The 114,729-nt window shown below is 72.1% G+C and carries 98 protein-coding genes, 3 pseudogenes and 1 riboswitch (2 of these 102 cut by a window edge); of the genes and pseudogenes, 45 read left to right on the top strand and 56 right to left on the bottom strand.

Annotated elements, in window-relative coordinates; genetic code table 11:
- The 6 genes from GSY65_RS32650 to npdG form a co-directional block, all read left to right on the top strand.
- Positions 1–632, top strand: the 3' portion of a protein-coding gene (locus tag GSY65_RS32650; protein ID WP_159775307.1) for an electron transfer flavoprotein subunit alpha/FixB family protein. The gene continues 331 nt to the left of window position 1, outside the view; 632 of the gene's 963 nt are visible here — the last part of the coding sequence; the start codon falls outside the window, past its left edge; the stop codon is at positions 630–632.
- Positions 633–671: 39 nt separating this feature from the next.
- Positions 672–1,547: an FAS1-like dehydratase domain-containing protein gene (locus tag GSY65_RS32645; protein ID WP_159775305.1), complete on the top strand. Its 876-nt coding sequence runs from the start codon at positions 672–674 to the stop codon at positions 1,545–1,547.
- Positions 1,548–1,770: 223 nt separating this feature from the next.
- Complete coding sequence (locus tag GSY65_RS32640) at positions 1,771–3,297, top strand: PucR family transcriptional regulator (RefSeq protein WP_159775303.1); 1,527 nt, start codon at positions 1,771–1,773, stop codon at positions 3,295–3,297.
- Between the two features lie 159 nt (positions 3,298–3,456).
- The gene (gabT, locus tag GSY65_RS32635; protein WP_159775301.1) at positions 3,457–4,809 is read left to right on the top strand and encodes a 4-aminobutyrate--2-oxoglutarate transaminase; all 1,353 of its coding nucleotides are present in this window, start codon (positions 3,457–3,459) and stop codon (positions 4,807–4,809) included.
- 235 nt (positions 4,810–5,044) lie between these two features.
- On the top strand, positions 5,045–6,487 hold the full coding sequence (locus GSY65_RS32630; protein ID WP_159775299.1) for an aldehyde dehydrogenase family protein: 1,443 nt from the start codon (positions 5,045–5,047) through the stop codon (positions 6,485–6,487).
- A 68-nt stretch (positions 6,488–6,555) separates the two neighbouring features.
- Entirely contained in the window at positions 6,556–7,233 is a 678-nt protein-coding gene (npdG, locus tag GSY65_RS32625) for an NADPH-dependent F420 reductase (RefSeq protein ID WP_159775297.1), read from the top strand.
- Positions 7,234–7,238: 5 nt separating this feature from the next.
- On the opposite strand, the gene GSY65_RS32620 is transcribed toward npdG, so the two are convergent.
- Positions 7,239–8,777 (bottom strand): PucR family transcriptional regulator, encoded by a 1,539-nt coding sequence (locus GSY65_RS32620; protein WP_159775295.1) that lies wholly within the window; start codon positions 8,775–8,777, stop codon positions 7,239–7,241.
- Positions 8,778–8,962: 185 nt separating this feature from the next.
- Between GSY65_RS32620 and GSY65_RS32615 the strand changes: the two genes are divergently transcribed.
- Complete coding sequence (locus GSY65_RS32615; protein ID WP_159775293.1) at positions 8,963–10,555, top strand: purine-cytosine permease family protein; 1,593 nt, start codon at positions 8,963–8,965, stop codon at positions 10,553–10,555.
- A gap of 62 nt (positions 10,556–10,617) precedes the next feature.
- Here the strand turns inward: GSY65_RS32615 and GSY65_RS32610 are convergent, their stop codons facing one another.
- On the bottom strand, positions 10,618–11,652 hold the full coding sequence (locus GSY65_RS32610) for an LLM class flavin-dependent oxidoreductase (RefSeq protein ID WP_159775291.1): 1,035 nt from the start codon (positions 11,650–11,652) through the stop codon (positions 10,618–10,620).
- Between the two features lie 173 nt (positions 11,653–11,825).
- Positions 11,826–13,940, bottom strand: a complete 2,115-nt coding sequence (locus tag GSY65_RS32605; protein WP_159775289.1) for a SpoIIE family protein phosphatase — start codon at positions 13,938–13,940, stop codon at positions 11,826–11,828.
- 219 nt (positions 13,941–14,159) lie between these two features.
- Between GSY65_RS32605 and GSY65_RS32600 the strand changes: the two genes are divergently transcribed.
- The 7 genes from GSY65_RS32600 (at position 14,160) to GSY65_RS32570 (ending at position 20,607) form a co-directional block, all read left to right on the top strand.
- The gene (locus GSY65_RS32600; RefSeq protein WP_159775287.1) at positions 14,160–14,933 is read left to right on the top strand and encodes a 5-oxoprolinase subunit PxpA; all 774 of its coding nucleotides are present in this window, start codon (positions 14,160–14,162) and stop codon (positions 14,931–14,933) included.
- Complete coding sequence (locus GSY65_RS32595; protein WP_159775285.1) at positions 14,930–15,844, top strand: 5-oxoprolinase subunit B family protein; 915 nt, start codon at positions 14,930–14,932, stop codon at positions 15,842–15,844. The genes GSY65_RS32600 and GSY65_RS32595 overlap by 4 nt, the downstream gene beginning before the upstream one ends.
- Positions 15,834–16,811 (top strand): biotin-dependent carboxyltransferase family protein, encoded by a 978-nt coding sequence (locus tag GSY65_RS32590; protein WP_159775283.1) that lies wholly within the window; start codon positions 15,834–15,836, stop codon positions 16,809–16,811. Before GSY65_RS32595 ends, GSY65_RS32590 begins: the two co-directional genes overlap by 11 nt.
- A gap of 29 nt (positions 16,812–16,840) precedes the next feature.
- Positions 16,841–17,083 carry an acetyl-CoA carboxylase gene (locus GSY65_RS32585; RefSeq protein WP_159775281.1) on the top strand — a complete coding sequence of 81 codons (243 nt, stop codon included), beginning with the start codon at positions 16,841–16,843 and terminating at the stop codon, positions 17,081–17,083.
- Between the two features lie 3 nt (positions 17,084–17,086).
- Entirely contained in the window at positions 17,087–18,460 is a 1,374-nt protein-coding gene (locus GSY65_RS32580) for an acetyl-CoA carboxylase biotin carboxylase subunit (protein ID WP_159775279.1), read from the top strand.
- 108 nt (positions 18,461–18,568) lie between these two features.
- Entirely contained in the window at positions 18,569–19,720 is a 1,152-nt protein-coding gene (locus tag GSY65_RS32575) for a cytochrome P450 (protein ID WP_201452744.1), read from the top strand.
- Positions 19,717–20,607 (top strand): HpcH/HpaI aldolase/citrate lyase family protein, encoded by an 891-nt coding sequence (locus GSY65_RS32570; RefSeq protein ID WP_159775277.1) that lies wholly within the window; start codon positions 19,717–19,719, stop codon positions 20,605–20,607. The genes GSY65_RS32575 and GSY65_RS32570 overlap by 4 nt, the downstream gene beginning before the upstream one ends.
- A gap of 158 nt (positions 20,608–20,765) precedes the next feature.
- Here GSY65_RS32570 and GSY65_RS32565 read toward each other — a convergent pair whose 3' ends face one another.
- Together GSY65_RS32565 and GSY65_RS32560 are read right to left on the bottom strand one after the other, a co-directional pair.
- Positions 20,766–21,557 (bottom strand): SDR family NAD(P)-dependent oxidoreductase, encoded by a 792-nt coding sequence (locus tag GSY65_RS32565; protein ID WP_268978241.1) that lies wholly within the window; start codon positions 21,555–21,557, stop codon positions 20,766–20,768.
- Positions 21,558–21,569: 12 nt separating this feature from the next.
- Complete coding sequence (locus tag GSY65_RS32560) at positions 21,570–22,103, bottom strand: VOC family protein (RefSeq protein ID WP_159775275.1); 534 nt, start codon at positions 22,101–22,103, stop codon at positions 21,570–21,572.
- 516 nt (positions 22,104–22,619) lie between these two features.
- Here GSY65_RS32560 and GSY65_RS32555 point away from each other — a divergent pair.
- Together GSY65_RS32555 and GSY65_RS32550 are read left to right on the top strand one after the other, a co-directional pair.
- The gene (locus tag GSY65_RS32555) at positions 22,620–23,408 is read left to right on the top strand and encodes an ABC transporter ATP-binding protein (RefSeq protein ID WP_159775273.1); all 789 of its coding nucleotides are present in this window, start codon (positions 22,620–22,622) and stop codon (positions 23,406–23,408) included.
- A complete protein-coding gene (locus tag GSY65_RS32550) occupies positions 23,405–25,936 on the top strand; it encodes an ABC transporter permease (RefSeq protein ID WP_159775271.1) in 2,532 nt (843 codons plus the stop codon). The genes GSY65_RS32555 and GSY65_RS32550 overlap by 4 nt, the downstream gene beginning before the upstream one ends.
- Before the next feature lie 84 nt (positions 25,937–26,020).
- On the opposite strand, the pseudogene GSY65_RS34800 reads toward GSY65_RS32550, so the two are convergent.
- Together GSY65_RS34800 and GSY65_RS32545 are read right to left on the bottom strand one after the other, a co-directional pair.
- Positions 26,021–26,194, bottom strand: a pseudogene (locus tag GSY65_RS34800) (glycosyl hydrolase family 95 catalytic domain-containing protein); the annotation flags it as partial.
- A 264-nt stretch (positions 26,195–26,458) separates the two neighbouring features.
- Positions 26,459–27,649, bottom strand: coding sequence for an MBL fold metallo-hydrolase (locus GSY65_RS32545; RefSeq protein ID WP_159775269.1), 1,191 nt, complete (start codon positions 27,647–27,649; stop codon positions 26,459–26,461).
- A gap of 246 nt (positions 27,650–27,895) precedes the next feature.
- On the opposite strand from GSY65_RS32545, the gene GSY65_RS32540 reads away from it, so the two are divergent.
- Both GSY65_RS32540 and GSY65_RS32535 read left to right on the top strand, forming a co-directional pair.
- On the top strand, positions 27,896–29,080 hold the full coding sequence (locus GSY65_RS32540) for a Glu/Leu/Phe/Val dehydrogenase dimerization domain-containing protein (protein ID WP_159775267.1): 1,185 nt from the start codon (positions 27,896–27,898) through the stop codon (positions 29,078–29,080).
- 20 nt (positions 29,081–29,100) lie between these two features.
- A complete protein-coding gene (locus GSY65_RS32535; protein ID WP_159775265.1) occupies positions 29,101–29,709 on the top strand; it encodes a TetR/AcrR family transcriptional regulator in 609 nt (202 codons plus the stop codon).
- A gap of 114 nt (positions 29,710–29,823) precedes the next feature.
- Here GSY65_RS32535 and GSY65_RS32530 read toward each other — a convergent pair whose 3' ends face one another.
- The 3 genes from GSY65_RS32530 to GSY65_RS32520 all read right to left on the bottom strand — a co-directional run bounded on the left by GSY65_RS32530 (position 29,824) and on the right by GSY65_RS32520 (position 34,347).
- Positions 29,824–30,609 (bottom strand): SGNH/GDSL hydrolase family protein, encoded by a 786-nt coding sequence (locus tag GSY65_RS32530; RefSeq protein WP_159776637.1) that lies wholly within the window; start codon positions 30,607–30,609, stop codon positions 29,824–29,826.
- A gap of 264 nt (positions 30,610–30,873) precedes the next feature.
- Positions 30,874–31,809, bottom strand: coding sequence for a M23 family metallopeptidase (locus GSY65_RS32525; RefSeq protein ID WP_159775263.1), 936 nt, complete (start codon positions 31,807–31,809; stop codon positions 30,874–30,876).
- A 4-nt stretch (positions 31,810–31,813) separates the two neighbouring features.
- A riboswitch (cyclic di-AMP (ydaO/yuaA leader) is annotated at positions 31,814–31,972 on the bottom strand.
- 302 nt (positions 31,973–32,274) lie between these two features.
- Positions 32,275–34,347 carry an alpha-galactosidase gene (locus GSY65_RS32520; RefSeq protein ID WP_159776635.1) on the bottom strand — a complete coding sequence of 691 codons (2,073 nt, stop codon included), beginning with the start codon at positions 34,345–34,347 and terminating at the stop codon, positions 32,275–32,277.
- A gap of 220 nt (positions 34,348–34,567) precedes the next feature.
- Between GSY65_RS32520 and GSY65_RS32515 the strand changes: the two genes are divergently transcribed.
- On the top strand, positions 34,568–35,365 hold the full coding sequence (locus GSY65_RS32515) for a tyrosine-protein phosphatase (RefSeq protein ID WP_159775261.1): 798 nt from the start codon (positions 34,568–34,570) through the stop codon (positions 35,363–35,365).
- A 41-nt stretch (positions 35,366–35,406) separates the two neighbouring features.
- Here the strand turns inward: GSY65_RS32515 and GSY65_RS32510 are convergent, their stop codons facing one another.
- From GSY65_RS32510 to GSY65_RS32420, 20 genes are all read right to left on the bottom strand, one after another.
- On the bottom strand, positions 35,407–35,529 hold the full coding sequence (locus GSY65_RS32510) for a DUF6126 family protein (RefSeq protein ID WP_055521055.1): 123 nt from the start codon (positions 35,527–35,529) through the stop codon (positions 35,407–35,409).
- A complete protein-coding gene (locus GSY65_RS32505; protein ID WP_159775259.1) occupies positions 35,522–36,157 on the bottom strand; it encodes a helix-turn-helix domain-containing protein in 636 nt (211 codons plus the stop codon). Before GSY65_RS32505 ends, GSY65_RS32510 begins: the two co-directional genes overlap by 8 nt.
- 114 nt (positions 36,158–36,271) lie before the next feature.
- Positions 36,272–37,681, bottom strand: a complete 1,410-nt coding sequence (locus GSY65_RS32500) for an aspartate aminotransferase family protein (RefSeq protein ID WP_159775257.1) — start codon at positions 37,679–37,681, stop codon at positions 36,272–36,274.
- On the bottom strand, positions 37,678–39,732 hold the full coding sequence (gene dxs / locus GSY65_RS32495; protein ID WP_236580153.1) for a 1-deoxy-D-xylulose-5-phosphate synthase: 2,055 nt from the start codon (positions 39,730–39,732) through the stop codon (positions 37,678–37,680). Before dxs ends, GSY65_RS32500 begins: the two co-directional genes overlap by 4 nt.
- A gap of 39 nt (positions 39,733–39,771) precedes the next feature.
- Positions 39,772–40,929 carry a flavodoxin-dependent (E)-4-hydroxy-3-methylbut-2-enyl-diphosphate synthase gene (gene ispG / locus GSY65_RS32490; protein WP_159775255.1) on the bottom strand — a complete coding sequence of 386 codons (1,158 nt, stop codon included), beginning with the start codon at positions 40,927–40,929 and terminating at the stop codon, positions 39,772–39,774.
- 4 nt (positions 40,930–40,933) lie between these two features.
- Positions 40,934–41,956 (bottom strand): adenosyl-hopene transferase HpnH, encoded by a 1,023-nt coding sequence (gene hpnH, locus GSY65_RS32485; RefSeq protein ID WP_159775253.1) that lies wholly within the window; start codon positions 41,954–41,956, stop codon positions 40,934–40,936.
- A gap of 5 nt (positions 41,957–41,961) precedes the next feature.
- Positions 41,962–42,606, bottom strand: coding sequence for a phosphorylase family protein (locus tag GSY65_RS32480; RefSeq protein ID WP_159775251.1), 645 nt, complete (start codon positions 42,604–42,606; stop codon positions 41,962–41,964).
- Complete coding sequence (gene shc / locus GSY65_RS32475) at positions 42,606–44,600, bottom strand: squalene--hopene cyclase (RefSeq protein WP_159775249.1); 1,995 nt, start codon at positions 44,598–44,600, stop codon at positions 42,606–42,608. Before shc ends, GSY65_RS32480 begins: the two co-directional genes overlap by 1 nt.
- 136 nt (positions 44,601–44,736) lie before the next feature.
- Positions 44,737–45,804 (bottom strand): polyprenyl synthetase family protein, encoded by a 1,068-nt coding sequence (locus GSY65_RS32470; RefSeq protein ID WP_236580152.1) that lies wholly within the window; start codon positions 45,802–45,804, stop codon positions 44,737–44,739.
- Positions 45,805–45,863: 59 nt separating this feature from the next.
- Positions 45,864–47,291 carry a hydroxysqualene dehydroxylase HpnE gene (gene hpnE, locus GSY65_RS32465; RefSeq protein WP_159775245.1) on the bottom strand — a complete coding sequence of 476 codons (1,428 nt, stop codon included), beginning with the start codon at positions 47,289–47,291 and terminating at the stop codon, positions 45,864–45,866.
- Positions 47,288–47,428, bottom strand: coding sequence for a DUF6380 family protein (locus GSY65_RS34795; RefSeq protein ID WP_380968907.1), 141 nt, complete (start codon positions 47,426–47,428; stop codon positions 47,288–47,290). The genes hpnE and GSY65_RS34795 overlap by 4 nt, the downstream gene beginning before the upstream one ends.
- Entirely contained in the window at positions 47,428–48,378 is a 951-nt protein-coding gene (gene hpnD, locus GSY65_RS32460) for a presqualene diphosphate synthase HpnD (protein ID WP_159775243.1), read from the bottom strand. The genes GSY65_RS34795 and hpnD overlap by 1 nt, the downstream gene beginning before the upstream one ends.
- Complete coding sequence (hpnC, locus tag GSY65_RS32455; protein WP_159775241.1) at positions 48,375–49,277, bottom strand: squalene synthase HpnC; 903 nt, start codon at positions 49,275–49,277, stop codon at positions 48,375–48,377. The genes hpnD and hpnC overlap by 4 nt, the downstream gene beginning before the upstream one ends.
- 405 nt (positions 49,278–49,682) lie before the next feature.
- Positions 49,683–50,450: an ABC transporter ATP-binding protein gene (locus GSY65_RS32450; RefSeq protein ID WP_159775239.1), complete on the bottom strand. Its 768-nt coding sequence runs from the start codon at positions 50,448–50,450 to the stop codon at positions 49,683–49,685.
- Positions 50,443–51,372, bottom strand: coding sequence for an ABC transporter permease (locus GSY65_RS32445; protein ID WP_159775237.1), 930 nt, complete (start codon positions 51,370–51,372; stop codon positions 50,443–50,445). The genes GSY65_RS32450 and GSY65_RS32445 overlap by 8 nt, the downstream gene beginning before the upstream one ends.
- Before the next feature lie 96 nt (positions 51,373–51,468).
- Positions 51,469–52,341 (bottom strand): glycosyltransferase family 2 protein, encoded by an 873-nt coding sequence (locus tag GSY65_RS32440; protein ID WP_443043281.1) that lies wholly within the window; start codon positions 52,339–52,341, stop codon positions 51,469–51,471.
- An 8-nt stretch (positions 52,342–52,349) separates the two neighbouring features.
- The gene (locus tag GSY65_RS32435; protein ID WP_159775233.1) at positions 52,350–53,078 is read right to left on the bottom strand and encodes a CDP-alcohol phosphatidyltransferase family protein; all 729 of its coding nucleotides are present in this window, start codon (positions 53,076–53,078) and stop codon (positions 52,350–52,352) included.
- Positions 53,079–53,106: 28 nt separating this feature from the next.
- Positions 53,107–54,171 (bottom strand): iron-containing alcohol dehydrogenase family protein, encoded by a 1,065-nt coding sequence (locus GSY65_RS32430; RefSeq protein WP_107461799.1) that lies wholly within the window; start codon positions 54,169–54,171, stop codon positions 53,107–53,109.
- Complete coding sequence (locus tag GSY65_RS32425) at positions 54,159–54,911, bottom strand: phosphocholine cytidylyltransferase family protein (protein ID WP_159775231.1); 753 nt, start codon at positions 54,909–54,911, stop codon at positions 54,159–54,161. Before GSY65_RS32425 ends, GSY65_RS32430 begins: the two co-directional genes overlap by 13 nt.
- On the bottom strand, positions 54,908–56,722 hold the full coding sequence (locus tag GSY65_RS32420) for a DUF5941 domain-containing protein (RefSeq protein ID WP_159776633.1): 1,815 nt from the start codon (positions 56,720–56,722) through the stop codon (positions 54,908–54,910). Before GSY65_RS32420 ends, GSY65_RS32425 begins: the two co-directional genes overlap by 4 nt.
- A 339-nt stretch (positions 56,723–57,061) precedes the next feature.
- Here GSY65_RS32420 and galE point away from each other — a divergent pair, with 339 nt between their 5' ends.
- From galE to idi, 3 genes are all read left to right on the top strand, one after another.
- Positions 57,062–58,051: a UDP-glucose 4-epimerase GalE gene (gene galE, locus GSY65_RS32415; RefSeq protein WP_159775229.1), complete on the top strand. Its 990-nt coding sequence runs from the start codon at positions 57,062–57,064 to the stop codon at positions 58,049–58,051.
- Between the two features lie 138 nt (positions 58,052–58,189).
- Positions 58,190–59,128, top strand: a complete 939-nt coding sequence (locus tag GSY65_RS32410) for a cation diffusion facilitator family transporter (protein WP_159775227.1) — start codon at positions 58,190–58,192, stop codon at positions 59,126–59,128.
- Between the two features lie 229 nt (positions 59,129–59,357).
- Entirely contained in the window at positions 59,358–59,951 is a 594-nt protein-coding gene (gene idi / locus GSY65_RS32405; protein WP_159775225.1) for an isopentenyl-diphosphate Delta-isomerase, read from the top strand.
- A gap of 9 nt (positions 59,952–59,960) precedes the next feature.
- On the opposite strand, the gene GSY65_RS32400 is transcribed toward idi, so the two are convergent.
- Positions 59,961–60,470 (bottom strand): ATP-binding protein, encoded by a 510-nt coding sequence (locus GSY65_RS32400; protein ID WP_159776631.1) that lies wholly within the window; start codon positions 60,468–60,470, stop codon positions 59,961–59,963.
- A 173-nt stretch (positions 60,471–60,643) separates the two neighbouring features.
- Positions 60,644–61,345, bottom strand: coding sequence for an HdeD family acid-resistance protein (locus GSY65_RS32395; RefSeq protein WP_159776630.1), 702 nt, complete (start codon positions 61,343–61,345; stop codon positions 60,644–60,646).
- Between the two features lie 69 nt (positions 61,346–61,414).
- Here GSY65_RS32395 and GSY65_RS32390 point away from each other — a divergent pair, with 69 nt between their 5' ends.
- Complete coding sequence (locus GSY65_RS32390) at positions 61,415–62,158, top strand: enoyl-CoA hydratase/isomerase family protein (protein WP_159776628.1); 744 nt, start codon at positions 61,415–61,417, stop codon at positions 62,156–62,158.
- A 3-nt stretch (positions 62,159–62,161) separates the two neighbouring features.
- Here the strand turns inward: GSY65_RS32390 and GSY65_RS32385 are convergent.
- Positions 62,162–62,733, bottom strand: a pseudogene (locus GSY65_RS32385) (AraC family transcriptional regulator); the annotation flags it as partial.
- 149 nt (positions 62,734–62,882) lie between these two features.
- Here GSY65_RS32385 and GSY65_RS32380 point away from each other — a divergent pair.
- From GSY65_RS32380 to GSY65_RS32375, 3 genes are all read left to right on the top strand, one after another.
- Positions 62,883–63,752 (top strand): SCO6745 family protein, encoded by an 870-nt coding sequence (locus tag GSY65_RS32380; protein ID WP_159775223.1) that lies wholly within the window; start codon positions 62,883–62,885, stop codon positions 63,750–63,752.
- A 130-nt stretch (positions 63,753–63,882) separates the two neighbouring features.
- Positions 63,883–64,008: an LPFR motif small protein gene (locus GSY65_RS34400; protein ID WP_268978265.1), complete on the top strand. Its 126-nt coding sequence runs from the start codon at positions 63,883–63,885 to the stop codon at positions 64,006–64,008.
- A gap of 220 nt (positions 64,009–64,228) precedes the next feature.
- Positions 64,229–66,604: a Tex family protein gene (locus GSY65_RS32375; RefSeq protein WP_159775221.1), complete on the top strand. Its 2,376-nt coding sequence runs from the start codon at positions 64,229–64,231 to the stop codon at positions 66,602–66,604.
- Positions 66,605–66,680: 76 nt separating this feature from the next.
- Here the strand turns inward: GSY65_RS32375 and GSY65_RS32370 are convergent, their stop codons facing one another.
- Together GSY65_RS32370 and GSY65_RS32365 are read right to left on the bottom strand one after the other, a co-directional pair.
- Positions 66,681–68,321: an ABC-F family ATP-binding cassette domain-containing protein gene (locus tag GSY65_RS32370; protein WP_159775219.1), complete on the bottom strand. Its 1,641-nt coding sequence runs from the start codon at positions 68,319–68,321 to the stop codon at positions 66,681–66,683.
- A gap of 163 nt (positions 68,322–68,484) precedes the next feature.
- Positions 68,485–69,035, bottom strand: a pseudogene (locus GSY65_RS32365) (oxidoreductase); the annotation flags it as partial.
- A 107-nt stretch (positions 69,036–69,142) separates the two neighbouring features.
- Between GSY65_RS32365 and GSY65_RS32360 the strand changes: the two are divergent.
- Positions 69,143–70,093 carry an FAD-dependent oxidoreductase gene (locus GSY65_RS32360; protein ID WP_236580151.1) on the top strand — a complete coding sequence of 317 codons (951 nt, stop codon included), beginning with the start codon at positions 69,143–69,145 and terminating at the stop codon, positions 70,091–70,093.
- 49 nt (positions 70,094–70,142) lie between these two features.
- Here the strand turns inward: GSY65_RS32360 and GSY65_RS32355 are convergent, their stop codons facing one another.
- The 5 genes from GSY65_RS32355 to GSY65_RS32335 form a co-directional block, all read right to left on the bottom strand.
- On the bottom strand, positions 70,143–71,867 hold the full coding sequence (locus GSY65_RS32355) for a BCCT family transporter (protein WP_159775217.1): 1,725 nt from the start codon (positions 71,865–71,867) through the stop codon (positions 70,143–70,145).
- A gap of 84 nt (positions 71,868–71,951) precedes the next feature.
- On the bottom strand, positions 71,952–73,220 hold the full coding sequence (locus GSY65_RS32350) for a M14 family metallopeptidase (RefSeq protein ID WP_159775215.1): 1,269 nt from the start codon (positions 73,218–73,220) through the stop codon (positions 71,952–71,954).
- Positions 73,217–75,181 carry a Xaa-Pro dipeptidyl-peptidase gene (locus tag GSY65_RS32345; RefSeq protein ID WP_159775213.1) on the bottom strand — a complete coding sequence of 655 codons (1,965 nt, stop codon included), beginning with the start codon at positions 75,179–75,181 and terminating at the stop codon, positions 73,217–73,219. The genes GSY65_RS32350 and GSY65_RS32345 overlap by 4 nt, the downstream gene beginning before the upstream one ends.
- Positions 75,182–75,535: 354 nt before the next feature.
- Positions 75,536–76,012, bottom strand: a complete 477-nt coding sequence (locus GSY65_RS32340; RefSeq protein WP_159775211.1) for a F0F1 ATP synthase subunit B family protein — start codon at positions 76,010–76,012, stop codon at positions 75,536–75,538.
- A 122-nt stretch (positions 76,013–76,134) separates the two neighbouring features.
- The gene (locus tag GSY65_RS32335) at positions 76,135–76,614 is read right to left on the bottom strand and encodes an Appr-1-p processing protein (protein ID WP_159775209.1); all 480 of its coding nucleotides are present in this window, start codon (positions 76,612–76,614) and stop codon (positions 76,135–76,137) included.
- A gap of 90 nt (positions 76,615–76,704) precedes the next feature.
- Between GSY65_RS32335 and GSY65_RS32330 the strand changes: the two genes are divergently transcribed.
- Entirely contained in the window at positions 76,705–77,430 is a 726-nt protein-coding gene (locus GSY65_RS32330) for a MerR family transcriptional regulator (RefSeq protein WP_159775207.1), read from the top strand.
- Between the two features lie 151 nt (positions 77,431–77,581).
- Here the strand turns inward: GSY65_RS32330 and GSY65_RS32325 are convergent, their stop codons facing one another.
- From GSY65_RS32325 to GSY65_RS32310, 4 genes are all read right to left on the bottom strand, one after another.
- A complete protein-coding gene (locus tag GSY65_RS32325; RefSeq protein WP_159775205.1) occupies positions 77,582–79,756 on the bottom strand; it encodes a 3-hydroxyacyl-CoA dehydrogenase NAD-binding domain-containing protein in 2,175 nt (724 codons plus the stop codon).
- A 40-nt stretch (positions 79,757–79,796) separates the two neighbouring features.
- Positions 79,797–81,011 carry an acetyl-CoA C-acetyltransferase gene (locus GSY65_RS32320; RefSeq protein WP_159775203.1) on the bottom strand — a complete coding sequence of 405 codons (1,215 nt, stop codon included), beginning with the start codon at positions 81,009–81,011 and terminating at the stop codon, positions 79,797–79,799.
- Between the two features lie 59 nt (positions 81,012–81,070).
- Positions 81,071–82,267 carry a CaiB/BaiF CoA transferase family protein gene (locus tag GSY65_RS32315; RefSeq protein ID WP_159775201.1) on the bottom strand — a complete coding sequence of 399 codons (1,197 nt, stop codon included), beginning with the start codon at positions 82,265–82,267 and terminating at the stop codon, positions 81,071–81,073.
- 144 nt (positions 82,268–82,411) lie between these two features.
- Positions 82,412–82,612, bottom strand: a complete 201-nt coding sequence (locus GSY65_RS32310) for a hypothetical protein (protein WP_201452742.1) — start codon at positions 82,610–82,612, stop codon at positions 82,412–82,414.
- Positions 82,613–82,662: 50 nt separating this feature from the next.
- On the opposite strand from GSY65_RS32310, the gene GSY65_RS32305 reads away from it, so the two are divergent.
- A complete protein-coding gene (locus GSY65_RS32305) occupies positions 82,663–83,841 on the top strand; it encodes a saccharopine dehydrogenase family protein (RefSeq protein ID WP_159775199.1) in 1,179 nt (392 codons plus the stop codon).
- 81 nt (positions 83,842–83,922) lie between these two features.
- On the opposite strand, the gene mmpA is transcribed toward GSY65_RS32305, so the two are convergent.
- The 4 genes from mmpA to GSY65_RS32290 all read right to left on the bottom strand — a co-directional run bounded on the left by mmpA (position 83,923) and on the right by GSY65_RS32290 (position 86,400).
- Positions 83,923–84,069, bottom strand: a complete 147-nt coding sequence (mmpA, locus tag GSY65_RS33445; RefSeq protein WP_201452876.1) for a morphogenic membrane protein MmpA — start codon at positions 84,067–84,069, stop codon at positions 83,923–83,925.
- Positions 84,070–84,163: 94 nt separating this feature from the next.
- The gene (locus tag GSY65_RS32300) at positions 84,164–84,865 is read right to left on the bottom strand and encodes an endonuclease V (protein WP_159775197.1); all 702 of its coding nucleotides are present in this window, start codon (positions 84,863–84,865) and stop codon (positions 84,164–84,166) included.
- 55 nt (positions 84,866–84,920) lie between these two features.
- On the bottom strand, positions 84,921–85,244 hold the full coding sequence (locus tag GSY65_RS32295; RefSeq protein WP_159775195.1) for a plasmid stabilization protein: 324 nt from the start codon (positions 85,242–85,244) through the stop codon (positions 84,921–84,923).
- A gap of 109 nt (positions 85,245–85,353) precedes the next feature.
- The gene (locus GSY65_RS32290) at positions 85,354–86,400 is read right to left on the bottom strand and encodes a WD40/YVTN/BNR-like repeat-containing protein (protein WP_159775193.1); all 1,047 of its coding nucleotides are present in this window, start codon (positions 86,398–86,400) and stop codon (positions 85,354–85,356) included.
- Between the two features lie 295 nt (positions 86,401–86,695).
- On the opposite strand from GSY65_RS32290, the gene GSY65_RS32285 reads away from it, so the two are divergent.
- The 4 genes from GSY65_RS32285 (at position 86,696) to GSY65_RS32270 (ending at position 91,270) form a co-directional block, all read left to right on the top strand.
- Positions 86,696–87,112 (top strand): SsgA family sporulation/cell division regulator, encoded by a 417-nt coding sequence (locus GSY65_RS32285; protein WP_159775192.1) that lies wholly within the window; start codon positions 86,696–86,698, stop codon positions 87,110–87,112.
- 354 nt (positions 87,113–87,466) lie between these two features.
- Positions 87,467–89,098, top strand: a complete 1,632-nt coding sequence (locus GSY65_RS32280) for an ABC-F family ATP-binding cassette domain-containing protein (protein WP_159775190.1) — start codon at positions 87,467–87,469, stop codon at positions 89,096–89,098.
- Between the two features lie 186 nt (positions 89,099–89,284).
- A complete protein-coding gene (gene ddaH, locus GSY65_RS32275) occupies positions 89,285–90,061 on the top strand; it encodes a dimethylargininase (protein WP_159775188.1) in 777 nt (258 codons plus the stop codon).
- Between the two features lie 231 nt (positions 90,062–90,292).
- On the top strand, positions 90,293–91,270 hold the full coding sequence (locus GSY65_RS32270; protein WP_159775186.1) for an acyl-ACP desaturase: 978 nt from the start codon (positions 90,293–90,295) through the stop codon (positions 91,268–91,270).
- Positions 91,271–91,329: 59 nt separating this feature from the next.
- Here the strand turns inward: GSY65_RS32270 and GSY65_RS32265 are convergent, their stop codons facing one another.
- Positions 91,330–91,578: a WhiB family transcriptional regulator gene (locus tag GSY65_RS32265; RefSeq protein WP_201452741.1), complete on the bottom strand. Its 249-nt coding sequence runs from the start codon at positions 91,576–91,578 to the stop codon at positions 91,330–91,332.
- A gap of 314 nt (positions 91,579–91,892) precedes the next feature.
- Here GSY65_RS32265 and GSY65_RS32260 point away from each other — a divergent pair, with 314 nt between their 5' ends.
- Together GSY65_RS32260 and GSY65_RS32255 are read left to right on the top strand one after the other, a co-directional pair.
- Positions 91,893–92,684 carry a VOC family protein gene (locus GSY65_RS32260; RefSeq protein WP_159775182.1) on the top strand — a complete coding sequence of 264 codons (792 nt, stop codon included), beginning with the start codon at positions 91,893–91,895 and terminating at the stop codon, positions 92,682–92,684.
- Between the two features lie 267 nt (positions 92,685–92,951).
- Positions 92,952–94,172: a glycoside hydrolase family 64 protein gene (locus GSY65_RS32255; RefSeq protein ID WP_159775180.1), complete on the top strand. Its 1,221-nt coding sequence runs from the start codon at positions 92,952–92,954 to the stop codon at positions 94,170–94,172.
- A gap of 48 nt (positions 94,173–94,220) precedes the next feature.
- Here GSY65_RS32255 and GSY65_RS32250 read toward each other — a convergent pair whose 3' ends face one another.
- Entirely contained in the window at positions 94,221–95,291 is a 1,071-nt protein-coding gene (locus tag GSY65_RS32250) for a LacI family DNA-binding transcriptional regulator (protein ID WP_159775178.1), read from the bottom strand.
- A gap of 153 nt (positions 95,292–95,444) precedes the next feature.
- On the opposite strand from GSY65_RS32250, the gene GSY65_RS32245 reads away from it, so the two are divergent.
- The gene (locus GSY65_RS32245) at positions 95,445–96,311 is read left to right on the top strand and encodes a hypothetical protein (RefSeq protein ID WP_159775176.1); all 867 of its coding nucleotides are present in this window, start codon (positions 95,445–95,447) and stop codon (positions 96,309–96,311) included.
- A 57-nt stretch (positions 96,312–96,368) separates the two neighbouring features.
- On the opposite strand, the gene GSY65_RS32240 is transcribed toward GSY65_RS32245, so the two are convergent.
- The gene (locus GSY65_RS32240) at positions 96,369–97,403 is read right to left on the bottom strand and encodes a multicopper oxidase domain-containing protein (protein ID WP_201452740.1); all 1,035 of its coding nucleotides are present in this window, start codon (positions 97,401–97,403) and stop codon (positions 96,369–96,371) included.
- Between the two features lie 196 nt (positions 97,404–97,599).
- On the opposite strand from GSY65_RS32240, the gene GSY65_RS32235 reads away from it, so the two are divergent.
- Positions 97,600–100,089, top strand: a complete 2,490-nt coding sequence (locus GSY65_RS32235; protein ID WP_201452739.1) for a ThuA domain-containing protein — start codon at positions 97,600–97,602, stop codon at positions 100,087–100,089.
- The gene (locus tag GSY65_RS32230; protein WP_201452738.1) at positions 100,089–102,290 is read left to right on the top strand and encodes an OmpL47-type beta-barrel domain-containing protein; all 2,202 of its coding nucleotides are present in this window, start codon (positions 100,089–100,091) and stop codon (positions 102,288–102,290) included. The genes GSY65_RS32235 and GSY65_RS32230 overlap by 1 nt, the downstream gene beginning before the upstream one ends.
- Before the next feature lie 505 nt (positions 102,291–102,795).
- On the opposite strand, the gene GSY65_RS32225 is transcribed toward GSY65_RS32230, so the two are convergent.
- The gene (locus GSY65_RS32225; protein ID WP_159775174.1) at positions 102,796–103,386 is read right to left on the bottom strand and encodes a dihydrofolate reductase family protein; all 591 of its coding nucleotides are present in this window, start codon (positions 103,384–103,386) and stop codon (positions 102,796–102,798) included.
- Positions 103,387–103,600: 214 nt separating this feature from the next.
- Here GSY65_RS32225 and GSY65_RS32220 point away from each other — a divergent pair, with 214 nt between their 5' ends.
- Positions 103,601–104,248: a TetR/AcrR family transcriptional regulator gene (locus GSY65_RS32220; protein ID WP_159775172.1), complete on the top strand. Its 648-nt coding sequence runs from the start codon at positions 103,601–103,603 to the stop codon at positions 104,246–104,248.
- A gap of 49 nt (positions 104,249–104,297) precedes the next feature.
- Here GSY65_RS32220 and ligD read toward each other — a convergent pair whose 3' ends face one another.
- Positions 104,298–105,308 (bottom strand): non-homologous end-joining DNA ligase, encoded by a 1,011-nt coding sequence (ligD, locus tag GSY65_RS32215; RefSeq protein ID WP_159775170.1) that lies wholly within the window; start codon positions 105,306–105,308, stop codon positions 104,298–104,300.
- Positions 105,309–105,401: 93 nt separating this feature from the next.
- On the opposite strand from ligD, the gene GSY65_RS32210 reads away from it, so the two are divergent.
- Entirely contained in the window at positions 105,402–106,466 is a 1,065-nt protein-coding gene (locus tag GSY65_RS32210) for an ATP-dependent DNA ligase (protein ID WP_159775168.1), read from the top strand.
- A 55-nt stretch (positions 106,467–106,521) separates the two neighbouring features.
- On the opposite strand, the gene GSY65_RS32205 is transcribed toward GSY65_RS32210, so the two are convergent.
- The gene (locus GSY65_RS32205; protein ID WP_159775166.1) at positions 106,522–107,712 is read right to left on the bottom strand and encodes a zinc-dependent alcohol dehydrogenase; all 1,191 of its coding nucleotides are present in this window, start codon (positions 107,710–107,712) and stop codon (positions 106,522–106,524) included.
- Positions 107,713–107,887: 175 nt separating this feature from the next.
- Here GSY65_RS32205 and GSY65_RS32200 point away from each other — a divergent pair, with 175 nt between their 5' ends.
- Entirely contained in the window at positions 107,888–108,865 is a 978-nt protein-coding gene (locus GSY65_RS32200) for a DUF3048 domain-containing protein (protein ID WP_443043280.1), read from the top strand.
- Here GSY65_RS32200 and GSY65_RS32195 read toward each other — a convergent pair.
- Positions 108,855–109,382 carry a MarR family winged helix-turn-helix transcriptional regulator gene (locus GSY65_RS32195; protein WP_236580150.1) on the bottom strand — a complete coding sequence of 176 codons (528 nt, stop codon included), beginning with the start codon at positions 109,380–109,382 and terminating at the stop codon, positions 108,855–108,857. The genes GSY65_RS32200 and GSY65_RS32195 overlap by 11 nt on opposite strands.
- Before the next feature lie 253 nt (positions 109,383–109,635).
- Here GSY65_RS32195 and pcaH point away from each other — a divergent pair, with 253 nt between their 5' ends.
- From pcaH to pcaDC, 4 genes are read left to right on the top strand one after another with little or no spacing between them, the layout of a single operon-like run.
- A complete protein-coding gene (gene pcaH / locus GSY65_RS32190) occupies positions 109,636–110,409 on the top strand; it encodes a protocatechuate 3,4-dioxygenase subunit beta (RefSeq protein ID WP_159775164.1) in 774 nt (257 codons plus the stop codon).
- Positions 110,410–110,415: 6 nt separating this feature from the next.
- Positions 110,416–111,021, top strand: a complete 606-nt coding sequence (gene pcaG / locus GSY65_RS32185) for a protocatechuate 3,4-dioxygenase subunit alpha (RefSeq protein WP_159775162.1) — start codon at positions 110,416–110,418, stop codon at positions 111,019–111,021.
- Positions 111,018–112,400 carry a 3-carboxy-cis,cis-muconate cycloisomerase gene (gene pcaB, locus GSY65_RS32180; protein ID WP_159775160.1) on the top strand — a complete coding sequence of 461 codons (1,383 nt, stop codon included), beginning with the start codon at positions 111,018–111,020 and terminating at the stop codon, positions 112,398–112,400. The genes pcaG and pcaB overlap by 4 nt, the downstream gene beginning before the upstream one ends.
- Positions 112,397–113,527 (top strand): bifunctional 3-oxoadipate enol-lactonase/4-carboxymuconolactone decarboxylase PcaDC, encoded by a 1,131-nt coding sequence (gene pcaDC, locus GSY65_RS32175; RefSeq protein ID WP_159775158.1) that lies wholly within the window; start codon positions 112,397–112,399, stop codon positions 113,525–113,527. The genes pcaB and pcaDC overlap by 4 nt, the downstream gene beginning before the upstream one ends.
- A gap of 287 nt (positions 113,528–113,814) precedes the next feature.
- Here pcaDC and GSY65_RS32170 read toward each other — a convergent pair whose 3' ends face one another.
- Positions 113,815–114,729, bottom strand: partial view of an ATP-binding protein gene (locus GSY65_RS32170; protein WP_159775156.1) — the 3' end only. The gene runs 1,758 nt beyond the window's last position; only the last 915 of its 2,673 coding nucleotides appear in the window; the start codon falls outside the window, past its right edge — the gene reads right to left on this strand; the stop codon is at positions 113,815–113,817.

Here is a 114,729-nt window from a genome sequence, read left to right as displayed (position 1 = left end):
TCATCACCGACGCCGTCGACCTGGAGGCCTCCGACGAGGGTCCGGTCGCGACACAGTCGGTGTTCGCCGCGTCCTTCACCACCCGCTCCCGTGTCTCCAAGGGCACCCCGGTCATCACGGTCAAGCCCAACAGCGCCGCCGTCGAGGCCGCCCCGGCCGCAGGCAGCGTGGAGGCGCTGGAGGTCACCTTCTCCGCGCAGGCCACCGGTACCAAGGTCACCGGCCGCACCCCGCGCGAGTCGACCGGGCGTCCGGAGCTGACCGAGGCCGCGATCGTGGTCTCCGGCGGCCGCGGTGTCAACGGCGCGGAGAACTTCGCGCTGATCGAGGCCCTCGCCGACTCCCTCGGCGCGGCCGTCGGCGCCTCCCGCGCCGCGGTCGACGCCGGCTGGTACCCGCACACCAACCAGGTCGGCCAGACCGGCAAGTCCGTCTCGCCGCAGCTGTACATCGCCTCCGGCATCTCCGGCGCGATCCAGCACCGCGCCGGTATGCAGACCTCGAAGACCATCGTCGCCGTCAACAAGGACGCCGAGGCCCCGATCTTCGACCTCGTCGACTACGGCGTCGTCGGCGACCTCCTCGACGTCGTCCCGCAACTCACCGACGAGATCACGACCCGCAAGGGCTGACCGCCGGCCCGATCACGGCGTACGAGGAAGGGAGACACCATGACAGGACTCGCCGACGCACTCGCGGGATGGTCACCCGCGGAGGTGCGCACGACCGACGTCATCGACCCGTGGCCCGTGGCGGCCTTCTCCGCCCTGCTGGACCTGCCGGGCACCGCGGCCGCGGAGGGCGAACCCCTGCCACCGGGATGGCACTGGTTCTCCTTCCTCGACCACCCCCGGCAGTCCGCACTGGGCGTGGACGGGCATCCGGCGCACGGCCACTTCCTGCCCCCGATCCCGGACCGGCGTCGCATGGTCGCGGGCGGACGGATCCGGATCCACCGCCCGATGCACGTCGGAGACCACATCACCCTCGCGCCCACGCTGCACGACGTCCAGGTCAAGCAGGGACGCAGCGGGGAGATGGCGTTCGTGACGGTGCGCCGCTCCTTCCTGCGCGGCGCCGACCTGCTCGTCACGGAGGACCAGGACATCGTCTACCGTTCGCAGCCGGCCGGCGCGCCGCGCGCCCCGGAACCCGCCGCGCCCCCAGCCCCCGCGGAGGAGCCGCAGCCCGACTGGAGTCTGGCACTCGCTCCGGACGCCGCCACCCTCTTCCGCTTCAGCGCCCTCACGTACAACGCGCACCGGATCCACTACGACGTCCCGTACGCCACCGGCGTCGAGGGGTATCCCGGGCTCGTGGTGCACGGGCCCCTGCTGGCCCTGCTGACCCTCGAACTGCCGCGACGTTTCGCCCCCTCACGGCCGGTGGAGACGTTCGCCTACCGGCTCCGCAGGCCGGCCTTCGCAGGGACCGGGATCACGGTGCGCGGATGGTGCGGCACCGACGGCGGGGAGGCGGCCCTCTGCGCCGGTGCCCTCGGGGCCGACACCTCGATCCGGGCGACCGTGTCCTTCGGCACGGCCTGAGCGCGCCGCCCCGGTCGTCGCCGCCCCGGTCGTCGCCGCGGGCGGACAGAGCATGTCCGCCCGCGGCGGGCGCGAGGGCGGCGGGTGGTGCGCACCCGTTCATGACCACGGCCGTCCCGTCCGGCAGGCGCTCGCCGCCGACGCCCGCCGCGATTAGGGTGGAGCCACCTCCGCACCTGGAGGGGAGAGACGGCCAAGGCCGTCGGGAGAGTGAAGTACCGCCATGAGACTCCACGCCCTGCTGGACCAGCCCGGCTTCGGGCTGCATCAGCTCACCGGTGACGCCTCCGGCCCGGATGCGGAGATCAGGGGAGCGCACGTGCTGGAGGTGGCGGAACCCCTGCGCTGGGTGCCGCCGGGGTGGATCATCCTGACCACCGGGTTGCGCCTGCTCCGGCGGCCGCAGGAGCAGCGGCGGCTCATCGCGGATCTCGCCCGTGGAGACATCGCCGCCCTGGGCTTCGGGGTGGGGGTGGTGTTCGAGGACGTGCCGAGCGCCCTATTGGAGGAAGCACGCGCGCGGCAGTTCCCCGTCTTCACGGTGCCCGAGAAGACCTCGTTCCGCGACCTGGTGCGCTTCGTCGACGGGGAACTGCTCAGCCAGGAGTCCCATGTCCTGCGCCGCACGATCGGCGTCCGGGACCGGATGATCGAGGCGATGGGCGATCCGGAGCCGGAGGCAGCCCTCGTGCGCCGCGCGGCGCAGTCCCTGCGCTGCGCGGTGACCCTGTTCGACCATGTGGGCCACGTCCTCACCACCAGCCACCCGGAACACACCGACGAGCAGTGGCGGTACATCGGGCAGCAGGCCCGCGGCCCCGCGCACGACCCGCTGTCGACCGGTCCGGTCCAGGCCGTGCGGGTGCTGGTCGAGGACACCCCGGTGCGGTGGCTCGCGGCCACCGCCGGGCCGACCTCGCTGCAGTACGCCTCCGTGGAGCGCGCGCTGCGCGACGGGGCCCTGCTGCTGACCGCGCTGCACCGGATGCGCCGCCACGAGGCGCGGGCCCTGCGATCCCGGCAGGCCGGGCTGCTGCGGGACCTGCTCCTGCGCGGCGAGGAGTGGGCCGGTGACCCCGCCGCGGAGCGCGCACTGACCGAACGCGCCATGGGCTTCGGCATCGACCTCACCGGCCCCGGCTGCACCGTGCTGGTGCTGGCCGACCCGGACGGCCGGCCGCTCGACGCCGACACCGTCACCGAGGTCGGCCGGGACCTGTCCCGCGAGGGCCGTGCCTGCCTGGTCGCCCCGGTGGAGGGCCAGGCCGTGATCGTCCTGGGGGACCCGGAGGCGGTGGACGCGGTGCTGGTCCTGCCGTCGATCCGCTCCCTCGCGGTCGGAGTGGGCGGCCCGTCCGGCACGACGGCCGGTCTGCCCCGCTCCTGGTACGAGGCGAGGCTGGCGTGCGCCCGTGCCCGCCGGCTGTCCGGTCGTAACGGCCGTGCGGTGGTCCGGCAGGAGCAGCTGGGCATGGTGGAGTGGATGACGCTCCGACTCGGCCTCGAAGAACTGGAGCCCAGGGCGCGCACGATGCTCGCACCGCTGCTGAAGGACCGTCAGCTGCTGGACACGCTCCGGCACTACCTCGCCACCCACCGGAACGCCTCGCAGACGGCGCGCGACCTGATGCTGCACAAGAACACCCTGGGATACCGGCTGCGCAGGATCGAGCAGCTGCTCCAGGTCGATCTGAACGACCCGCGCGACCTGACCGAGGTGCAGGTCGCCCTCACCGTCCTGGACGCGTGACAGCGCTTTCCGAGGCCGACGGCCGGTTCCCGCAGGACGTCGTGGACGCGGTGCCTGTCGTGCACAACACGGCGCCGGGGATCTGTGAACTCCGCCCAACGACCCGGTCCGTGACTGCTGCCTAGTCTCCTCGCGTCACCCGCTGCCCGAGGAGGAAACGTGTCCTCAGACCTCGTCAGCCGAGAACCAACGGCTGACCGTCTCCGCTGCCCCGTCCCCGGCCGCCGCTCGGCCGAACTCGACCGCAGACGCCGCGCGGCCGTCTCCTCCGGGGTCGGCGTGCTGCTCCCGGCCTACGCCGACCGGGGCGAGGACGGTGTGGTCGTCGACGTGGACGGCAACCGGTTCATCGACCTGGCCTCCGGTGTCGCCGTGACCACGGTGGGCAACCGCAACCCCCGGGTGGTGGCCCGGGTGCGCGACCAGCTCGACCGGTTCACCCACACCGGCTTCTTCCTCACGCCGTACGAGAGTTACGTCGAGGTGGCCGAGGAACTGAACCGTCTGACACCCGGTACGCACGAGAAGCGCACGGCCCTGTTCAACTCCGGCGCCGAGGCGGTGGAGAACGCGGTGAAGATCGCCCGCACCGCCACCGGGCGGCGGGGGGTGATCGCCTTCGACCACGCCTTCCACGGCCGGACGAACCTCGCGATGGCGCTGACGGCGAAGAACCAGCCCTACAAGGCCGGGTTCGGGCCCTTCGCCGGTGAGGTCCACCGCGCCCCGATGGCCTACCCCTACCGGTGGCCCTCCGGCCCCGAGCGCGCCGCGCAGGAGGCCTTCGAGGCGTTCCGCACGCTCGCGGAGAAGCAGGTCGGCGCCGAGAACACGGCGGCCGTGATCCTCGAACCCATCCAGGGCGAGGGCGGCTTCGTCGTTCCCGCTCCCGGTTTCTTCCGCGAGATCGCCCGGTGGTGCGCGGACAACGGGGCGGTCTTCATCGCTGACGAGGTGCAGACCGGCATGTGCCGCACCGGCGACTGGTTCGCCTCGTCGTACGAGCACACCGTGCCGGACCTGGTGACCACCGCCAAGGGCCTGGCCGGTGGGCTGCCCCTGTCGGGGGTGACGGGACGCGCCGAACTCATGGACGCGGCGGGCCCCGGCGGCCTCGGCGGCACCTACGGCGGCAACCCGCTGGCGTGCGAGGCGGCCCTGGGCGCGATCGAGGCGATGGAGGAGGGCGGACTGGGCGTGCGGGCCCGGGAGATCGAAGCCCTGTTCAGGACCGGCCTGGGCGCGATCGCCGACCGGCACCCCAGCGTGGGCGAGGTCCGTGGACGCGGCGCGATGATGGCGCTGGAACTGGTGGAGGACCCCGACACCAGGCGGCCGGCCGCCGCGCTGACCCGCCGCATCCAGCAGTACTGCCTCGACGCGGGCGTGCTGGTGCTCACCGCCGGCACGTTCGACAACGTGCTGCGCTTCCTGCCGCCGCTGGTCATCAGCGACGAGCAGCTGACACAGGGCCTGGCCGTCCTGGGTGAGGCGTTCGACGCGCTGGCCTGACGCCTCGGCGGCGGGACGGACGCAGAATCCCTCCCCGCCGGTCGCCCCTCCCCCTTCCCGCCGGAGCCTTCCCGCCCCTGGTCGCGGCGAGGTTCCGGCCGGCCCCCACAGCCCCCTTCCCGACACCGGCCTCAGCCGCGTTCCGGTCCCCCGCCCCCTCCCGTGCCGTGCCCCGTGCCCGGGAGCGGGCGGCGGACCCCACACCCCGACCGCCCCGCCGAGAAAGCGAGAGCAGATGAACACCACCGCGCAGCCCCAGGGCTTCTGGATCGGGCGCCACAGGGCGACCTCGCCCGAGTCCTTCGAGGTGCGTTCCCCCTACGACGACACGCTCGTCGCGCGGGTCGCCGTACCCACCGACGAGCAGGTGGAGCAGGCCGTGGCCCAGCTGGCCGCCGCGGCCCGGCCGGCCCGTGAGCTGAGCGCCCACCAGCGTGCCGCGGCCCTCGACCACGTATCCCGTCGGCTGACCGAACGCGCCGAGGAGATCGCGCGGACCATCACCGCCGAGAACGGCAAGCCCATCCTCTGGGCGCGCGGGGAGGTCGCCCGGGCCGCCTCCACCTTCCGCTGGGCGGCCGAGGAGGCCCGGCGGTTCTCCGGCGAACTGCAGCGGCTGGACACCGACGCGGCGTCCACGGGCCGGATGGCCGTGACCCGCCGCTTCCCCATCGGGCCCGTCCTCGCGATCGCCCCCTTCAACTTCCCCCTCAACCTGGTGGCCCACAAGGTCGCCCCGGCACTCGCGGTGGGCGCGCCGGTGCTGGTCAAGCCCGCTTCCAGCACACCCCTGTCCGCGCTGCTGCTGGGCGAGATCATCGCCGAGACGGACCTCCCGGACGGCATGGTCAGCGTCCTGCCGCTCTCCGGCCGCCGCACCGGCGCCCTGGTCACCGACCCACGGCTGCCGGTGATCTCGTTCACCGGGTCCGAACCGGTGGGCTGGGGCATCAAGCAGCAGGCGTGGAACAAGCACGTCACCCTGGAACTCGGCGGCAACGCGGCGGTCGTCGTGCACGAGGACTGGCCCGATCTGCGGGCGGCGGCCGAGCGCATCGCCCTGTACGGCACCTGCCAGGGCGGCCAGGTCTGCGTGAGCGTCCAGCGGGTGCTGGTACACGAGCGGATCGCCGAGGAGTTCACCGCGCTGCTCACCGACGCGATCGGGGCCATGCGCCAGGGCGACCCGACGGACGAGGACGTCCAGGTGGGACCCGTCATCGACGAGGAGAACGCGGCGCGGCTGGAGTCCTGGATCGAGGAGGCGGTCGGCGCCGGGGCCGGGCTCCTGCACGGCGGCACGCGCAAGGGCACCACCGTCGAGCCGACCCTGCTGCGTGACGTCCCGGACGGCACCCGGCTGGCCGAGGAAGAGGCGTTCGGACCGGTTCTGGAGATCAGCGCCTACCGCGATCTCGACGAGGCGCTCGCCCGCGTCAACTCCTCACGCTTCGGACTCCAGGTCGGCGTGTACACCACCGGCATCGACACCGCGTTCCGGGCGCACCGCGAGATCGAGGCGGGCGGCGTACTCATCGGAGAGGTGCCCACCTGGCGGGCCGACCAGATGCCCTACGGCGGCACCAAGGCCTCCGGCGTGGGCCGCGAGGGGGTCCGGTACGCGATGGAGGACATCACCGAGAGCCGCATGCTCCTGCTGACGGGGCTGGCCCTGTGACGGCCGTCCGAGCCGGGCTCACCGGCGAGAGGTCGACCACTGATGACGAGACACGGAGCGTCGCGGAGATGACGGAACAGTTCAAGATCGCGGTGGTGGGCGGGACGGGTCCGCAGGGACGGGGACTTGCCTACCGCTTCGCCGTCGCGGGGCACACGGTCACGATCGGGTCCCGCTCGGCGGAGCGGGCCGCCGAGACCGCGGAGCGGATCGCGGCGCGCCTGCCGTCGGGCCGGGTCGACGCCGCCGACAACCTCAGCGCCGTGCGGGGCGCCGGCATCGTCCTGCTCGCCGTCCCGTACGCCGGGCACGACGCGCTCGTCTCCGAGCTGGGCGGGGAACTCGACGGCAGGATCGTGATCAGCTGCGTCAATCCCCTCGGCTTCGACGAGCACGGACCCTACGGGCTCCCGCTGGAGCGCAGCGCGGCCGAGGAGGCCCAGCTGCTGGTGCCGCGGGCCCGGATCGTCGGGGCGTTCCACCACCTCGCCGCGGCGTCCCTGTGGGCCGGGGACGCGCCGCTGGCCCACGAGGACGTGATGGTCTGCGGTGACGACCGGGAGGCCGCCGCGGTGGTGGCCGGCCTCGCGCGGGCGGTGACCGGCCACCCGGGGATCGACGTGGGGCCACTGCGCCTGGCCCGGCAGCTGGAGCCGCTCACCGCCGTACTCATCAGCGTCAACCGGCGTCACAAGGTGCGTTCCGGTATCCGCCTGGAGGGCCTGCCCCGCGATCCCGCATCCTGATCGGGTCACCGGGGCGAGGAGGCGCCGACGGCGTCTATCCCCAGCGTCCTGATCGCCAGCCAGAGTCCGGCCCGCAGGTCCGCGTCGTCCAGATCGCCCTGCAGCAGAGTCCGGATCCTCTCCAGCCGCCAGCGCAGTGTGTTGCGGTGCACGGCGAGGTCACGTGCCGTGGCCTCGCCGTTTCCGTTGTTGGCGAGCCATGCGCGCAGCGTGTGCAGGGCGCTGGACTGCTGGCGGTCCGGCAGTGCCAGCAGCGGGCCGAGCAGCCCGGTCGCCCACGCCACGTGCGCGGAGTCGTGCGTGAGCGGGATGTAGGCGTGGTCGAAGTTCGCCTCCAGATCCACCAGCCGCCCCGGTTCCGCGCTCCTGGCCGCGGTCGACGTCCTGGCCAGCACTTCGGCCAGGGACGTGCTCTGGAAGGCGACCGCGCTGGCCGCGGTGAGCGAGTGGTCCGCCTTCAGCTGCTCCGCCGTCCAGGTGGGGGACCACGCGTTCTGCTCCGCGAGTACGACCAGGCAGCGATCGTCGCGCAGCGCGGTGAACTGGCGTGAGCCGGCCGGCACCCGGGCCTCGCACCGCTCCAGCAGGTCGACGAGGTCGCTGCCGCCGTGCACGACGGTCACCCGCAGCGGGAAGCGCGGCAGGTCCAGCCCCGTCTCGTAGCCGAGACGCACTGCCAGGTCGTAGTGGCCCGACAGGGCCGTCCCCAGCAGGGCGGAGCGGACGTCGAGCCGCGCCCAGAGCGTCTGCCGCTCGTGGTCGGCGTTCATCGCCAGCAGGAGCACCGCGGTCCTGATCACGTGCTGGTCGTGCGCCGTGAAGGCGGTCGAGCGCCGGATCACCAGCTCACCGCACGAGGTCCGTCCCACCACGACCGGCAGGACCAGGACCCGTTGGCGTCCGGTGTCGCGGACCGCCGCCTGCCATCCCTCGGCCGCTCCCCGCCCGACGTGGTGACCGGCCAACCAGGTCCCGAAGTCCTCCCCGTCGGGGGAGCTCCAGGCGAGGACCCGGCCGTCCACGTCCACCCAGCCGGCGTCCGCCCCCAGGGCCGCCGAGATCCGCTCCAGCAGCAGCCGGGGGCCCGCGCCGTCGGCGGCAGCGGCCAGCAGGGACTCGCTCGCGCGCAGCGAACCGCGCAGCGCCTGCTGCTCGTCGCGGACGGTCGACCTCCACACCGCCCGCTGCAGCAGGCTGAACGGGGTGGCCTCGGGGACGGTGAGCACGGGCAGACCGACCTCGTCCGCGGCCTCGACGAGGGGCCGGGGCACGTCCTCGTAGCGGATGCCGACCCCGAATCCCAGCCCGGCGGCGCGGGCCTCGTGGAGCCGGCGGACATAGGCGTCCGCCGCCTGCGGGTCGGCCGCCTCCAGCCACATGCCGGTGGTGAGAAGGAGCTGGTCGGGCTCCAGCCAGGGCGTCGGGTCCGGTTGCTCGGAGGTGTGCACGCTGTGGACGCTCCTGCCGAGTCCGGCCTTCCCGGCGACCACGGACAGTCCCAGTCCCGGTTGGCGGTACAGCCAGTTGACGGTCAGTTCTGACATGCCGGTCACCTCCGTGCGGCGTCGAGTGGTGTCGCGGTGCGCGCGGCGGCGGACGCGGAGCGCCGTGCGCTGTTCAACCTGCCCAGCACGGCCGGGCGATCGGTGCAGATGTTCCATGCCGTTCGCGCCAGCGCGGCCCGAACAATGCGCGTCACCAAGGCAAACCTCCGAACGAAGGAGTAGGGATGTCCACTTCCGATGTCGCCGTCCCGGCGGCCCAGGTGACGGAGGCAGACGACCCCCGCGTAGTGAAAGAGGCCGTGACGGAGGACTACTCCCGACACGTCGTGCCGGAGACGGCGAGGTCTGGCCGGTGGAGTCTGGCCATGGCCTGGTGGGCGTTGTTCAGTGCCATGTTCTGGCTCTACATCGCGGTGTCGGTCGCCCAGGCGGTCGGCAGCCGTGACGCCGTCATCGGCATGGTGCTCTCCGTCGGCGTCTACGGGCTGGTCAACAGCGTCCTGACCCGGCACGCCGTCCGCAACGGCCTCACGGTATCGCTGCTGTCCCGGCGCATCTTCGGCAACCTCGGCGCGGCCGTCGCCCCGCTGCTGTTCGGTGCGACGGCGGTGTACTACGCGGTGTTCGAGGGCTCCATCATCGCCGTCGCCCTGCAGAAGTACTTCGCTCCCGACAGTGACATACGGCTGTGGTACCTCGTGGTGGTCCTCTACGCCATGCCGCTGGTCATCGGTGGCGTGCAGGTGTGGCTCGACAAACTCAACGGCTTCCTGCTGCCCTTCTACGTGATCGGTCTGGTCTACATCGTCGTCGCCGCCGGCAACGCGCACGGCTTCTCCGACGGCTTCCTGCACATCCCGTCGCCCGGTCCCGCCTCGGTTCCCGGCTGGCTGTGGGCGTTCTGCATCTACATGGGCGTGTGGATCATGATGATGTACACCATCGACTACGCCCGGTTCGGCAAGAAGAAGGACGCCACCTTCCACGGCGTGGTGACGTTCGGGTACGTGTTCTACGCGGCGACCTTCCTGGCCAACGGTCTGGTCGGGCTGTTCATCATGAACACCGTCTACCCGGGGCTGGCCGCCAGCGAGGTGGGACTCGTCGACGCCACCCTGGAGGTGAGCGGTTTCGTGGGCCTGGTGGTCATCTTCGTCAGCCAGACCCGCATCAACACGGCCAACTACTACCTGGCCTCCACCAACCTGGAGGCGTTCGCGGCCCGCTACCTGAGACTGCGCTGGCCACGGCTGGCCTGGGTGGGCATCGCCGGCGCCCTCGTGTACCTGCTGATGCTGACCGACGTGCTGTCGTACCTGCTGCGCGCGCTGGCCTGGCAGGGCGTGGCCGTGGTGGCCTGGGTGGCGATCGCGCTCACCCACATCGCGGTGGCGCCGCGGGACCCGCACGGCCTGGTCGAGTTCCGTCCCGGCCGGGTGCCCGCCTTCCTGCCCGGTGCCTGGGCGATCCTCGTGGCCACGGCCGTGGGCATCTTCATCACCGAGGAGGGCACGCCGGGCTCCTGGTACGTGCTCACGGCGCCCCTCATCACCTTCGCCCTGGCGGCGGCGGTGTACGCGGTCGCGCTGAGAGCGGGCGGGAGCCGGCTGCTCAAGCGCAGGCACGACCCCCGGGACGAGATCGACGACGTGTGGCGGCAGAGAGTGCGCTGTCATGTCTGTGACCGCTCCTACACGGCAGTGGAGATGGATCGTGATCCCTCCGCGGGGCAGGACCTGATCTGCGCCGCGTGCGCGGAGGGCAGTGGCGCCTTCATGGCGGCCGTCCGCGCGGAGGCGAGGTCGCTGGAGAGCTGACCCCGGGGAGGTTCGGGGCACGAAGGGCGGTGCGGTCGGTGGACCGCACCGCCCTTCGCCGTTCAGTCCCGGAAGGCCGGGATGACCTCCTTGGCGAACAGCCGCGCCGACGACAGGACGTCGGCTCCGCCGATGCCCGGCAGCTGCGTCCAACAGGTCAGCTCGGTCATCCCGAGCCGGTCGCGCAGCTCGGTGATGCGCTGGATCGCGTCGTCGGGCGACCCGATGATGTAGCGGTTCTTGAACGTGTCGAAGCTGACGGTGGCGGAGTCCTCGATGACGGCCCCCGCGTCGTTGCGGAGCTGCCGCTCGCCCTCGGCCGACTTGCGTCCGTACAGCTCGCGGAAGAGGTGGGTCACCGCGGGGGCCGCGATCCTCTCCGCCTCCTGGCGGGTCTCGGCGACGTAGACGCCCCGCATGATGGGCAGCTCCTGCGGCTGGAACCCGGCGTCGTCGCACGCCTGCCGGTAGACCGCGAGGTGCTCGGCCAGTTCGTCGATGGTGTGCCGGGGGGAGCCCACCCAGACGGCCCGGCGCTGGGCCGCGCGGCGCAGCATGAGCTTGCCGGACACGCCGTACCAGATCGGGGGGTGGGGCCGGCGGACCGGGCGGGGCATCAGGCGGGTCTCGGGAATGCTGAAGAACTCGCCCTCGTAGCTGAAGGTCTCGTTCGTCCACGCGGCCTGGAGGATGTCCATGGTCTCCTCGAACCGGCGGGCGCGGGTCGCGTAGGGCACCATCAGGCCCGCGAACTCCTCGGTCACGTACCCGGGGGCCATGCCCAGCCGCAGCCGTCCCCGCGAGATGTTGTCGACGACCGCGGTGTCCTCCGCGAGCTTGACGGGGTTGTAGAGCGGTGCCAGGAGGATGTTGGTGGTGAGCTCCAGCCGCTCGGTGACGGCGGCGACCGCGGCCAGCACCGTCAGGGGGGACGAGTTGTGGCCGTCACGCTGGAAGTGGTGCTCGGTCACATGGACCGAGTCGTAGCCCAGCGCTTCGATCTCCGGCGCCAGCCGGATGAAGTCCGCCACGGCGTCAGCCCAGGTCATCTCACCGTCGGGGGGCACCACCATGCCGAAACACAGACCGAACTTCATACTGCTGTCTCCTTGTGTCCGCATATGAACAGCGACGTGGGACTCATGCTGATGCCGCTGTCACACGCCGGACCACTGGGCAATGCCTGAGAAAAGCGCCCCGTACTGGTGCGGTGCACCAGGCCGGACGAGGTGGGCGGGAACGGTGGCGAGATACCGGGGCGGGCCGTGGATCAGCGGACGTGGGCGGCCGTTTCCCGGGGCAGGCCCTGCTCGCACCAGATGGTCTTGCCGCGACGGGTGTGCCGGGTGCCCCACCGCTGGGTCAGCGCGGCGACCAGCATCAGCCCCCGGCCGCCCTCGTCCGACAGCCGGGCCCGGCGCAGGTGCGGAGCGGTGTTGCTGCCGTCGGTGACCTCGCAGATCAGGGTGGCGACGTTGAGCAGCCGCAGCCGGACCGGCGGCTCGCCGTACCGCAGGGCGTTCGTGACCAGCTCGCTGACCACCAGTTCCGTGACGAAGCCGAGCTCCTCCAGCCCCCAGCCGGCCAGTCGGTCCGCGGCCCAGGCGCGCGCCGTCGCCACGGCGGCCGGGTCGTCCGGGACGTCGAGGGTGGCCTCCTTGTCGGCACCGAAGGTGCGGGTGCGGGCGACGATCAGCGCCACGTCGTCCGCGCGGTCCTGCGGCAGGACCGTGTCGAGGACGTGGTCGCACACCGTCTCCAGCGGGGCCGCGGGGTGCGACAGCGCCGAGCACAGCCGCCGCAGACTCAGCTCGGCGTCCGAGGGGTCCAGCAGCCCGTCGGTGTACAGCGTCAGCAGGCTGCCCTCGGGCAGCCGGACCTCGGCCGCCTCGTACACCGCGTTGCCCAGGCCGAGAGGCGGGCCGGCCGGCAGCGGCAGCTCACCGGCCTCGCCGTCCGGCGTCACCACGACGGGCGCCGGATGGCCGGCCCGGGCGGCCACGCAGCTGCCGGAGACCGGGTCGAACACGGCGTACAGGCAGGTGGCGCCCAGGTCGGCGGCGTCCATGGAGGTGTCGTCGCCCGCGGCGGCACTCTGGTCGACCAGGTCGTCGAGATGGGTCAGCAGTTCGTCCGGCGGCAGGTCGACGTCGGCGAGCGTGCGCACCGCGGTACGCAGTCTGCCCATCGTGGCCGCCGCGCCCAGGCCCCGGCCGACGACATCACCGACCACGAGCGCCACCCGCGCCCCGGACAGCGGGATCACGTCGAACCAGTCGCCGCCGGCCCCTCCCACCCCGTGGGCGGGCAGATACCGGGAGGCGGCCTCGACCGCCATCAGGGACGGCAGCCGGCTGGGGAGCAGGCTCTGCTGGAGCGTGAGCACGGCCGTGCGTTCCCGGGTGAAACGCCGCGCGTTGTCCAGGCACACGGCGGCGCGGGCCACCAGTTCCTCGGCGAGGAGCCGGTCCTCGTCGGTGAACGGCTGCTCCCTGGAGCGGATCAGCACGGTGACGCCCAGCACCGTTCCCCTGGCCCGTACCGGGACGCACAGGATCGACCGGTAGCCGTACCCCCGGACGCTGGCGGCGCGCGCGGGCTGGTCCCTCAGCCAGGCCTGCGCGGCGGGCTCGCTGAACAGGTGGGTCACGGAGCGGCCGCCCGCCATGCTGCGCACGGCGGGCGAGTGGGGCGGGTAGAAGTCCACCTCGCCCGGCTGCAGCAGGGCTTCGGGGGCGCCGGGGCGCACCGAGTGGTTCGCCACCCGGCGCAGGGCGACCTGCCCGGTGAAGGGGCCGGGTTCCTCGCCCTTCAGCAGGGTGTCCAGCAGGTCGATGTTCACCCACTCGCCCAGCAGGGGCACGAGTTCCTCGGCGAGTTCCTCGGCGGTGCGCCGCACGTCGAGGGTGCTGCCGATACGGGTGCCGGCCTCGTTCAGCAGGAGCAGCCGGTCCGCCGAACCGTTCGGCTCGGTCACGTCCTCGGCGGTCAGGCACAGTCCGGTGACGGCTCCGTCCGGGCCGCGCAGCGGCTGGGCGGTGATCGAGAGGGCTCGCTCCGTTCCCGCGGCGGGCCCGACCGTGCGGATCCCCGTCGCCGGAGCGGGCTCGCCGGAGTCGAGCACCTGCCGCATGCGGGCCTCCCAGGCCGCGGTCTGCGGGCCGGGGAGGATCTCCGTCACGCGGCGCCCGAACCAGGCGTCGCGCTCGTCCGGGGCTCCGACGAGCCGGGCCATGGCCGGATTCTGCCGTGTGCAGCGCAGCGAGGTGTCGTACACCGACAGGGCGACCGGGGAGTCGGCGAAGAGCCAGTCGAGGACAGCGGCGTCGCTCGGCGCGGACCGCCGAGCTGCCTGTGGCCCGGCTCGGACTTCTTCGTACGTCATGGGCTGCCGCCTCACCGGTGGTGGCGCGCACGGGGCGTCGCCTGAGAGCCCCTGTCCCCAAGTATGCGTGCCGCCCGGGGACGCGCCAATGCGATGCGTCCTGGGCACCGCCCGAAAAATTCCGCCGCGATTCGTGCCGTGTGACAATTGTCGGCGGATCTCCCGGTGAACGACGCTGGGCGGCACCGAGCGCACCCTCGGATCAGGAGGAAATCGCGCATGACAAGAATCTCTGCGATCGACATCAATTGCGATATGGGCGAGAGCTTCGGCAATTGGGTCATGGGACGGGACGAGGAGATGTTCCCGCTGATCACCACGGCGAACATCGCGTGTGGTTTCCACGCGGGTGACCCGACGGTGATGCGGCGGACGGTCCGCATGGCCAAGCAGCACGGTGTGGCGGTCGGCGCGCACCCCGGCTACCACGACCTGGAGGGCTTCGGCCGACGCCGGATCCAGCTCGGTCCGGACGAGGTGGGCGCGCTGCTCACCTACCAGATCGGCGCGCTGCGCGCCTTCCTGGACACGGAGGGCATGCCCCTGCACCACGTGAAGCCGCACGGCGCGCTGTACAGCTTCCTGCGCGACGACGAGGCCGCCGGGCTGGCCGGCGCGCGGGCGATCCACGCGCTCCTTCCCGGCGTGATGATCTACTGGCCCGCGCCGGCCTTCGGCACCGTCTTCTGCGACGAACTGCGGCAGCTGGGGCACCCCGTCGTGGGGGATCTGTACCCGGATCTCAGCTATGACGAGAACGGCACCCTCGTCATCAAGAGGAAAATCACCGAGACCGATATGGATTTCGCCCTCGGTCAGGTGAGGCAATTCCTGAAGAGCGGGCAGGTGCATACCGAGGCCGGAACGCTCGTGGACATGACTGCAGGCAGCATCTGCGTCCACGGGGACGGGGACCACGCCGTGGAACTCGCGGCGGCGGTCCGGCAGACGGTCGTGGACGCAGGGGTCGCGGTTCAGGCGGTGTCGGCATGACGGCACGTCTGGGAGTGCTCACCGAGCCCCCGCGGGGAACGCACTACACCTTCGGCGGCGACGAGTGGATCGTCGTGCAGCTGAGCGAGGCCATGAGCCTCGACGTCAATCTCAAGGCACAGGTGCTGACCCGGGCACTGGCCGAAAAGGCGCTGCCCGGCATCGTGGAGATCTGTCTGTCGAACGCCTCCTACATGGTGCGCATCGACCCGGACGTGGTGCGTCCGACCGTCCTGGTCGAGCAGCTGCGCGAGCTGGAGGCCGCCCACTCCGACTTCCGGTCCATCACCTTGCGCACCCGGATCGTGGACGTTCCGGTGCTGTTCGAGGACGAGTGGACGGCCGCGACCGTGCAGCGGTTCCGCGACCGTCACCAACGCCCGGACCTGACCGACCTGGAGTTCGCCGCCGAGCTGAACGGCTACGGCAGCACGGACGAGTTCATCGACGCCATGGTGTCGGCGCCGGCGCTGGTCTCGATGATCGGGTTCGTGCCCACCGTGCCCTGGGGCTATCAGCTCGTGCCGGAGGAACGGCAGATCGAGGTGCCCAAGTACGTGCGTCCGCGCACCTTCACCCCGGAGCGCGCCTTCGCCTGGGGCGGCGCCTTCTCCGCCATCTACCCGGTGGACGGGGCCGGCGGTTACCAGCTGTTCGGGATGTGCCCCGCCCCCATCGTGCAGCCCGAGCAGAGCTTGCACGACTTCCGCGAGAGCTTCTCCTTCCCCCGCCCCGGGGACCTGTTCAACTACCGCCGGATCGAGCGCGAGGAGTTCGACGAGATCAGGGCACGGGTCACGGAGGGCTCGTTCCGCTACCGCCTCGCCGAGCTCGACTTCACGCCCGCCGAATGGTTCGCCCGTCCCGACGAGACCGTCGCCGCCATGCAGGAGCTGCTCTATGGCGCTTGAGATTCTGCGCCCCGGACTGATGACCACCGTCCAGGACGAGGGCCGCACCCAGGGGTACGCGCTGGGCATGCCGCCGTCGGGCGCCATGGACCGGTTCAGCTACCACGTGGCCAACGCCCTGGTCGGCAACCCGTCGGGGGCCGCCGTGCTGGAATGCACCTACCTCGGCCCGGAGATCGGGTTCTCGCAGGCCACGACCTTCGCCGTCACCGGTGCCGACCTGCCCGTCCACCTCAACGGCAAGGAGATCCAGCCCTGGGCCTCGCACCGGGCCGAGGCCGGTGACGTCCTCGGTTTCGGTTTCCTGCGCTCGGGCGCCCGCGCCTACATCGCGGTCGCCGGCGGGATCGACGTGGAGCCGGTGATGGGCTCGCGGTCCACGTACACCCTGTGCGGGATGGGCGGCTTCCAGGGCCGGGCACTGAGGGCGGGAGACCTGCTGCCGGTGGGCGCGGACGCGACCGGCACCCCCGGACGCAGCCTGCCGGCCGCTCTGGTGCCGGACTTCGCGGGACCGGCCGAACTGCGGGTGGTGGTCGGACTGGCCAGCTACCGGGTCACCCCCGACAGCCTGGCGGCGTTCTTCGAAACCGAGTGGCAGGTCACACCGGACGCCAACAGGGTGGGCTACCGCTATCGGGGCGGCTTGGTGGAGTGGGTGCCGCGCACCCAGCCGCGGGGTGCCGGCAGCGACCCCGCCAACGTGGTGGACATCGGCTACCCGATCGGATCCATTCAGATCCCCGGCGGGACCGAACCGATCGCCCTGCTCAACGACGCGGTCACCGGCGGCGGCTACGCCACGATCGGCACCATCATCAGTTCCGACATCCAGGTGGCGGGCCAGACCAAGACCGGTGACGTGACCCGGTTCTGCCCGGTGTCCATCGACGCGGCGCTCGGCGCCAGACAAGAGGCCAGGGCCCGGCTGGCCAAGGCCCGCGAAGCCATCGAGGCCCGGTCCTGAGGACCGAGCCGATCCTGAGAGGACCGCGCATGAGCGAGGAAAAGACCGTGGCGGCACCATTCCCCGGGGTGTTCTACCGCCGCCCCGACCCCGAGTCGCCGCCTTTCGTGAACGTCGGCGACGTGGTGGAGGCGGGCACGGTGGTCGGCCTGATCGAGGTCATGAAGATGTTCCAGGAGATCCAGGCCGGGGCGTCCGGACACGTCACCGCCGTCCTCGTCGAGAACGAGCAGGCGGTCGACGCGGGCCAGACCCTTCTCACCGTGGAGTGACTTGTGAGCACACAGACGACACCCCTCACCCGGGTCCTGGTCGCCAACCGCGGTGAGATAGCCGTGCGCGTCGTACGCGCCTGCCACGACCTGGGCATCGAGGCCGTGGCCGTGCACTCGGCACCGGACGCCGACGCCCTGCACGTCCGGGAGGCCGACGGGGCCGCCCTGCTCGGCGGCCCGCAGGCCAAGGAGAGCTATCTGCGCATCGACCGCGTGGTCGCCGCCGCCCTGGAGCACGGCTGCCAGGCCGTCCATCCGGGATACGGCTTCCTCGCCGAGAACCCGGAGCTGGCGAGGGCCTGCGCCGAGGCGGGACTGGTCTTCGTCGGGCCGGCCGCCGAGGTGATGGAGGCCGTGGGCAACAAGGTGCGGGCACGGGAGATCGCGGAGCAGGCCGCCGTGCCGGTAATCCCGGGCAGCGGAAACCTGTCCTCGGTCGACGAGGCCGTCGCGTTCGCCGAGAGGGTCGGGTACCCGGTCATGCTCAAGGCCGCGGCGGGCGGCGGTGGCCGCGGGATCCGCCGGGCCGACGACGAGCCCACCCTGCGGACCTCCTTCCCGCAGGCGGTGCGTGAGGCGGAGGCCGCCTTCGGTGACGGGTCGGTGTTCCTGGAGAAGTGCGTGATCGACCCGCGCCACGTGGAGGTGCAGATCGTCGCCGACCGGCTCGGCAACGTGGTCCACCTCGGCGAACGGGAGTGCTCGCTCCAGCGCCGGCGCCAGAAACTGGTCGAGGAGAGCCCCGCGCCGCGACTGGAACCGCGGGTCCGCGACGAGCTGTGCGCGGCGGCCGTCCGGCTCGCCAAGCAGGTGGGCTACACGAGTGCGGGCACGGTGGAGTTCCTCGTCGACCCGCGGTCCGGGGAGTTCTACTTCATCGAGGTCAACGCGCGGATCCAGGTGGAGCACGGGGTCAGCGAGCTCGTCACCGGCGTCGACATCATCGGGGAACAGCTCCGCGTCGCCTCGGGCCTCCCGCTGAGCGTGACGCAGGACGACGTCACCTTCCGGGGTGCGGCGATCGAGCTGCGCGTCAACGCGGAGAACCCCCGCCAGAACTTCTTCCCCTCGCCGGGACAGGTGACCCGGCTGCGGTGGCCGGGCGGTCCCGGCATCCGCGTGGACAGCGGGCTGGAGGAGGGGGACCGGATCCAGCCCTACTACGACTCGATGATCGCCAAGGTGCTGGTGACCGGCCGCACCAGGGACGAGGCGGTGGCGCGGGCCCGCAGGGCGCTGCGTGAACTGAGCGTCGAGGGCGTGCACACCACCGCCGAGCTGCAGCGTTCGATCCTCGACTGGGACACGTTCACGGACGGCAGCTTCCACACGGGGTCCCTGGACGGGTTCATCGCCTCCTGGACCGCGTCCTGATCACCGGCCGGCCTGCTTCCTCTCCCACCTTGCGGGCCGGCCGGACCGCCCGCCGGCCCTCGCCGCTCCGCGGGCACCACCACCTCCGCCCCGTTCGAAGGATGAGCCGTGACCTGTCCCGTGAGCTACGACGAGAGCGCCGGCCTGTGGCGGGTGCGGGATCCGGAGCTGGTACGCCGGGTCTTCGCCGACCCCGAGCGGTTCAGCCCGGCCAACGCCCTCACCGCCCACACCCGACTCGGGGTACGGGCCCTGCGGATCCTGTCCGCGGCCGGGTTCGCGCTGCCGGCGGTCCTGGCGAACCAGACCGGTCCGCGGCACCGCTCGGTGCGCCGGGTCGTGGCCCGTTTCTTCACCCCTGACCGGGTGGACGCCCTGGAACCGGTGGTCCGGCGGCTGAACGCCGCACGCTGGGCCGCCGTGCGGGCCCGCCTGGCACGAGGCGAGGAGGTGGACCTGGTCGCCTCGGTGGCCGACGACGTGCCCGCCCTGGTCCTGCTGGAGCTGCTCGCTCTGGACGACGTGGACGTTCCCGAGCTGAAGCGCTGGAGCCGTGACTCCCTCGACCTGTTCTGGGGCGTCCCCACCCCCGAGGAGCAGGAACGCCTCGCCCGCTCCGCGGCCCGGTACTACACCTGGCTGCGGCAGCGCGCCTCGGCCGCCCGCCGGTCACCCGGAGCGGACCTGTTCGGAGCGCTGGTGCGGCACGGCCTGGCCGACGACGAGGTCTGCTCGGTGGCCTACTTCCTGCTCGTCGCCGGACACGAGACCACCAGCATGCTGATCTCCTCGGCCCTGCGGCTGCTGTCCGCCGACCCGGGAACACGAGCCGCGGTCGCGGCGGACGCCACCCGGGCCGACCAAGTCGTCGACACACTCCTGGCACGCGAGTCCTCGGTCCCCACCTGGCGGCGCGTGACGCGCGAGGAGACGGTCCTGGGCGGCACCCGGCTGCCCGCCGGGGCGCCGCTGCTGCTGCGGCTCACGGACACCTCCGACACCGGTGAGCTCGCCTTCGGCTGGGGCGCGCACCGCTGTCTCGGGGCACGTCTGGCCCGTATGGAGACGCGCGTCGCCGTTCAGGACGCCGCCGCGGCCATGCCGGAGGTCGAAGCAGTCGAGCCGGACCCTCCCATGATCGACCTGCTTTCCTTCCGGGCGCCCCAGCGGGTGCGGGTCCGCCTCCGCCAGGACATCCGGCACGGCCGCGGTGCGGTCCCCCGGACGCGTCCCTCGACGACACAGGAGCCGGCCGCATGAGCGACGCACACCCGCTCACCGAGGACGTGGCGGTCGCACGCACGTTCCTGTTCGTTCCGGGTGACCGGCCGGACCGTTTCGGCAAGGCCGCCGCCTGCGGAGCCGACGTGGTGATCCTGGACCTGGAGGACGCGGTCGCCCCCGACCGCAAGGAGGAGGCCCGCGGCCACGTCGCCGCCTGGCTGGACGCGGGGAACCAGGCGGTGGTGCGCGTCAACGGCGCCGGCACCGCGTGGTACGGCGACGATCTCGCCGCCCTGGCCGGCCGCACTGGCGTGGTCATGGTCCCCAAGGCCGAGGACCCGGCCGAACTCGCCCGACTGGCAAGGACGTTGCCCGTCGGCACGGGCATTCTTCCGCTGATCGAGACCGCCGCCGGGATCGTCGGGGCGGTCGGCGTCTGCGCCGCCCCCTCGGTCGTCCGCGCCGCCTTCGGCAGCGTCGACCTCGCCGCGCAACTGGGAGTGGAGCACACCTCCCACGACGCCCTCCGGCACGCCCGGTCCGCGCTGGTCCTGGCCGCCGCCGCGGCGGGCCGGCCCGCTCCGGTCGACGGGGTGACGACGGACGTGCGGGACGAGACGGTGCTGCGGGCCGACCTCGGCCACGCGGTCACCCTCGGCTACGGCGGCAAGTTGTGCGTGCATCCGCGCCAGGTCCCGCTCGCCAACGAGGGGTTCAGCCCGACGCGGGAGCAGGTCTCCTGGGCACGCGATGTCGTGGCGGCGGCGGGCGACGGTTCGGTGACGGTCGTCGACGGGCAGATGGTCGACCGCCCGGTCCTGCTGCGCGCGCGGGCGGTGCTCGCGCGGGCCGTCCCGGCCGGAGCCGGCTCGCCGCCCGCGCGGGGAAGCGGACCGGCCGGCACAAGGCTCGATCGCTCGTGACCGCCACGAACGCCTCGGCACGCGGGAGCGCTTCGGATACTTCCGACGCAGCCACCCGAGCAGTGCGACGTTGTCACCTGGTCTTCGGAGAGCTGAGAAATCCTGTCGGTCCTCGCGCAGGCTCTCGCGTGATTTCCTGAAGCGCTCTGCGGCACTCCTCAATAGACGCTCGCGGAGAGCATGCCGCCATCCACCACAAGATGGTGACCGGTAATCCAGCGAGACGCCGGAGACACAAGGAACAGACACGCGTCCGCGACGTCCGTTGCCTCTCCCAGTCTCCGCAGAGGAGCCTGCCGCTCCCAGCGGTCGATCCCGTCGGGCCACTCGTCCCTCAGCGACGGCCGATGAACGAGTCCCGGGGAGACCGTGTTGACGCGGATCCCCAGAGGGCCGAGTTCCTGGGCGCAGGAGCGGGTCAGCATGACGACGGCAGCTTTGGAACTACTGTAATGACTGTGCTCCGGGCCGGGGCTGAGGGCAGCGATCGAGGCCACATTGACGATCGCCCCGAAACCTCCTGCACTCATCGGACCGACGGCTTGTTGTGTGCAGAGGAACACCGATTCCACGTTGCTCGCATACATGGTCCGCCAATCGGACAGACTGATCTCGGTGAACGGCTTGACTGGAAAGACTCCAGCAGCGTTCACCAGGATGTCGAGCGTTCCCCACCTTTTCATCGCGGTGCTCATGAGCCGCTGGACCTGCTCCGCATCGGAGAGTTCCGCTCCTACCGCAATCGCGCAGCCGCCTGCGGCCTCGATCTCTCGGACCACCGCCTGCGCGCCGTCTTCGTTGCCACGGTAGTGCACGATTACCTTCGCGCCGGCTTCTGCCAGTCGAAGAGCCACGGCGGCACCTATCCCCTGAGACGCGCCCGTGACGACGGAGGCGCGGCCGTCCAGCCTCAGAAGGGAATCGACGGACGGTATGGCGGTATCCGTCACTTCGCTCCCCGCTCAGACATGGTGGAACCCGTCGAACGTCTTGCCTTCGAGAACGCAGACGTCGTGCAGAGAGTGCTCGTAGAACTTCACATTGGTGTGGTCAGGGAATGCGATGTAGAACGGCTGACAGAACGGGCCCTGATCCTGTCGGCCCGTGAAGTGATCCGAGTGCTGTGCGGCAAATTCCTCCAGCGATTCACCCACGACGAATCCGACGTGCTCCAGGCCCATCTTGTAGGTGTTCTGATGGACGGGCGGGATCAGCTCGATGAGGGACACGTCACGCCCATCACCCAGGGGGATCGGGTTCCTGAGGAGGAGCTTGGAAATGCGTCGCCCGTTCCACTCGTTCTCGACATTGGACGAGGAGTGAGCCTCAAGAGCATCGCGCACGTCGATGTACTCGTCCAGGGTTTCGGTACGGAACGCCACGTGACTGACACCGAACCCGCTGACATCGATCCCGATGTCAGCCAGCCGGAATTTCTGCGTCGTGTAGAAGAGCTCTGGATCTCCCAGAATCTTCTTGACGGTAGAGATCGACATTCAGGGCTCCTGCCCATAGGGGGCGGTCTGACGGGCGGCGCGCCTTCATCACATGACCCAGCCGCCCAAGCCGTACATTCCGAACACTAACGGACCACGGTCCGCTAGGGCAATGGCCGAAGCGCGCGGGAATCCCGCACACCGGGCGCCGGCTCGACAGCGCCCCGCATCAGACCCACCCCCGGGTGCCCACCGAGGACGCACTCGCGGTGTCGCACCGCAGAGCAGGCGGGACTGACGGCCAGACCGACATCGGCGAGCCCGCTGCCTGCGAGATCACCGCGACGCCGGACGCGCCACAGGCCGCACGCGAGGCCCCGCCCTCACGGCGAGGTCAGATCGACGCCCCCACGACCCTGACAGCGCCGCCCGGATCCCACCGTGCACCGGCGGCCGAACCGGCCCCGCTTGCCAAACGGACCACGGTCCACATAGCTTGGAGGTCATGCTCCGTTTGTCTTGGGGTGGCCGGTTCGGTCCCTAGGCGAATACAGGCGCCAACCGACAGGAGATTCGATGTACGCGGACACGCTCCCCAGCACAGCCCCGCCTCCGCGGGGCAAGTCCCTCACGGCCGCACGAGCCCAGCACGTCGTCAAGGCGTACGGCAGCGGCGCCACACGAGTCGTGGCCCTTGACGCTGTCGACGTCGCGATCGAGCGTGGGCAGTTCACCGCGATCATGGGACCGTCCGGATCGGGCAAGTCCACGCTGATGCACTGCCTCGCCGGCCTCGACACGGTCACCTCCGGTCAGATCTGGGTCGACGACGTCGAAATCACCTCTCTTCCCGAACGCAGGCTTACCGAACTGCGCAGGGATCGCGTCGGTTTCGTCTTTCAGGCGTTCAATCTGCTGCCGACTCTGAATGTCATGGAGAACATCACGCTTCCCATGGACATCGCAGGACGAAAGCCGGATGCGGGCTGGATCGCCGAGGTGGTGGAAACCGTCGGTCTCACCGGGCGACTGAAGCATCGCCCGGGCCAGTTGTCCGGAGGCCAGCAGCAGCGTGTCGCCGTCGCCCGGGCCCTGGCCGCCCGCCCTGCCATCGTCTTCGGCGACGAGCCGACCGGGAACCTCGACTCGCGTGCGGGTGCCGAAGTCCTGTCCTTCCTGCGCACGTCGGTCGACACCCTGGGACAGACGATCGTCATGGTCACTCACGATCCGGTGGCGGCTTCGTACGCGGACAGGGTCCTCTACCTCGCCGACGGCCGGGTGGTGGGCGACATGTACGGTCCGACGGCCGACAACGTGCTTGAGCGCATGAAGCAGTTCGACGGCCGTGGCAGGGCCTCATGACCATGCTCAAGACGTCCCTGCGCAATCTGCTCGCCCACAAGGGACGGATGCTCCTCAGTGTCATCGCCGTTCTGATATCCGTGTCCTTCGTATCCGGCACCCTGTTCTACAGCGACACGGCGAACAGCGACGCGCGGTCCGCGTCGCGCACGGGTCTGCCCGACGTGGCCGTCGCGCTCGCGTCGAAGGACGGCGGAAGTCAGCCGCTGACCGTCTCCTCCGAGGACGTGCAGCGGCTGAAGGAGGTGACGGACGCGGCGCGGGCCGTAGGCCGGGTCACCACCGAGTCCGTCAGCTTCATCACTGCCTCGCACCAGGTCCTCAACGCCTCGGGCAGGCCGGTCACGGCCACCACTTGGGATTCCGTGTCACGTAACGCCCCCGTCGTCTCGAAGGGTCGTGCACCACGCGACGCCTCGGACGCCGTCCTGGACACGGAAACGGCCGCCGCGGGCGACGTGGAGATCGGCGACACGCTGCGCGTCGTGGGCCCGTTCGGCACTTCCGTAGTGGAGATCACTGGTTTCACGGGGGTCGATGAGGGCCAAACGCCCCCGTCCGCCGTGTACCTCCAGCCCCGGACCGCTCAGCGCACCCTCCTCGGGGACACGGGGCGGTACACGCACATCGCGCTCACCGCCGCCCCCGGCACCACACCGGAGCAACTCGCTCAGCGTGTGAAGGAGTTCGCGGAGCGGCCCTACGAGACGAAGACGGTGAACGAAGCCGCAGAGGAGCGGCGCGAGACACTGGCCGGCGGGGTCGCCGTCATGAAGTACGTGCTTCTGGGCTTCGCCGGTCTGTCGCTCCTTGTCGGAGCGTTCCTCATCGTCAACACGTTCTCCATGCTGGTGGCGCAGCGCACGCGCGAAGTGGGGCTGCTGAGGGCTGTCGGAGCCTCTCGTCGACAGATCGGCCGGGCCGTCCTGTTCGAAGCGGTCTTCCTGGGGGCGACCGGTTCCCTCATGGGCGTCGCGGTGGGCCTGGGACTGGCCGTGATCCTGCTCGAGGCCACGGGAACGGAGTCCGCAGTCGTCGTACGGCCCGGAACACTCCTCCTCAGCCTCGGCGTCGGCATCATCGTCACCGCAGGCTCCGCGTACCTGCCGGCCCGGCGCGCCTCTCGCGTCTCGCCCATGGCCGCACTGCGCGACCACGGGATCTCCGAAGGGGACGCGCACGGACGGGGACGTGCGTGGATCGGCGGACTCCTGACGGCTGCCGGCGCGGCGAGTCTGGTCGGTGCGGGGCTCGCGGAGCGCAGCGAACCGGGCGCGATCCTCCTCGCCCTGGGTGTCGTGGTCACGCTCATCGGTTTCATCATCTGGACACCGGTGCTCGCCCGTCTGCTGATACGTCTTGTCTCGCTGGCCGTGTTGCGTCCCTTCGGCGCCGTCGGACGGCTCGCCGAGCGGAACGCCCTGCGCGATCCTCGGCGAACGGGAGCCACCGCCGCGGCGCTGCTCATCGGGCTCTCGCTGGTCACTGGCCTGTCGGTGACCGGCTCCTCGATGGTGGCATCCGTGGAGGAGCAACTGGACAACTCCACGGGTACCGACTTCGTCATCGAGCCTCCCACAGGCCAGTTGATCAATGCGGAGGCGGAGCGGGCCGTGAAGTCTGTGGACGGTCTCAAGACCGTGACGGACCGGAAGCGCCTCACGGTGACCCTGGTGACTCCGGGCGGGAAGAAGACGCGGTCCTCTCTGATCGCAGCGGACACCAGTTATCTGCGGGACCTGCATGTCGCCACCGTGGCGGGCCGGATGACCGACGCCTACGGGGTCGGCGGCATGTCCGTGGACGAGAACTTCGCGAAGAAGCACGGTCTGGACGTGGGCAGCGCCCTTCAGGTGGGGCTCGCCGAAGGGGTGACGACACAGCTCACCGTGAAGGCCGTCACCGTCGAGTCGCCCTTCGACCGCGGAGCGATGTACACGGGGCTGCCGAACCTCCTGAACAGCGTGCCCGCGGGGCAGGTACCGGCGAACGACGCCATGTACGCCACCGCCGAGGACGGACAGGCGGCTCGGGCGTACAGCGGGCTGAAGAAGGAGCTGGCCGCGTACCCGCACATTCGGGTGCGCGACATCTCGGACTACAAGAAGTCGATGCAGGACCAGGTCTCCGAGGTCCTCACCATGGTCTACGGTCTGCTCGCGCTGGCCATCGTGGTGGCTGCCCTCGGTGTGGTGAACACGCTCGCGCTGTCCGTGGCGGAACGCTCCCGGGAGGTGGGCCTCCTGCGAGCGGTGGGCATGAGCCGGGTGCAGATTCGTCGCATGATCCGCCTCGAATCAGTTGTCGTCTCGGTGTTCGGAGCCCTCATCGGCGTGGGCCTGGGTCTCGCCTGGGGTGTGACGAGCCACGAGTTGCTCGCCCTCTCCGGGTTCGAGCTGCTGGACGTCTCCTGGGAGACCATCGCGACGGTGATGACCGGCTCGGTGCTCGTGGGTCTCCTGGCGGCACTGGTACCCGGCCGCAGGGCGAGCGGGATGGACATCCTCACAGCGATCAAGAAGGACTGAGCCGCCGAACGGATCAGGTCGACGCACGGGACGAGGACCGCCGCTTCGCACGGGGGGGCGGTCCTCAATCGGGGCGAGGAAGCTGCGGATGAGGGCGGCGGCGCCGGGCGCGTCCTGGAGCCGGGCGCGCAGGGACGGACGCCAGGCGAGGGACCAGCCGGTGCTGCGCGGTCCCCGCTCGCCCAGGGTGTGCAGCGCGGCCGCGGCCAGGCGCGGAGTCGTTTCGGGAGTGACACCACTGCCCGGGTGGACGCCCACGAGAGGCGGATCGTTCGACAGATCTGCCGCCGGATGCCAAGCGGGAAGGCGGCGCCGAGCCTGCGGGCTCGGCGCCGCACCGTGCGGACGCGGACGGTACCCCCGCGAAGACCCCCTTCGGGGACGGCGAGAGCCGTCGTCACCGCGCGGCGACTTCACGCCACCCGGCGCACCCCGCCCTTGTCGGGCAGCGCACGGTCCAGCCCACCAGCCGGAAGGGGCTTCGGCGTCAGGACCGTCGCGCCGAGCTCGCCCCGGTCGGCGTCACCGCTCACCGGCGAGGTCGAGATCACCCCTGTTCGTCCCGGCCGGGTCCACGGCGCGTCGGGCACCGCGCCACGGGCGGGCGATCGGACCGGACACCGCCCTCCACCACGCCTCCACCGGCAGCCTCCCCGCCGGCTCGAACGGCTCCCCCGGCCGCGGGAACGCGACCGCCTGACCGACCTCCTCGGCCGCGTCCTTCATCCACTCCGCCGGCTCCGCCCACGCGTGGAACGCCAGGTTGAAGGTCCCCCAGTGGATCGGCAGCAGCACACCGCCGGCCCCGCCGCCCTGGAGGTCGAGGTGCGTCCGCAGCCCTTCCTCGGGCGTCATGTGGATGTCGGGCCAGAACTCGCTGTACGCGCCGACCTGGATCATGGTGAGGTCGAACGGGCCGTGCTCGGCGCCGATGTCCTTGAAGCCCTGGAAGTAGCCCGTGTCGCCGCTGTGGTAGATCCGGTGCTCGTCACCGGCGACGACCCAGGACGCCCACAGCGTCTGCTGGGCGTTGCGCAGGCCGCGGCCGCAGAAGTGCCGGGCGGGGGTGGCGGTCAGGGTGAGGCCGCCAACCTTGGTCGCCTCGTTCCAGTCCAGCTCGCGGATGCGGCCTTCGGAGACACCCCAGTGCTCCAGATGGGCGCCGACACCGAGGGGGACCGCGAAGACCGTGTCCGTGCCGGCCAGCGCCTTGATCGTGGGCATGTCGAGGTGGTCGTAGTGGTCGTGCGAGATGACGACGACGTCGACCGGGCCGAGGGCGGCCAGGGGCAGCGGCGCGGGGTGCAGCCGCTTGGGCCCGGCGAAGGGGAACGGGGAGCAGCGCTCGCCCCAGACGGGGTCGAGGAGCACCCGGTGTCCGTCGATCTCGGCGAGCACGCTGGAATGCCCCATCCACGTGATGCGCAGGCCGCTCGCCGGGGGCCTGGCCAGGTCGGCGAGGGTCGTGGAGTGCACGGGGATCAGACCGGCGGGGGCCCGGCGGACCCGTTCGTCCTTGCGGAAGAATCCCTTGGCCATCTCCAGGGCGGCACCGCGCGAGGGGCCGACGCGGGCGCCCTCGGGGTTCACGAACACGCCGTTCGCGAAATGCGGGGACCTGCGGATCCGCTCCAGCCTGGCGCCGGTCGGAACCGCGCCGAAGGCGGCTGGCTGGACACGCAGCCCCGAGCTCTGCGAACGGGAACCGGACACGGCGCCTCCTGATGGATTCGCTGAGGCGTTCCCTTGTGGTCCGCCCCGCTGACAGCACCGCGCCCGATCCGGGGGCTCGGTGACATACTGACCAACGGTTCAGTAGTGCCGTCCGTTCCCCCGGCCACCGCGGATCCGGTGCCTGATTCCTACAACCCGGTTCGCGCGCCATCCGTTCCCGCCCGCCCCCGCCATTCTCCCGCCCGCCACCGCCACTCCCACGCCGGCCGTCTCCCAGGAGCCCGCATGCCCGCCCCGTACCTCTCCCTGACCTGGACCGATCACGTCACGGGCCGCCGCGGCTTCCTCGTGGTGGACCGGCTGGTGCGCGGGGTGGCCAGCGGCGGGCTGCGGATGCGGCCGGGCTGCACCCTCGACGAGGTCGCCGGCCTGGCCCGCGGCATGACCATGAAGGAGGCGCTGCACTACGACCCCGAGGGCCGATACGTCCCGCTCGGCGGCGCCAAGGGCGGTATCGACTGCGACCCCAGGGACCCGGAGGCGTACGGCGTCCTGGTGCGCTACCTGCGGGCGACCCGCCCGTACATCGAGGCGTTCTGGACGACCGGCGAGGACCTGGGGCTCTCCCAGGACCTGGTGGACCGGGCCGCCGCGGAGGTGGGTCTGGTCTCGACCGTCCAGGCCGTCTACCCCCTCCTCGACGACGAGCGGGCCGCCCGGCGGCGGCTGTCGGAGGCGTTCGCCGTCGAGGTGGACGGCATCGGGCTCGACGCGCTGGTCGGCGGCTGCGGGGTCGCCGAATCCGTCCTCACGGCCCTGGACCGGTCCGGCACGCCGTACGCCGGGACGCGGGTGGCGGTGCAGGGCCTCGGCACCATGGGCGGCGCCACCGCCCGTTTCCTCGCCCGGGCGGGCCTCACGGTCGTCGCCGTGGCCGACATCAAGGGGACCGTCTCGAACCCGGCCGGCCTGGACGTCGAGGCGCTGCTCGCCGCCCGCGACGCCCACGGCACCGTCGACCGCCGCGCCCTGCGCCCGGAGGACCGGGAGACGTCCGCCGACGCCTGGCTGACCGCCGACGCGGACGTGCTGGTGCCCGCCGCCGTCTCGTACGCGATCGACCCGGAGAACCAGGGGCGGATCACCGCCCGTCTGATCGTCGAGGCGGCCAACATGCCGGTCCTCCCCGAGGCCGAGGACCTGCTCACCGCCCGCGGGGTGAGCGTCCTGCCCGACGTGGTCGTCAACTCCGCCACGAACGCCTGGTGGTGGTGGACCCTGTTCGGCGACATCGCCCCGGACGCGCGCGGTTCCTTCGACCACGTCCGGCGCTCCATGCGCGCCCTCGTGGACCTGATGCTGTCGCGCGCCGAACGGGACGGCACCACTCCCCGGGCCGCCGCCCACGCGCTGGCCGCGGACCGTCTCCCGGTCATCGAGGCACGCTACGGACGTCACCGCCCGATCTGACCCGTAGGTAGGGTTGCCGTGTGGGCAGGGTCAGGTTGAGCGTGGCCGAGCGGCGCGAGGAACTGCTGCGGGCGGCCATCGAGCAGATCGAGGCGCGGGGCGTGGCGGCGGTGCGGATCGCCGACGTGGCCGCCTCGCTCGGGGTGAGCAACGCCCTGGTGCTCTACCACTTCTCGACCAAGGAGAAGCTGGTCGCCGAGGCGTTCCGCTACGCCGCCGAGGGCGACCTCGCCCACCTCCGCAAGCTGATCGCCCGCCGGACGACGGCGCTGCGCCGGCTCCGGGCGGCCGTCCGCTGGTACGCCCCCACCGGTCAGGCCAAGGGCTGGCGCCTGTGGATCGAGGGCTGGGCGGTCTCCCTGCGCGACCCCGACCTCCGCGCGGTCACCCGTGATCTGGACCTCCAGTGGAAGGCCGCGCTCACCGGCCTCATCGAGGAGGGCGCGGCCGCCGCCGAGTTCCGCTGCCCCGACCCCCAGGCGTCGGCGCTGCGTCTCACCGCCCTCCTGGACGGCCTGGCCGTACAACTCACGTCCTACGACGGGGCCGTCTCCCGCACGAAGGCCCGGCAGTGGGCGGACGACACCCTGGCCCGCGAGCTCAACCTGCCGGAATCGACGACGGCCTGACGTCAGGGGGAAGGCGGCCGCACCCGGACAACGGGGCGGCCGCCCGTGCGGGTATGCGGCAGCACCCCGCCCCACTCGACGGCCCGCGGGCGGGAGCCGCCGCGGGCAACCGGCTCACGCCACGGAAGCGATCCGCATCCTGATGTCGTCGGGCGACAGCGCCCCCTTCGCCGCCACGTGGTCCCCGGACGACTCCCCGCGCAGCCGCCGTCCGATCCACGGCACGAGGTACTCCCGCGCCCACTGGATGTTGTCCCGCCGCACCTCGAACGTCCCCCGCGGCGGCAGTGGCGGCCACGGCTGCTCGGGGTCCGCCGGCACCTCCAGACCGAGCACCTGCCCGGCCCGCAGCGCGACCCGTGTGTGCCCCTCGGGCGACAGGTGCAACCGGTCGTCGTCCCAGGCCCGCCGGTCCCGCACGGTCCGGAGCGACCACAGGTCGAGCACGGGGCACCCGTACCGGTCGGCGATGGCCCGCACATGCCCGTTGTACGTCGCGATCTTCCCCCGCAGGTGCCGGAGCACCGGCACGTCACGCGTGTCGAAGCCGGTGGTCACCATGACGGTGCCGACCGCCGAGGTGAGCCGGACCACCGCCCGCTCGAACCGCTCGGCGACCTCGTCGGGGTCCGTGCCGGGGCGGATGATGTCGTTCCCGCCCGCGCAGAAGGACATGAGGTCCGGCGCGAGTTCGAGAGCCCTCGGCACCTGGTCCTCGACGATCTGGTCGAGGAGCTTCCCCCGTACCGCGAGGTTGGTGTACCTGAAGTCGCCCTCGGGCACCCGGTCCGCGAGGAGCACCGCGAACCGGTCCGCCCAACCGACGAACGCCCCGTCGGGGCCGGGGTCGCCGACGCCCTCGGTGAAGCTGTCCCCCACCGCCACGTACGACCCGATCACTGATCTGCTGTTCTTCGAATCGTCTGTCACATCGGGCCATGATTCACCTTCGGATGTGACCTACGCGACCGTAATAAGGGGTTGACGGGCGGTGAGAAAGGCCACGCTTCACGATTCGATCAACCCGGGAATACGCCAGGTCGAGGCAGCCGCCGTGCCCGGATCTCCTGGATGCGAAGGGACCTAGGGGCGGCATGCCGAAGGCCGGGCCCCGGGGATCGGGGTCCGGCCTTCGGCGGCGGGCGGTCGGCCACCGACGACGGGTCAGACGGTGACGCCCTTGGACCGGAGGTAGGCCAGCGGGTCGAGGTCCGAGCCGTAGTCGGGCGTCGTACGGATCTCGAAGTGCAGGTGCGGGCCCGTGACGTTGCCGGTGGCGCCCGACAGGCCGATCTGCTGGCCGCCGCTCACGGACTGGCCCGCGGAGACGCCGATCGAGGAGAGGTGGGCGTACTGGGCGTAGTAGCCGTCGGCGAGCTTGATGACGACCTGGTTGCCGTACGCGCCGCCCCAGCCGGCGGAGACGACGGTGCCCGCGCCCACGGCCTTGAGGCTCGTGCCGGTCGGGGCCACGAAGTCGACACCGGTGTGGTAGCCGCTGGACCACATGCTGCCGGCGGTCTTGTACGCGGTGCCGACGGTGGCGCCCTCGATGGGCAGGCTGAAGCCGGAGTTGCTGGACGGGGCCGCCTGGTCGGCGGACGTGACGGCGGTCTCCTGCGTCGCGGACGCGGAGGTCTTCGACGCCTCGGCCGGCTTGGACGACTGCGTCGACGGAGCCTTGGTCGACGACTGCGACAGCCCGGCCTTCGCGGCCGTGCCGCCGATGGCGAGCTTCAGGCCGGGGTGGATCAGCGAGGGGTCGGAGCCGATCACGGAGCGGTTGTCCGAGTAGAGCCGCTTCCAGCCGCCCTGGACGTCCTGCTCGTCCGCGATCTTCGCGAGGTAGTCGCCGGCCTTCACCGTGTAGGTCTTGGTCGCCTTCTTCTTGGCGGCGATCTGCTCGGTGGCGGCCTTCTCGGGGGAGGCCGTGACCGTCTTCTCGGAAGCCCCGGAAACGGCGGCCGTGGGAGTGGCGGCGTGGGCGCCGACGGCACCCATCAGGGGCAGCGCGAGCGCGGCGCCACCGGTACCGGCGGCGGCGATCGAGCGAGTGAGGCGCTGGGACTTCGGACGGCGGTGTTTACCCTTCGCGGGCATGGCGAATTCCTCTCCGGCGCCTGCGAGGTGAGCTGTCGGGTGCGGACTGGAGATGCCCGGCCGGGCGTGCGCTCGGCTTTACCCCTAGCCGTTCCGGAGACCGGAACAGGCGGTACTGCCTGTGGGTCCCCCGCTCCTGCCGTGGATCGGGTCGGTGTGCGGCTCCGGTCGGCGGCAGGATTGGGCGTCCGTCCGGATCGAGGGTGAACGTAAGCGACTTGTCGCCACAGAGACAACCGTCGGGATTCCCTGTGCGTCTCCCTGCGTGATCCTTACAGCGCATCCCGATGACGCTCCGTGAACGGGCGCCGGATATCGCCTTCCAACGGCCCTGGAATCGCACGAGGATTACGTGGACATGGCGGCGACAGTCCGTCACGGGTATGACGCTGCTCACGCACCTACGTCTCAGCAGTCCTTATTCCAGGGCCAGTTGGATTAACGGCTTCATTTCGGACAGAACACTCAAGTGCGACGCAGGCGGATAACCTTCGCGTCGAAGTCGCCGCGCAACCCGGTCCGCAGACCGTGGTGCAACAGCACCGCCCCTCGGTACTTTTCACCCGTTTCGCGGCATTCATAGGTTGCCGCCGGGTCGAGGCCGCGCAGCCGGAGCGGCGGGAGCGGCTCACCGTAGTGCTGTGCCTGGAGACAGGCGAGGACGACCGCCTCGTCGCCGTGGACGTACTGCACGGCGCTCAACCCTCCGACCGGCGGGCGCAGCCGGTAGAGGTCGCCGCGCTGCACGACGGGCTTGATCTCCTTGTACAGCTCCACCCACTCCCGCGCCTCGGCCAGCTCCTCGTCGCTCCACCGTGTGAGGTCGCCGCCGACGCCCAGCACGCCCGCCATGGCGCTGACGAACCGGAACCGCAGGGAGCTGACCCGGCCGTTGAGCTGGTTGTTCGGGCTGTCGGTGACCCAGGCGGCCATGACCCGCGCCGGATGGATGTGGCTGAACCCGTGCTGGATGGCGAGCCGGTCCAACGGGTCGGTGTTGTCGGAGGTCCACACCTGGTCGGTCCGCGACATGACCCCGAGGTCGATGCGGCCGCCACCGCCCGAGCAGGACTCGAAGGCGACGCCGGGGTGCGCGGCCCGCAGCCGGTCCAGCAGGGCGTAGAAGGCGTGCACGTGCTCGACCCACAGCTTCTGCGGGTACTGCTCACCGGGCCAGCCCGCGTCCGTGAAGCAGCGGTTGAAGTCCCACTTCACGTAGTCGATCGGGGCACTGGAGAGCAGGGCGTCGAGCTTCTCCCACAGGTACTCCTGGACGTCCGGCCGCGCGAGGTTGAGCACCAGCTGATTGCGCAGTTCCGTCCGCTTTCGCCCCGGTTGGAACTGCGCCCAGTCGGGGTGTGCCCGGTACAGCTCGCTGTCCGGGTTGACCATCTCGGGCTCCACCCAGATGCCGAACTGCATCCCGAGGGCGTGTACCTGGTCGGCGAGCGGCTTCAGCCCCTGCGGGAAGCGGTCCGGGTTGGGCGTCCAGTCGCCGAGTCCGGCCCGGTCGCTGGTGCGCGCCCCGAACCAGCCGTCGTCGACGACGAACAGCTCGACCCCGATGGCCGCCGCCCGCTCGGCGAGCGCCCGCTGCTGCTCCTCCGAGATGTCGAACTCGGTGGCCTCCCAGGAGTTGAAGAGCACCGGCCGGTCCTGGTCGGCGTCCGGGATGACGTACGCGCGCTGGTAGGCGTGCCAGGCGCGGCTCGCCCCACCGTGGCCGCCGTCGGACCACAGCCCGGCGAAGACCGGAGTGGTGAACGTCTCGCCCGCCTCCAGCCGCAGCAGGCCCGACTCGTCGTACCCGGCACCGCCGGTGATCTGCACCCGCGCGTCCGGCAGCTGTGCCACGGCGATCCGCCAGGAGCCCGACCAGCCGAGGGCGCATCCGTAGACCTCGCCGTGCTCCTCGGTGGCGTCGGTGTCGAGGGCGACCCAGGGCAGGTGCTGGTGCCCGGTGTGCCCGCGGCGGCTGCCGATGACCTTCTCGCCGTAGGTCAGCTCGCCGCGCGCCAGGCGGGACTCGGCCGCCCACCGGCCGTGCAGCTGGGACAGACGCCAGCTCTCCTCGCGGCGGGGCAGGGTCCACGTCGCCGAGTCGGCCCGCAGCAGTTCCACGGCGGACCCCTCGTTGGCGAGGGTCACCCAGCGCTCCACGACGTCGTCACGCATCCGGTAGTGCAGCGTGATCCGCAGGTCGCCGTCGAGGAAGCGCAGACGCAGCTCGTCACCGTCCGCCTCGTACTCCTCGAAGGTCCACTCGGTGCCGCGCCGCTCCTCGGTGCGCACCGAGAGGGCGGGGCGGGTGAAACGGGGCCCGCCCTCGACGGGGTACTCCTCATGGCCGTCGACGGGGGCCTCGAAAGGCCAGTAGGGCAGCTCCTGGCGGGCGGCCAGCTCCTCGGCGTCGGCCAGGGTGATCCGCGGACCCCAGTGGAGGTGCAGCAGCTCGTCGTTCCCGGTGAGCCGCAGGGCGTAGCTGCTCCGGGGGCCCGTGAGAAGCCAGGTACGGCCGTCCGTGGCGATGTCCAACATCATGGCCTCACAAATTCGAACAGGTGCGATCGTGCTTCAACATCATGGCAGGTCGTCGCGGGAGCGCACCGCCGCCTGTGGACAACGCGGCACCGTCACCGCGGACGCCTGTGGACAACCCATTGCGGCAGGCACCTGTGTCGTATCGTCGAGGGGCGCCGCGATGTCGAGCGCGTGCCCGTCGACGATCGGCGCCGACGGCCGGATGGGAGGAGCCCCCGTGACGCAGCAGATCCCGTCGACCGAGCCCGAGTTGGCCGGGGTACGCAATTTCCGCGATGTGGGCGGCCTGCCGACCACGGACGGTCGCCGGGTGCGTCACGGAGTGCTGTTCCGCAGCGGGCACCTCGCCCACGCCACCGACGACGACGCCGCGTTCCTGAGCACCCTCGGCCTGCACACGATCTTCGACTTCCGCAATGCGGCCGATCAGAGGCTGGAGGGCCCGGACGTCGCGCTGCCCGGCGTGCGGAACGTGAATCTGCCGCTCTCGGACCCGGCGGACGGCGCCGAGTTCTGGAAGATGGTCCGCGACGGCGACGTGGAGCAGTTGCGCACGCTGCTGGACGACGGCAAGGCGGCAGGCCGGATGATCGCCTCCTACCGCACGATCATCCGGCACCGCACGGCCGAGCACTCCCGTGTGCTGCACGCTCTGGCGGAGGACAGCGTGCCGGCGCTCATGCACTGCGCGGCGGGCAAGGACCGCGCGGGCCTGTCCATAGCGGTGACGCTCCTCGCGGTCGGCGTGGAGCGCGACGCCATCGTGGCCGACTACCTGGAGTCGAACGCGAAGCACCGCCGCTACAAGGTGCGCCGCAGCAGCAGTTCCCCGAGCGCCTACTCTCCGGAGATCATGGAGCTGCTGAGCCCCCTGTTCGACGCCCGCGCCGAATACCTCCAGGCGGCCTTCGACACCGTCGAGGAGATCTGGGGCGACGTGGACACCTACCTGGAGCAGGGCCTGGAGCTGAGCCCCGCGAACCGGGAGCGGCTGCGCGAGCGACTGCTCGACTAGCCAGTCGCGCCAGTGCTGCGACCGCCCGGCGCCCGACCGGGTCACTGCTTGGCGCCGACCTCGAACAGCAGGTAGATGAAGGCCGCGAAGACATGGCCGACGGCGATGTAGATGATGAGCCGCACCCACAGGGCGCGGGGGAACTTCTCTTCCATGTCAGCCATGGGTGGCCTCCGGGGTGGTCGGCCCGAGGCACAGCGCGGCGGTCGGGCTCTGCAGCAGGGTGTGGACGAACAGCAGGTCGGCGCCGTCGTGATCGGCGGCGGCGATACGGTGCGGGGTCAGCGAGTCGAAGTGCGCGCTGTCCCCGGGCCCGAGCAGGTGCGCCGTGTCGCCGAGGCGCAGCCGCAGGCGTCCCTTCAGGACGTGCAGCCACTCCTCGCCGGGATGCACCCGCACGATGTCCCCCTGCGAGCCGTACGGCACGTGGACGCGCAGCGCCTGCATCCCGCGTCCGGGGGCGCCCGCCTGCCAGTACGTCCAGCCGCCGGCGCTGGTGGCCTCCATGTCACCGGCCCGCAGGACGGCGTCCCGTTCGGGGACCCTCTCGCCCAGCAGTTCGGAGACGGTCGTACCGTAGACGCGGGCCAGTGCGAGCAGCATCGGCAGCGAGGGCTGGCGCTGCCCCGTCTCCAGCCGGGACAGGTGCGCCGGCGACAGCCCGGCGGCCCGGGCCGCCGCCTCCAGCGTGAGGGAGGCCCGGCGGCGCAGGGCGCGCAGCTGCGGGGCGACGACGGGCAGGTCGGCGTCCGCCGCGGGCTCGGGAGGGTCCGTACCCTCGGAAGGGCTCATGCCCTCCATTCAGCCGAAGCTTTGCCTCTGAGGCAAGTTTCTTGCCTCAGAGGCAAAGCTGCTCGGAGCACGGCAAGGGCGCTCGGGGCACGGCAAGGGTGCTCGGGGCACGGTCTACCGGTTGGCCACCGCCTGCTTCACCAGGGTCTTGCCGAAGTCCCACATCAGCCCGCCGCCGCTGTGCGCGTCGTCCATCACCTCGGTGAAGGCGGCGACGAACCGGTCCACCTCCCGCTCCCCGATGATCAGCGGCGGGATCAGTTTGATCACCTCCAGGTGGTCGCCGGAGACCTGCGTGAGGATGCGGTGCCGTTGCAGCAGCGGCACGACGACCATCTGGGCGAACAGTCCCTTGCGCGCCGCCTGGAGCATCGTCCACCGCCCGCGCAGCTTCAGCGACCTGGGTCTGCCGAACTCGATGCCGATCATCAGCCCACGACCGCGCACCTCACGGAGCAGTTCGTACCGTTCGACCAGCGCCGCCAGCCGGCTCCTGAGCAGCTCTCCCGTGGTGCGGGCGTTCGCCACGATCCCCTCGTTCTCCATCACCGACAGCACGGCGAGCCCGGCGGCCATGGCCTGGGCGTTGGAGCCGAAGCTCGCCGAGTGGACGAGGACACGGTCCATCGACGAGTAGACCTTCTTGAAGATCCACTCCTTGCCGAGGGTCGCGCCGACCGGGACGTACCCGCCGGAGAGCGCCTTGGCGACGCATACCAGGTCCGGCTCCACGCCCTCCTCGTGCTGGTAGCCGTAGAAGTCCCCGGTCCGCCCGAGCCCGGTCTGCACCTCGTCGAGGATGAGCAGCGCCCGCTGCCCGTGCAGGAGTTCCTGGGCGGCGCGCAGATAGCCGGGCGGCGCCTCGTGCACCCCCTTGCCCTGGATGGGCTCCACGATCAGCGCGGCGACGTCGCCCTTCGACAGCTCCCTCGCCAGTGCGTCGAGATCACCGAGCGGTACTGCGGTGTCGGGCAGCAGCGGAGCGAAGCCGTCCCGGAAGCCGTTCTCCCCGTTGACGGAGAGGGAGCCGGCGGTGAGCCCGTGGAAGGCGTGGTCGCAGTAGAGGACGCGGGGCCGCCCGGTGGCGTACCGGGCGAACTTCAGCGCGGTCTCGACGGCCTCCGTACCGCTGTTGCCGAAGAACACCCGGTCCAGGTGCGGGCTGTGGGCGAGCAGCCGTTCGGCGAGCAGTCCGGGCAGGGGCTGGCAGTCGAACCGGGTGAGGTCGGCGAGCCGGGCGTCGAGGACGTCGTGCAGCGCCTTGCGGACGACGGGGTGGTGGCGGCCGAGGCCCATCACCCCGAACCCGGCGAGCATGTCCAGGTGGTCCTGCCCGTCGGCGTCCCAGAAGTACGCGCCCTCGGCCCGCTCGTAGACCTTGTCGAAGCCGATGGTATGCAGCATGCGCGGGAGTTGGTGGTTCAGGTACCGGGCATGGAGTTCGTAGCGCTCGGCGCCGCGCTCGGCGAGCAGTCTGCCGAGGTCGAACTCCTCGTTCCCGGCGGCGGGTTCCGCGGTGGTCATTGCGGTGTCTCCTTGACGGCCTCAGCCTCGATCGGATCCCTCTGCGGCGACGGCAGGCCCGACGAGGCCGCCCCACGAGCGGTCCCGCCCCTCGGCTGCTCCCGCACGGACGGGCCCTTCGCGACGGTCCCCTCGACGGACGCTCCCCTGGCAACAGCGACCTCGACGGACGCGCCCTTCCCCGCCAGGAACGCGCTGATCCGTCCGGCGACGTCGACCGGTGTCAGGCCGATGTCGGCCAGCACCTCCCCCCGCTCGGCGTGCGCGAGGAACTGCTCGGGGATGCCGAAACGCCGTACGGGTACGTCCACGTCGGCGTCCCCCAGGGCCAGGGCGACCGCCGAACCGACCCCGGCCGCCCGGCTGTTGTCCTCCACGACCGCCACCAGCCGGTGCGCGTCGGCGAGCCGCGGCAGCGCCGGGTCCACCGGCTTCACCCAGCGGGGGTCGACGACGGTGCAGCCGATACCGCGCGCCTCCAGCAGCTCGGCGGCCTGGAGGCACACCCGCGCCATGACGCCGACGGCGACCAGCAGCACCTCGGGGGCCCCGAGGGCCGGGGTGCGGTGCAGGACGTCCATGCCGCCGACCCGTTCCAGGGACGGGATCTCGGACCCCACCGACTCCTTCGGGAACCGGACCAGTGTCGGCGCGTCGTCCACGGCGACGGCCTCCCGCAGCTGTGCCCGCAGCTGTTCGGCGTCGCGCGGCGCGGCGATCCGCAGCCCCGGCACGACCTGCAGGACGGACATGTCCCACATGCCGTTGTGCGAGGCGCCGTCGACGCCCGTGACCCCGGCCCGGTCCAGGACGAACGTCACCCCGCACCGGTGCAGGGCCACGTCCATCAACAGCTGGTCGAAGGCCCGGTTGAGGAAGGTGGCGTAGACGGCGACGACGGGATGGAGGCCGCCGGTGGCGAGGCCGGCCGCCGACACCGCCGCGTGCTGCTCGGCGATCCCCACGTCCCAGACCCGGTCGGGGAACTTCTCCGCGAACTTGCCGAGGCCCACCGGGTGCAGCATGGCCGCCGTGATCGCGACGACGTCCTCCCGCTCGTCGGCGATCCGGACGATCTCGTCGCCGAAGACCGACGTCCAGGACGGTCCGCCGGGGGGACCGAGCGGCTCGCAGGTGAGCGGGTCCATCACGCCGACCGTGTGGAAGTGGTCCTCCTCGTCGGCGAGCGCCGGCTCGTACCCCCGGCCCTTCTGGGTGAGGCAGTGGACGAGGACGGGCCCGTGGAACCGCTTGGCGCGGCGCAGCGCCGACTCGACCGCCGTGACGTCGTGCCCGTCGATCGGGCCGACGTACTTCAGGCCCAGGTCCTCGAACATGCCCTGGGGCGCGAACGCGTCCTTGAAGCCCTTCTTCGCGCCGTGCAGCGCCTCGTAGATCGGGTGGCCGACGACGGGGGTGCGCAGCAGGACGTCCTTGCCCCAGGCGAGGAACTGCTCGTAGCCGTCGGTGGTGCGCAGCGCGGCCAGGTGGTTGGCGAGGCCGCCGATGGTCGGTGCGTAGGAGCGTTCGTTGTCGTTGACGACGACGATCAGCGGCCGGTCCTTGGCGGCCGCGATGTTGTTGAGCGCCTCCCAGGCCATGCCGCCGGTCAGCGCGCCGTCACCGATCACGGCGACGACGTGGCCCCGCTCCCCCCGCACCTGACGGGCCTTGGCGAGGCCGTCGGCCCAGCCGAGGGCGGTGGAGGCGTGGCTGTTCTCGATGACGTCGTGCTCGGACTCCTCCCGCGAGGGGTAGCCGGACAGCCCGCCCTTGCGGCGCAGCCCGGAGAAGTCCTGACGTCCTGTCAGCAGCTTGTGGACGTAGCTCTGGTGGCCGGTGTCCCACAGGATCCGGTCCACGGGTGACTCGAAGACCCGGTGCAGCGCTATGGTCAGCTCCACCACCCCCAGGTTGGGCCCCAGGTGACCGCCGGTCCTGGCGACCGCGTGCACCAGGAACTCCCGGATCTCCTCGGCCAGTGCACCGAGTTCCGCCTCGGTCAGCGCCTTCACGTCGCGCGGCTGCCGGATGCTCTCCAGAATCGTCACGTCGGGCCCCTCTCGATCCGTGCCTCACAGCCCGTGCCGTCAACTCACGGTGACCGCCGGTTCCCCCGACGCGACGCCGTCCTTCTCCATCTGCTCGGCGATCTTCATCGCCTCTTCGATGAGGGTCTCCACGATCTTCGACTCGGGGACGGTCTTGATGACCTCGCCCTTGACGAAGATCTGGCCCTTGCCGTTGCCGGAGGCGACACCGAGGTCGGCCTCGCGGGCCTCGCCGGGACCGTTGACGACACAGCCCATGACCGCGACACGCAACGGCACCTCCATGCCCTGAAGTCCCGCGGTCACCTCGTCGGCCAGCCGGTAGACGTCGACCTGCGCACGCCCGCACGACGGGCAGGACACGATCTCCAGCCGCCGCGCCCGCAGGTTCAGCGACTCCAGGATCTGGATGCCGACCTTGATCTCCTCGACCGGGGGCGCGCTCAGGGAGACGCGGATCGTGTCGCCGATGCCCTCGGACAGCAGCGCGCCGAAGGCGACGGCGGACTTGATGGTGCCCTGGAAGGCGGGGCCCGCCTCGGTGACGCCCAGGTGCAGCGGGTAGTCGCAGCGGGCGGCGAGCTGCCGGTACGCCTCGATCATCACGACCGGGTCGTTGTGCTTGACCGAGATCTTGATGTCCCGGAAGCCGTGCTCCTCGAACAGCGACGCCTCCCACAGCGCGGACTCCACCAGCGCCTCGGGGGTGGCCCTGCCGTACTTCTGCAGCAGACGCCGGTCGAGGGAACCGGCGTTGACCCCGATCCGGATCGGCGTCCCGTGGTCCTTCGCCGCCCGCGCGATCTCCTTGACCTTGTCGTCGAACTGCTTGATGTTGCCGGGGTTGACGCGGACGGCGGCGCAGCCGGCCTCGATCGCGGCGAACACGTACTTCGGCTGGAAGTGGATGTCCGCGATCACCGGGATCTGCGACTTCTTCGCGATGACGGGCAGGGCGTCGGCGTCGTCCTGCGTCGGGCAGGCGACCCGGACGATCTGGCAGCCGGACGCGGTGAGTTCGGCGATCTGCTGGAGCGTGGCGCCGACGTCGGACGTACGGGTCGTCGTCATCGACTGCACGGACACCGGGGCCCCGCCGCCGACGGCCACCGACCCGACCTGGATCCGCCGGCTCTCCCGGCGCTCGGCGACCGGCCGGACGGGCATCTCCGGCACCCCGAGGGACACGGCGGTCATCGCGTCACCCCGGGTTCCCGGAGACCGTCTCGCGCAGGGCGCGCAACGACTCCTTCAGCGATCCCATGGTGGCGAGGACGGCGGTGGGCTCGTAGCCGCAGTGCGCCATGCAGTTGGCGCACCGGGGGTCCTTGCCGCGGCCGTACGCGTCCCAGTCGGTGTCCTCGATCAGCTCCCGGTAGGTCGGGACGTAGCCGTCGCTCATCAGGTAGCAGGGCTTCTGCCAGCCGAACAGCGAGTAGTTGGGGATCGCCCACGCGGTGCACGGGAAGTCGACCCGGCCCTCCAGGAAGTCGAGGAAGAGGGGCGAGTGGTTCAGGCGCCAGCGCCGCCGGTTGCCACCCGCGAAGGCCTTCCTGAACAGTTCGCGGGTCTGCTCCACGCCGAGGAAGTGCTCCTGGTCGGGTGCCTTCTCGTAGGCGTAGGCAGGCGAGATCATCATCTCGTCGACCGCGAGGTCGTCGTTGAGGAAGTTGAGGACCTCGATGACGGTCTGCGGGGTGTCGGTGTTGAAGAAGGTCGAGTTGGTGGTCACCCGGAAGCCCCGCCGCTTGGCCTCCTTGATGGCGGCGACGGCCTCGTCGAACACCCCCTCCTTGGCCACCGACTCGTCGTGCCGCTCCCGCAGCCCGTCGATGTGCACGGCGAACGCGAAGTACGGGGAGGGCTTGAACCGGTCCATCTTCTTGCGCAGCAGCAGCGCGTTGGTGCACAGGAAGACGTACTTCCGGCGGGTGACCAACTGCCGCACGATCTCGTCGATGTGCGGGTGCATCAGCGGCTCGCCGCCGGCGATGGAGACCATCGGCGCACCCGATTCGAGGACGGCGCCCACGGCCTGCGCCACCGGCATCCGCTGCTTGAGCACCCCGGCCGGATGCTGGATCTTGCCGCAGCCCTCGCACTTCAGATTGCAGGCGTAGAGCGGTTCCAGCTCCACGATCAGCGGGAACTTGTCGCGCTTGCGGAGCTTCTGTTCGGCGAGATAGGTCGCCACCTTGATGGACTGGCGGAGCGGCATGGCCATCTGGCTCACCTCCTGGGGAGCAGCAAGGAACGGTGCCATTCGTAGTAAGCGGGGAGGACGGCACGAAGAACACGGAAAGCCGATATTCCACCGCGCACCGTGCCGATCCGGACCAGTTCATGTTCTGGAGCGTCCACGACCACCCGTACGGCCGCAACCGGGCGCGCGCCCGCTCGCACGGCGCAGTGGAGCGTGACCGCGGATTCCATGTCGACCGCGATCGATCCGGTGGCGAGGAGGTCCGCCCGCTCCTGGCCGCGGACCACGTGATCGGACCCGGTGAGCGGACCGGTGTGGACGGTCCGCCCGGGCACGGCCCGCCCCAGCTCCTCGACCAGCCGTTCGACGCCGACACAGAGCGTGACGGCGCCGTCGGGACCCCTCGTCTCCCCGGCGACGACCAGGTCACCGGGGTGCATGCCGGGGGCGAGCCCGGCGCAGAATCCCGTGGCCAGCACGGCGGCCCCGTCCAGCGCCGGGTCGGCGAGCAGCCGGGTGACGGCGCGCTCGGCGGCCTTCGGCCCCATGCCGGTCCGCAGGACGGTGACGGGGCCGCCGGCGCCGCCCCGGTCGCCGCTGCGCAGGGCGAACTGTTCGATGCCGAGCGCGCAGGCGATCAGCAGCGGCGCCGGGGCGGCGGCCGTGTCCATCAGCTCGCCCCGGTTCTCAGCACGGCCGGTTCGCCGTGGACGTACCGGCCGAGCGCGGTGAGCGGGAAGACCTGGCGGTAGAGGTGGTAGTTGATGGAGAAGTCCCAGGGGAAGCCGGTCCCGGTGAACTGGGGCTCGTCCCAGCCGCCGTCGGCGCGCTGGGTCTGCGCTAGCCAGGCGACGCCGCGCTCGACGGCCTTGGAGTCCCGCTCCCCCGCGGCCAGCAGCGCGAGGAGCGCCCAGGCGGTCTGGGAGGCGGTGGAGGTGCCCTTGCCGCCCCATTCGGCGGGGTCGGGGTAGGAGCGCAGGTCCTCGCCCCAGCCGCCGTCGTCGTTCTGGACGGTCTCCAGCCAGGCCACGGCGCGGCGGATCGCCGGGTGCGCGGCGGGCAGGCCGGCGGCGACCAGCGCGGGTACCACGGACCCCGTTCCGTAGATGTAGTTGACGCCCCAGCGGCCGAACCACGCGCCGCTCGGCTCCTGTTCGGCGAGCAGCCATGCGATGCCGCGCCGGGTGCGCGGATCGTGGGCGAGGCCCTCCACGGCGAGCATCTCCACCACGTGGGCGGTGACGTCGGCGGACGGCGGGTCGATGACCTCCCCGAAGTCGCAGAAGGGCAGCTTGTTGGGGAAGGCGCTGGTGTTGTCGACGTCGAAGGCGCCCCAGGCGCCGTTCTTCGACTGCATCCCGAGGTTCCAGCGGACGCCCCGGGCGATGGCCCGCTCGACGCGTTCGGGGTCGGGGTGCCTGACCCTGCGCAGAGCGAGCACCACCTCGGCGGTGTCGTCGATGTCGGGGTAGTTGTCGTTGTGGAACTCGAACGCCCAGCCTCCCGGCGGCAGTTGCGGGCGTCGGACGGACCAGTCTCCGGGTCGGACGATCTCCTCGCCGAGCATCCAGTCGGCGGCCCTGACCAGTTGGGGGTGGTCGGCGGGCAGTCCGGCGTCGGCGAGGGCGATGGTGGCGAGGCAGGTGTCCCACACCGGTGACTGGCAGGCCTCGATCATGCGGGCGCCGTCCTCACGCCACACGGCGAACCGGTCGAGGGACTCCAGTCCGGCCCGCATGACGGGGTGCTGGAGGTCGTAGCCCAGCAGATGGAGCGCGATGATCGAGTAGACGGCCGGCGGCTGGATGCCGCCCCAGCAGCCGTCGTTCTCCTGCCGCTCGATGATCCAGCGGGCCGCGCTGTTCATCGCCGCCCTGCGCAGGCGCTTCAGCGCGACCTTGTGGTAACCGTGCAGCACCTTGTCGAGCCGCTGGAAGGCGCCCTCCCAGGTGCCCAGCGGGTCGAGGGGAGTGGGCGGGTTGGGCCGGCCGGGGTCGGTGTGCAGTTCGTCGAGCGGGAACGGGGCCGGCCGCACCGGGCGCTTGGCGGAGACGATGGTGAGCGGCACGATGGTCTGCCGCGCCCAGCACCCGAAGTCGTAGATGTTGAGCGGCATCCACGTCGGGAAGTAGATCAGCTCCGGCGGCATCTCCGGCAGGTCGTCCCACTTCCACCAGCCGAACAGGGCGAGCCAGATCCGGGTGAAGACGCGGGCCGCGGCGATCCCGCCGCGCTCCCGGATCCACGCGGACGCCTTCGCCATGTGCGGCTGGGACGGATCGTCACCGGCCAGCCGCAGCGCGACGTACGCCTCGACGGTCGCGGAGAGGTCGGGCGGGCCGCCGTAGAAAGTCGCCCAGGTGCCGTCCGTGCGCTGCTCGCCCCTGATGAACAGGGCGGCGGCCCGTGTGGTGGCCTCGTCGCGGATGCCGAGGAACTGACGGAGCAGCAGGTCCTCGGCGTCCATGGTGACGTTGGTCTCCAGGTCGCCCTTCCACCAGCCCTCGGCGTCCTGGCGGGCGAGGAGGAACGCGGTGGCGCGCCGCAGGGCGCGTTCGGCGGTGTCCTGGACCCCCGCCGCCACCGGGGTGTGGGTGTCGGTGTCGCTGGCCGAGGCAGCGCGGGGCGGCAGTGCCCCGGTGCTTCCGTCGGTCGTCGCTGTCATGGCTTCCCCTTCGTGCAGTGGACGGATCTCTGCGGTGGGTCAGCCGTCGGCCGGTGCGTGTCCGGTGAACGGACACCGGCCGGCGACTACGCGAGGGCTATGCGACCGATGGCGCCCGGCGGTCGCTCGGCGGCGGTCATCTCTTCCGTACGACGACGAAGTCGGCGAGCGCCGCGAACTGGTCCCGGACGTGCTCGGGCATCCGGATCGAGTCGAGCGCCTCGATGGCGACGGCGTGCTGGCGGCGCGCCTCGTCGGCGGTCCACTCCCGGCCGCCGGCCTGCTCGATGAGGGCGGCGCGGGCGGCGAACTCCGCCTCGGAGAAGTGCGCGAAGTCGCTGCTCTTGGCGTCGGCGGCGAGGAGTTCACCGAGCCGTTCGGAGGCGGGGCCGCCCGCCGCGAGCGCGGCCACCACGGGCAGGGACTTCTTGCGCTGGCGCAGGTCGCTCCAGGTCTGCTTGCCCGTGGAGACCGGGTCGCCCCAGATGCCCAGCAGGTCGTCGACGGCCTGGAAAGCGAGCCCGAGGTGGTAGCCGTACTTCTCCAGGGTGTCGGCGGTGCGGTCGTCCGCGCCGCCGAGGACCGCGCCGATGGAGCAGGCGCAGGCGAGCAGGGCGCCGGTCTTGTTGCCCTCCATCTCCAGGCACTCCTCGACGGTGACCCGCTCGCGGTGCTCGTAGGAGATGTCCTGGGCCTGTCCGTCGATGAGCGCGCGGGTCGCCGTGGTGACGCGGCGGGTGGCGCGGGCCGCCTCGGCGGTGCCGAGTTCGAGGAGGATCTCGTTGGCGAGGACCATCAGGGCGTCGCCGACCAGGATGGCCTGGGCCGGGTCGTACGCCTTCCAGACGGTGTCGCGGTGCCGGCGCTGTTCGTCGCCGTCCATCAGGTCGTCGTGCAGCAGCGAGAAGTTGTGCACCAGCTCCACCGCGACCGCGCCCGGGATGCCGACCTCGGGGGCGGCGCCGGTGACCTCGGCGGACAGGACGGCCAGCGCGGGGCGCACGGCCTTGCCGCCGTCCCCGGCGGCCGGGTTGCCGTGGGTGTCGATCCAGCCGAAGTGGTAGGCCGCGACGGTGTTCATGGGGGGCGCGAGCCGCTCGATCGCAGCCCGCAGCACGGGCGTGGCCAGGGTCCGCCCGCGCTCCAGGAGCGCGGTCACGTCCACCGCGTCGGCTGCCGTCGCGGCCGGGGGCACAGTGGGCACAGTCTCTCCTCTAGTTGCGGTGCCGAGAGTGCGGGAACCGTTCGGGTGTGCTTCGAGCGTCACGCTGCCTCCTCGTGGGCGAAGAGGTGGTTCCGGGGTCGGCCCAGAGCGGTGAGCGCGGCGTCCGCCGCGCTCACTCCGCTGCGGACCGCACTCTCCATGGTCGCGGGCCACCCGGTGGCGGTCCACGCTCCGGCCAGGTACAGGCCGGGTGCCTTGGTGCGGGCGCCGGGCCTGAGCCGTCCGACGCCGGGGGTGGGAGCGAAGGTCGCGGTGCGCTCCCGGGTCACGAAGAAGTCCTTCACCCGCGCGTCGCGGGTGCGGGGCAGCAGCCGCTCCAGTTCGGGGAGGTAGCGCTCGCGGAGCGCGGCGACGGGCTGGTCGATCTCGTGGTGCGCGGCCGACTGCGACAGCGCCAGGTACTGGCCCTCGCTCAGCCCGGACGCCTCGGTCCGGTCGAACACCCACTGCACGGGCGAGCCGAGCGCCGCGAAGAACGGGCGGCTCAGCACGGTGCGGTCGTACACCACGTGGACGTTGAGGATGGGCGCGGTGCCGATCTCCAGCAGCCGCTCGGGGCGGTCGAGCGCGCCCGGCGGGAGCAGGTCGTACGCCTCGCGCTGCGGTACGGCGAGGACGACCGTGTCGGCGTGGAGGCTCTCTCCGGGCACGTCGACGCGCCAGGCGCCGTCCTCGCCGGCGGAGAGGGCGGTGACGCGGGTGCGCAGTTCGGTGCGGACGCCCGCGGAGTCGAGGGCCTTGCGGGCGAGCCGGTCATGGAGTTCGCCGAGCGGGACGTGGGCCCAGCCGATGTCGGCAGCGCCGGGGTCGGACAGCAGTCCCGTCCTGAAGACCATCGCGGCGAGCCCCAGGGAGGCGTCCCGGGCGACCGCGTTGAGGGTGGCGACGCCCACGAGGTCCCACAGCGCCTCGACGGCGCGCGCGGACTGGCCGTGCGCGGCGAGGAAGCCGGCGAAGTCCCGCTCGTCGAGCGCCGGGTCGTCGGGGTCGAGCGCCTGGAGCGCGAGCGCGGCCCGCCCGACCTTGGCACGCTCGGCGAGCGAGAGGTGCGGGTACGTGGCCAGGCTGCGCCCGAGGTGCAGGGGCACGGGCAGCGCGTCGCGCCGCAGCCGTCCGAGCCGCCGTCCCGGTCTGCCGTCCGCGTCGAGGACGGGCACGTCGAGACGGTTCTGCAGCGGGGCGAGCGCGGTGGCGTCGATCCGGTCGAGGAACCAGCGGTAGGCGGTGCAGCAGCGCAGGTACACGTGCTGTCCGTTGTCGACGGTGAGCGTGCCGCGCTGGAAGGAGAACGCCAGTCCGCCGAGACGGGGCCGTCCCTCCAGCAGGGTGACCCGCACCCCCGCGTCGGCGAGGGCGAGGGCGGTGGTGACGCCCGCCAGTCCGCCGCCGACCACCACGGCCGTGCTGCCGGGCCCGCCGGTACGGTGCACGCCCGGTGGGCGTCCGGTCTGTGCCGAGTCCGTCATCGCGCACCCTCCCCTGCCGGTCCGCCGGGGCGAGGGAGCGGTCCGCGGCAGGCCGTCGCAGTCAGGGACGCCCCCGTGTCGCGGAGGGTTGCATACCGCTTGCCCCTGATGAGGTCGACTTGGTGCAGATCGTCCATCAGACACGCCTCCTGACGGCCCGTCGGGGCACATGGCGGGAGTCCAGACCGGACAGTCCGCGCACCGCGACATAGGCCTTCTCGTGTCCGGGCAGCGAGACCCGGCCGCGCAGCACGGCCGTCGGCTCACGCTCGATGCGGTCGAGCAGCCGCCGGTAGATGCCCGCCATGGCGGCGACGCAGGCGCCGCTGCGGCGGTCCAGCATGGGCAGCAGGCGGTATCCCTCGGCGAAGAGGGCGCGGGCCCGGCGCACCTCGAAGTGCACCAGACCCGCGAAGTCGGAGTCGACCGGCGGGAGCGGCCCGGAGAACCCCGCCGAGCAGCCGAACTTCGCGAGGTCGTCGCCGGGCAGATACGTTCTGCCGCCCTGGGCGTCCTCGCGAACGTCCCTGAGGATGTTGGTGAGTTGGAGGGCGAGACCCAGGGTGTCGGCGTACTCGGGCGCGCGTTCCGCTCCGCGCGCGGCGGGTTCGGTGCCGAAGACGCCGAGCGAGAGGCGACCGATGGCGCCGGCGACACAGCGGCAGTAGACCTTCAGGTCGTCCCAGGTCTCGTACGTCTCGCCGCGTACGTCCATGAGGACGCCGTCGATGAGTTCGTCGAGGGCGTCGAGCGGGACGGGGAAGCGGCGCGCGGTGTGCGCCAGCGCCACGAGCACGGGGTCGGTGTCGTCCTCGTCGACGGTGCCCGTGCGGATCCGGTCGAGCAGCGACCGGGTCTCCTCCAGCCGGGCGGCCTTGACCTCGGCCGCGAGCGCGCCGTCACCGATGTCGTCGACGCGCCGCGAGAAGGCGTACAGCGCGGACATGGCGCGGCGCTTGGGCGTCGGCAGCAACCGGATGCCGTAGGCGAAGTTGCGGGCCTGCTGTCCGGTGACTGCCTCGCAGTAGCTGTAGGCGGCGAGTACCGGCGCGGACGCCTGTGGTTGCGACTCCACGGTCCGGATCACCCCTTTCCTCGCAGGGTCGCGCCCACGTCGCGCAGCAACCGGAGCCTGCCGGGCTTGGGTGGGCCGGGAAGTACGTCGTGCTCGGCGGCGGCGATCGCGTGGAGGGCCGCCCTCCCCCCGGCCACGAAGCCCGCGAGGAGCAGCCTCAGCCGGCCGTGGACGCTGCCCACCAGCGGGGCGCCCTGGTCCAGGAGGTGCCGGGCGCGTTCCGCCTCGAAGGCGATCAGCGCGCGCACCGACGCGCCCGCGGTGGGCGCGGCGAGGTCCGCCTCCTGGACGTGGAAGCGCTTGAGGTCCTCGGCGGGCAGGTAGACGCGGTCGCGGCGGAGGTCCTCGGCCACGTCCTGGAGGTGCTCGACGATCTGCAGCGCGGTGCAGATCGCGTCGGACAGCCGGGTCCGCTCGGGGGTGGTCGTGCCGGTGACGGCGAGCACCAGGCGGCCCACGGGGTTCGCGGACAGCGCGCAGTAGGCGAGCAGGTCGTCGTAGGTCTCGTACCGCGTGACGAGCTGGTCCTGGCGGTTGGCCGCGATCAGGTCGAGGAAGGGTCCGGGGCCGAGGCGGTGGCGGTGGACCGTGCGCTGGAGGGTGCGGAGCAGCGGGTGGCCGGGGGTGGCGTCGAAGACCTTGCGGAGGTCGGCCTCGAAGGCGTCCAGGAGGAGGAGGCGGTCCTCGGCGTCCCGCGGGGGCACGCCCAGGAGGCGGGCGTCGGCGCCGCCGGGGGCGAGGTCGCCGTCACCGATGTCGTCGACGAGGCGGGCGAAGCCGTACAGCGCCATCAGGTCGGCGCGCCAGGCCCGGGGCAGGAAGAACGGCGCGACGGGGAAGTTCTCGGCCGCGGCCTTGTCAAGGGTGTCGCGCTCCGGGTCACCGGGGCGCGCCGTCCCGCTTTCGGTCACCGCTCGTCACCCGGCGCGGGGACGGCGGAAGCGTTGTTGAGCTGGGGAGTTTCCGTAGCCATGGCCGTCACATCTCCCGTTCTACACTGCCGACCCAAGACGCACTATTTCGGACACGCCGCCCGATCGTCAGCGTGTGCGGCGGATGCCGGGTGTCGCGCATTATGGACCCACTTGCCGCGATTCGGCACCGGTACAGCTTACGTTCTACAACGTCCCCTGCCCCGGCGGGGTGTCCCGCGCATCACAAGAACGCACCGATCGCACCCAAGATTCCTACGAGCAGCCGGAGTTGACTGTTCCTTGCCGGAGTTGGCGGTTCCTTTGCGGACGCCGTGTTCCCGCCGCCTCCGCAGACGCCGGGCCCCACCGGAGCAGTTCCGGCGGGGCCCGGGCGGAGGCGGACTACTTGCCCGTGAACGTCTCGTACTCCTTCAGGACCTCTTCGGTCGGTCCGTCCATGCGCAGCTCGCCGCGTTCCAGCCACAGGACCCGGTCGCAGGTGTCCCGGATCGACTTGTTGTTGTGGCTGACGAGGAAGACCGTGCCGGCCTCCTTGCGCAGCTCGCGGATGCGGGCCTCGGAGCGCTTCTGGAACTTGCGGTCGCCCGTGGCGAGGGCCTCGTCGATCATCAGGACGTCGTGGTCCTTCGCCGCCGCGATGGAGAAGCGCAGCCGCGCCGCCATGCCCGAGGAGTAGGTGCGCATCGGCAGGGTGATGAAGTCGCCCTTCTCGTTGATGCCCGAGAAGTCGACGATCTCCTGGTAGCGCGCCTTGATCTGCTCGCGGGACATACCCATCGCGAGGCCGCCCAATATGACGTTCCGTTCGCCCGTGAGGTCGTTCATCAGGGCGGCGTTGACGCCGAGGAGGGAGGGCTGGCCGTCGGTGTAGACCTTGCCCTTCTCCGCGGGGAGCAGGCCGGCGATGGCGCGCAGCAGGGTGGACTTGCCGGAGCCGTTGGAGCCGATGAGGCCGATGGCCTCGCCCCGGTAGGCGACGAAGGAGACGCCCTTGACGGCGTGCACCTTGCGCACGCCCCGCTCCTCGCCGCGCTTGATGATGCGGCTCAGGGCGGCCGTCGCGCTGCCCTTGCCGGTCTTGGCGCCGTTGACGCGGTAGACGATGTGCAGCTCGTCCGCGATGACGGTGGGCACTCGGGTCTCAGCCACGGCCGTACCTCTCCTCCGCCTTCCAGAAGTACACGAAGCCGCCGAGCGCGACCAGCGCGGCCCAGCCGCCCGCGACCGCCCACACGTGCGGGGGGAGGTTCTCGGAGCCGTAGCCGTCGATGAGCGCGAAGCGCATCAGGTCCATGTAGATGGCGGCCGGGTTCCACTGGAGGACGTCGGCGATCCACTGGGGGTGGTCGGCGAGCATCACCGGGATGGAGAACATGACGCCGGAGGCGTACATCCAGGTGCGCATCACGAACGGCATCAGCTGGGCGAGGTCCGGGGTCTTGGCTCCCATGCGGGCGAAGACGAGGGCCAGGCCGGTGTTGAAGCAGAACTGGAGCGCCAGCACCGGCAGGATCAGCAGCCAGGACAGCGACGGGTAGCTGCCGAAGCCGATCGCCACGGCGAACATCACGATCATCGAGAACATCAGCTGCTGGAGCTGCTGGAGCGCGAACGAGATGGGCAGCGAGGCGCGCGGGAAGTGCAGCGCGCGCACCAGGCCCAGGTTGCCGGAGATCGCGCGGACGCCCGCCATCACCGAGCTCTGGGTGAAGGTGAACACGAACACACCCGTGACCAGGAACGGGATGTAGACCTCGCGGGACATGCCGCGGTCGGCGTTGAGGATCAGGCCGAAGATCAGGAAGTACACCAGCGCGTTCAGCAGCGGGGTGGCCACCTGCCACAGCTGGCCGAGCTTGGCCTGGCTGTACTGCGCGGTGAGCTTCGCCTGGGAGAAGGCGAGGATGAAGTGGCGCCGCCCCCACATCTGGCGGACGTACTCGGCGAGTCCGGGCCGGGCGCCGCTCACGGACAGCCCGTACTTCGCGGCCAGTTCCGCGGCGGAGAGCCCGTCGTCGGGCGACGGGCGGTCGCTCACCGCGAGCCTGCCGTCATGCGTTGTCTCACTCACAAATGGATACTTTCGTCCTCAAAGTGCGCAGCCTGGTCGGGCCGAGGCGAAAACCTGGGACCGGGTACCGCCGCATGCTCTCAGATATCGAGCTTGTCAGATGACGGGAGGTCGTCCCAGTCGGGTCAGCCGCCACACCGTACGCCACTTCATGGGCCGGCGGGGACCGCAGGGATTCGTCCAGCCTTCCTTGAAACCGCCGAACCAGGCTTTCAGCGCCGGGCCCGAGGGCTTGCGCAGCAGCGTCAGCAGCAGCCAGACGCCCAGGTAGACGGGGACGAGCGGGGCGGGCAGGTTGCGGCGCGCGAGCCAGACGCGGTTGCGGGCGACCATGCGGTGGTAGACCGCGTGCCGGGAGGGCGCGGTCGTGGGGTGGTACAGCACCATGTCGGACCGGTAGTCGATCATCCAGCCCGCGTCGAGGGCCCGCCATGCCAGGTCGGTTTCCTCGTGTGCGTAGAAGAACTCGTCCGGGAGCCCGCCGACTTCGGCGAGGACCCGGGTCCGTACGGCGTTGGCGCCGCCGAGGAACGTGGTGACCCGCGAGGAGCGCATCGGGTCCGAGGCGCGCAGCCGGGGCACGTGGCGCCGCTGGGTCTCGCCGGTCTCGGGGTCGGCGATGCGGAAGCTGATGATGCCGAGCCGGGGGTCGGCCTCGAAGGCGGCGCGGCACAGTTCGGCGGTGTCGTGGTGGGCGAGCAGACCGTCGTCGTCCAGGAACAGCAGGACGTCGACGTCCCGGCCGCCGGGGCCGAACGCCTCGATGCCGACGTTGCGGCCGCCGGGGATGCCGAGGTTCTCGGGCAGATCGACCGTCCGGACGCCCTCGGGGACGTCCGGGACGGGTGCGCCGTTGCCGACGACGACCACCTCGACCCGGTCGCCCTCCTGCTTGGCGACCGAGTCGAGCAGGGCGCGGAGTTCGTCGGGGCGGTTGCCCATGGTGATGACGACCGCGCCGACCTTCATGCCGCCGCTCACTTCAGCCTGCTGGAGGCGAGGATGGACACCAGGTGCAGCAGGGTCTGGAGCAGGGCGATGCCGGCGAGGACGGCGACGCCGAGCCGGGAGTAGAAGAGGTCGCCCCGGAGTTGGTCGACGATCGCGAGGACCAGGATCAGCAGGGATGCCTCGACCCCGAGGATCAGCCGGTGGAACTTGAGCGCGGCGGCGGCCCGGCGGGCCAGTGCCATGCCGGAGGAGCGGGGCACCGAGGCCGACTCCTGGACCGGCGGCTTCCCGGTCTGGTGGCGGGCGACCCCGACGAGGTCGGTCTCCGCCTTGATCAGGATGGCGCCGAGCGCGGCGAGGGTGCCGAGGAAGGCCCACAGCCAGTCGATCCGGCCCGTGCCCCACAGGTCGGCGGCGCGCAGACCGAAGCCGACGAGCACGGCCGCGTCGCACAGGTAGGCGCCGACCCGGTCGACGTAGACGCCGGCGATGGAGTACTGCTTGCGCCAGCGGGCGATCTCCCCGTCGACGCAGTCGAACAGCAGGTACAGCTGGACCATCAGCACACCGAGGACGGCGCCCCAGATGCCCGGGACGAGCAGCGCCGGGGCGGCGAGGACGCCGAAGACGGTCATCAGGTAGGTCAGCTGGTTGGGCGTGACCCGGGTGTTCACCAGGTGCCGGTCCATGCGCAGGGAGATTTCGCGCATGTAGAGCCGGCCGGCCCAGTGCTCACCGCTCCGCCGGTCCTTCACCCCCGGGGGGTGGACGACCGGTCGGAGCTCAGCTACCGATGGCTTTGGCATAGTCGGCGTATGCGTCCTTGATCTGCTCGGTGCTCAGTTCGAGGTGCTCGAGGATGGTGTAGCGGCCCGGCCGGGTCTGCGGCGCGAACTCCACGACCTTGACGAACTCGTCGATGGTGAAGCCGATCTCCTCCGGAAGCACGGGCAGCCCGTGGTGCCTGAGGACCTCGGTCATCTGACCGGCGATCTCCTTGTCGCCCCGCAGGAACGTGGCGAAGGCGCCGCCCAGTCCGCACTGCTCGCCGTGGAGGGCGTTGCGCTTGGGGAAGCTGAGGTCGAAGGCATGGCTGATCTCGTGGCAGGCGCCCGAGGCGGGACGGCTGTCGCCGGCCACGGACATGGAGATCCCGCACAGTACGAGGGACTCGGAGAGGGTCGTGAGGAAGTCGTCGTCGCCGATGCCGCCGGGGTGGCGGAGCACGGCTTCGGCGGCCTGGCGGGCCATCGCGGCGGCCAGGCCGTCGACCTTCTCGCCGGTCTCGCGGCTGGACAGCTCCCAGTCGGCCACGGCGGAGATCTTGCAGATCACGTCGCCGATGCCGGCCCGCACGAAGCGCACCGGGGCCTCCCGGATGACATCGAGGTCGATGACGATCCCGATGGGGTTCGGCACACCGTAGGAGCCGCGGCCCGCGTCGTTGTCGAGGGTGGCGACCGGGGAGCACAGGCCGTCGTTGGCGAGGTTGGTGGCGACGGCGACCAGCGGCAGGCCCACCCGGGCAGCGGCGTACTTGGCACAGTCGATGACCTTGCCGCCGCCGAGCCCGATCACGGCGTCGTAGTGACCGCCCTTCTTGATCGAGTCGGCGAGCCGTACGGCGCCGTCGATGGTGCCGTCGGCGTCGCAGAACCAGTCCGCCTCCGGCAGCGCGGGCGCGAACCGCTCGCGCAGCGCCTGGCCGGAGCCACCGCTGATGGCGAAGGCCATCCGGCCCGACGGCGCGATGCGCTGGTCCGACAGGATCGTCGCCAGGTCATCGAGCGCGCCGGGACGGATGTCCACGACGACCGGCGAGGGGATGAGCCTCGTCAGTACTGGCACGCGATCTCACGTCCCTTGGCGAGGTCGTCGTGGTTGTCGATCTCGACCCACTTGACGTCACCGATCGGCGCCACGTCGATCTTGAAGCCGCGGTTGACGAGCTCCTGGTAGCCGTGCTCGTAGAACTGCTGCGGGTCGGTCTCGAAGACCGTCTTCAGCGCGTCGGCCAGCTCGTCGGCGGCCTCGCCCTCGATGAGGGTGACGCCGATGTACTCGCCGGAGGCCTCCGCCGGGTCCATCAGCTTGGTGATCTTCGTCATGCCCTTCTCGGGGTCGACGACGACCTTCATCTCCTCGTCGGCGAGCTTCTTCACCGTGTCGATCGCGAGGATGATCTTCTTGCCGTTGCCGCGCTCGGCGAGCAGGGTCTTCTCGACGGAGACCGGGTGCACGGTGTCGCCGTTGGCGAGGATCACCGAGTGCTTGATGGCGTCACGACCGCACCACAGGGAGTAGGCGTTGTTCCACTCCTCGGCCTTGTCGTTGTCGATCAGGGTGATCTTCAGGCCGTACTTCTGCTCCAGCGCCTCGCGGCGCTCGTAGACGGCCTCCTTGCGGTAGCCGACGATGATCGCGACCTCGGTCAGGCCGATCTCGGCGAAGTTGCCGAGCGTGAGGTCGAGAACAGTGAGGCTGTCCTCGTTCCCCTCGGGACCCACCGGCACCAGAGCCTTGGGCAGGGTGTCGGTGTAGGGGCGAAGACGCCGTCCGGCGCCGGCCGCCAGCACGAGGCCGATCATGCGGGTTCTCCTTCATCGTGTACGGCGGGTGCGCCGGTCTGGTGGGCGGTCACCCAGAAGCGGATGCTCTCGAGGAGCACCACGAGCGCCACGGCCACGGCGAGCACCGTGAGCGCGACCTGGAAATCTGTGGGCGCGAGCAGCGCGGCCAGGACGGTGACCAGCAGCGTCCTGCCTTCGTGACCGCCGATCACCCGCACCAGCCACCGCGGCGGCGCGCCGGCGTCACCGCGGATGCGGTACACCGTGTCGTAGTGATGGTAGGCGACGGCCGCCACCAGCCCGAAAGCCGCAGGAAGGGCTCCGTTCACGTCGGCCTCGGCCGCCAGGAGCAGTACGGTGCCGTACTCGGCCGCCCGGAACAGCGGGGGAATCAGCCAGTCCAGGGCGCCCTTGAGGGGCCGGGCGACGGCGTCCGCCGAGACCAGGACGTACACGGCGGCGGCGAGGACGACGGGCAGGCCGGGCCCGTCGAGCCAGGCCGTGAGCAGCAGCACGACGGCACCGGCGAGGACCAGGAGCTTGGCGAGGACCGGGTAGCGGCTCGGCATGACGCGGGCGAGCGCCTCGGCCAGGGGGCCGCTGTCGGCGAGGTCGGCCAGCGCCCGTGCCGCCCGGTCGGTGCGCTGCGCCTTGCGGTTCAGCGAGCGCAGTACGCGCCCGGCCGTGGTGTAGGTCGCGGCGAAGGCGCAGCCGACGAGCAGGGCGTAGAAGGTGATCCGGGGGGTGGTGAGCGCCGTGAGGACGGCGATCATCGCCCAGCGCTCGCCGATGGGCAGCACGATCATCCGGCGCACCCACACCGTCCAGCCGACGCTGTCGAGCCGGTCGGAGAGGGCGGCGGTGGGGCTGGTGTTGCCCGTGGCGGCCGGATCCCCGGCGTTCGCCTCGTTGAAGGAGAAGTCGACGACGTGGCGGCAGGTCTGGAGGACCATCGCGGCGAGGGCGAGCCCCCAGACGTCGTCGCCGCCGCGGGCGGCGCCGAGTGCGAGGCCCGCGTAGTAGGCGTACTCCTTGGCGCGGTCGAAGGTCGCGTCGAGCCAGGCGCCGAGGGTGGAGTACTGCAGTGAGTAGCGGGCCAGCTGGCCGTCGGTGCAGTCGAGGACGAAGGAGAGGATCAGGAGCAGGCCGGCGGCGACGAATCCGCCGCGGGTGCCGGTGGCCGCGCAGCCCGCCGCGATCAGGGCGGTGACGAGCGAGGCCGTGGTGACCTGGTTGGGGGTCAGGCCGCGGCGGGCGCACCAGCGGGCGATGTAGCGGGAGTACGGGCTGATGAAGTGCGTGGTGAAGAAGCCGTCGCGGGACTTCACGGCCGTCCGCAGCCGTACGGCCTCGTCGTCGACGGCGGCGACCGCCTGGCGGGCCTCGTTGCGGGTCTGCGGGTCGGTGGGGACGACGGCGACGAGGGCGCCGAGGTCGGGCCGGTGCAGGGGGACACCGTCGGCGTCGAGGGCGGCGACCACGCGGTCGGCGACGCTGTCGAGGGCGACGGCGGTGCTGCCGCTCGCGGCGGAGCCCTCGCGGGCCAGTGCGCGGGTGAGGGCCTGGCGGGCGGCGGGCCGCACGGTCACGGCGCCGGGCAGGGCGGCGGCGTCGAAGCGGGGGTCGGTGAGCCCCAGGCGCAGCGCGTGCACGTGCCCCACGAACCGGGCGTCGACGATCGCGACCCGCTGACCGGCGGGGACGGTGGCCAGGAGCGTCTCGGCGTCACCTGCGTCGGAGGCGACCCGCACGTCGAAGCCGAGCGACCGCAGATCGCCCTCCAGCGACGATCCGGGGACCGGCTGACCGGTGAGGATGGCGGTCGACAGACGAACTCACTCCCTGGGTGCCGACGCGACCGCGCCGGGCATGTGCGTGGTGGGGACGCCCCGGCCCGCAACGGCCCGGCGGCGTGTCGGCAGAGGTTATCGGATGAAGGGAAACGAGGATTCACCGCCCGTTCACGGCCCGATCAAGTGGGCCTGCTGGGCTCCGCCGCGATCATCATCGGGGATCCGGGGGCCACGCCACAAACTCCGGTTCACATATCGGCTGATAGGCGATATGCGGGTGCGCCGACATATCGACGCACCCGGATCAACAAATTCCATCACGACCGAACAGAAAACATCACTGCCGTGCCGCGGACCCGGCTAAGGTAGGTGCCCATGACTTGGCTGATCACAGGCGGAGCCGGATATATCGGCGCACACGTGGCGAGGGCCCTGGCCGACGCCGGAGAACAGGTGGTCGCGCTGGACGACCTCTCGGCCGGCGTCCCCGGCCGCCTCCCCGACGGCATCCCGCTCGTCCACGGCTCGGCCCTGGACGGCGACCTCCTCAAGCGCACCCTCACCGAGCACTCCGTGACAGGAGTGGTGCACCTGGCGGCCCGCAAGCAGGTCGGCGAGTCGGTGGCCCAGCCGACGCGCTACTACCAGGAGAACGTGGGCGGGCTGGCCACCCTCCTGGACGCGGCGGCGGGTGCGGGGGTGCGGCGGTTCCTGTTCTCGTCCTCCGCGGCCGTGTACGGCAACCCGGATGTGGACCTCATCACGGAGGACACCCCCTGCGCGCCGATGAGCCCGTACGGCGAGACCAAGCTCGCCGGGGAGTGGCTGGTCCGCGCGGCGGGCCGGGCGCACGGGATGGCCACCGTGTGCCTGCGCTACTTCAACGTGGCCGGCGCCGCCGAGCCCGCCCTCGCCGACACCGGCGTCTTCAACGTGATCCCGATGGTCTTCGACCGCCTCACCCGCGACGAGGCCCCCCGCATCTTCGGCGACGACTACCCGACCCCCGACGGCACCTGCGTGCGCGACTACATCCATGTCGCCGATCTCGCCGAGGCCCACCTCGCCGCGGTCCGCCGGCTCGGCACGGAGGGCGCGGCCGGCGACCTGACCGTGAACATCGGGCGGGGCGAGGGCGTCTCGGTGCGCGAGTTGGTCACGCTCGTCGGCGAGGTGACCGGCGACCGCCGGGACGCGCTCGTCGAACCCCGGCGCCCCGGCGACGCGCCGCGCGCCGTCGCCTCGGCCGGGCTGGCCGAGCGGGAACTGGGCTGGACGGCCCGGCGCGGGGTACGCGAGATGGTCGAGTCGGCATGGGCGGGCTGGTGCCTGCACCACGGCCTCCGACCGGATCCCCGAGCCTGACACCACTCTGACCTGCGCCTCGTTTCCGCAGGTCAGAGCACATGACAACGGTGTTCAGTGCCGCGTTGCCGGATACCCCCCACCCGTAGTTGACTGTGATCCCGGAGCCGGACGCACGGACACGGAAGGGCGGATTCCATGGGGGCTGGGCACGATCACGGGCACGCGCATCACGCGCCGACCAGTGGTACGGCGGCAGCGGCGTACCGCGGGAGACTGCGGATCGCGCTGTCGATCACGCTCACCGTCATGGTGGTCGAGATCGTCGGCGGGGTCCTCGCCGACTCGCTCGCGCTCGTCGCGGACGCGGCGCACATGGCGACCGACGCGGTGGGCCTCGGCATGGCGCTCCTCGCCATCCACTTCGCCAACCGTCCGCCGAGCGGCAACCGCACCTTCGGTTACGCCCGCGCGGAGATACTCGCCGCCCTCGCCAACTGCCTGCTGCTGCTCGGGGTCGGCGGCTATGTGCTCTTCGAGGCCATCCAGCGTCTCATCACACCGGTCGGCACCGCGGGCGGACTGACCGTCGTGTTCGGCGCGATCGGCCTGGTCGCCAACATGATCTCGCTGATCCTGCTGATGCGGGGCCAGAAGGAGAGCCTGAACGTCCGGGGCGCCTTCCTGGAGGTGGCCGCGGACGCGCTCGGCTCGCTGGCGGTGATCGTCTCCGCCGTGGTCATCCTGCTCACGGGCTGGCAGGCCGCCGACCCGATCGCCTCGCTGGTCATCGGCCTGATGATCGTGCCGCGCACGGTGAAGCTGCTGCGCGAGACCCTCGACGTGCTGCTGGAGGCGGCGCCGAAGAACGTCGACATGGCGGAGGTACGAGCCCACATCCTCGCCCTGCCCGGTGTCGAGGACGTCCACGACCTGCACGCCTGGACCATCACCTCCGGCATGCCCGTCCTGTCCGCCCATGTCGTGGTCGACTCCGACACGCTCGACGCCATCGGCAACGAGAAGATGCTCCACGAGCTCCAGGGCTGCATCGGCGACCACTTCGACGTCGAGCACTGCACGTTCCAGCTGGAGCCCGGCGGACACGCGGAGCACGAGGCGAAGCTCTGCCACTGAAACCACGCCACCGGCCCGCGTCACCGACCCGCGCCGCCGGTTCCACGGCGCGGACGACGTGCGGGGCCCGCCCCGTGCGTGCATCCGGGTGCGCCGTCCAGGGGGCGCGCGATCCATGGGTGTCCCCGCCGGGGGTGCGGGGGTAGGACATGCGGGTTGGCGTGAAGTGCCAGGACGGCCGTTTCCCTACGGCAGACTTGGGACTCGAGGAACGAAGCGAAGGATGGGCATGCCGATCACACCTGCCACCGCGATGCACGAGGCACCGGACAGCACCACGGAAGCGATCCTGCTGGAGCTGGTCGACGAGGAGGGCACGACGATCGGCACGGCGGAGAAGCTCTCCGCGCACCAGCCGCCCGGACGGCTGCACCGGGCGTTCTCGGTGTTCCTCTTCGACGAGCGGGGCCGACTGCTGCTCCAGCAGCGCGCCCTGGGCAAGTACCACTCCCCCGGGGTCTGGTCGAACACCTGCTGCGGGCACCCCTACCCCGGCGAGTCCCCGTTCGCGGCGGCCGCGCGCCGGACGTACGAGGAGCTCGGGGTGTCCCCCGCGCTGCTCGGTGAGGCGGGCACGGTCCGCTACAACCACCCCGACCCGGACTCGGGCCTGGTGGAGCAGGAGTTCAACCATCTCTTCGTGGGATTGGTGCGCTCCCCGCTGCGGCCGGACCCGGAGGAGGTCGGGGCCACGGCCTTCGTCACCCCGCAGGAACTGGCCGAGCGGCACGCCGAGCACCCGTTCTCGGCCTGGTTCATGACGGTGCTGGACGCGGCCCGCCCCGCGGTCAAGGAGCTGACGGGCCCCGCCGCGGGCTGGTGACCCCGGGCTCTAGAGCAGGTGCGGGGGTTTGAGCGGCAGGGCGGCCCAGATCACCTTGCCGCCGCCCGCGGTGTGCTCGACGTCGCAGACCCCGCCGGCCTCCTTGGTGATCTCCCGCACCAGCAGCAGCCCCCGGCCGCCCAGCCGGCCGTGGTCGGTCTCCAGGGCGGTCGGGCGGTAGGGGTGGTTGTCCTCCACCGCGACCCGCACCCAGTCCGCTCCGACCCCGACCTCGACGGCGAGCGTGGGCGAGAGCACCGCCGCGTGCTTCACGACGTTGGTCACCAGCTCGGAGACGATCACCAGTAACCCCTGGACGAGGTCGTCCGAGACCGGTACGCCCTGCCGGGCGAGCAGGTCCCGGACGGCGCGCCGCGCCTGCGGCACCGAGGCGTCGACGGCGGCCGCGGTGAACCGCCAGACCCCTTCGTACGGCAGCGGTCCCGGCGGGCTCAGGTCGTCGGGAGCGTGCCCGCCGCCTCCGGGGCCGGGGTCGTCCCCGCGCCCTCGGTCGTCCATGGTCCGGTCGCCGCCCTTGCGCTCGATTGTCACCACACGTCAAGTGTTGGCGACGCGACGCCGTCCATGAACGACTGAACACAAGTCAGCGCGTATCGACGTTTTCCCGACCGGTCCCGTTCGGACCGACCAGCGGAATGAACGATTCTGCCGGGCGTATGCCCCTTTGGGAACTATTCGGGTTGTACGGGTTCGGCGCCCTGCCCGGGGGTTCCGCCCGGCGGACGGTGACTCTCCGTGAGTTTCTCCGAGACCAGGCCCACGATGCGCCGCCCGCCGAGCCCGGTGGCGATCAGCCCGAGGCCGTCGAAGAGCAGGGCGAGCGAGAAGAAGGCGCCGATGACGTACTTGCTGCTGCTCGGCCACGTGACGAGCACGAGGATGCCGAGGAGCAGGTCGAAGGCGCCCTGGAGCAGCGTCCAGCCGAACTGGGGGCCGCGCACGACGAGGCTGCCGACCAGCCGGAACAGTCCGCCGGTGAGGAACAGCAGCGCGGCGAACATGGTGAGCGCCTCGGCGCCCGCCTCCGGGGTCTTCAGGACGACCACGCCGGCGGCGATGTTCAGTGCGGCGACCACGACACCGAGCCAGAGGAAGTGTGTGCCGCGGGCCTGCACCGCGTGCAGCAGTCCGATCACGCCTCCGATCAGCAGCAGCCACCCGAAGAGGATCATCGTGGTCAGGGTGGCGAGGCCGACGTAGCACAGCCCGACGACGCCCGCGATCACCAGGACGACGCCGAGTGCGGCGATCCAGCCGAAGTCGCGGCCCAGTCGGGCGGTGTCCGCCTCCGCGTCCCCGGTGGCGCGCCTGCTGGTCGCCGGGTTCGTGCCGCGAGGGGTGTGTGCGTCCTTGGCGTGCCTGGATCCGGGCATGCGGGGCCTTTCTCGCGTACGGGCCCCTTCTTGATCGTAGGGGTGCGGGGGGTGGCTAGCATCCGGTGCATGGACCCTCAACTGCTGCTTTCCACCGCCGACGGGGTCGCGACGGTCGTGATCCACCACCCGGCCAAGCGCAACGCCATGACGGCCGGGATGTGGCGGTCGCTGCCGCCGCTGCTCGACCGGCTGGCCACCGATCCCTCCGTGCGGGCGCTGGTGCTCACCGGGGAGGGCGGGACGTTCTGCGCGGGGGCCGACATCTCCACGCTGCGGCAGTCGCCGGGCGAGGCCCAGGGCCTGGCGCAACGTGCCGAGGACGCGCTCGCGGCCTTTCCCAAGCCGACGCTCGCCGCGATCCGGGGGCACTGCGTGGGCGGGGGTTCGCAGCTCGCGGCGGCCTGTGATCTGCGCTTCGCGGAGGAGGGCGCGCTGTTCGGCATCACCCCCGCGAAGCTGGGGCTCGTCTATCCGTCGTCCTCCACCCGGCGGTTGGTGGCGCTGGTCGGCCCCGGCACCGCCAAGTACCTGCTGTTCTCGGGTGAGTTGATCGACAGCGAGCGGGCGCTGCGCACGGGGCTGGTGGACGAGGTGCTGCCGGACGGCGGGCTGGCCGGGCGGGTCGCGGAGTTCACCCGGGTGCTGGTCTCCCGCTCCCGGCTGACCCAGGCGGCGGCCAAGGAGTTCGCCGACGGGCGGACGGACCGGGACGCCCACTGGGCCGAGCAGGCGCGCGGCAGCGGGGACGCCGCGGAGGGCGTCGCCGCGTTCCTGGAGCGCAGGGCGCCCCGGTTCACCTGGACGGTGTGAGCGGCCGGGGCGGCGCAGAAAGACGACCAGGTGGCGGGCTATGCCGAGGGCGACCTCGCGGCCGAGGTCCTCCTCGACGAGTGCCAGCGCCAGGTCGATGCCGGCGGTGACCCCGGCGGAGGTGGCGACATGGCCGTCGCGGACGTGGACGGGCTCCGGGTCGACCTCCACCGACGGGTGGTCGCGCGCCAGTTTGTCGCAGTACGCCCAGTGGGTCGTCGCCCGGCGGCCGTCCAGCAGGCCCGCCGCGGCGAGCAGGATCGCGCCGGTGCGGACCGACACCAGGCGCTCCGCGCGCGGGCCGTGCTCCCGCAGCCAGGCGACGACGCCGGGGGCGGGGTTCCGGGTGCCCTGGCCGCCGGGGACCAGCAGGGCGTGCGGGGTGGCCGACGCCGTCAGCGCCTGGTCGGGGACGGTCAGGCCGCTGGAGGTGCGGACGGCGGCGCCGTCCGGGGAGGCGGTGCGGATGCGGTACGAGCCGGGAACGTGCAGCTCACCGCCCTGGAAGACCTCCAGGGGCCCGTGACGTCGAGGCTCTGCACGCCGTCGAAGAGGACGACCAGGACTGTGCCCATGTCTCGATTCTTCGGAGCGCGGGCGAGGGCCGCAATGACGAGTACCCCACCTTTTCCGCCATCTGCCGGGGACGGGACACCGCGCGGCGAGCAGGGGCTCGCGGGACCTGCCCCGCCCGGCGAACCAACCAGTCGGTAACCTGCGGGGCATGACGTCTTCCTCCCTGCCGGAGCGCGCCGAGCGGCGCTGCCACCACCTGCTCAACCCGTTCCACTCCGCGCACTACTTCTCCCCGGACCTCGGGCGGGAGCTGGGCGCGGTGGGGATCGGGCACCCGAGCGCGGCGTACTTCGCGGTGCGGGCCGCCGCCCTGGGTCCGGTCGGACCGGGCGTGGTGACGGCGACGTTCTTCAACTTCCGGCACGAACTGGTGGCGAGGCACGTGCCCGGCGTGTGGGAGGCCGCCTCGCCCGCGGTGGTGCTGGCGGCCCGCGAGCGGGTCGTCGACGCCACGCTGCGGCGGCTGCTCGGCGAGGAGCTGATCGGCTCCCCGGAGGTCGCGGAGGCGGCCGAGCTGGCCCTGCGCGCCACCGAGGCGTGCGTCCGCACAGCGCGGCCCCTGTACGCCGCGCACGCCGACCTCCCGGTGCCCGAGCGCCCCCACCTGGCGCTGTGGCACGCGGCCACGCTGCTGCGGGAGCACCGGGGCGACGGGCACCTCGCGGTCCTCCTCGACGCCGGGCTCGACCCGGTGGAGGCGCTGGTCAGCCACACCGCCACCGGCAAGGGCATGACCCCGAAGTGGATGCTCGGCTCCCGCGGCTGGACGCCGGCCGACTGGGAGGCGGCCGGCGGTCGGCTGCGGGAGCGCGGACTGGTCGACGGCGAGGGCGAGTTGACGCCGGAGGGCGTCGCGCTGCGCGAGGAGGTCGAGGCGGCGACGGACCGCCTCGACCGGGCCCCGTACGAGCATCTGGGCGCGGCCGGCGTGGCGCGCCTCACCGAACTGATGGGCGGCATCGTGCCGGTGATGCTCGGCGCGGGAGCGTTCCCGGAGGGACTGATCGGCAAGCGGTGACCTGGGCGTCGGCGTGCCCCACCCGGGCCGGCAGCCGGCCCCGTATGTGCGCCGTTCCCGCATGAAGGAAGCCGGACGCGGTACCCGTGCCTTCCCGGCCCGGTCGGTCGGGAGAGGAAAGGGGATGTACGTGTTCCGTGCGATCGCAGACGTGTTGCGGCAGATCGGAGGGGCCGTCGCCACGGTGGTGACCCTGCCGTTCCGGGCCCTGGCCCGGCTGTTCGGCGGCGCCTCCGGCTCCTCGCGCCGGGCCTGACCCCGGCCGGTCCGCCGGCCGAGGGAGCCGGACGCGGGGCCCGCGTCCGGCTCCCGGCGTGTCCGGCTCCCGAGCGTGCGGCCCCTGCTCTCCGGTGCGTCCGGTTCTCCTGTACGGTCCGTCCGGGCCGGTGACCGGCACGCGCCGCCCTGATCCCCCGTTGTCGGCGTCACCTGCCACAATTGCCGCGCAACCTCAGTGGAGAAGGCGGTACGGGATCGTGACGACACCCGGATCCATCGCAGTAGGGTCCATCGAAGGCAGGATCGCCGAGGAACTCGGCGTACGGGAGCGGCAGGTGAAGGCCGCGGTGGAACTGCTCGACGGCGGTTCGACCGTTCCCTTCATCGCCCGCTACCGCAAGGAAGCGACCGAGATGCTCGACGACGCGCAGCTGCGCACGATCGAGGAGCGGCTGCGGTACCTGCGCGAGCTGGAGGACCGCCGTGCGGCGATCCTCGACTCGGTGCGTGAGCAGGGCAAGCTGACGCCCGAGGTGGAGGCGCAGATCCGCGGCGCCGAGACCAAGGCGCGGCTGGAGGACATCTACCTGCCGTTCAAGCCGAAGCGGCGCACGAAGGCGCAGATCGCCCGGGAGGCGGGGCTCGAACCGCTCGCCGAGGGCCTGCTGGGCGACCCGACCGTGGAGCCGCTGGCCGCAGCCGCGGCGTTCGTCGACGCCGACAAGGGCGTCGCCGACGCGCAGGCCGCGCTGGACGGCGCGCGGGCCATCCTCACCGAGCGGTTCTCGGAGGACGCCGACCTGATCGGCGAACTGCGCGAGCGCATGTGGGTGCGGGGCCGGCTGGCGGCGAAGGTGAAGGACGGCAAGGAGGAGGCGGGCGCCAAGTTCGCCGACTACTTCGACTTCGCGGAGCCGTTCACCGAGCTGCCCTCCCACCGCGTCCTGGCGATGCTGCGGGGCGAGAAGGAGGACGTCCTCGACCTGGTCCTGGAGCCGGAGGAGCCGACCGACGGCCCGTCGTCGTACGAGGGGATCATCGCCCACAAGTTCGGGATCGCCGATCGTGGGCGTCCCGCCGACAAGTGGCTCAAGGACACCGTCCGCTGGGCGTGGCGGACCCGCGTCCTCGTGCACCTCGGCATCGACCTGCGGCTGCGGCTGCGCACGGCCGCCGAGGACGAGGCGGTGAACGTCTTCGCGGCGAACCTGCGCGACCTGCTGCTCGCCGCCCCCGCCGGGACCCGCGCCACGCTGGGCCTCGACCCCGGTTTCCGTACGGGCGTGAAGGTCGCGGTGGTCGACGCGACGGGCAAGGTGGTGGCGACCGACGTCATCTACCCGCACGTTCCGGCCAACAAGTGGGACGAGGCCATCGCCAAGCTGGCCCGTCTCGCCAAGGAGCACGCGGTCGAACTGGTCGCCATCGGCAACGGCACGGCGTCCCGCGAGACCGACAAGCTCGCCGGCGAGCTGATCACCAGGCACCCGGAGCTGAAGCTCACCAAGGTGATGGTGTCCGAGGCGGGAGCGTCGGTGTACTCGGCGTCGGCGTTCGCCTCGCAGGAGCTGCCCGGGATGGACGTCTCGCTGCGCGGTGCCGTCTCGATCGCGCGGCGGCTGCAGGACCCGCTCGCCGAGCTGGTGAAGATCGACCCGAAGTCGATCGGCGTCGGCCAGTACCAGCACGACCTGTCCGAGGTGAAGCTGTCGCGGTCGCTGGACGCGGTCGTCGAGGACTGTGTGAACGGCGTCGGCGTCGACGTGAACACGGCCTCCGCGCCGCTGCTCGCGCGGGTCTCCGGCATCTCCTCCGTCCTCGCCGAGAACATCGTGGCCCACCGGGACACCAACGGTCCGTTCACGTCCCGTGCCCAGCTGAAGAGCGTCGCACGGCTCGGCCCGAAGGCGTACGAGCAGTGCGCGGGCTTCCTGCGGATCCGGGGCGGCGACGACCCGCTGGACGCGTCCAGCGTGCACCCGGAGGCGTACCCAGTGGTGCGGCGGATGGTGAAGGCGGCGGGCAGCGAGGTCGCGGCGCTGATCGGCAACACGGGCGTGCTGCGGTCGCTGAGGCCGGGTGACTTCGTGGACGAGACGTTCGGTCTGCCGACCGTGACCGACATCCTGAAGGAGCTGGAGAAGCCGGGGCGCGACCCGCGGCCGGCCTTCAGGACGGCCACGTTCAAGGAGGGCGTCGAGAAGATCTCCGACCTGGTCTCCGGGATGGTGCTGGAGGGGGTCGTGACGAACGTGGCGGCCTTCGGTGCCTTCGTGGACGTCGGGGTGCACCAGGACGGGCTCGTGCACGTGTCCGCGATGTCCAGGACCTTCGTGAAGGACCCGCGGGACGTGGTCAAGCCCGGCGACATCGTCAAGGTGAAGGTGCTCGACGTCGACATCCCGCGCAAGCGGATCTCGCTGACGCTGCGGCTGGACGACGAGGCCGCGCCGCAGGGCCAGTCGGGCGGTGGCGGGCGGCCGCAGCGGGGGTCGCGGGCTCCTCAGCAGCGGCAGGGCCGCGGCGGCGGGGGCGGTTCCCGGCAGCAGGGCTCCGCAGCGCCGGCTCCGTCGAACAGCGCGATGGCCGACGCGCTGCGCAAGGCGGGACTGCTGGACCCCAAGCGCCGCTGAGGTGAGCGTGCCGCTGCCGGGCGCCCCCCTCCGGGGTGCCCGGCAGCGATGTGCCGCGGGACGGTGGGCCCGCGGCTCAGCTCTCCGTGACCTTGCCCGAGGTCACCTCGAAGCGCCTGGTCACCCGTACCGCGTCGAGCATGCGGCGGTCGTGGGTGACCAGCAGCAGGGTGCCCTCGTAGGCGTCGAGGGCGGACTCCAGCTGCTCGATGGCGGGCAGGTCGAGGTGGTTGGTGGGCTCGTCGAGGACCAGGAGGTTCACGCCCCGGCCCTGGAGGAGGGCGAGGGCGGCCCGGGTGCGTTCCCCGGGTGAGAGGGTCACGGCCGGGCGCAGGACGTGGTGCGACTTCAGGCCGAACTTGGCCAGGAGGGTGCGGACCTCGGCCGGCTCGGTGTCGGGCACGGCCGCACAGAAGGCGTCGAGGAGGGACTCGGGGCCGTGGAAGAGCGCGCGGGCCTGGTCGACCTCGCCGACGAGGACGCCGGAGCCGAGCACGGCATGGCCCTCGTCCAGCGGGATCCGGCCGAGCAGAGCGCCGAGGAGCGTGGACTTGCCCGCGCCGTTCGCGCCGGTGACGGCGACGCGGTCGGCCCAGTCGATCTGCAGGGACACCGGGCCGAAGGCGAAGTCTCCCCGCTTCACCCGCGCGTCGCGCAGGGTGGCGACGACGGCGCCGGAGCGCGGGGCCGACGCGATCTCCATGCGCAGCTCCCACTCCTTGCGCGGCTCCTCCACGACATCGAGCCGCTCGATCATGCGCTGGGTCTGCCGCGCCTTGGCGGCCTGCTTCTCGCTCGCCTCGCTGCGGAACTTGCGGCCGATCTTGTCGTTGTCGTTGCCCGCCTTGCGGCGGGCGTTCTTCACGCCCTTGTCCATCCAGGAGCGCTGCATCTGGGCGCGGTCCTGGAGCGCGGCCCGCTTGTCGGCGTACTCCTCGTAGTCCTCGCGGGCGTGCCGCCGGGCCGTCTCGCGCTCCTCCAGGTACGCCTCGTATCCGCCGCCGTAGAGGTTGATCTGCTGCTGCGCCAGGTCGAGTTCGAGGACCTTGGTGACGGTGCGGGAGAGGAACTCGCGGTCGTGGCTGACGACGACCGTGCCGGCGCGCAGACCGCTCACGAAGCGTTCGAGGCGTTCCAGGCCGTCGAGGTCGAGGTCGTTGGTGGGTTCGTCGAGGAGGAAGACGTCGTAGCGGGAGAGGAGGAGGGAGGCGAGACCGGCGCGGGCCGCCTGGCCTCCGGAGAGGGCGGTCATCGGCTGGTCCAGGCCGACGGCCAGGCCGAGGGAGTCGACGACCTCCGCCGCCCGCTCGTCGAGGTCGGCGCCGCCCAGGTCGAGCCAGCGCTCCAGGGCGGCCGCATACGCGTCGTCGGCGCCCGGAGCCCCGTCCACGAGCCCCTGGGTGGCCTCGTCCATCACGCGCTGGGCCTCCGCGACCCCGGTGCGCCGGGCGAGGAACGCACCGACGGTCTCACCCTCGCGGCGCTCCGGCTCCTGGGGGAGGTGCCCGACCGTGGCCGTGGGCGGGGCCAGCCGCAGCTCCCCCTGTTCCGGCGGGAGGAGCCCGGCGAGCAGCCGCAGCAGTGTGGACTTGCCCGCGCCGTTGGCGCCGACCAGCCCGATCACGTCACCGGGCGCGACCACGAGGTCGAGTCCGGAGAAGAGCGAGCGGTCGCCGTGGCCGGCGGCGAGGTTCTTGACGACGAGGGTGGCGGTCACAGGGTGGGATCCTAACGACCCGCACCCCGTGTCCCCCACACCGAGGAACCGCACGGCCGGCGCCCGCACCGGCGCTCCCGCCAAGGCGCGGCGAGCGGCGCGGCCGGTCAAGACGGTCCCACGGCCGACGGGTGCGCCGGCGCGGCCCCGCCCGGCCGGAGGATCACCGGCCCATCGGCTCCACCAGCACCGTCCCCGCGGTCCGGGCCACGATGGACGACTGCCCCTTCACGGACTTCGCGTCCAGCCCGATCCGGTGCTGCCCGGCGGGCAGGATCCCGTCGAAGAACCGGTACGTGTGCGTCCGGTACAGCCGGTCGAGACGGTACGCGGTCAGCTCCACCCGGCAGGTCGAGGTGGTCTCGACGCCGCCTGCCCGTCCGCCGCGATCAGCCGGGTGGGCCGGCGCTGTCCGGCCGGGCTGCGGTCGAGCGCGTTCTCGATCTGCGCGACGAGGAGCGGAATGATCGGGGCGAACCCCTCGACGCGGGCGACCGCCACCCCGGCCCGGTCGAAGGCCCGCCGTACCGCTTCCCGGTCCTGCTCGCCGACGGCCCGGCCGAGGACGACGGCGCCGCAGCCGCACAGTTCCTCGTCTGGCACCCCGGCGGCGTCGTGCGCGAGGTCGGCGCCGATCCCGATGGCCCGCAGGGCGGCGGCGAGTCCGGCGAGGACGGCGACGCGGGCGCCGACGAGGAGGACACGCCGGCGCGGATCGCCGGTGCCAGGCCGAAGGTCGCGTACTCGGCAGACATGGGGTGAGTATCCCCACAAAGTCAGACGTGTGAGCACGACGGCGCATGGTCCGTTAGCGTCCCCTCGTGACCAGGGAATCGAACAGCGATGTGATCGTGGTCGGTGGGGGTGTCATCGGTCTGACGACGGCCGTCGTCCTCGCGGAGAGCGGGCGGCGGGTCCGCCTGTGGGCACGGGAGCCCGCGGAGCGGACCACGTCCGCCGTGGCGGGCGGACTGTGGTGGCCGTACCGCATCGAGCCGGAGGCGCTCGTCGGCGCGTGGGCGCTCGTGTCGCTCGCGGTGTACGAGGAGTTGGCGGCGCGGCCGGACGACACGGGCGTACGCCTGGTCGAGGGCGTACACGGCGAGACCGCACTGGACGGACTCGGGGCGTGGGCCTCACGGGTGGCGGGGCTGCGGGCCGCGACGGCACAGGAGTACGCGGGGACGGGGTTGTGGGCGCGGCTGCCGGTGATCGACATGCCGGTCCATCTGCGGTGGCTGCGCGAGCGGTTCGTCGCGGCGGGCGGGACGGTCGAGGAGCGCGCGGTCGCGGACCTCTCGGCGGTCGACGCAACCGTGGTCGTCAACTGCACGGGGCTCGGCGCCCGCGACCTGGTGCCGGACCCGTCGGTGCGGCCGGTGCGGGGGCAGTTGGTCGTGGTGGAGAACCCGGGGGTCACCACGTGGATGACGTCGGTGGACCACGCCGACGCGACGAGCACCTACTTCATTCCGCAGCCGGGCCGGTTGATCCTCGGGGGGACGGCGGAGGAGGACGCGTGGTCCATGACGCCGGATCCCGCGACCGCCGAGGCGATCGTGCGGCGGTGCGCGGCCGTGCGGCCGGAGATCGCGGGGGCGCGGGTGGTCGGGCACCGGGTGGGGCTGCGGCCGGCCCGGTCCGCCGTACGGCTGGAAGGTGAGCGTGCGGCGGACGGGCGGCTGTTGGTGCACAACTACGGGCACGGCGGCGCGGGTGTGACGGTGGCCTGGGGATGCGCCCGGGAGGCCGCGGATCTCGCCGCCGGGTAGGCGCCGGGCGGGGCCGGGGCCCGGCCCCGCCGGTGCTCCCCGCCGCCGGTCATTCCTTGCGGTGGCCGATGGGGTCGCCCTCGATCTCCGTGCCCTGGCCCGGACCGACCCTGATCTCGAACTCGCCGTCGTAGCGCTTGTGGCCCTCGATGACGGCGAGTTCGACGGCCTCGGTGGCCATCTCCTCCCGCACGATCACGGAGTCGCGGCGCAGGTCGCGCATGAGCGCCACGCACATGCCGATCATGACCAGGACGAACGGGGCGGCCGCGAGGATCGTGAGGTTCTGCAGGCCGGTGAGGGCGTCGCCCTGGCCGCTGCCGACGAGCAGCATGATCGCGGCGACGGCTCCGGTGAGGACGCCCCAGAAGACGACGACGAAGCGGCCCGGTTCGAGGGCGCCGCGCTGCGAGAGCGTGCCCATGACGATGGAGGCTGCGTCGGCGCCGGAGACGAAGAAGATGCCGACCAGGACCATCACCAGCAGACAGGTGACGGTGGCCGCCGGGAACTGGTTGAGGACCGCGAACAGCTGGCCCTCGGGGGTCGACTCGTCGCCGAGCCGGCCCCGGTCCTGGAGCTTCATGGCCGTGCCGCCGAACACCGCGAACCAGACGAGGCTGACCGAGCTGGGGACGAGGATGACGCCGCCGATGAACTGGCGGATGGTGCGGCCACGGCTGATGCGCGCGATGAACATGCCGACGAAGGGCGTCCAGGAGATCCACCACGCCCAGTAGAAGACGGTCCAGCTGCTCAGCCAGTCGGCCACGCCCTGGCCGCCGGTCGCCTCGGTGCGGCCCGCGAGCTGCGGCAGGTCGCCGAGGTAGGAGAAGACCGAGGTGGGCAGGAGGTCGAGGACGAGGATGGTCGGTCCGGCCACGAAGACGAAGACGAGCAGCGCCAGGGCCAGCACCATGTTGGTGTTGGACAGCCACTGGATGCCCTTCTCCACACCGGACACCGCGGAGGCGACGAAGGCCAGGGTCAGTACGGCGATGATGCCGACGAGCAGCCCGGTGCTGACCTTGTCCATCCAGCCCAGCTCCTGCGCGCCCGAGCCGATCTGGAGCGCGCCGAGACCGAGGGAGGCCGCAGAGCCGAAGATGGTGGCCACGATGGCGAGGATGTCGATGATCCGGCCGCCGGTGCCGTTGGCGTGCTTCTCGCCGATCAGCGGGGTGAAGACGGCGCTGATCGTCTGGCGGCGGCGCTTGCGGAACGTGCTGTAGGCGATGGCGAGGCCGACCACCGCGTAGATCGCCCAGGGGTGCAGCGTCCAGTGGAACAGCGTGGTCGCCATCGCCGTCTCCATGCGCTCACCGGCCCCCTCGGGGCTGGTGCCCGGCGGAGGCGTGCCGAAGTGCGCGAGAGGCTCACTGACGCCGTAGAACATCAGTCCGATTCCCATGCCGGCGCTGAACATCATGGCGACCCACGACACCGTGCGGAACTCGGGCTTCTCCCCCTCGACGCCGAGGTGGATACGGCCGTAGCGGCTGGCCGCCAGCCACAGGGCGAAGACCACGAAGCCGGAGGCGGCCAGCATGAAGGCCCAGCCGCCGTTGTGGATGAGGCCGCTCAGCATCGTGCCGGAGACGCTCTCCAGCGAGTCGGTGGCGAGGGCGCCCCAGAGCACGAAGGCCAAGGTCAGTGCTGCCGTCACGCCGAACACGACGCGATCGGTTCTGGGCCGCACGCCGCCGGGGAGGCCCGCCTCCGAGCCGGGAAGCAGACCTCCCCCGTGGTGGGTGGTGGTGGGGTCGTGCGTCACAGGTGGAACCTTTCCGCGAGTGGCTGGAACTGAGCTACTCCTGCCCAGCGAGCCCACCCACATGTGACCCCGGCCCTTTCTTCTTCAACAGGTGGTGTCGGGTTCTCCCACCGTCAGGTGGTACGGCGCCCGCTCGTCCAGCAGCAGCGGAACGAGCGCGCGCAGTTGCTGGCGCAACGGAACGAGCACACCGTCGTCGCGGGTCAGCCCGCGGACGCCGTGCAGGGCCGGCTCGTCGCCGACCTCCGCGTACTGCTCCGTGGTGAGCCGATAGCCGCAGGGCGGGTCCCGGAGCACCTCGGCGGGGTCGGCGGGGTCGTTGTCGGCGCCGCCGAGATAGACCGGCCCCGTGTCGCGCAGCCCGGCGAGACGGGCCGCGCGGGTCGCCGCGCCGACCTGGCGGCCCCGCTCCGTCGCGAACCCGAACAGACCCTGGAGGGCCGCGCGCTGGGAGTCCACGCGGCGCCGGTGGTTGACCGGCTCCGGCGTGTCCGGCGCCGACGCCTCGACACGGCTCTCGATGAGCAGGCCGACGGCGTGCTTGACGCCGGACATGTTCCGCAGGATGCGCTCCTGGCCGTCGCCCGCGACCTGCCGGATCGGTTCGCCGGTGACCGGGTCGGTCCAGATGCCGTACGTGCCGGTCGAGTGGCCCGCCGCCCGTGCCGCCGGCCGTACGTGGTCCAGGGACAGGGTGCGCGCCTCGGTGTGGACGGCCGCGTCCGTGTTGAGGTTGCGCGGCCAGAGGTCGAACAGGTCCTTGTCGTAGTACGGGGGTGCGGCACCGTACTCGTGCAGGTCGTACACGATGTCCGGTTCGCGATCGCGCACGACCCGCGCGAGCGCCCTGGCCTCGGCGGTGCGCAGGGCCAGATGGTCGCGGTTGATGTCGACGCCGTCGCCGTTGCCGCGGGTGCCGGCCGCCCTGCCGTCGGGATTGGCCGTGGGTACGACAAGCACCGTGGTGCTTCTCAGCAACCGCTCGGTCCGCCGGTCCCCGGGCCGGGCGAGGTCCCTGACGGTACTGAGGCACGCCTCACGGCCGGAGGGCTCGTCGCCGTGCTGGCTGCACACGAGGAGCACCGTCCGCGCGGTGGGGCGGGTGCCGATCCGGACGAGGTGGAGCGGGCGGTCCCGGGCGGTGGTGCCGATCCGGGTGACCGAAACGCGGCGGCTCGCCCGGTCCACGGCGGCGAGGAACTCCTCCTCCTCCGGCTGGCTCGTCCACCGGGCTCCGCCCGACTCCTCGAATCCGGTGCGCGGCAGGGGCGCGGTGTCCGCAGCGTACGCGGGCGCCGACAGCAGGGGCGCGGCGAGCGCGGTGGCGATCAGCGCGGCGATCCGGGCTCTCATGCACCGTCACCGGGGAGGCGGTCGGCCCCGCTCGGGTCGCCGACGCCGTCGAGGACGGAGCCCTTCGGGGCGGGGGTGGCGCCCGAGGTCGCGTTCCTGAAGGCGGTGGTTCCGCCGACCAGCGGCACCTCGGCGTAGGTGCGCCTGAGGTCGAGGGTCAGGGTGGGGGTCGTCGACGGCGGGTCGATGAGGCCCTTGTCGGTGCCGGCGACGATCAGGGCGAGCCGGTGGCCGGCCGGGACGACGTGGTCGCTCGCGTGCAGGTCGAGGGTGAGGGTGTACGGGGTGCCGGGGGTGAGCGGGGCGCCGGTGCCGGAGGAGTGGTTGCCGAGGTCGGCCCAGCCGCGGCTGAAGATCGTGTAGTCGACGGCGGCGGTCTTCGCCCGGGTGTTCAGGTAGCAGGAGCTGTCACCGGTGGTGCTCGGGCCCCAGCAGCTGCGGTCGGTGAGGGTGGTGATGCCCTCGCCGTCGCTGGAGTAGTCGCGGATGGTGTCCGGCCCGAGGTCCACGAGGATCGCCGAGAGGTGGGCGGTGGAGGTGGTGGGCGTGGCGGTGACGGTCACCTTGGCGGAACCCGACAGCCGCAGGTCCCGGGTGAGGGGGGCGGTGACGAAGCCCGCCTTGTCGGGGGTGGACCGGCCGACGCGCGCCGCCCAGTCGGTCTCGTTCAGGGTGGGGTCGTCGGTGAAGGTCTCGGTGCCGGACCGCTTGCGCAGACCGAGGGTGCCGACGCCGGGCCGGGCGCCCTCGGCGGGACGGAGCGTGGCGGACTCCGACGTACGCGGCGGCCAGACCTTCGTGCGCACCCATTGCTCGGGGCGGCGTTCGATGTCGGCCATGGGCTCGTCGTCGATGCCGTTGTCGTAGCCGAGGAGTTCGTGGTCGAACCATCGGTGCAGGGTGTCGACCCAGGTGGCGCGCCGGAAGTCGAAGGGGTCGACGTGGCCGGTCCGGGAGAGCCAGATCTTGCGCTCGACGCCGTGCTTCGCGAGGGCGTCCCACCACTGGCCGAAGTGCTTGGGGCGGACGTTGAGGTCCTGCTGGCCGTGGATGACGAAGACGCTGGCGTCGATCTTGCGGACGTCCTTGACGTAGTCGCGCTCGGTCCACAGTCGCGTCCAGTCGCCGGTGCGCGGGGCGCCGTCCACGAGCGCCTTCTGGACGTGGGCGCACCTGGCGCGGGCCCCGGGGCTCTCGATGGCGTCGGACAGCCAGTCGGGACCGGAGTCGTAGAGGGGGGCGCCCTTGGCGAAGTAGTAGTCGTACCAGGAGGAGATGGCGCCGATCGGGACGATGGTCTCCAGGCCCTCGACGCCGGTGGCGGCGACGCCGTTGGCGATGGTGCCGTCGTAGCTCTTTCCGATCATGCCGGTTCTGCCGTTGGTCCAGCCGGCCTTGGCCCTCGTGGAGCCCGTGCGGGTGGTGTACGCCGTACCGCGTCCGTTGAGCCAGTCGACGACCGCCTTGGCGGACTGGATGTCGGAGCGGCCGCCGACGTCCACGCAGCCGTCGGAGCGGTTGGTTCCGGCGAGGTCGACGGCGACGAAGGCGTAGCCGCGGGGCACGAAGTAGTTGTCGTAGAACAGCGGCATCTGGACGACGTTGCCGTCGGCGTCGTACGTCTTGCGCTGGCTCTCGTTGCCGCGTCCGCAGCACGAGTAGTACGGGCTGGCGTCCATGATCACGGGGATCTTGCGGCCCCGCTGGGCGGGTTCACTCGGGCGGACGATGTCGACGGCGACGCGGTCGTTCCTCCCGTCGCGGTCGCCGTCGAGTCCGGTGTCCACCCAGACGGCCTCACGGATGGCCTTGTCGTACGCGTAGACGGGCCGGCTCTTCCGGGGCGTCGCGCCGTCGGCGACCGCCGGGGTGACGAAGGTGGCCATCAGGGCCGCGGACGTGGCGACCGTGGCGAGAGATCTCCAGGTCGGCAGGGGGGTGCGTCGCGCAGATATCGGCATGCGCCGGACGGTACTGCTGTCAACTCCTGTTCAAAAGAGCGCCCATTGGGGCGCGCGGGAGATCGGCCACGGTCTTGGCCGGATAGGAGCGTCCGGGGAGATGACTCATGTCGGCGGGCGGAGGCGCGACGGTGGGCACGGGAGCGGTGCGGTCGCCGGGGCAGGGCTATCGGCGGTCATCCGGGCGGTTCGGGGCCACCCTCGCAGTTCGGGAGCGCCCTCGCGGTTCTGGAGCACCCTCGCGGTTCGGCGGGCATCCGCTGCCGGCCGACGGGCACGGGCACGGCTCGGCGCGCACGGACACGGCTCGGCGGTCACCCGCGCGGGCCGGCGGTCAGAGACGCGGTTCGGCGGTCAGAGACGCGGTTCGGCCTTCGCCTCGACCTGTTCGCCGAGGATCCTGCTCGCCAGGTTCGAGGCCAGTTCCGAGACCTGGACACGGAGTTCGGCCTCGGCACGCGCGCGGTCGGTGGCGATACGGGTCTGGCCCCGGGTGACGATCGTCGCGTACTCGCGGCGGGCTTCCGCCCGCACCTCGGCGACCGGGGCCGCGTCCTCCTCCAGGGCCCGCAGGCGGACGCGGGCGGCGTCGTGGCGGGCCTCGGCCAGGGGCGCGGCCGCCCGGAGCCGCTCGGTCTCCGCCTGCCGTCGTACCGCCTCGTCCCGGGCCTCCACTCCGTGGGGGGCCGCTGCCCGCTCCGCCCGCACGCGCCGCACCCGGGGCGTCAGCCACGCGCAGAAGAGGAGTACCAGCGCGAACAGCACTGCCGCGACGGCGAGTTCCGGAACCGGGGGGTTCAACGGACCGATGTCCACGGGAAGAAGGCTCATACCGGTGGCCTACCCGTTCACACGCACGACGCGTCGCACGTCTGCGCCAGAGTTGACCGATAATCGACGACGGTTCACCACGCCGGCCGCCGCATCGGCGCCCGGCAGACCGGCGGGCGCCGTCAGTCCCCCTGGTCGTACACCGTCACCGCTGTACCCCGCCGCACGAGCCGCTCGGTGATCAGGGGCTCCACCCGTGACCACGTGCCTCCGGCGAGACCGCAGCCGATGCGCGGCATGTGGACGGACGCCCCGAGCTCCAGGGCCTTGTCGGCGAGCAGGGCGAGGGCCGCGTCGATGGCCTCGTAGCGGACGGGGACGCCCTTGCTGCCCGTACGGATGCCGCGCTGGCCGATCAGGTTGGCCACCCAGGTGTACGGGGCGACCTGGACGAACTGCGCCGCGCCGAGCCCGAAGTCGTTGTGCGCGCGGCCGCGGTGCCAGGCGCGGTAGGCCGCCTCCGGTTCCGGCCAGCGGCGGGACACGGCGAGGACGAAGCCCTTGCCCCAGCCGCCGAGGTCGTTGCAGACATGAGCGATGATCTTGACGCCGCTGCCCCGCGGCACGGTGGCGTCCCCCCTGACGTACGTGATCCCCGACATGGCCCCACCGTACGGGCCGCCACGGACAACGGCCCCCGGGCAGCCGTTGAAGGTTTTCACAGCGCTGGTGGGACAGCGATACTGCTGTGCATGACGACCGAGACCGGGGACGGCGCCGACGCGGCCGAGGGCACCGAGGAAGTGTCCTTGACCGTGGACGAGCTGGCGGCGCGGGCCGGCGTCACGGTGCGCACGGTCCGCTTCTACAGCACGAAGGGTCTGCTGCCGCCGCCGGTGATCGGACCGCGTCGGGTCGGCCGGTACGGGCGCGGCCATCTGGCCCGGCTCGCGCTGATCGAGGAACTCCAGCGGCAGGGCATGACCCTGGCCGCCATCGAGCGGTATCTGCGGCAGTTGCCACCGGATCTGTCGCCGCGCGACCTCGCCCTGCAGCGGGCCGTCGTGGCCTCCTGGGCGCCGGACGCGGTGGAGACGGTCACGCGGGAGGAGCTGGGGCCGCGGGCCGGGCGGCCCCTCGACGAGGACGACGTGGAGCGGCTCACGGCGATGGGCCTGGTCGAACGGGACGGCGACGGGTTCCGGGTGGACCCCGGCCTGCTGCGGCTCGGTGCGGAACTCCTCGACGTGCCCCTGTCCCAGGAGTCGGTCCTCGCCGCGCGGAACGTCCTGATCGAACACGCCCGGGCGGCCGCCCACGAGTTGTCCGGTCTCTTCCGCGACGCGGTGGCCGAGCGGGACCCGCGGGCGGTGAAGTCCCTCTCGGCCCATATGCAGCCCCTGGTCGTCCAGGCCCTGCTGACGACCTTCCAGCGCTCCCTGAGGGACGAGCTGCGGGAGTGGCTGAAGGAGGGGTGAGGGGGCGGGGGCGTAGCGCGCGTCCGCGGTCCACCGTCGGGCCAGGAGAGGCACGGGGCGCTGCCCCGGCCCCTTCCCGGGGGCGCGGGGAACCGCGCGGCCGGCCACGACGGGCCTGTGGCCGCCGGCGCACCCCGCGCCCCCGGCACGGTCACGCGTCGGCGAACCTCTCTCCCCGCTCCGCCTTCTCCACCAGCAGCGCCGGCGGCGTGAAACGCGCTCCGTAGCGGTCGGCCAGCTCCCTCGCCCGGGCCACGAAGCCCGGCAGGCCGCCCGCGTAGCCGTTGATGTACTGCAGGACGCCGCCGGTCCAGCCGGGGAAGCCGATGCCGAAGATCGAGCCGATGTTGGCGTCGGCGACGGAGGTGAGGACGCCCTCCTCCAGGAGGCGGACGGTGTCCAGGGCCTCGGAGAACAGCATGCGTTCCTGCATGTCCTCGAAGGGGATCCGGTGGCCCGGCCGGGTGAAGTGCTCGCGCAGGCCCGGCCAGAGCCTGGTGCGGCGGCCGTCGGGACCGTAGTCGTAGAAGCCGGCGCCGCCGCTGCGGCCGGTGCGGCCGAACTCGTCGACCATACGGTCGATGACCGCCTCGGCGGGGTGCTCCTCCCAGGTGCCGCCCGCCTCCTCGACGGCCCGGCGGGTCTCCGCGCGGATCTTGCGGGGCAGGGTCAGGGTCAGCTCGTCCATCAGGGAGAGGACCTTCGCGGGGTAGCCCGCCTGGGCCGCCGCCTGCTCCACCGACGCGGGCTCGATGCCCTCGCCGACCATCGCGACACCCTCGTTGATGAAGTGGCCGATGACGCGGGAGGTGAAGAAGCCCCGCGAGTCGTTGACGACGATCGGGGTCTTGTTGATCTGGCGGACCAGGTCGAAGGCGCGGGCCAGTGCCTCGTCGCCGGTCCGCTCCCCCTTGATGATCTCGACGAGCGGCATCTTGTCGACGGGCGAGAAGAAGTGCAGGCCGATGAAGTCGGACTGGCGCTCCACGCCTTCGGCGAGGGTGGTGATGGGGAGGGTGGAGGTGTTGGAGCACAGCAGCGCGTCCGGGGCGACGACGCTCTCGACCTCCTGGAACACCTTGTGCTTGAGGGCGGTGTCCTCGAAGACGGCCTCGATGACGGCGTCGCAGCCGGCCAGGTCGGCCGGGTCGGCGGTGGGGGTGATCCGGGCGAGCAGGGCGTCGGCCTTGTCCTGCGTCGTTCGGCCCTTGGCGACGGCCTTCGCGCAGAGCTTCTCCGAGTAGCCCTTGCCCTTCGCGGCGGCTTCCGCGGACACGTCCTTCAGGACGACGTCGATGCCGGCGCGGGCGCAGGAGTACGCGATGCCGGCGCCCATCATCCCGGCGCCGAGGACGGCCACCTTGCGGACCTGGCGGGGTTCGACGCCCTTGGGGCGGTTGGCGCCGGAGTTGACGGCCTGGAGGTCGAAGAAGAACGCCTGGATCATGTTCTTCGAGGTCTGGCCGGCGGCCAGCTCCACGAAGTAGCGGGCCTCGATGACCTGGGCGGTCTCGAAGTCGACCTGGGCGCCCTCGACGGCGGCGGCGAGGATGCCGCGCGGCGCCGGGTAGGGGGCGCCGGCCGTCTGCTTGCGCAGGGTGGCGGGGAAGGCGGGCAGGTTCGCCGCGAACTTGGGGTTGGAGGGCGTGCCTCCGGGGATGCGGTAGCCCGGCTCGTCCCAGGGCTGCCGGGACTCGGGGTGGGCGTCGATGAAGGCGCGGGCCTTGGCCATCAGCTCGTCGTGCGTGGCGGCCACCTCGTGCACGAGGCCGTTGTCCAGGGCGCGCCGCGGGCTGTACTGGGTGCCCTGCAGCAGGACCTTCAGCAGTGCGTCGGTGATGCCGAGGAGCCGTACCGTGCGGACGACGCCGCCGCCTCCGGGCAGCAGACCGAGGGTGACCTCGGGGCAGCCGATCTTGGAGCCGGGGGCGTCGAGGGCGACGCGGTGGTGGCAGGCGAGGGCCAGTTCGAAGCCGCCGCCGAGGGCGGCGCCGTTGATCGCGGCGACGACGGGCTTGCCGAGGGTCTCGATGCGGCGCAGATGGCGCTTGATCTCCAGGCCGCCGTCGAACAGCTGCTGGGCGGTGTCGGGGGTGACCCGGATGAGGTCGCGCAGATCACCGCCGGCGAAGAAGGTCTTCTTGGCGGAGGTGATGATGACACCGCGGACGGAGTCCTTCTCGGCCTCCAGCCGGTCGGTGATCACGGCGAGGGAGTCGCGGAACGCCTGGTTCATGGTGTTCGCGGACTGGTGGGGGTCGTCGAGGACCAGGGTGACGAGGCCCGAGCGGTCCTGTTCCCAGCGGATGGTGGTGCTCTCGGTCATGAGGGGGCTCTCCGTAGAAGTCGTGGGGTTCCGCCGGGTGTCAGACGCGTTCGACGATCGTCGCGATGCCCATGCCGCCGCCCACGCACAGCGTGGCCAGCCCGTACCGCTTGTCCTGGCGCTCCAGCTCGTCGACGAGGGTGCCGAGGATCATCGCGCCGGTGGCGCCGAGCGGGTGGCCGAGGGCGATGGCGCCGCCGTTGACGTTGACCTTGTCCAGGGAGAGGCCCATGTCCTTCACGAAACGCAGGACGACGGCCGCGAACGCCTCGTTGATCTCGACGAGGTCGATGTCGTCGATGGTCAGTCCGGCCCTGGCGAGGGCCTTGCGGGTGGCGGGCGCGGGCCCGGTGAGCATGATGGTGGGCTCGGACCCGGAGACGGCGGCGGAGACGATCCGGGCGCGCGGGCGCAGGCCGTAGCGGTCGCCGATCTCGCGGGAGCCGATGGCGACGAGCGCCGCGCCGTCGACGATGCCGGAGGAGTTGCCCGCGTGGTGGACGTGGTCGATCTCCTCGACCCAGTGGTACTTCTGCAGCGCCACCGCGTCGAAGCCGCCCAGCTCGCCGATGTCGGCGAACGACGGCTTCAGCTTGGCGAGCGAGTCGGCGGTGGTGCCCGGCCGCAGGTGCTCGTCGTGGTCGAGGACGACGAGTCCGGCGCGGTCCCTGACGGGGACGACGGAGGCGTCGAACCGGCCGTCCTTCCAGGCCGCGGCGGCCCGTTCCTGGGACAGCGCGGCGTACTCGTCGACGTCCCGGCGGGAGAAGCCCTCGATGGTGGCGATGAGGTCGGCGCCGATGCCCTGCGGCACGAAGTTGACGGCCAGGTTGGTCATCGGGTCGTTGAACCAGGCGCCGCCGTCCGAGGCCATCGGCACCCGTGACATCGACTCGACACCGCCGGCGAGCACCAGGTCCTCCCAGCCGGCACGGACCTTGGCGGCGGCCATGTTGACGGCTTCCAGACCCGAGGCACAGAAGCGGTTCTCCTGCACTCCGGCCACGGTGTCGGGCAGTCCGGCGGCGATCGCGGCGATACGGGCGATGTCGGAGCCCTGGTCGCCCACGGGGCCGACGACACCGAGCACGATGTCGTCGACGGCGGCCGGGTCGAGGCCGGGACACCGGCGCCGGACCTCGTGAATCAGTCCGACGACGAGGTCGATGGGCTTGGTGCCGTGCAGGGCGCCGTTCGCCTTGCCGCGTCCGCGCGGGGTGCGGATCGCGTCGTACACGTACGCTTCGGTGGTCACGGGTCTGGCCTTTCGGGTGGCGGTGGAGGGCCGGGGGTCGGGGGCACGGTGACCGGGCTTCAGACGCCCTTCCCGCCGTCCGGGACGGCTTCCCCGGGGGGAACGTCCGTGGCGGCGGCCGGGGTACGGGCGTCGAGGAGGCCGGGTATGCCCCAGTCGCGGGCGACGTCCGTCGTGTCGGCGCCCGGTTGGGCGGGGCCGCCGCGGACCGAGGTGTGGGTGGTGGAGAAGCGGGGCGCGGGGGCGGGCTGGGTGATGCCGCCGAAGTCGGTGAAGGTGCCGCGGGCCGCGAGATGCGGATGGTCCGGGGCCTCGCGCAGCGACAGCACGGGCGCCACGCAGGCGTCGGACCCCTCGAAGACGGCCGTCCACTCGTCGCGCGTACGGGTCCTGAAGCGGGCCTCGACCGTCTCCCGCAGGGCGCCCCAGGCGGTGACGTCCTTGCGGGCGGGGGCCCGGTCCTTGATGCCGAGGAGGTCGACGAACTCGTCGTAGAACTGCTGCTCCAGCGCGCCCACGGCCATGTAGCGGCCGTCGGCGGTCTCGTAGGTGCCGTAGAAGGGGCAGCCGCCGTCGAGGAGGTTGGCGGCGCGGCGGTCCTGCCAGCCGCCGGCGGCGAGCATGCCGTGGATCATGGCGGAGAGGTGCGCGGTGCCGTCGACGATGGCCGCGTCCACGACCTGGCCGGCGCCGGTGGCGCGGGCGTGGTGCAGGGCGGCGAGGACACCGACGACGAGGTAGAGCGAGCCGCCCGCGTAGTCGCCGAGGAGGTTCGCGGGGGCGACGGGCGGGGTGTCCGGGGCGCCGATCATGCCGAGGGTGCCGGTCAGGGCGATGTAGGCGATGTCGTGGCCGGCGCGCTGGGCGAGAGGGCCCTGCTGGCCCCAGCCGGTCATCCGGCCGTAGACGAGGGCCGGGTTGCGGGCGTGGCAGGTCCCGGGGCCGACGCCGAGGCGCTCGGCGACTCCGGGGCGGTAGCCCTCGATCAGGATGTCGGCCCGCTCGGCGAGGGCGAGGACGGTGTCCGGGCCGTCGTCGGACTTGAGGTCGACGATCACGGACCGCTTGTTGCGGTTGGTGACGTCGTACAGGGGGTTGACGGCGAGGCCGGCGCCGCCGGGCCGGTCGACACGGACGACGTCGGCACCGAGGTCGCCGAGGAGCATGGCGGCGAACGGCCCGGGGCCGATGCCCGCGAGTTCGACCACGCGCACACCGGCGAGCGGGCCGTGCCCGGGCGTCTTCGCCACTGCCATCGAGAGCTCCCCGCTCTGTGACACCGATGATGTAACACCAGTGATGTTAAGAACGCGTTCCACCGCGCGCAAGGCCCAGGTGAGCGAACGCTTAGCCATGGTGCCCGAGTGCGTGCCGGATGTCGCGGCACGCGTCGGCCGGACTCAGCCGGTCCCCCGCTCCGCTATGAGGCGCGCCAGGGCGATCCTGTCGGCCTCGGCGAGGCTCCCGCCCCACGGGAACTCCTCGGCCGCGCCGGGCACGGCGAGGGCGAACTCGCGGACCTTCTCCCGCCGTTTCCGGGCGTTCCTGGGCACGGTCACGACCTCCTCCGGATCCCGCGCGTTCGGCTGCTCGTCCCTCACGCTAGCCTCACCCACCGACAACGGCGCGGGGGCGAGGGCTGAGGGGTTCCATGAGCACGCACAGCAGGGCGGAACGGGCGTACGACATCGTGCTCTTCGGGGCGACGGGCTTCGCCGGCGAACTCACCGCGGAGTATCTCGCCCGGCACGCGCCCGAGGGGCTGCGCTGGGCGGTGGCCGGGCGCAGCGCAGAGAAGTTGGCGGCACTGCGGGAGCGGCTCCCCGGCGGTGCGGGGATCGGCGTGCTCCGGGCGGACGTGTCCGATCCGGCGTCCCTGCGGGAACTCGCCCGGCAGGCGCGCGTGGTGGCCACGACGGTCGGCCCGTACATCACGTACGGCGAGGAGCTGGTGGCCGCGTGCGCCGACGAGGGCACCGACTATCTGGACCTCACCGGTGAGCCCGAGTTCGTCGATCTGATGTTCGTCCGGCACGACGCACGCGCGCGGGAGACGGGCGCGCGGATCGTGCACGCGGCGGGCTTCGACTCGGTCCCGCACGACCTGGGGGCGTACTTCACGGTGCGGCAGCTCCCGGAGGACGTACCGATCACCGTCGACGGCTTCGTACGGGCGTCGGGGATGTTCTCGGGCGGTACGTTCCACTCCGCGCTGACGTGTTTCTCGCGGGCCCGGCAGACGTTGGCCGCCGCGCGGGACCGCAGGCGGCACGAGCCGCGGACGGTGGGGCGGCGGGCGTACGCGCCGGTGAGCGCGCCCCGCTTCGCCAAGGAGGTCGGCGCGTGGGCGCTGCCGCTGCCGACCATCGACGCGCGGGTGGTGCAGCGTTCGGCGCGCGCCCTGCGGCGCTACGGACCGGACTTCCGCTACCGCCACTACGCGGCCGTGCGGACCCTGCCGTTCGCGATGGGCGGGGTCGCGTTCGTGGGCGCGGTAGCCGCCGCCGCGCAGGTGCCGCCCGCCCGGCGCTGGTTGGGCAACCTCCACAAGCCGGGTGAGGGGCCGAGCGCCGAGAGGCGGGCCAGGAGCTGGTTCTCGGTGCGGTTCGTGGGCGAGGGGGGCGGCCGGCGGGTGTTCACCGAGGTCGCGGGCGGTGACCCCGGCTACGGGGAGACGGCGAAGATGTTCGCCGAGTCGGCGCTGTGCCTCGCCTTCGACGAGCTTCCCCCCACCGCGGGCCAGGTCACGACGGCGGTCGCCATGGGCGACGCGCTGATCGACCGGCTGCGCGCGGCGGGCATCACCTTCCGGGTGGCCGCCTCCCGGTGACGCGGGCTCCGGGTGACGCCCTGTGGCGGCCAGGGGGCCACCGCCCCCGTCGCCCTGGCCCCCGTCGCCCTGGCCCCGGGCCTACTGGGCCCATCCCGTCAGCGTGTAGACCATCCCGCCGGTCCAGGCGAGCCCGGCGATCAGGGCGAGCAGCAGTCCGGCCGTGACGGCCCGCTCGACGGGCCTGCTGGGGCTGGCGGCGGGCTTCGGGGCGCGGTGCGTCGTCATGCGGTCCAGCCTGCCGATCATGACGACACGCCGGTATCCGTACGCGTACTCAGGTGCGAGCCCCGGACGTACTCACGTGCGCGTCCCCGAGGGTTCAGCCGGCCGCCTCGCGCAGGGCCCGGCGGCAGAGCGCGTCGGCGCGCCGGGTGGACTCCGGGACACGGTAGGCCGGGGTCAGGGCGAGGGTGTGGGCGCAGGCGTTGTCGAGGCTCACACGGTGGCCGACCGAGACGAACACGGGTTTGACCCCGGCGCGGGTGCGCAGCGCGCGGCCCACTTCCTCGGTGCCCGACGCGGTGGCGGCGTGGAGCGGTGCGGCGCTGCCGCGCGGGGTGTCCGGCTCGTCGTAGGTGAAGGTGAAGGGGTTCTTGGCGACGCCGATCGTGGGGAGTCCGGTGAGGACGCCGAGGTGGCTGGCGAGGCCGAAGCGGCGCGGGTGGGCGAGGCCGTAGCCGTCGCAGACGACGAGTCCGGGGTCGCACGGCAGCGCGTCGAGGGCCGCGAGGACGGTCGGGATCTCGCGGAAGGCCAGCAGCCCGGGGACATAGGGGAAGGAGATCCGCCCGATCGCCGTGGCCTCGGCGACCACGTCGAGGGTGGCCGCGTCCAGGACGACGGCCGCCGCCGCGACCACGTCCCGCTCGTCGTCGTACGCGACGTCGACGCCGGTGACGTGTCCGGTGCCGGGCGGGGGCCCGGTCTCGTCGAGGACCACCTTGCCGCGCAACTCGTCCTGCACGGCGCGGGCCTGATCGTCGGTGGCGGGCCAGCCCGCGGGGATGCGTACGGTCGTCATGGTCCGACGAGCGTACGCATCCCCGCGGTGAGCCCGCCGCACCAGGGGCTGCCCTCTACTTGTCGAGGGCGCGCTTGAGCTGGCTCTTGTTCATGTCGGACCGGCCGCGGATGTTGCGCCGCCTGGCCTCCTCGTACAGCTGGTCGTAGGTGGGTCCCCCGGACCCGCTGCGGGAGCGCTGCCCGCCGCGCCTGCTGGACGACATGTCCTGCGTGGACGTACGGCTCGCGGTCCTGGACTCGCCGGACCGGGCGCGTTCCTTGTTGACCGTGCGGGCGGCGATCTCCTTGGCGCGCGACTCGCTCTCCCCGCGGTCCTCGGCGCTCTCCTTGATGTGCTCGTACTGGCGTTCCCGCTTGGGGCTCGAACCGCGTGGCATGCCGATCACTCCCTTCGTGACGCGCACTCCCGTCGTGACGCGAACACCGGCCGGGTATCCCGCCGCGCGGCGTCCAGTCCCGGCCGCCGCCCGTTCACCTTCCGTCGCGTCAGTTCTCCAGCCGGGCGACGCGGCCCTTCTCCCCCGCGGCCCAGCAGCCGCGGTCGGGGGTGCAGTCGACGGTGTCGAACGAGCCGGTGTCGACCGTGCGCCAGGTACGGCCGCCGTCGGTGGTGAGATCGGTGCCGGTGGGGCCGACGGCGAGGGCGGCCCTGCGGCTGTGCGGGAGCCAGGCCACGCCGGAGCGGTAGGCGGGCGGCGGGTGCGCGGCGGGTGTCCAGCAGCGCCCGCCTTCACCGGTGGTGGCCGCCGCCGTCGGGGACGGCTGGTCCGCGCGGTAGTCGCCGCCGACGGCGATGCCGTGGGACCGGTCGCGGAAGGCGAGGGCGAAGACGCCGCGGGCCGGGTCGCCCGCCGGGACGGGGGTGTCGGTGGCCGTCCAGCTCAGACCCCGGTCGGCGGAGTGCAGCACACGCGCGCGTGCGGCCCCGCCGGTGGCCAGCCAGACGTCGCGCCGGCCCGAGCTGACCAGGCACTGCCCGCTCGCCGCGAAGCCCGCCTCGCCCTCCAGGGCCGGGGGCATGCCGTCGTTCGGCAGCACGTTCCAGGAGCGGCCGCCGTCCTCGGTGGACAGGATGCGGAACTTCCCGTCCACCGGGTCGCTCATGGCGAGCCCGTGGCGCGGGTCGAAGAAGGTCAGACAGTCGTAGAAGGCGCGCGGGTCGGTGTTGCGGAAGGTCTCGGTCCAGGTGGCGCCGCCGTCGTCCGTGCGGTACACGCGGGAGGACTCGCCCTCGCCGATGGCCAGCACGACCGCGCGGCGTGCGTCGAACGCCTCGACGTCCCGGAACTGCAGATCCTGTGCGCCGGGCGGTGACACGGTGCGCCAGTGCTCGCCGCCGTCCGTCGTCCGCAGCACCGTGCCGCCGGTGCCGGCCAGCCAGGCGGTGTTCCGGCTGACCGCGGCCAGACCGCGGAAGCGCACGTCGGTGCCGGTCTTCTTCGGTTCCCAGTGGGGCCTCCGGCCCTCCCCGTGCGCCTGCGCGGGCACGGCCAGCGCGGCGGCGAGCGCCGTCGCGGCCAGTCCCGCCGTCATCGTCCGACGCGTCCGTATCCTGCTTCTCCACTGCCCCATGGCCCTCATGGCGGGCGAAGCTAGCCGACCCCCCGGGCGCCGTCCAGATGGCCTCGGACAGGAACCGCGGGGCCACGCCCGGTGTCCTCACGGGTATGCCGGGACGCCGGGACGAGAAAGGAATCACCTCGGTGATTGGACTCGGTGACAGAGGTCACTCGAAGCCCGTGTGCACGCATCGGCCCGATCCAGCGTCTCTTCACATGCCCGGCCATGCCGTCCGGAGTCCGTCCAGCCGTCACAAGGGAGCAAGGCGTTGTCCACCGTCATCGAGCAGCCCGTCGAGGCCCGTCTCGTCGCCGCCGCGGCGCGGATGCCGAGCATTCCCGCAACGCTCCACTACGACCGGAGCGACCCGTTCGCCGTCCGGATGACGTTCCCCGCCCCGGCGACGCTGGAGGGTGTCGAGGTCTGCTGGACCTTCGCCCGCGAACTCCTGGTGACCGGGATGGACGAGGCCGTCGGCCAGGGGGACGTCCGCGTGCGCCCGTACGGCTACGAGCGGCTGGTCATGGAGTTCCACGCCCCGGAGGGCACCGCCGTGGTGCACGTCCTCGCCGGTGAGGTGCGCCGCTTCCTGGAACTGACGACCGACCTGGTGCCCCTCGGCCTCGAACACCACCAGGTCGACCTGGACCGCGACCTGGCCGAGCTGATGCGGGACGCCTGCTGAGGCCACGCCCTCCGACGCCGCCCCGCCCACGCCGGGGGCGGCCTGGGGCGGCCGGCCCGGGGTGCGGATTTAATCCGTTGACACCCCCAAGGCGCACTCCTACCGTGGACAACGGTCCTGTTGCCGTCGATTGGAGAAGGACGTTGCTCGTCTGAGGTCTGAGACACCGCGTCACACACCCTCGCCGTATCCCGGCTTGCTGTGTGCGTTGCGTGCGACCTCGGCGTACGAGCCGTCCCCCGGCAGCGGGCCTCTCCTGGCCCCGCCCCAGCGGGTTCGCCCTCGCCTCGTAGTGTCGCGCTCGCGGTGTCCGCACGCGTTGCCCCGACCACCGCAAGCAACCGCGAGGCCCTTATGTCTACTCCCCTTTCCCTCACCTGCACGTCCCTGTCCTTCGCCTGGCCCGACGGCACGCCCGTCTTCGAGGACCTCCAGATCGCGTTCGGCCCCGGCCGGACCGGACTGGTCGGGGTCAACGGGTCCGGCAAGTCGACCCTGTTGAAGCTGATCGCCGGGGAACTGACCCCGACCGACGGCACGGTCCGGGTGGCCGGCGAGATCGGCTACCTCCCGCAGAACGTCACGCTCGACACCGCGCTGCGCGTCGACGAGGCGCTCGGCATCGCCGAAACCCGCGCCGCGCTGCACGCCATCGAGGCGGGCGACGTGGCCGAGGAGCACTTCGCGGCGGTCGGCGACGACTGGGACGTGGAGGAGCGCGCCCTGGCGACCCTCGGTCAACTCGGCCTCGGCCACATCGATCTGGACCGCACGCTCGGCGAGATCTCGGGCGGCGAGTCGGTGCTGCTGCGCCTGGCCGCGCTGCTGCTGCGCCGCCCGGACGTCCTGCTGCTGGACGAACCCACCAACAACCTCGACCTGTACGCCCGCCGTCGGCTGTACGACGCCGTCGCGGCGTGGTCCGGAGTCATGATCGTGGTCAGCCACGACCGTGAACTCCTCGACCTCGTCGACCAGATCGCCGATCTGCGCTCCGGGGAGGTCACCTGGTACGGCGGCAACTACTCCGTCTACGAGGAGGCGCTGAGCACCGAGCAGGAGGCGGCCGAGCGGATGGTGCGGGTCGCCGAGGCCGATCTGAAGAAGCAGAAGCGCGAACTGGTCGACGCCCAGGTCAAACTGGCCCGGCGCAAGCGGTACGGCCAGAAGATGTTCGAGCAGAAACGCGAGCCGAAGATCGTCATGGGCGCCCGGAAACGGGCGGCCCAGGAGTCCGCCGGCAAGCACCGCATCATGCACGAGGAGAAACTCGCCGAGGCCAGGGAACGGCTCGACGAGGCGGTGGAGGCCGTACGGGACGACGACGAGATCCGCGTCGACCTGCCGTACACGGCCGTGCCGCCGGGCCGTACCGTGCTGACCGCCCTGGACCTCCGGCTGCGGTACGGGGCCCGGATCGACGGCGGTCTCGACCTGCGGGGTCCCGAACGGATCGCGCTGGTCGGGCGCAACGGCGCCGGCAAGACCACGCTGCTGCGCACGATCGCGGGCGAGCTGGAGCCGGTGGGCGGCGAGGTGCGGGCGCACGTTCCGCTGCGGTTCCTGCCGCAGCGGCTCGATGTCCTCGACGACGGGCTGACCGTCGCCGAGAACGTGGCACGGTACGCGCCGGGCGCCACCAACAACCGGGTACGGGCCCGACTGGCCCGCTTCCTGTTCCGGGGCTCCCGCGCCGACCAGCCGGCGGCGACGCTCTCCGGCGGGGAACGCTTCCGGGCGGCCCTCGCCGCGCTGATGCTCGCCGAGCCCGCCCCGCAGTTGCTGATGCTGGACGAGCCGACGAACAACCTGGACATGGCGAGTGTGCGCCAGCTGACGACGGCCCTGGAGTCGTACGAGGGAGCCCTGATCGTGGCCAGCCACGACCTGCCGTTCCTGGAGTCACTGGGCATCACGCGCTGGCTGCTCCTGGAGGAGCAGGGACTGCGCACCACGACCCCGGAGGAGCTGACGACGATCGACTGACCCCAGGGCCCGCCCGAGCGGCCAGAGCCCCGCCGCCTCGGGCGCCGTCCGGCTACCGCGGAGTATCTCAGGAGGGGAACAGCCTGGGTGCGGGGGTTTTGTCCCGGTGGGGCGGGGCTGCATGATGGCGGACCGGCGTCGCTTCACGGGCGCCGGAAAACCCTCGTTCGATTCGGAGTCCCACACGTGCCCAGCAAGAAGGCCCTCGTCCGCCGTCCCAGCCCTCGCCTGGCAGAAGGCCTCGTCACGCACATCGAACGCGCGGAGGTCGACGTCGACCTCGCGGTCGAGCAGTGGGAGGCGTACGGGGAGGCCCTGCGCACCCACGGCTGGGAGACCGTCGAGGTGGACCCGGCCGACGACTGCCCGGACTCGGTGTTCGTCGAGGACACGGTGGTCATGTACAAGAACGTGGCGCTGATCGCCCGCCCCGGCGCCGAGTCCCGCCGGGCGGAGACCGCCGGGATCGAGGAGGCCGTGGCCGCGCTCGGCTGCTCGGTGAACTGGGTGTGGGACCCGGGCACACTGGAGGGCGGCGACGTCCTGAAGGTCGGCGACACCGTCTTCGTGGGCCGCGGCGGACGCACCAACGCGGCCGGGGTGCAGCAGCTGCGGGCGGCGTTCGAGCCGCTCGGGGCGCGGGTCGTGTCCGCGCCGGTGAGCAAGGTGCTGCACCTGAAGTCGGCGGTCACGGCGCTGCCGGACGGCACGGTCGTCGGACACATCCCGAAGATGGACACGCCGTCGCTGTTCGGACGCTTCCTGCCGGTGCCCGAGGAGGCCGGGGCGCACGTGGTGCTGCTCGGCGGCGACAAGCTGCTGATGGCGGCGAGCGCGCCCAAGACGGCGGAGCTGTACGCCGACCTCGGCTACGAGCCCGTCCTCGTCGACATCAGCGAGTTCGAGAAGCTGGAGGGCTGTGTGACATGCCTCTCGGTGCGCCTGCGGGAGCTGTACGTCTGAACGGGTGATCCGGTCACCGTTTCGCCCCCTGGACCTGCGCGTCCAGGGGCCGTCCGGCACACCCGCCCGCCCCCGCCCACCCCGTGCAACGCGTAGCTGATCAGGGATCTTTACCGCGCACTTAACCTACGTCTTCGTAACCTACGGATTCGTAGCCTACGATGCCGTAGGTTCAGTCACGCGCGCGTGACCGCACATCTGTTCACCCCCGGTCGTCCCCCTGGAGCCTCTGTGTCGCTCACTTCTCCCCTTCTCGGCAGCCCGTCCTCCGACTGGACCGACGCACGGCTGCTGTACGCGCTGGAGGAAGTCGTCGAGAAGGAGCTCAACCGGCATCTGAAGGTCGCGAAGGACTGGATGCCGCACGAGTACGTGCCGTGGAGCGACGGCCGCAACTTCCCCGGCCTGTTCGAGGACGGCGAGGCATGGGAGAAGGAGCAGTCGAAGGTCACCGAGATCGGCCGTATCGCCCTCGTGGTGAACCTGCTGACCGAGGACAACCTGCCCAGCTACCACCACGAGATCGCCACGCTCTTCGGCCGCGACGGCGCCTGGGGCACCTGGGTGCACCGCTGGACCGCCGAGGAGGGCCGTCACGGCATCGTGATGCGCGACTACCTGCTCGCCTCGCGCGCGGTGGACCCGGACAAGCTCGAGGAGTTCCGCATGGCCCACATGAGCGAGGGCTTCGAGCACGACCACCGGCACTCGATGCTGCACTCCGTCGCGTACGTCGCCTTCCAGGAGCTGGCCACCCGCATCTCGCACCGCAACACCGGCCACCAGTCCGGCGACCCGGTCTGCGACCGCATGCTGGCGCGTATCGCCACCGACGAGAACCTGCACATGGTCTTCTACCGGAACCTGCTGAAGGCCGCGTTCGAGATCGCCCCGGACCTCACCATGCAGGCCGTGCGCGACGTCGTCGTCAACTTCCGGATGCCCGGACACGGTATGCCCGGCTTCGAGCGGGCCGCCGCACAGATGGCGATCGGCGAGGTCTACAACCTCCGTATCCACCACGACGACGTCCTCCAGCCCGTCCTCCGCTTCCTGCGGGTCCTGGAGATCGACGGCCTCGGCCCCGACGGCCTGAAGGCCCAGGAGGAACTGGGCCTCTACATGGCCGGTCTCGACTCGGAGGCCAGCAAGTTCGACGAGAAGCTCGCGGCCCGCAAGGCCCGGATGGCGGCGCGCGCGAAGGCGTGACCCCCCGCGCGGGGCGCGGCTGACGCCGGGTGGACGGAGAACGGACCCGTCACCCGGCGTCAGCCGCGTCCGGTGCGCCGCAGGTGCAGCCTCTCCTTCTCGGAGAGGCCGCCCCAGACGCCGAAGCGCTCGTCGTTGGCCAGGGCGTAGTCGAGGCAGGCGGTGCGCATCTCGCACATGCCGCAGATGCGCTTGGCCTCCCGGACCGAGCTGCCGGGGTCGGGAAAGAAGAAGTCGGCACCCGTCTGCGCGCACAGCGCCCGCTCCTGCCAGGCGATGTCGACCGGGGTGATCGTGTCGATGTGCATGGAGAGGATCGTGCCGGTCGACGAAAAACGTTCGATCAACGCCGCATCAACACGCGGCGGACCGGGCCCTCGATGGTCCCTCCGCGGGGCCTGCCCGGGCACGGCGGCGCGCGCAGGTGCGTGGAGGTACGCGAAGGTGAGCCGAGGTGCGCGCTCCCGCGTCGGCCGGCCCGTCAACGCGGCCGGCAGGTCCACGGCGGCCACCCCGACGGCCGAGCGGCGACCTCGGTGGCCCGGCGATTGTCGGGGGGCGGTGCGAGACTCGGCAGAAAGGCAGTGGGACCCCTCACGGACCGCCTCGGAGGAGGGCCAGGATGCTCACGACACGTTTCGTCACCGGCGCCCCGAACTGGATCGACCTCGGCACCCCCGACATCGAGGGAGCCGGCGCGTTCTACGCCCGTCTCTTCGGCTGGGACTTCCGGTCGGCCGGCCCAGAGGCGGGCGGCTACGGCTTCTTCCAACTGGACGGCCGCACCGCCGCGGCCGGTATGCAGAACCCACCGGAGCAGGGTCCGCCGTCGTGGAACGTCTACTTCCAGTCACCGGACGCGGACGCCACGGCCAGGGCGACCGAGAAGGCGCACGGCTCGGTGCTGATGCCGCCCACGGATGTGGCGGAAGAGGGCCGGATGGCCGTCCTCGCCGACCGGGCGGGCGTCCCCTTCGGCATCTGGCAGCCCGGCCGGATCACGGGCCTCGACGTCGTCACGGCCCCCGGTTCTCTGTGCTGGCTGGAGCTGTACACCCCCGACCTGCCGGCCGCCGCCGGGTTCTACAACGCGGTGTTCGGCTGGGAGACCTCGGCTGTGGACTTCGAGGGCGGCAGCTACACCTGTGTGAACCCGGCCGGTCAGGAGGAGCGGGGCATGTTCGGCGGCATCGTCCCGCTGGACGCGGACCCCACCGGGGCGGAGTCCGGGCCCCACTGGCTGCCGTACTTCGAGGTCACGGACACGGACGAGGCGGTACGCAGGGCGCAGGAGGGCGGCGGCGGAGTCCGGATGCCCGCCACCGACCTGGCGGGCGTGGGCCGCGCCGCCAAGCTGACCGACCCCTACGGCGCCCGCTTCGCGGTGATCAGGAGCACGCCACCGCAGGGCTGAGCCTGCCGCTGGGCTGAGCACGACGCAGGGCCGAGCATGACGCAGGGCCGAGAACACCTCAGCGCCGGGCACGGGGCGGGCCACCCCACCGGTCGGCCAGGAGCCGCCGCGCCAACCGTCAGTCGTCAGGTCCTGAACGTTCGAGATTCCCGAGAGCGCTCTCAGTCATCAGTCTTGACGGCTCACCCTCCCCTGGGAACAGTGGGGACACCACAGCAGGGGCCCCACCCCCTGTGCCTCCACTCCCCACTCCCAGGAGGCCCCACCATGCTCTCTCGTCGTACCTTCCTCGCCGGAACCGCCACCGCGATCGGCGCACCCCTGGCTGGGAGCGCTCTCGGCACTCCCGCCCGCGCCGCCGCGCCCGCCACCTGCCAACTGGCCCTGCGCAACGCCTCGTTGCCGGGCACGGTCCGGGCCTACGTCACCGGGCACGAACGGGCGACCGGCGCCTGGGTACTGCTGCGGGCCGACGGCAGCCTCTACCGGCCGGCCTCGCCCTCGGCGCCGCAGACACCGCTGCCGGTGGACTGCGCCATCCCGCTCGGCCCCGCGGGCTCCGCGCCCGTCGTGCTGACACTCCCCCAGATGTTCGGTGCCCGGGTCTACTTCGTGCGCGACGCCACCCTCGACTTCTTCCTCAACCCCGGCCCGGCGCTGGTCGAGCCGGCGTTCGCCACCCCCGCCGACCCCAACTTCGGCAGGACGTGGTCGTTCTGCGAGTTCACGTTCGACACCACCCAGCTGTTCGCCAACATCAGCTACGTCGACCTGGTGACGGCCCTCCCCATCGGCCTGACCCTGGAGGGCGACGCCACGCACACCGTGGCCCCGTTGCCGGGCGGCGCCGTCGAGCGGATCGCCGCGGACCTGGTGGCCCAGGCGGCGAGGGACGGCCAGCCGTGGGACCGGCTCGTCATCCGGGGCGGCAACGGCCAAGTCCTGCGGGTCATCTCCCCGCAGAACCTGATGGCGCCGTACTTCGACCGGCCGGACCAGATGCCGTTCCGTTCCTACTGGGACGCGTACGTCAGCCAGGTGTGGGAGAAGTACCGCTCGACCGACCTGCGGATCGACCTCCAGGGCGGCCGGGGTGTGCTCACCGGCCGGGTCGTCGGCGACCGGCTCACCTTCACCGGGGGCCACTCCTTCGCCAGGCCCGCCTCGAAGGACATCTTCACCTGCAACCACGGCCCGTTCGCCAACGACCCCGGCGACCCCGACCCCAGGAAGGCCCTCCTCGCCCGGATCGCCGCCGGCTTCAACCGCTCGCTCATGCTCACCCACCCCACGCAGCCGAACGGGTCCACGGCGAGCGACTACTACCGGGGAGCCGTGACCAACCACTGGTCGCGTGTGGTGCACGCCAACTCGCCCATCGGGTACGCGTTCCCGTACGACGACGTACGACCCGACGGACAGCCGGACGTGTCCGGCGCGGCCCACGACGGCAACCCGCGACGGTTCACGGTGACGGTGGGCGCGTAGACCCCACGCGAACCGCGGCCCGGCGGAAGGGTGCCGGAGCCGGTGGGCTCACGCCGAGGCGCGGCGGACCAGTGTCGTCGGCAGGACGAGACTGGACGGGGCGCCGCCCAGGGCCTTGCCCGGGGCGGTGCTCCCGGCCTCGTCCCGGCCGCGTCGGTCGAGGCCGCGCAGGAGGAGTCGGGCCATCAAGCGGCCCATCTCCTCTATGTCCTGACGGACCGTCGTCAGCGGCGGATCGGCACCCTCCGCCACCGGCAGCATGTCGTCGAAGCCGATCACGGCCACGTCCTCCGGCACCCGCCGCCCCCGCTCACGCAGGACCCGCAGGGCACCGCAGGCCGAGAGGTCGTTCGCGGCGAACACCGCGTCCACCTCGGGGCAGCGGTCGAGGAGCACGCGCATCGCGCGCTCGCCGCCGGCGGGGGTGAAGTCGCCCTCCACGATCAGGCGGGGGTCGGCGTCGACCATGACGTCGCGGAAGCCGTCGAGGCGGTCCACGGCGGAGGTCTGGTCGAGGGGGCCGGTGATGTGGGCGACCCGGGTACGGCCGAGCGCGACGAGATGCCGTACGGCGTCCCGCGCCCCGCCCCGGTTGTCGCAGTCGACGTAGACGGTGGGACCGTCGCCGCGCGGGCCGTCGCCCCAGCCGGGCCGCCCGCCGAACACGGTCGGCACGCCGGCGCCCCGGATCAGCCCCGGCAGCGGGTCGTCGAGGTGCAGGGAGAAGACGAGCGCCCCGTCGACGTGCCCGCCCGCGAGATACCGGCCGACCCGCGCGTGGTCCTCGGGCCCCTCGGTGAGCAGCAGGACGAGCTGGGAGTCGTGGGCCGTCAGTTCCTTGCTGATCCCGCGCAGCTGGAGGGCGAAGAAGGGGTCCGCGAAGACCCTGGTCTCCGGTTCGGCGATGACGACGGCCACCGCGTCGTGGCGCCGGGTGACCAGGCTGCGCGCGGCCTGGTTGGGGACGTAGCCGAGTTCCTCGACCGCCCTGCGCACCCGCTCCACCAGCGGTTCGCGGACGCCGTCGCCCCCGTTGACGACACGGGACACGGTGGCCCGTGACACCCCGGCGCGCGCGGCCACGGCCTCCAACGTGGGACGCGACACTGCCTCGGTCACTTCGGGACTCCTCATGAGCGGTTGCGGATCAGGATAGCCCCGGCCCGGCCGCCCTGAGAGCGCTCCCGGACCGGGTGGGGGTGTCCACCGGAATTCGCTGGCGCCGGGGCCGGTGCGGCCGCGAGGATCACCGTATGACCACGACAAGGGCCCATGACGCCTGACCGCCTCGTCCCGTACGCCCGCCTGCCGCGCGCGTACCACGACCTGCGTCTTCTCCACAGCACGGTCGACGCCTCCGGCCGCGCCCACTGGCTGCTCCGCACGCCCGCGGACACCCCGGGACCGTACGACGCGGTGGTCGTCACCGTCGGCGACGGCACCCCGAACACGACCGTGCTCGGCCCGGTGTCGGCCCGGCACCCCAGGGTCGACGCGCTCCCGGACGGCGGCTTCGTGGTCGCCGACGCGCGCAGCGGGACGGGTGACGAACAGGTCCAGGTCTTCGACGCGCTGGGACGCCCCTCCTGGACGTTCCGCGTCGGCGACGCCATCGAGCACCTGCTGACCGACGAGTCCGGCGACCTGTGGATCGGCTACTTCGACGAGGGCGTGTTCGGCGACCCTCTCAGCGCGGCCGGCGCGCGCCGCTGGAGCGCCACGGGCGAGGGACTGTGGGAGTACGTTCCGCCGCCCGGCGGTGACGGGATCGCCGACTGCTACGCGCTGAACGTGGACCGTCGCGCGGCCTGGGTGTGTCCGTACACGTCCTTCCCCCTGGTGGAGGTGCGGGACGGCCGACCGCCGCTGCTGCGGACGACGACGGTCAGGGGCGCGTCGGGCGTGGCCGTGGACGGGGAACGGGTCGCGTTCCTCGGCGGGTACGGTCGGGACCACGACCGCCTGGTCCTCGCCGCACTGGGCGGGAGCACGGTCGACGTCCTGACCACCACCCGGCTGGCACACGCGGACGGCACCCCGCTGGAGCGCCGGCGCCATGTCGTCTCGCGCGGGCCCCGCCTCTACGTCCGGGAGCGGTCGGGCACCGAGTGGGGCGTGCTGGACATCGGCGGGAGCTGAGGCGGGACGCACGGGTGGGCGCGGTCCGCGCGGTCGCGCCCGACGCGCGGACCGGGCTCAGTGCGTGTGCTCGTGCCCGCCTTCCTTCTCCTGCCCGGATCTCTGCTGCTCGGGCTCTTGCCGGTGCTCGTGCGGTTCGTACCCCGGGATCGTGCCGTCCGGCTTGCGGACCAGGAACAGGCCGACCATGCCCATGTCGGAGTGGCTCTGGACGTGGCAGTGGTACATCCACGCCCCGGCGCCGACGCCCTCGCCGGCGACGACCTGGAAGCCGAAGGAGTCGGCGGGCCCGCAGATCTTGTTGTCGATGACCTGGCTGGGGTCGTCGGGGCCGGTCAGCTGGCCCGTGCGGTTGTCGGCCCAGCGATGTCCGTGCAGGTGGAAGGTGTGGTAGTACTCCCCGTGGGTGATGACGACGAACTCCACGCGGTCGCCCACCGTCGCGTCGAAGTTCGGCCCGGTGTGAGCCGGCTTGTTGTTGATGAGCAGGTCGTTGAAGACGACGGTGACGGTCTTGTCCGGCAGGACGTCGCCCTCGCGGCGGACGACGACGGCGCCGTAGAGGCCCTTGCGGATGCCGAGCGTGCCGTGCTCCGTGCCGACGACGTGGTCGTGGTAGTGCCAGTACCCCGCGCTGCCGGCCCGCCAGGTGCCGTCCTTGCGGCGGCCGGGTGCGTGCGTCCGCCAGGTGTAGGTGCGGGTGCCGCCGGGCTCGACGTCGCTCCTGTTGAGGCTGGTGCCGTCGCTGGAGATCTCGTAGTCCAGGCCGTGGACGTGCAGGCTCGCCCGTACGTCCATGGTGTTCTCGAACTCGATGTGCAGGGTGTCGCCCTCGTTCAGCTCGATCAGCGGGCCGGGAACGGTCGCCCTGCCCTTCTCCAGGCCGTAGCCCATCCGACCGTCCGTCAGTTTCTCGGCGTAGAGCTTGATGTGCCGGACCTCGCCGCCGGCGGGGGCGGTCCGCGCCGTCGTGTCGGCGCTTTCGGCCACGGGGGCGCCGACGGCGTCGACAGCCACGGACAACGATGTCGCGGCGGCCGCGCCACCGAGCAGCAGCCGTCGGTTGAAGCCTCGTCTGTCCAGTCCGTCCATCCGGAACTCCCCATGCGAGTACGGCTCTTACGAAAGACGCGCCTGAGTCTGTGGCGAACCTGTGAGACGGTAGCGGCACGGCGGGTGTTTATCCACACCCAGGACAAAGTTCGTGGCGTTCCGGTCATAGGTATTGGCGGGCCGCGCAAAGGGGTCTAATTTCCTTGGCGCTGTGGCTGTGACCGAGGAGGTGCCCATGTACTTACGAGGGTTGAGCGACACGAGAACGCGGGGAAGACGGCCGTGGGCGGCCGCCGTGACCGCCTCGGCCCTGGCCGCGGGGCTGCTGTCGGGCCCCGTGGCGCACGCCCGTCCCGCCCCGGAACCCGGGCTGACAACGATGTCGATCACCTCGCCCCCGGGCGGCTCGGGCCCGCGGGTGCTGGTCTTCCACGGTTCGGCGGCGGCCGGTGAGGAGTCACCGCTCGTCGACGCCGGGATCGAGGCGATCGAGCGGATCGGGCTCTCCGGGCCCGCTGCCGAACGGTTCGAGGTCGTCGCCACCGACGACGCCGCCGTCTTCACCGACGGGGCCCGCCTGAGCGGGTTCAACGCGGTGGTCTTCCTCACCGGAGGCGGTGACGTGCTCGACCCGGAGCAGGAGGCGGGCCTGGAGGCGTACATGGAGGCGGGCGGCGGTTTCGTCGGCATCCATGACGCGGCGCGCGCCGAACCGTACTCCGACTGGTTCACGGGACTGATCGGCGCCCGCCCTGCCGCGTCGAGCCCGGCGTCCGTGCAGCGGGCGACGGTCGAGGTCGGGGACCGGCGGCACCCGGCCACCAAGGACCTGCCGGTGCGGTGGAAGCGGCCCGACAAGTGGTTCAACTGGGTGAAGAACCCCTCCGGTGCCGTGCACACCGTGGCGCGGGTGCGGGAGTCGACGTACCAGCCGGGCGCGAGCGCCAACGGCTGGGACCATCCGGTGAGCTGGTGCCGTGACTACGACGGCGGCCGTTCCTTCTACACCGGCATGGGCGGGACGGTGTCGGCGTACGACGAGACCGACTTCCGCACGCATCTGCGGGGCGCCCTGCTGTGGACGTCCCGGCTGACCCGGGCCGACTGCACGGCGACGATCGACGCGAACTACACGGCGGAGCGGCTGACCCGCCCCAACCAGCCCGGCCGGAACGACCAGATCGGCGAACCGCACGGCCTGGTCACCGCCCCCGACGGACGTGTCCTCTACATCGGCCGCGGCGGCGCCGACTCCTCCCAGCCGGTGGTCACCGACTGGAACGACCCGGACGTCGGCAAGGGCAAGGGCGAGATCCACGTCTACGACCCGCGGACCAAGGAGGTCACCCTGGCCGGCGCCCTGACCGTCTTCGGCAACAAGGGCGGCGGCGACGAGCTGACCAAGGTGGAGGAGGGGCTGCTGGGCATCGAGCTGGACCCCGCCTTCCAGCGGAACGGCTGGGTGTATCTGCACTACACCCCGCACGAACGGATCAACCGCGACACCCGGACGGCGGAGCGCCGCGTCTCCCGCTTCACCCTGGACCTCGCCACCAACAAGCTGGACCCGGGCAGCGAGAAGGTGCTGCTCGCGTGGCCCGTGCAGATCCACAGCTGCTGCCATGCGGGCGGCGGAATGGCCTGGGACTCGAAGGGCAACCTGTACATCGCGACCGGCGACAACAACTCCAGCGGCTTCAGCGCCGGTTACTCGGGCAACAACCCCCAGCCCACCTACAAGGGCGTGTCGTTCGCCGACGCGCGCCGCACCGCCGGGAACACCAACAACCTCAACGGCAAGATCCTGCGCATCCACCCGGAGCCGGACGGCACGTACACCCTGCCCGCCGGCAACCTCTTCACCGGGAAGGAGACCGACGAGGGCGGCGGGAAGACCCGCGGCGAGATCTATGTGATGGGCGTCCGGAACCCCGCGCGGATCTTCGTGGACAGGAAGACGGACGTGCTCTACGCCGGCTGGGTCGGCCCGGACGCCTCGGCACCGTCGACGACCTGGGGCCCGGCGAAGTACGACACGTTCGCCGTCATCACCGAGGCGGGCAACCGGGGCTGGCCGTACTGCATGGGCAACGGGCAGCCGTACCGGGACCGCAATCTGCCGGACCCGTCGAAGCCGCTGGGCTGGTACGACTGCGACCACCCGAAGAACGAGTCCCCCCACAACGACGGGCTCGTCAACCTGCCCCCCGTGACGGGCAACAACATCTGGTACTCGCCGCAGGGCGGCGCCCCCGACTTCCCGCGGGACGCCGACGGCGTCCCCTCCTACAGGAACGAGGACGCCAGGTATCTGCTGCCGTGGCTGAAGGGCGGCGGACAGGCCGCGATGAACGGGCCGGTCTACCGCTACGACCCCGCCGCGACCGGCTCCGGCCAGTGGCCCGCCTACTGGGACGGCAAGTGGTTCGTCGGCGACTTCTACGACGCCGACCAGCCGCGGCACGCCGTGCTCACCGACCCGAAGAACCACGGCAACGGCGGACTCCCGATCCACGCCGAGACACTGAAGCGGATCATCCCGGTCGGCAACGACGGCATCAAGAACCTCATGGACTGGAAGTTCGGGCCGGACGGGGCCCTGTACCTCCTCGACTACGGGCGCGGGTTCTTCACCTCCGACGCCAGGTCCGCCCTGTGGCGGGTCACCTACACGGGCGGCGGTCCCACGCCGGCCGCCGACCAGCTCGCGGGGGGTGCGCGGTGATGCGGACGAGACGTGTGCGGGCGGCGCTGGTGGCGGCCCTGCTGATGGTGCTCGGCCTCACCGCGACCCCCGCCGCCGGGCGGGCGGAACCGGCCGCAGAGGCCGCGACCCAGGTCCTCACCTGGACCGCCGGTGACGACATCACCAGGTACGCGACCGCCCCGGAGACGGCGGTGGCGGGCGTGACGACCATCGTGTTCGAGAACAGCGCGGCCACCGGCAACACGACGGGGATGCCGCACACGCTGACGTTCGACGTCTCCGACCCCGAGTACAACAACGACGTCCCGCTGAACATCCTGGCCAACCCGAACGACGACCGGGGCGGCCGGCACACCACCGAGGTCACGCTCACCCCCGGCCGCTACCGCTTCTCCTGCACCATCCCGGGCCACGGTCAGATGCAGGGCATCCTGGTGGTCACCGAGGGCACCGGCGGGGACACCACCGCGCCGGAGACCTCGGCGACGGTGAGCGGCACCCGCAACGCAGAGGGTGCGTACGTCGGTTCGGCGACCGTGACCGTCACCGCGGCCGACCCGGGCGGCTCGGGGGTCGAACGGATCGAGTACGCGCTCGGCGGCGCGGACACCTGGGTGCCGTACACCACCCCCGTCGTGATCGACCGGGTGGGGGACCACAGGGTCCGCTACCGGGCCGTCGACAAGGCGGGCAACACGGCCACCGAGAAGAGCGTGGAGTTCACCGTCGTCGCCCCGCCCACGGACGACACCACCGCGCCGGAGACCTCGGCGACGGTGACCGGTGAGCGCGACGCGCAAGGGCGGTACGTCTCCATGGCCACGGTCACCGTGTCCGCGTCGGACACCGGCTCCGGGGTCAACACCGTGGAGTACGCGCTCGGCGACTCGGGCGCCTGGCGGCCCTACACGGCGCCGGTGATGGTCCACGAGACCGGCACGCACACCGTGCGGTACCGGGCGACCGACAGGGCGGGCAACGTCTCGGCGGAGAAGAACGTCGGGTTCACGGTCGTGGCCCCGCCCGCCGCCGACACGACACCGCCGGTGACCGGGGTGACCGTCGAGGGCGAACGCAACTCCTCGGGCGCCTACCTGAGGGCCGCGAAGGTCACCGTCAGCGCGACGGACCACGGCGGATCGGGTGTCGCCGCGATCGAGTACTCGCTGGACGGCGGCCCCTACCTCGCCTACACCGCCCCCGTGGTCGTCGACCGCGCGGGCACGCACACCGTGGCGTACCGGGCGAGCGACAAGGCCGGCAACACCGCCGCGGCGCGCTCGGCGACCTTCACGGTCGTCTCCGGCGGCGGCGTCCCGGCGCCCGACTGCGCCGAGTACGACGAGCGGTTGACGGTGTTCGTCGGCACGGTCGACTCGGGCGTGCCGAACCGGGTGACCGACAACCGGTGCCGGATCAACGAACTGATCGAGGACGAGAAGGAGTGGACGTCCCACGCCCTGTTCCTGAAGCACGTCGACACCGTCCTGGACAAGCTGCTGAGGGACCGGGTCGTCGACCGGCGCGAGTACGACGCGGTGAAGGAGGCCGCGGCGGAGTCCGGCATCGGCAGGCCCGGGCAGACCGAGGGCTACCGGACGATCCTCGACTCCACGGCCGAGTCGTTCGCCACGTGGCAGCAGGTGGGAGGGGGTTCGTTCGCCCGGAACGCCGACGGCTCGATCACGTCCGGGACGACGAAGGACGGGCTGGGCATGCTGTGGTTCCCGGAGCGGAAGTACGGCGACTTCTCGCTGCGCCTGCAGTGGCGTGACGACGCCCCCGGCACGTCGAACGCCAACTCCGGGGTCCTCGTGCGGTTCCCGTGGGTCCACGAGCACCCGGAGGAGTCCCGTCCGGAGTGGGTCGCCATCAAGTACGGCCATGAAGTGCAGGTCCTGGACCGGCCCGACGGCGACATGTACAAGACCGGATCGGTCTACGGCTTCGACCGGGTGGGGCTCGCCGGTGCGCGCGTCACCCAGAAGGGCACGTGGAACGACTACGAGATCCGTGTGGTCGACCAGCACTACTCCGTGTTCCGCAACGGGGTGCTGATCAACGAGTTCGACAACACCGGCGGTCAGGAGTTCGCCCCGCCCCGCGCGGACGACCCGGGCACGGACGGGCGGCGGTTCGCCTCCGGCTATGTCGGACTCCAGGTGCACGGCACGACGGACGTGGTCTCCTACCGGGACATCCGGATCAAGGAGCTGTAACACCCGTCCGCGCATGGCCCGTTGTCCGTGGCGTACGGCATGCTGTGACCCGTGGCGGCCGTACGCCACCGCACCGCGGCAAGGCTCCGTGCTGGTGAGCGGCTCGCTCGGCCCGGCGGCCGTGTCCCTGGCTGCGGGCCTGCGCGGGCCCGGTCCTCGGGGCGTCGACGAGGCCGTCGCCCTGGGGCGGATCACCCGAGACGCGGAGGTGGCGCTGCCGGTGCCCTCGCGGCACTGGACCGCCCGCCCCGTGCACCGCCAGGAGATCGCCGTCTGCCTCGTCGCGACGGGTCCGGCGGCTGCCCCGGCCCTCCCCCTCGTCCGAGCGGAACTGTCCTCACCCCGCCGCCAGCGACACCAGCCACGGGACGGCCCACGCAGGCGTGAGCAGACGCGGGGACGTGGCGTCGGGCGAGGAGTTGCTCGGGGACTGCCGCCGCGTGGTGGCGTGCGCCAGCGGCTGAGACCGGGCCCGACGGACCCCGTCGGGCCCGTCGCACCGCCCTCAGCCGCGGGTGTAGGTGAGGAACGCCGTCCCGCTCTCCAGGACGACGTGGTCCGTGAGGTTCCACAGGCGCGCATCGAAGGCGGCCGAGCGGCCGAAGAGGGGGATCCCGGTGCCGATGGTCAGGGGGGCCAGCTTGACGATCAGCTGGTCGATCTCGGCGTAGAGGGCCCCTGCGAGTTCGCCCCCGCCGATCAGCCAGAGGTCCTTGCCGTCCCCCTGCTTCAGCTCCCGCACCTTCGCCACCGGGTCGCTCGCGACCATTTCGACGGCCGGGGCGGGGCTCTCGGTCAGGGTGGTCGAGAAGACCAGGTGCCTCAGGTGGGGATAGGCGTCGGCGATTCCGGCGTCGAGGCCGATCTCGTAGGTCTTGCGTCCTTCGAGGACGGTGTCGAAGTGGGTGCCCTCGGCCTCGACGGACAGTGCCTTCCGGGCGTGGGCGGGCAGGGTCTCGGGGTACTGCGCGGCGAGGTACTGCACGTAGTCGCCGCTGACGGGCCAGAACCCGTCCGGTCCCGTGGGGTCTGCGCCGTCGGGCCCGGCGATGAAACCGTCGAGGGTGGAGGCGATGTAGTAGACGAGCTTGCGCACGAAGGGTTCCTTCTGGATCGGTTGCGGGTCAACGGGGTGGCGCACACGACGGGTCGGGCGACAGGGGCGACCCCTGCCACCGGGGCGGTGAAGAACCCCCGCGAGGGCGTGACGTCGCCCATCGCTCTATCGATGTAAACTTATGACGGACGTAAATTTATCCTCGGCTATTCTTTGCGTCAACGTAAAAATGTCACGGGAGTAAGCTCCCGCCATGGCCAACCAGACGCCGGCCCCGAGCGCCGGGCTGCGTGAGACGAAGAAGCTGGAGACCCGGCAGCTCATCTCCGCCCACGCGACACGGCTGTTCCTCGCCCAGGGCTTCGAGCGGACGACCATCGCCGAGATCGCCGCCGCCGCCCGCGTCGCCAAGAAGACCGTCACGAACTACTTCCCCCGCAAGGAAGACCTGGCGCTGGACCACCAGGAGGAGTTCGCCACCTCGCTGGCCCGGGCCGTGGACGCACGACGCCCCGGGGAGTCCGCGCTGGCCGCGCTGCGCCGGGCCTTCGCCGACTCCGTCGCCTCCCGGGACCGGATCGCCGGGTTCTCCGGTCGGGAGTCCGCCCGCATGATCGCCGACAGCCCCACCTTGAGCGCCTGCGTGCGCGGCCTCCACGACCAGCGCGCGCGGCACCTCGCGCGGTCGCTCGCCGAGGCCACCGGCACCGACGCGGACGACATCACCGTCCGGGCCGCAGCCGAACTGCTGGGCGCCGCGCACCGCACGCTGTTCCACCGCGTCCAGGAGCTGACGCTCGCCGGGCACCCCGACGAACGGATCGCCCGGACCCTCACCACGGAAGCCGCCCGGGTCTTCGACCTGCTGGAACCCGCCCTCGCCGACTACGCCACCGCCTAGGACGACGACCCCCCGCGCCCCGGTGAGGACGCTGCGCCGGGGGCGCGGGTCATCCCTTCTTCGCCCGGCTCGGCTGCACCCGCTTCGGTTCGCCCGGCATCTTCGGGTACTCCGGCGGATACGGCAGGTCACCCAGACCGTGGTCGTGCTCGTCGCGCGCGGCCAGTTCGATCAGCGCCTCCAGGGAGTACGCGTGGTCGTCCATGTCCGCGTGCACGTCACCGCGTTCGGCGTAGCGCACCGGCATCGTGGCGAGGTCGAAGTCGCGGGGCAGGGCGGAGCCCACCTCGTCCCAGGTGAGGGGCGCGGAGACGGGGGCGTGCGGGCGGGGCCGTACGGAGTAGGCGGAGGCGATGGTGCGGTCGCGGGCGGTCTGGTTGTAGTCGATGAAGATCTTCTCGCCGCGCTCCTCCTTCCACCACGCGGTGGTCACCTGGTCCGGCATCCGGCGTTCCAGTTCCCGGGCGGCAGCGATGGCGGCCCGTCTGACCTGCGTGAACGTCCAGTGCGGCGCGATCGGGACGAACACGTGCAGGCCACGCCCGCCGGAGGTCTTCGGCCAGCCGCGCAGGTCGCCGTAGTCGTGCAGGACGGAGCGCAGCTCATGGGCGGCGCGGACGGCGTCGGAGTAGTCGGTGCCGGGCTGCGGGTCGAGGTCGAGGCGGAGTTCGTCGGGGCGGTCGACGTCGTCGCGCCGGACCGGCCACGGGTGGAAGGTGAGCGTGCCGAACTGGGCGGCCCAGAGGACGGCCCCGACCTCGGTCGGGCACATCTCGTCCGCGCTGCGGCCGCTGGGGAAGGTGATGTGGGCGGTGGGGATCCAGTCGGGCATGTTCTTGGGGGCCCGTTTCTGGAAGAAGTTCTCGCCGTTCACCCCCTCCGGGTAGCGCTCCAGGGTCGTGGGCCGGTCGCGCAGGGCCCGCAGGATGCCGGGGCCGACGGCGAGGTAGTACCGGGCGAGGTCCAGCTTGGTGAAACCGCGCTCCGGGAAGAACACCTTGTCGGGGCTGGACAGCCGTACCGTCCGGCCCGCCACCTCCAACTCCACCGCATCAGCCATGCGGCCACGGTAGGCGGAGGCACCACACGGCGCACACCGGAAGGAAAGTCTCGATACCGGGCGAATCTGGTCGCGGGGTCGCAGAATCGGAGCATGGATCTGCCCGTCATGCCGCCCGTGAAGCCGATGCTCGCCAAGTCCGTGGCGAAGATCCCGCCGGGCATGCACTACGAGGCGAAGTGGGACGGGTTCCGGGCGATCGTGTTCCGCGACGGGCCGGAGGTGGAGCTCGGCAGCCGTACCGGCAAGACGCTGACCAGGTACTTCCCGGAGCTGGTGGAGGCGCTCGCGGAGCGGTTGCCGCAGCGGTGCGTGATGGACGGCGAGATCGTGATCGTCCGGGACGGCCACCTCGACTTCGACGCGCTCACCGAGCGCATCCACCCCGCGGACTCCCGGGTCCGGATGCTGGCCGGGGCGCAGCCGGCCTCCTTCGTCGCCTTCGACCTGCTCGCCCTCAACGACGAGTCCCTGACCGACGTCCCGCTGACCGACCGGCGCGCGCTCCTCGAACGCGCCCTGGCCGGGGTGACCGCCCCTGTCCACCTCGCGCCGGCGACCACCGACCGCGAGGTGGCCGAGCGGTGGTTCGAGCAGTACGAGGGCGCGGGTCTGGACGGGGTGATCGCCAAGCCGCTCGACCTGCGCTACCGGCAGGACGAACGGGCCATGTTCAAGATCAAGCACGAGCGGACGGCGGACGTGGTGGTCGCCGGGTACCGGCCGCACAAGAGCGGGCCCGTCGTCGGTTCCCTGCTGCTGGGTCTGTACGACGACGGGGGCACCCTCCAGCACGTGGGGGTGTCCGCCGCGTTCTCCATGAAGCGGCGGGCCGAGCTGGTGGCGGAGCTGGAGCCGTCGCGGATGACGGACGTCGGCGAGCACCCCTGGGCCGCGTGGGCGGAGGAGGCGGCGCACCAGACCGCGCGGCTGCCGGGCGCGCCGAGCCGCTGGTCGGGGAAGAAGGACCTCTCGTGGGTGCCACTGCGGCCCGATCGGGTCGCCGAGGTGGCGTACGACCACATGGAGAACGGCGTCCGCTTCCGCCACACGGCCCGCTTCCGCCGCTGGCGCCCGGACCGCACCCCCGAGAGCTGCACCTACGCCCAACTGGAGGAGCCGGTGACCTACGACCTGGCGGAGATCCTCGGTCCGTGACCGCCCGGCCACCGCTCCGCGGCGGCGCCGAGGAGTCGGGCGGCGCCTCGGGGCCTCACGGCTCCAGCAGGATCTTCACCGCCCCGTCGTCCTTCCGCTGGAACATCTCGTAGGCGTGCGCCGCCTCGCTGAGCGGCAGGCGGTGGGTGGCGAAGTCGTCGACGCCCAGCGGGTCCTCGTCGGTGAGGAGGGGCAGGATGTCGTCGCTCCAGGTGCGGACGTTGGCCTGGCCCATGCACATCTGGATCTGCTTGTCGAACATGGTGAGCAGCGGCATGGGGTCGGCGGTGCCGCCGTACACCCCGGAGATGGAGACGGTGCCGCCGCGCCGCACCAGCTCGATGGCGGTGTGCAGGGCGGCGAGCCGGTCGACGCCGAGGTGTTCCGCGAACTTGGCGCCGAGGGTGCGGGGCAGCAGGCCGGTCGCGGTCTGCGCGAGCCTGGCCGCCGCGCTGCCGTGGGCCTCGGTGCCGACGGCGTCGATCACGGCGTCGGGTCCGCGCCCGGCCGTGCGGTCGCGGATCGCGGCGACGAGCTCCTTCTGGCTGTCGAAGTCCCTGAGGTCGTACGTCTCGACGCCGCGTGCCTGGACCCTGCGCAGCCGCTCGGGCACCAGGTCCACGCCGAACACCTGCTCGGCGCCGCGCACCTGGGCGACCCGGCAGGCCATGTCGCCGACGGGCCCCAGGCCGAGCACGGCGACGCTGCCGCCGGGCGGGATGTGCGCGTACTCGACCGCCTGCCAGGCGGTGGGCAGCACGTCGGAGAGATACACGAACCGGTCGTCGGGCGGGCCCTCCGGCACCTTGATCGGCCCGAACTGGGCCTGCGGCACCCGCAGGTACTCGGCCTGGGCGCCCGGCACGGAGCCGTACAGCCGGGTGTAGCCGAAGATGGCCGCGCCCATGCCCTCGCCGGTGCACTGGGTGGTCTCGCACTGGGTGGGCAGCCCGGTGAGGCACATCCAGCAGTTGCCGCAGGCGATCTGGAACGGCACCACGACCCGGTCGCCCGCCGCCAGGTCCGGTACCCCCGCGCCGACCTCCTCGACGATGCCCATGGGTTCGTGACCGAGGATGTCGCCCGGCGTCATGAACGGCGTGAGTACCTCGTAGAGGTGCAGGTCGGAGCCGCACAACCCGGTGGAGGTGAGGCGGATGACCGCGTCCGTCGGCTCCTGGATCGTCGGGTCGGGCACGGTCTCGACGCGTACGTCCCGCCTGCCCTGCCATGTCACTGCCTTCATCGCGTCCCGCTCCGTCCCTCGACTCGGCCTCGCAGGTCCGCACGGGTACCCGGAGCCGCCGCGCCGAACCACCTCGGAGCGCGGTCGACGGAGCCGATCGGGTGCGGTCAGAAGCAAACAGGTATAGCCATCTATCAGCCGATAAGTCCACAATCAAAGACAAAGTCGGCGAAGGATGGGCACGGTGAGCATGAGACTCAGGGCGCGGCGGACTCGGCGGCGCGCGACGACGGGCATGGTACTCGCCGCTCTCACGGCGGGCGCCCTCCTCGCGGGCTGCTCCGGCGGCGGCCCGGACGACGGCCGCCAGGGCGAGAGCCCCTCGGAGAGACCCGGCGGCGTGGGCTCGGTACTGGCCGTGAAGATCGACAACGTGGGCGCGGCCAGACCCCAGACTGGACTGGACGCCGCGGACGTCGTCTACGCCGAGCAGGTCGAGGGCGGCCTGAGCCGGCTGATGGCCGTCTACGCGACGAGGTTCCCGGACTCCGTCGGCCCCGTGCGCAGCGCCCGGGAGTCCGACCTGGAGCTCCTGCGCCAGTTCGACGAGCCGACGCTGGCCTTCTCCGGCGCGCAGAGCAAGCTGCTGCCGCTGATCGACAGGGCGCCGCTGGAGGCCAGGACCCCGGGCGACGCCGGTGCCGCGTACTACCGGGGCACCGACAAACCCGCCCCGCACAACCTGTATCTGCGCCCGGCGAAGCTGGTCGGCTCCCCGCCCGGCGCCGACGCCCTGACCACGGGCTTCCGCTACGGCCGGGCGCCCGCCGGCGGCACCCCCGAGCACTCCCGCACGGTCCGCTACCCGGCGGCCCGCTTCACCTTCACCTGGTCCGACCAGGAGCGGCGCTGGCTGCTCGCCATGGACGGGCGGGACGCCGTACTGACCGACGGCGCCCGGGTGGCTCCGGCCACGGTGGTCGTGCAGCACGTGACCATCCGGCAGTCCCGGTTCCGCGACTACCTGGGCAACAACACTCCGTACACGGAGACGGTGGGCTCGGGGAAGGCAGAGGTCCTACGGGACGGGCGCGTCTTCGACGCCGAATGGGAGCGCGGGACGCCGGCGGACGGCACGACCTTCACGACACCGGACGGCACACCCATGAACTTCGCCGAGGGCCAGGTCTGGGTGCTGTACGTCACGAAGTGACCGGGTCCCCGCCATGACGTGCCACGTCGGAGTCGGGGGCCGCGACGGGCCGGTCGGGAGCCCGGCGGAGCGGCTCCGCCGGGCTGCGCAGTTCCTCCGCGGCGTCGGCCACCCGCCGGATCAGCTCGATGAACAGACGCTGTTCGTCCGGCGCCAGGGGAGCGAGGAACACCTGGTTCATCCGGGCCGTCCGGACGGCCAGCCTGCGGTGCGTCCGGACGCCGTCCTCCGTGGGCCACAGGAGGAAGCGCCGTCCGTCCTGCGGGTCGCGGACCTTGTCGAGCAGCCCGCGGCGGCCGAGCCGGGTGATCACCTCGGACATCGTGGAGCGGTCGAGGCCGACCCGCTCACCCACCGTGCGCTGGTCCAGCCCCGGCTCCTCGACGAGCGTGTTGAGGACGGCGAACTGCGGGGAGGTGATCTCCTCGGAGACCATCGCGTTCCACAGCAGGTAGTGCGCCTGCTGCAGTCTCCGGGCCAGGTGCCCGGGGTGGGTGGAGAGGTCCACCGCGGCCATGTGCGCTCCTCGACCAGATCGACACGGACGGTTATTCGTTCGTGCACTGAACAATACCCGCCACCCACCGGAGCCTGTCCAGCACGTCGCACACGCCCGACCTCACACCTTCGCGCGGACCTTGACGGCGGACTCGACGGATGGCAGCGTGAAGGAAACTTCACTGAATACTCAGTGCCCTGATTAATCTGTCGCCGGGCGCTCGGCGTGGACCAGGGCCTCGCCCCGGTCCTCGAACGCTAAGGAACCGTTCATGACACTCACCCAAGCGGACATCGACCAGGAGATCGCGACCCGGCACGCCGCCTACGAGAAGGGGATCGCCGACGGCGCTCCCGTCGAGCACCAGCCCCGTCGCGACTACGCCCCCTACCGGTCCTCGGTGCTGCGGCACCCGAAGCAGCCGCCGGTCGCCATCGACGTCAGCAAGGACCCGGAACTGGTGGAGCTGTCCTCCCCCGCCTTCGGCGAGCGCGACATCACCGAGATCGACAACGACCTCACCCGGCAGCACCACGGCGAGCCGATCGGTGAGCGCATCACCGTCTCCGGCCGTCTCCTCGACCGTGAGGGACGCCCGATCCGCGGGCAGCTGGTCGAGATCTGGCAGGCCAACTCGGCCGGCCGCTACGCCCACCAGCGCGAACAGCACGACGCCCCGCTCGACCCGAACTTCACCGGCGTCGGCCGCACCCTGACGGACGACGACGGGCACTACCACTTCACGACGATCCAGCCCGGCCCGTACCCCTGGCGCCAGCACCTCAACGCCTGGCGGCCCGCCCACATCCACTTCTCGCTGTTCGGCACGGCGTTCACCCAGCGGCTGGTGACGCAGATGTACTTCCCGAGCGACCCGCTGTTCCCGTACGACCCGATCATCCAGTCGGTGACGGACGACGCGGCGCGGCAGCGACTGGTCGCCACCTACGACCACGGTCTGTCGGTGCCGGAGTTCTCCCTGGGTTACGTCTGGGACATCGTGCTCGACGGACCCCACGCCACCTGGATGGAAGAAGGACGCTGACCCGCCATGACGAAGATCGACACGAACCGTCCGGAGACGGTGCTCCCGACCCCGTCGCACACGGTCGGCCCCTTCTACGGTCACGCCCTGCCGTTCCCCGGCGGCGGTGACATCGCCCCCGTCGGCCACCCCGACACCATCACGCTCCAGGGCTACGTCCTCGACGGCGCGGGCGACCCCCTGCCCGACGCGTTCGTGGAGCTGTGGGGCCCGGACCCGGACGGCAACGTCCCGCAGGTCGACGGCTCCATGCGGCGCGACCCCGCGAGCGGCGGCTTCCTCGGCCGCAACGGCGTGGAGTTCACCGGCTGGGGCCGCGTCCAGACCGACACAGACGGGCACTGGACGGCGCGGACCCTGCGGCCCGGCGCACGCGGCCGGAACGCGCCCTACCTCAGCGTGTGCGTCTTCGCCCGCGGTCTGCTCGTCCACCTCTACACCCGGATCTACCTGCCGGGCGACGAGGCGGCGCTGGCCGCCGACCCGCTGCTCTCCCGGGTGGAGGAGACCCGCCGCGGCACGCTGATCGCCGAGGACCGGGGCGACGGCACCCTCCGCTTCGACATCCGCCTCCAGGGCGAGGGCGAGACGGTCTTCCTGGAGTACCGGTGACGTCCTCGCCCGCCGGGCGGGACGCGCCGCCCGCCGACGCCGGTCTGCTCGCCCCCGGGTGGACCGGTTCCCCGGCGGCCGCCGCGACCGGCGACGGCGCCTACCTGAGGGCGCTGCTCGACGCCGAGGCCGCCCTGACCCGCGCCCAGGCCGCCCTCGGGCTCGCCCCCGCCGAGGCCGCGACGGCGGTGACCGGGGCCGCCCGGTCCGGCGCCTTCGACGTGCGGTCCCTCGCGGAGCGCGCCCGCGGCGGCGGCAACCCGGTGATCCCGCTGGTCGCGGACCTCACCGAGGCCGTCGGCGCCACCCACGGCCCGTACGTCCACCGGGGCGCGACCAGCCAGGACATTCTGGACACGGCGACGATGCTGGTCGCCGCCCGCACCCTCGACCTGGTGCTGGCCGACCTCGCCGGCACGGAGAGCGCGCTGGCCGGACTGGCCGCCGCGCACCGGGACACGGCGATGCCCGGACGGACGCTCACCCAGCACGCCGTGCCGACGACCTTCGGGCTGAAGGCGGCGGGCTGGCGGTCGCTGGTGCTCGACGCCCGGGACCGGCTCGCGGTCGTACGGGCGGGCCTGCCCGCCCAACTGGGCGGCGCGGGGGGCACCTTGGCCGCCTTCACCGTCTTCGCCCCGGTCACCGGCGGCGGGACGCCGGGCGCGCCGGTCGACACACATGCCCTGGTGGCCGCGTACGCCCGTGAACTGGGCCTTCGGGAGCCGGAGTTGCCCTGGCACACGCTGCGCACCCCGATCGCCGACCTCGCGGGGGCGCTCGCCTTCGCCGCGGGCGCCCTGGGGAAGGTCGCGGTGGACGTGCTCACGCTGGCCCGTACGGAGATCGCGGAGGTCGCCGAGGGCAGCGGCGGCGGCTCGTCCGCGATGCCGCACAAGGCGAACCCGGTCCGGTCCACGCTGATCGCGGCGGCTGCCCGGCGGGCGCCCCAGCTCGCCGCCACGCTGTACACGGCGATGGCCGCCGAGGACGAACGGCCGGCCGGTGCCTGGCACGCCGAGTGGGAGCCCCTGCGGGATCTGCTCCGGCTGGTCGGGGGCGCCGCGCGGGACGCGCGGGAGCTGACCCGGGGGCTCCGGGTGGACGCGGACGCCATGCGGCGCCACCTCGGCCTCACCCACGGGCTGATCGTCTCCGAACGCCTGGCCGCCGAGCTGGCGCCCGTACTGGGCCGGGCCCGCGCCAAGGACCTGCTCACCCGGACCGCCGCCCGCGTCCACGCCGAGGGCCGGCCGCTGGCCGACCTGCTCGCCGAGGAGCCGGACCTGAAGGACCTCGACCTGGCGGACCTCACGGACCCAGCCCGCTACACGGGCTCCGCCACCGACCTCACCGACCGTGCCCTGGAGCGACGTTGACGGACACTCTGCTGAACCACCGCGCGGAGGGTCCGGCCTCCGCTCCCCCGCTGCTGCTCGGCCCGTCCCTCGGCACCTCCACCCGGTTGTGGGACAAGGTGGCGCCCGAACTGTCCATCGCGCACCGGGTGATCCGCTGGGATCTGCCGGGGCACGGCGGCTCCCCCGCCGACCTGATCGCCGCCGGTGCCACGGTCGGCGACCTGGCCGCGCTGGTGCTGGCCCTCGCCGACGCGCTCGGCGTCGAACGGTTCGCGTACGCGGGGGTGTCCCTCGGCGGGGCGGTGGGTCTGCAGCTCGCCGCGCACCACCCGGAGCGGGTCTCGTCCCTCGCCGTGATCTGCTCCTCGTCCCACTTCAACGGGGAGCGACCGTGGCGGGAGCGGGCCGCACTGGTGCGGCGCGAGGGGCTGGCGGGCCTCGCCGAGACCGCCGACGCCCGTTGGTTCACCGCCGGGTTCACCGTGCCGGAGCTGGTCGACGACCACCGCGCGGCCGATCCGGAGGCGTACGCCGCGTGCTGTGACGCGCTCGCGTCCTTCGACATCCGCGGCGCGCTGCCCGGGATCACGGCGCCGACCCTGCTGGTCGCCGGGCGGGAGGACCCGGCGACCCCGCCGGCGCACCTGCGGGAGATCGCGGACGCCGTGCCGGGCGCGTCGCTCACGGAGATCTCCGGCGCGTCCCATCTCGCGCCCGCCGAACGCCCGGAGGCGGTGCTGGCCGCGCTGCGCGCGCACCTCGACGGGTACCCGGGGCGCGGGATGGAGGTGCGCCGCCAGGTCCTCGGCGATCCGCACGTGGATCGCGCCCAGTCCCGTCAGTCGCCGTTCACGGCCCGCTTCCAGGACTTCATCTCCCGCTACGCCTGGGGGGAGATCTGGACCGACCCGACGCTCTCGCGCCGCGAACGCAGCATGATCACGCTGACCGCGCTGGTCGCCCACGGCCACTACGACGAACTGGCCATGCACATCCGAGCGGCCCGCCGCAACGGCCTCACCCCCGACGACATCGGCGCCGTCCTCCTCCAGACGGCCGTCTACTGCGGCGTGCCCGCGGCGAACTCGGCGTTCGCGACGGCCCAGCGCGTGCTGGCGGAGGAGGAGAGCGCGGGAGGGGGCTGACCGGCGGCACGGGTCCGCCCGCACCGGCGTGGGCGTCCCGGGCACCACGGACTCACGCGCGGCGGGCCGCCGCGTGCCGAGCCCGCGGGGATCGGTGGGCAGGCCCTGGGGCGTGTTTCGCAAGGAGCGTCGTCTGCCCGAAGGGCGGGCCCGGCGGCGTCCGGTGCGTGCGATCGCACGGCGGAGGGTCGCCCCGGCACCGGTGGTATCGGGGCGGTCCCGACAACGCGGCGAGCGTGCGTGCCGGACGCCGCCGGGCAGACGGGACCTTCGCAACACGCCCTGCCCTAGACGAGCCGGGCGATGGCCTCTCGGGCACGGGCGACCAGGCTGTCCGCTCCGCAGGAGGCGGCCAGGGTGAGACCCCGCTGGAGTTCGGAGGTCGAGCGGGTGACGATGCCGTACTCGACGCGTGCCGCGGCGTGTTCGTACGCGGAGGGCGACGCCTCCAGGTACGTGACGGCCTTGGCGTACAGGGACGCGGCCTGCTTGCCGGTGGCGAGGGATGCCTCCAGGCGGAGCGCCTCACCGATGGCGGTGTCCGTGCCGAAGCGTTCGGCGCGCCGGCGGACGGTGGCGGCGAGCTCGGCGGCACGACGGGGGTCCTCGTGGGCGAGGGCCCGGGCGAGCGCGCCGGCCCATGTCGCGGAGACCGTGTTGTAGTGGCCGCGGGCGGAGGTCGCCTTCTCGGCGGCCTCCAGCTCGTTGATGCCCTCCTTGGTGCGGCCGACGGCGATCAGCAGTCGGCCCCGCACCGAGCGGGGCTCCGGCATCACGATGGTGGACGGGTACGGCGGCGCGAAGTTGTACTGCTCGGCGACCTCCCAGGCCGCCTGCACGTGCCCGCGCAGCAGCAGGGTGTCGACGAGGTTGCAGGTGGCGCTCCAGGACATCGGCAGCCGCCTGCCGACCGGCTCGGCGAGCATCAGCGACTTGCGCAGGAAGGTCTCCGCCTCCTTGAGCCTGCCGCGCAGGCGATGGACGAGGCCGACGTGCGCGTGGGCCAGCGCGAGGTGACCGCCGCTCCACCCGGCGGACTCGTAGGTCCGCAGGGCCTCCAGGCACAGGCCCTCCGCGCGGTCGAGCCGGTCCGCGTAGGCGTACGCGACGGCCAGCAACAGCAGCAGTTCGATACCCCACTCGGAGTCCGTCCAGCCGAGCCCCGGCGCGAGGCGGCCGTTGACGAGCGCGCGGTCGCAGTG

The sequence above is a fragment of the Streptomyces sp. HM190 genome, assembly GCF_009857135.1.
GTDB lineage: Bacteria > Actinomycetota > Actinomycetes > Streptomycetales > Streptomycetaceae > Streptomyces > Streptomyces heilongjiangensis.
Note: the sequence above shows the minus strand (reverse complement) of the source record. Positions and strands in the feature narration are given on the sequence as shown.

Excerpts from the sequence above, each read along its gene's own strand:
- GSY65_RS32645 (WP_159775305.1), top strand. The coding sequence starts at position 672 with ATGACAGGACTCGCCGACGCACTCGCGGGATGGTCACCCGCGGAGGTG.
- GSY65_RS32640 (WP_159775303.1), top strand. The coding sequence starts at position 1,771 with ATGAGACTCCACGCCCTGCTGGACCAGCCCGGCTTCGGGCTGCATCAG.
- GSY65_RS32630 (WP_159775299.1), top strand. The coding sequence starts at position 5,045 with ATGAACACCACCGCGCAGCCCCAGGGCTTCTGGATCGGGCGCCACAGG.
- npdG (WP_159775297.1), top strand. The coding sequence starts at position 6,556 with ATGACGGAACAGTTCAAGATCGCGGTGGTGGGCGGGACGGGTCCGCAG.
- GSY65_RS32620 (WP_159775295.1), bottom strand. The coding sequence starts at position 8,777 with ATGTCAGAACTGACCGTCAACTGGCTGTACCGCCAACCGGGACTGGGA.
- GSY65_RS32615 (WP_159775293.1), top strand. The coding sequence starts at position 8,963 with ATGTCCACTTCCGATGTCGCCGTCCCGGCGGCCCAGGTGACGGAGGCA.
- GSY65_RS32610 (WP_159775291.1), bottom strand. The coding sequence starts at position 11,652 with ATGAAGTTCGGTCTGTGTTTCGGCATGGTGGTGCCCCCCGACGGTGAG.
- GSY65_RS32605 (WP_159775289.1), bottom strand. The coding sequence starts at position 13,940 with ATGACGTACGAAGAAGTCCGAGCCGGGCCACAGGCAGCTCGGCGGTCC.
- GSY65_RS32600 (WP_159775287.1), top strand. The coding sequence starts at position 14,160 with ATGACAAGAATCTCTGCGATCGACATCAATTGCGATATGGGCGAGAGC.
- GSY65_RS32595 (WP_159775285.1), top strand. The coding sequence starts at position 14,930 with ATGACGGCACGTCTGGGAGTGCTCACCGAGCCCCCGCGGGGAACGCAC.
- GSY65_RS32590 (WP_159775283.1), top strand. The coding sequence starts at position 15,834 with ATGGCGCTTGAGATTCTGCGCCCCGGACTGATGACCACCGTCCAGGAC.
- GSY65_RS32585 (WP_159775281.1), top strand. The coding sequence starts at position 16,841 with ATGAGCGAGGAAAAGACCGTGGCGGCACCATTCCCCGGGGTGTTCTAC.
- GSY65_RS32570 (WP_159775277.1), top strand. The coding sequence starts at position 19,717 with ATGAGCGACGCACACCCGCTCACCGAGGACGTGGCGGTCGCACGCACG.
- GSY65_RS32560 (WP_159775275.1), bottom strand. The coding sequence starts at position 22,103 with ATGTCGATCTCTACCGTCAAGAAGATTCTGGGAGATCCAGAGCTCTTC.
- GSY65_RS32555 (WP_159775273.1), top strand. The coding sequence starts at position 22,620 with ATGTACGCGGACACGCTCCCCAGCACAGCCCCGCCTCCGCGGGGCAAG.
- GSY65_RS32550 (WP_159775271.1), top strand. The coding sequence starts at position 23,405 with ATGACCATGCTCAAGACGTCCCTGCGCAATCTGCTCGCCCACAAGGGA.
- GSY65_RS32540 (WP_159775267.1), top strand. The coding sequence starts at position 27,896 with ATGCCCGCCCCGTACCTCTCCCTGACCTGGACCGATCACGTCACGGGC.
- GSY65_RS32525 (WP_159775263.1), bottom strand. The coding sequence starts at position 31,809 with ATGCCCGCGAAGGGTAAACACCGCCGTCCGAAGTCCCAGCGCCTCACT.
- GSY65_RS32520 (WP_159776635.1), bottom strand. The coding sequence starts at position 34,347 with ATGTTGGACATCGCCACGGACGGCCGTACCTGGCTTCTCACGGGCCCC.
- GSY65_RS32510 (WP_055521055.1), bottom strand. The coding sequence starts at position 35,529 with ATGGCTGACATGGAAGAGAAGTTCCCCCGCGCCCTGTGGGTGCGGCTC.
- GSY65_RS32505 (WP_159775259.1), bottom strand. The coding sequence starts at position 36,157 with ATGAGCCCTTCCGAGGGTACGGACCCTCCCGAGCCCGCGGCGGACGCC.
- GSY65_RS32500 (WP_159775257.1), bottom strand. The coding sequence starts at position 37,681 with ATGACCACCGCGGAACCCGCCGCCGGGAACGAGGAGTTCGACCTCGGC.
- ispG (WP_159775255.1), bottom strand. The coding sequence starts at position 40,929 with ATGACCGCCGTGTCCCTCGGGGTGCCGGAGATGCCCGTCCGGCCGGTC.
- hpnH (WP_159775253.1), bottom strand. The coding sequence starts at position 41,956 with ATGGCCATGCCGCTCCGCCAGTCCATCAAGGTGGCGACCTATCTCGCC.
- GSY65_RS32480 (WP_159775251.1), bottom strand. The coding sequence starts at position 42,606 with ATGGACACGGCCGCCGCCCCGGCGCCGCTGCTGATCGCCTGCGCGCTC.
- shc (WP_159775249.1), bottom strand. The coding sequence starts at position 44,600 with ATGACAGCGACGACCGACGGAAGCACCGGGGCACTGCCGCCCCGCGCT.
- hpnE (WP_159775245.1), bottom strand. The coding sequence starts at position 47,291 with ATGACGGACTCGGCACAGACCGGACGCCCACCGGGCGTGCACCGTACC.
- GSY65_RS34795 (WP_380968907.1), bottom strand. The coding sequence starts at position 47,428 with ATGGACGATCTGCACCAAGTCGACCTCATCAGGGGCAAGCGGTATGCA.
- GSY65_RS32440 (WP_443043281.1), bottom strand. The coding sequence starts at position 52,341 with ATGAAGGTCGGCGCGGTCGTCATCACCATGGGCAACCGCCCCGACGAA.
- GSY65_RS32425 (WP_159775231.1), bottom strand. The coding sequence starts at position 54,911 with ATGATCGGCCTCGTGCTGGCGGCCGGCGCCGGACGGCGTCTTCGCCCC.
- galE (WP_159775229.1), top strand. The coding sequence starts at position 57,062 with ATGACTTGGCTGATCACAGGCGGAGCCGGATATATCGGCGCACACGTG.
- GSY65_RS32410 (WP_159775227.1), top strand. The coding sequence starts at position 58,190 with ATGGGGGCTGGGCACGATCACGGGCACGCGCATCACGCGCCGACCAGT.
- idi (WP_159775225.1), top strand. The coding sequence starts at position 59,358 with ATGCCGATCACACCTGCCACCGCGATGCACGAGGCACCGGACAGCACC.
- GSY65_RS32400 (WP_159776631.1), bottom strand. The coding sequence starts at position 60,470 with ATGGACGACCGAGGGCGCGGGGACGACCCCGGCCCCGGAGGCGGCGGG.
- GSY65_RS32395 (WP_159776630.1), bottom strand. The coding sequence starts at position 61,345 with ATGCCCGGATCCAGGCACGCCAAGGACGCACACACCCCTCGCGGCACG.
- GSY65_RS32390 (WP_159776628.1), top strand. The coding sequence starts at position 61,415 with ATGGACCCTCAACTGCTGCTTTCCACCGCCGACGGGGTCGCGACGGTC.
- GSY65_RS32380 (WP_159775223.1), top strand. The coding sequence starts at position 62,883 with ATGACGTCTTCCTCCCTGCCGGAGCGCGCCGAGCGGCGCTGCCACCAC.
- GSY65_RS32350 (WP_159775215.1), bottom strand. The coding sequence starts at position 73,220 with ATGAGAGCCCGGATCGCCGCGCTGATCGCCACCGCGCTCGCCGCGCCC.
- GSY65_RS32345 (WP_159775213.1), bottom strand. The coding sequence starts at position 75,181 with ATGCCGATATCTGCGCGACGCACCCCCCTGCCGACCTGGAGATCTCTC.
- GSY65_RS32340 (WP_159775211.1), bottom strand. The coding sequence starts at position 76,012 with ATGAGCCTTCTTCCCGTGGACATCGGTCCGTTGAACCCCCCGGTTCCG.
- GSY65_RS32335 (WP_159775209.1), bottom strand. The coding sequence starts at position 76,614 with ATGTCGGGGATCACGTACGTCAGGGGGGACGCCACCGTGCCGCGGGGC.
- GSY65_RS32330 (WP_159775207.1), top strand. The coding sequence starts at position 76,705 with ATGACGACCGAGACCGGGGACGGCGCCGACGCGGCCGAGGGCACCGAG.
- GSY65_RS32325 (WP_159775205.1), bottom strand. The coding sequence starts at position 79,756 with ATGACCGAGAGCACCACCATCCGCTGGGAACAGGACCGCTCGGGCCTC.
- GSY65_RS32315 (WP_159775201.1), bottom strand. The coding sequence starts at position 82,267 with ATGGCAGTGGCGAAGACGCCCGGGCACGGCCCGCTCGCCGGTGTGCGC.
- GSY65_RS32305 (WP_159775199.1), top strand. The coding sequence starts at position 82,663 with ATGAGCACGCACAGCAGGGCGGAACGGGCGTACGACATCGTGCTCTTC.
- mmpA (WP_201452876.1), bottom strand. The coding sequence starts at position 84,069 with ATGACGACGCACCGCGCCCCGAAGCCCGCCGCCAGCCCCAGCAGGCCC.
- GSY65_RS32300 (WP_159775197.1), bottom strand. The coding sequence starts at position 84,865 with ATGACGACCGTACGCATCCCCGCGGGCTGGCCCGCCACCGACGATCAG.
- GSY65_RS32295 (WP_159775195.1), bottom strand. The coding sequence starts at position 85,244 with ATGCCACGCGGTTCGAGCCCCAAGCGGGAACGCCAGTACGAGCACATC.
- GSY65_RS32290 (WP_159775193.1), bottom strand. The coding sequence starts at position 86,400 with ATGACGGCGGGACTGGCCGCGACGGCGCTCGCCGCCGCGCTGGCCGTG.
- GSY65_RS32280 (WP_159775190.1), top strand. The coding sequence starts at position 87,467 with ATGTCTACTCCCCTTTCCCTCACCTGCACGTCCCTGTCCTTCGCCTGG.
- GSY65_RS32265 (WP_201452741.1), bottom strand. The coding sequence starts at position 91,578 with ATGCACATCGACACGATCACCCCGGTCGACATCGCCTGGCAGGAGCGG.
- GSY65_RS32260 (WP_159775182.1), top strand. The coding sequence starts at position 91,893 with ATGCTCACGACACGTTTCGTCACCGGCGCCCCGAACTGGATCGACCTC.
- GSY65_RS32255 (WP_159775180.1), top strand. The coding sequence starts at position 92,952 with ATGCTCTCTCGTCGTACCTTCCTCGCCGGAACCGCCACCGCGATCGGC.
- GSY65_RS32245 (WP_159775176.1), top strand. The coding sequence starts at position 95,445 with ATGACGCCTGACCGCCTCGTCCCGTACGCCCGCCTGCCGCGCGCGTAC.
- GSY65_RS32240 (WP_201452740.1), bottom strand. The coding sequence starts at position 97,403 with ATGGACGGACTGGACAGACGAGGCTTCAACCGACGGCTGCTGCTCGGT.
- GSY65_RS32235 (WP_201452739.1), top strand. The coding sequence starts at position 97,600 with ATGTACTTACGAGGGTTGAGCGACACGAGAACGCGGGGAAGACGGCCG.
- GSY65_RS32230 (WP_201452738.1), top strand. The coding sequence starts at position 100,089 with ATGCGGACGAGACGTGTGCGGGCGGCGCTGGTGGCGGCCCTGCTGATG.
- GSY65_RS32220 (WP_159775172.1), top strand. The coding sequence starts at position 103,601 with ATGGCCAACCAGACGCCGGCCCCGAGCGCCGGGCTGCGTGAGACGAAG.
- ligD (WP_159775170.1), bottom strand. The coding sequence starts at position 105,308 with ATGGCTGATGCGGTGGAGTTGGAGGTGGCGGGCCGGACGGTACGGCTG.
- GSY65_RS32210 (WP_159775168.1), top strand. The coding sequence starts at position 105,402 with ATGGATCTGCCCGTCATGCCGCCCGTGAAGCCGATGCTCGCCAAGTCC.
- GSY65_RS32205 (WP_159775166.1), bottom strand. The coding sequence starts at position 107,712 with ATGAAGGCAGTGACATGGCAGGGCAGGCGGGACGTACGCGTCGAGACC.
- GSY65_RS32200 (WP_443043280.1), top strand. The coding sequence starts at position 107,888 with ATGGGCACGGTGAGCATGAGACTCAGGGCGCGGCGGACTCGGCGGCGC.
- GSY65_RS32195 (WP_236580150.1), bottom strand. The coding sequence starts at position 109,382 with ATGGCCGCGGTGGACCTCTCCACCCACCCCGGGCACCTGGCCCGGAGA.
- pcaH (WP_159775164.1), top strand. The coding sequence starts at position 109,636 with ATGACACTCACCCAAGCGGACATCGACCAGGAGATCGCGACCCGGCAC.
- pcaG (WP_159775162.1), top strand. The coding sequence starts at position 110,416 with ATGACGAAGATCGACACGAACCGTCCGGAGACGGTGCTCCCGACCCCG.